Raw genomic sequence first — 115,343 nt, 5'->3', positions numbered from 1 at the left:
TGAACCAACTGTCCCAAGCTTCCCCGGCCGGGGTTATTATTCGAGTTCTTCCGACCGCCACGACATCGACTCTCTTGACATCGTCGGGTAGCGCCACGGCCTTCGGTAGACGGATCGCCTGGCTGCGATTGCTTTGAAATACGGAGCCCTGGTCCATCGATCACCTCTTGGGATATGGCTTAAGTATATCCCCATATAGGTTGTTGGCCGTGGATATGTCAATGGGATATGCCAGGCGGCGATCATGCTTGCTCCCTATTGGTGGAACCCGGCTTATCATCATCGACGCGGCATGAGGCAAGTGCCGGGATCAACCCCGTCGTCTCTCCGCCATCAGGAGCAGGGCCAGTACACAGCACAGCAGGCCAAGGGACAATGGCAACCCCTGATGTCCGATCAGTTGCATCGCCAGTCCTGTCACGGGCGAGCCCACGATGCCGCCGGTACCCCATAGGATCGCGAAGGCAGCGTTGCCGGCGATCAAGGCTTGACCGGCGAAACGCTCGCCGAGCTGGATCAGCGACATGGTGTAGATCCCGAACGAGACCCCGCCGCAGACGAAAACGAGCGGCCAGATGAGCCACGAGTTGAAGAACCACGGCAGCAACAGGCAGCCGGCCAGCGATACCACAGCACAGACCAGCATCGTCCGTCTCGAGCCAAATTGCTCTGCGACGCGCCCGAGCAAAATCTGCAACACGGCATTGCCTGCGATGAAGCAGGTAATGAGCGAAGCAATGCGCTCTTCGGCGCTGCCGAGCGCTGCTCCGTAGACAGCAAACAAGGAAAGCAGGGTCTGCTCGAAAGCAGCGGCAGTGAAAACCGCGAACAATAGGAGCGGTGCCAGAGCGAAGAAGCCGCCGACCGATGTTGCCTCACCCTCATGCGGCATGTCCGGCAGGCGCGGCACGACCGCAAGCACAATCAGACCGCAGAGAAGGAAGGCGACGATGCCGATCATGAAGGGCGGCCAGCCCTGCGTGCCAACCAGCCCGAGCGACAGAGGGCCGATGGCGAAGCCAGCCGAAACGATCGATGAATAGAGGCCCATGATGCGGCCCCTGCGTGGCGCGGGCGTGATCGAGAGCAGCCAGGTTTCGCTGATCACGTAGAGCGGATTGGCGAAAAAGCCGAGCAGGAAGCGCAGTGGCATCCAAGTCCATACTTCTTGCGTCAAGCCAATCGCGATCAGGGTGAGCGCGGCCAGCATCGAACACAGGATCGCAAGCCGCGGCGCGCCCACCCGCCGGGTAAACGCGGGAATGAAAGGCGCGGATAAAATGAAACCGAGCGGCGTCATCGCCGCCGACAGGCCGATCACGCCTGATGTCATTCCCTGCCGCTCCAGGATGAAGCTGAGCAGCGGATAGGTTAGCCCCTGTGCCACGGCGAACACCGTGACGGTCGCGATGATGCCCGCCATCGCGGCCCATGGGATCCGATCCTCGCGCGATATTGTCGTGCATTCGGTAATCATGAAGCATTCGCCTTATAAGGGATTTGATACTTGCCAGAAGGACTTGGCGATCTCTGCCTCGAACTGCTGTCTCGTCAGACCGATGTCATCGATCAAATGAGGATCGTCCTTCAACTTTTGCTCGAGTTCCCAGCGAAAGCGTATCCGCTCACCCCAGGTAGCGATGATGCTTCGCAAGGTCGCCAGGCTGTAGTGTCGGCGCGACACTTCCGCCGGTTCCACGGGCATTGCCGGCCACGCTGCCTGAAGCGGGGTCGACGCAGAGGTGGGAATATCGTTCATGGCAACCTCCATATGGTTTGAGCGGCCAGCGGCCCTCGACCTGAAAGAGGATGGAGTCTGCCGGATACGAACGGCGTCGTAATTAAGGCCTCCCAAATAGTTCTCAAAAATTTCCAAACGGACTATAGATGCGCCGCATGCAGGGATCGCGCTTCGCCTTTGGTCCGTTCGTGCTTGATCCGGATGCGGGAACGCTGCTTCGGAACGGTGATCCCGTTGCCGTTGGCCACCGCGGCTTAAAGTTGCTTGCAGCACTCGTCGGACGACCCGGCGAAATTCTTGGAAAAACCGAGTTGATGGATGCGGCGTGGCCAGGCACGGCTGTCGAGGAGGGCAATCTCACCGTCCAGATCGCGCAGCTGCGCAAGCTGCTTGGTCCCGCCGCCGACGGCGATGAATGGATCTCGACGGTTCCGCGCGTCGGCTACCGCTTCACCAGGGCCATCGAGCAGCTGAGCGGCGCGATGCGAAAACCTTTGCCGCTGCCCGGCAAACCATCGATAGCCGTGCTGCCCTTCGTGAATATCAGCAACGACCCCGAACAGGAATCCTTCGCGGATGGGTTGACCGAAGATCTGATCACTGACCTGTCCAGGATCTCCGGCCTTTTTGTCATCGCACGCAATTCGGCCTTTGCCTACAAGGGGAGGGCGATGGACGTGCGCGGGATCGCTGAGGATCTTGGCGTGCGTTACCTGCTGGAGGGCAGCGCTCGTCGCGCCGGCGAGCATGTCCGCATCAACGCCCAGCTGGTCGATGCGGTGAGTGGCGAACACCTATGGGCGGAACGCTTCGATCGCAGCCTGGAAGATATCTTTGCCGTTCAGGACGAGGTCACCGGCAAGATCGTGGAAGCCTTGCTCGGCCGGCTGCGCGCACCGCCGTCGCGCAACCGACCCAACAATATCAAGGCTTACGATCTCTGCGTGCGGGCGCGTAAGCTGATGGATGACACGCCGCAGTCGGCGCAGGAAGCGCATCTGATGCTCACGCGCGCAGTTTCGCTCGATCCTGATTATGCCGAGGCCTATCGCTGGCTTGCCATGAACCACTGGATGGGGTGGGTGCATTCGGGCGGACCCACCGAAGCTAGCCGTGGCATTGCGTTGGAACTGGCGCGCAAGGCCGTCGCGCTCGATCCCAACGATGCCGGCAGCCGCTGGGTTCTGGCGTATCTGCTTGCCTATGAGCGCAGCTTCGACGAAGCCGATCGGGAATTCGCCAAGGCGATCGAGCTCGACCCGAACGAGGCCGACAGTTGGGCGGCACTCTCCGATGTCGCGGTCCTGGCCGGACGGGTGGAGGAGGGTCTTGAGCACATTCGCAAGGCGTTCCGGCTGAACCCGTTTCCGGCGAGTTGGTACTATCTGACGCTCGGCCAGGCCCAATACGCGGCCGGCGAGTACGAAGCCGCTGTCGAGACGCTGCGCAGGGACGAGACGTACCGTACAAGCTCGCGCCGTTTCCTGGCGGCAAGCCTTGCTCAGCTGGGCCGGCTCGACGAGGCACGCACAGAGGTCGAACTCTTCCTGGTTGGCAATCCGAGTTTCACAATCCACCACTGGGCGACGACCGAGCCATTCCGCGACGCTGCGACGCTTGCGCATTTCGTCGATGGCTACCGCAAGGCGGGGCTCCCGGAGTGACACGCGGGCGTGATCTCCCAAACCCGCCATTTACCCTGAGCGTGGAAAAAGCGGCGAGAGCCTTGCCGGTCTTTTTGCCGCTTGCTTGTGGCCGTCAGACAGCCTCCATCCGCACGGTCGAAAACATCGGCGCGGTGCGGTTCTTGGCGATTACGCGCGGTCGCTGGTCAGACCGGGTGGGTGAAGGTGCCGGGTGCCGCGAGGTTGGCCCGACCCCTCGATCAAGCGGGAAGACTTGCCGGCGCTAGTATTCCCGGTCCCCCGCCGTCGCTATTTTGAACCCGCTGTGGCGAGCGGGCCCAGCCGCGCCAACGAGACTCTGGCAACATTGCTGCCGACGCCTGGTGCGCTCAATACCCTGGTTATCCGCGGGGTTCCGGCTCGAAGTCCTCCAAGGCGGCATGGATCGCAGCGCGCAGCTCCTCTCCGGTGATGGGCTTGTGCAGAATGCGCGCGCGACTGGCGCTAACCTCCTTGAGGCGCGATGGCGACGTGTCGCCGGTAACGATGATGGCCGGAACGCGGCGGCCGATGTGGTCGCAAAGGGTCTGGATCGCGTCCAGACCTGTGGCGCCATGCTCCAGGCGGTAATCGGCAACGATAAGATCGACCGGCGCGCTGCCGGCCACCAGGGCTTCGGAATGGACTCTCAGCACTTCCTCGGCAGACCGGCCGGCATAGATGCGATGCCCCTCCAGGGTCAGAAGCCGAACCATGGCGTCGGCCACCTCCTTTTCGTCCTCCACCAGTATAATACCGGCCGTGATGCCGGCCGCGGGAGATGGCCGGCCGGGTTGCAGGGGAGATCCTACCGAGCGAGCCCTCGGAACTGTGATCGAGAACATCGAGCCGCGCCCGGGCACGGACACCAATCTTAAGGGATGTTGCAGCAGCTCGGCCGTGCGCCGAACGATGGCAAGGCCCAAGCCCAGACCCTGTGTGCGGTCCCTTGCCGGATTCTGCAACTGCATGAATTCCTCGAAGACCATCGCTTGCTGATCGGCAGGAATGCCGGAGCCCGTGTCCAGGACCTGGATTTCGACCGAATTGCCGCGCCTGCGGCAGCCAAGGAGGACGCCGCCCGCATTGGTGTAGCGAAACGCGTTCGACAACAGGTTGTTGAGGATCCGTCGGAGCATCATCGGGTCGCTGTCGATCAGCAAGTCGCTGTTGACGACCCGCCAGTCAAGGCCGCGCTGGTTTGCTTCTGCGGCGAACTCGTCGCGAAGATCGCGAAAGAGGTCGCGCAACGACACTGTCTCGTTCGCGATCGTCACGATGCCGGCGTCAAGTCGGGAGATATCGAGCAGCGCATTCAGCAGTCCGCCGAGATTGCTGACGGCGGATTTCGCCCTCGTTGCCAGATCGCGAGCATCGGCTGAGGCGACGTTTCCACGCTGCCCCAATATTGCCAGTGTGGAAACAAGCAGGCTCAACGCATGGATCGGCTGGCGCAGGTCGTGGCTGGCGGCTGCCAGAAATCGAGTCTTGGCGCGGTCTGCTGCCTGTGCCCGATCACGTTCCTCTTGCAGGTGACCGACGAGGCTTTCGTTTTCCAGTCGCAGGCTGACGGTTTCACGCAACATCCGGTAGGTGATGCGGCAGTAGTAGAAGTTGATAGCCACAAGGGAGGCGAGCAGGAACAGGAAAGCGCCGGAAATATCGCTGTCCGTCAGAATGCAGCGGACGGCGATCGGCAGGACCGTCACAAGAATTGAACCGATGAGCGCGGGCGGAAAGGCCGACAGAGACGGAACCGTGCCGCAGACGAGGCCGGTCAGCACGATAACCGTGAACGAAAGAACAATGGGCGCATCCGGAAGGAAGCCGACCCAACCGAGCGTGCCCCACAGCAGACCGGACGCCCAGGTAAATGCTGCAGCGAGCCAGGCCCATCGCATGATGGACCGGGAATCCCTTGGGCGGCTGAAAAAACGGCGGGAGGCGAGCACACGCAGGACGATGAGCAGATAGAGCGCGCCAACCCATCCGGCCAGCCAACTAGCCGATACGGCATTGCGAAGGACGTACACCGCAGCGCCGGAAATGACGATGTTGGAGATGACCACGCCATAGGAGTTGCGATACAGAAGCTCGATGAGAGCCTGGCGGATCTTGTCTTCGTGCATTAGCCCTCTCCAGAAGCCGGAGGGACATCATCCAGCGGTCCATCCCAGGACGATTGATTTATCGGAAAACTGTTTCCCATAAGTTGGCGGCCAGGAATTTGCGCCGAACCCTTTCATCGAGGGTGGCCAGATGAACCACCCGCTCACGTCCCAAGAGGCGGGACTGTCGCATCTCTAACTGGCCTATATGTCGCATTCTAAACTGGCGCTACACGACATGTGGCGGCCAGGTTGAACTGTCCGCCGTTGGGCAAAGTAGAAGTGTCCCATCCGGCGTCTTCAGCCATTTAGAAATGCGACGCTTCAGCTCGCAAGCCCCCGCCCGGAGCGGCTGGGGCGGGTTGCAAGGGAAGGGAAGAGAAGGGAACTGGCGGGTGATCTGCACCCATCTCCTTTGGCTTTGAGAGTGTGAATTCATCCGGTCATTCCGCCGCGTCGAGCGAGACAAAGCTTTCTCTCGTCGCGCAAGGACCACAGGATCATTCATGAAATCCATCTTCCAGCCAGGTTTGCGCCCCTGAGGCGTCAGGATTTCGATGGTCGTTTGAGATGGTCGTCGAAGGTCAGTAGCATGCAGGGCAGTCCTGCCACCGGCACGGCGCATTCGGCGGCGCAAGCGTCAATCCGCTGCTCGTCGGGCTTCTGACCGTCGCCTACGTCGCATTGAAGCGCTTCTCCGCCCGTTATGCGGTGGTCGGCATTCTGGGTACTCGGGCTTGCCTGCCTGCTCACGCAAGGTCGCGTCGATCTATCCGGCCTGAAGCTGGAATTCGCCGCTCCCGTCTTCACCTTGCCGGAGTTCTCGCTGAATGCGCTGATCTCGGTCGCGCTGCCGCTATTCCTGATTACGCTGACCGGCCAACATATGCCTGGAATGCTGGTCTCGCGGAACGATGGGTTCAAGACGAGCGCCAATCCCATTGTGGCCGTGACGGGCTTCGGCTCGCTCATCATGGCTCCGTTCGGTTCCAATGCCTTGAACATCGCGGCGATCACGGCGGCGATCGCCCCCGGCAAAGAAGCTCATGAAGACCGTCGAAGCGCTGAATCGCGGGCATTGCGGCTATCTCGATTCCCGCGCCAACGAAGACGTTGTTGCGGCCTTCGTCCAACGGGCAAGGCAGATCAATCCGGTGCATTTGCAGCGAACTTGAACCGCTGGCCAAGCCAGCCGGTGCGCGGCGCGCATGCCGGCATGATAGCCGACGAGGCTGAAACTCGTCTCACCGGCGATGAACGTGTCGAGCCCGACAATCGTACAGTTGTTATGTTCCGCCGGGTTTATCTTCCTTCTCGATTTGCCTTAGCGCCCCTTCAATCGTGGCTTTGTACCGCACGCGAGGGGGACGCACATTGTGCGCAAACAGCATGCGGCGAGCCTGCGGAGAGGCGCCCGTGATGAAGAAGCGCACTCTGGCACGCCCAGCTTTGTGCACCGCGCCTTCAATGACACTGGCAGCAGTAGAATCGAGAAAGGAAACTGCCGAGCAATCGAGGATGAAGTTTCGCCGCTGGTCGGCGATGCGGTCGAGGATTGCGCCGACCGTCGTGGCAGCGGCGAAGAAGAATGCGCCGGAAATGCGGTAAATAACCGTGTCCGGATCGCTGGCGACTTCCGCGTGATAAGCCTCGCGCCCGCCATTTGCCTCGTCGGCGGTGTCGTCTAGCAGTGGAAGAGTGTGAGCTTCGACGGCGATCGTCTTCGACATACGGTCGATGAAGAGTACTGCTCCGAGCGCGAAACCCACGACGATGCCCTCTGTCAGGTCGCGGAAGACCACAAGCAGGAAAGTGACGAGCAGCACCAGTGCATCACCCCGCGAGGAGCGAATCAGCGCGACCACTGATTGCGTCTCGATCATGTTCCAGGCGACGACGGTGAGCAAACCGGCAAGTGCAGAGAGCGGGATGTAGCTCGCGAGCGGCGCGGCAATTAGCATAAAGCCGAGGAGGAACAAGGCATGTAGCATCCCAGAGAGGGGGCCATGTGCGCCGGCTCGGACATTGGTCGCAGTGCGCGCGATTGTGCCGGTCGCACAGATGCCGCCAAACAGCGCTGAGGCTATATTGGCCAAGCCCTGCGCTACAAGTTCGCAATTGGAACGGTGACGTCGTCCTGTCATGCCATCGGCAACGACGGCCGAAAGCAGCGACTCGATTGAACCGAGCAAGGCGAAGGCAACAGCATTCGGCAAAACGGCAAGTAAAAGTTCGTTGCTCATCGCGGGAATTGACGGCAGCGGTAGGCCGCGCGGAATGCCACCGAAGCGAGTTCCAATAGTGTCCACGGGCAAGGAGAAGACTGCCGCGACGAGCGAAGCGGCGGCGACGGCGAGCAGCATGCCTGGCCAGCCCGGCCGTAAACGTTTCAGGGCGAGGATGGTGCTGATCGTCAGTATTGCCACGGCAAGCGTAGAAAAATTGAACGTGGGCGCTGCGGCGGTCAGTGCGGCCAGCTTCGCCAAAAGTTCACCGGGTTCCGCGCCCGACAATCTCAGCCCGAACAGTTCTTTGATCTGGCTGGCGAAGATGATGACGGCGATACCGGCGGTAAACCCGATGGTCACCGGATAGGGGATAAATTTGATATAGGTGCCGAGCCGCATATAGCCGGCGGTCAGCATGAAGACACCCGACAGCGTCGTCGCCAGAAGCAGACCATCCAGCCCGTGGCTGTGCACAGTCGCCGCTACGAGCACGATGAAGGCGCCTGCTGGTCCACCGATTTGGAAACGGCTGCCGCCGAGAGCGGATATCAGGAAGCCGCCGACAATCGCGGTGAAGAGGCCGCGTTCGGGGGAGACGCCCGAAGCAATGGCAATCGCCATGGAAAGCGGCAAGGCAACGATCGCCACCGTAAGCCCGGCGACCGCGTCGCTGCGAAATTGCGACCAGCCATACCCCTCGCGAAGCACGGTGACGAGTTTGGGTGTGAACAAATCCCAGAACGTTGGGGTAGAAAACTGTGCTGAGTCCGGCCTGCGGGCCGTTAATACCGTCTGCGTATGCCGCGATATCCCCATTTGTTATTCCGGCCCTTCGTTATAGGCGACGGGACGACGACGTCACGGTCGGCGATTGCCGCCGTTGGAGAGAACTCCGCGTTTCACCTCTTCGCATCGACGGATGGACCCGGCTGGACTAGACGGACACCGCGCCCACCGCGCTCGCTCGGCTGGTTGTCGCCGATCAGCTCTACGCCGCAGGCATTGAGCGCTTCGATCACTCGCGTCAACGTTTCGACCACGCCACGCACAATACCTTCGCTGGCCTCCATGCGTTGGATCGTCGGTACTGACACGCCGGCCTTCTCTGCAAGCATCTTCTGGTCGATGCCGGCAAGGGCACGAGCGGCACGCATCTGTGCAGCTGTGATCATTCAGATTTATTCCATAGCTGTTAATCTAAATTAGTGACGCATTGAAGTTCATGTTTCAAGCCTAAATCTTGAGTCACCGACGATGCGCCAAAGATCGAGCTCAACTGCTCGTTCGCTGGGTTCGCCTCCGGCGCTAAACCGCGATTTGATTTCGCGGGGTGATAGGGATAGAGGCACTTATGGGTTAGCAGCCGATGCCGAGAGCATCGCGGCGATCCGATAAAGACAAGCAGGCTACTACAGCGGAGCGAACATGAGCGACCAGAGCGATGACTACGTCTATGACGAGGCGACCGGCGAATGGCGGCCGGTTTCGGAAATCGCCGCGGAGGCCGCGCAAGCTGCGGAGGTTCGCGATGCGTCGGGTAATCCTCTTACCGACGGAGACTCTGTGGTCCTGATCAAAGACCTCAAGGTGAAGGGTGCCGGCCAGACCCTCAAACAGGGCACAGTCATCAGGTCGATCCGGCTCACCAACAACCCGGACGAGATCGACTGCCGGCACGACGCGATCAAGGGTCTGGTCCTGCGCACCGAGTTCGTCCGCAAGCGGTGACCGACAACATCAGTTGGCCGCACTTGCAGTCCTTGCGCAGTGTCCGAATTACCTCCGGCGTCGGTCGCGCGGGCACGCTGATGGGCCGTCTTCTAGATGGACGACTTCCCACTAGAAGCAGCTCATAACGCTCTTCAAGAGCCGCCCGTGGCTGAGCCACGGGGGCGGCGTTTGCGGCGGCCTTCCGGAAGATGCTGATAGAGCTCCAGCGCCTGATCTTCCTTGCCATAGATGAAGCGATAGATCGTCTCGGTGCAGACGCGGACGGCGCTCACACCATCGGCAAGCAGAAGGCCGGCGATCTGTTCCGGTGACCACAGCGCCTCCAGCTGCTCGATGACCAGTGCGCGCAATTGCGGGTGCCGCATCAGCTTCCTCAAACGCCGCCGCCGCCGCTCTTTGCGGATGTCGTCGGCAACCGTTGGGAAGTAGCCGCTGTATTCGGGCAGTTCGCGATCGTGGAATGTATTGCGCCTGATCTCGCGATAGATCGTCGATCGATGCCGACCGAGTTGGCGCGCCATTTCATTGATCGGCACTTTGCGTTCGACAAAATGGTGTAGTCGACGTCGATCGGCGAGATTCAGTTGCGAATAGCGTTGTGACATTCCAAAATCTCCAAGGGGAAACCATTGAAATCATTGGCATGTCGCACTTGAAAATAGAATGTACCCGGCTACACGAGATGTGGCAGCAAGGTTGAACTGTCCACGTTGGCGCAAAGTAGAAATGTCACTTTGGGCGGCGCGTCGTCAGCCATTTAGACATGCGACACTCGACATCTCCACTGGCGCTGAGGCAAGCCCCCGACCGGACCGGCTGGANTGTGGCAGCAAGGTTGAACTGTCCACGTTGGCGCAAAGTAGAAATGTCACTTTGGGCGGCGCGTCGTCAGCCATTTAGACATGCGACACTCGACATCTCCACTGGCGCTGAGGCAAGCCCCCGACCGGACCGGCTGGGCCGGGTTGCAAGGGAAGGGAGGGGGCGGATGAGACGCTCCCCTTCGGCTTTAGCTTTCTTAGTAGCAATTGTTTTGTCGCCGGTTGATACTCGCTTGCACCTGAATAGGGCGAGGTAGGGATCACAGCCGCACGATGCTTCCGGAAATCAAGCTGCATGGTGACGTCGATGTCGCCGCACTGTCCCCACTTCTTCGCGGTATGCTTCTTTCGGTTGCCTATGCTGACGGCGAGGGCGGCATAGGATTGACGGCGACCGGCGCCATGAACCGCAAGTTCGTGCATTGGGCCTGTGTGCACTTCCTCTGGCCAGGATTCACAGCCGAAGACCTCTACAGCATGAACAAAGTGCTCAATGAAAGCGACATGCCGCCGCTTTGGGTCGTGCGCGACATGACCCGTCATCTGAAGCTTCTTCGCCGGAAAAAAGATGTGCTGCTGCCAACCAGACGCGGCCGGGAGTTCCTGGTGAACCCGCAAGCCTTCTTCGATCTGGTCGCCACGGATTATCTCTATTCGTATGTCCATACCACCGAGCGGGAAGAGGAGGTCCGAGCGCGGTTACGCTGGTGGCGCATGTTCCTCAATCTTCTCAATATCAAGGCCAGGGAAGGGTGCACGCCAATAGACGTTGTGAAGATCCTCTATCCAGACTTGGCGCCCCTGTCGGACACCGAAATGACTATAGAAGCCTGGAAGTTGAAATCCGACCTCCAATATGGCGTCTTTCGACGCTTGTGCTGGCTCGGTGTGCTCTATGAGGCACGAGAGGGACTCACGCTCCTCCAGAATGGAGCCTTCCACAAGACGCCACTTTGGCCAGCTTGCCTGCAGTTGGAATCGGATACGCAGAGCGACATCGGCGTGCATTGACGCTCTTTATTCCGCCGCTGGCTGCCTCATCAACGCTTTCTCTCGTCGCGCAATCACCGCCGGATCGTTCATGAAATCCGTTCTCGGGCCGGGCTTGCGGCCGCGCTTCTGGTAGCCGTTGGCTGTGCTACCGTCTCGAATGCCAAACATATGATCCGTTTGGCCCGTTCGGCTCGGACCACTCTTGCTGCGCTGCTGTTGGCGTCCGGCCTGCATCTCGGCGACAATTGACAGCATGTCGTCCAGCCGCTTGTTGTCGACGACCTCGGCGCGATGCACCGAGCGCAACGTATCGAAGGTCCTGTAGGGCAGGGCAAAGCTCTCGTGCATGATCTCAAGCCGACCGTCCGGATAATCGCAGACAATCACCTTCTGGCCCGCCAATGGCCTGGAAATCTCGGTCGGATCGAGAATGAACAGCACCTTGTCGTAACGCAGCGTCAGGGATTGCGACAGCGTGCGCACTTCCTTGCGGCACATGGCACCCTCGAGGTTCTCATGGTCGGCCAGCGGCCGGTGCATGTCCTTTGGATTGCGTGGTTGCTTGCCGAAACGAAAGTTGAAATCCGCAATGAACTCAGGTGCATAGACATTGGCAGCTTCGATCGTATCGATGCCGCGAAGTCGCATCTCCTTGACCAGCCGATCCTGCAATGTCTGGTTGGCACGCTCCACCCGACCCTTGGCCTGCGGGGTGTTGGCACAATGATGTCGATATTGAGTTCATAGAGCGCCCGTCCGAACTGCGTCAGGCCGCTTGTCCGGTCTTTCTTCGACCCATGGAGCGAGCGGAAAACGCCGTGCTTGTCGCTGTAGAAGGCCAGCGGCTTGCCCCATTGCTGCAGATAGGCCTTCGTCGCGTGCAGATAGTCGAATGTATTCTCCGATCCAGCAAAGCGAAGATGCAGAAGCTTGCCGGTGGCGTCATCAATATAGACGAGCAGGGCGCATTTGGGGCCGCGGTTCTCAAACCACCAGTGATGCGACCCATCGATCTGCACCAGTTCGCCAAAGCAGTCGCGTCGGCCGCGTGGCTGGAAAACCCGTTTCTTACGTTCCCGACGCGAGATCCAGATGCCGGCCTCGGTCATCCATTGCCGCAGCGTCTCCTTGGCAACAGAAATCCGGTGCAGCTCGATCAGCTTCTCGCGCGCCAGCGTCGGACCGAAATCCAGATAGCGTTCGCGGATCAGATCCAGCGCTGCATTGCGGAAATCCTCGCTGTGGCGCCGATTGCTCGGCCGTGATCGCTTCTTCGAAATAAGCCCGGCCGGACCATCCTGATCATAGGCCTGCAGGAGCCTGTGGACCTGACTTCGACTGAGGTCGAGCAGTTCGGCAGCCTGGACAACGCTCAGGCGCTCGTCACGGATCTTCTGAATGACTTCGAGGCGGTGCAACTCTTTCTGCGACATGGTGATCAAACAGGACATGACGACTCCGACCGCTCATGGTCTCGACCAGGCTGAAGGTCGTCATCCTTGCTCCCAACGTTGGCTTTGACCAGTGCGTCGAGAGGCGAGACTGTCGCATCTCTAACTGGCCCAACTGTCGCATTACTAAATAGCCGCTACAACATAAGATCGCGTAAGCTTTGTTATGGAACTTACAAATATGGTCCCGAGACAGGTCCGCGTGACCCAGTCGACGCGGGCCGTGGCACAACTTCGAAGCTGTTGAATGCGCGCCCGGCAGACCCGGTGCGGTTCATGGTCCTCCCATGAGTATGTACAATTACAGCCAACTAAACGAGCCAGTTCTTAGGGCGCAAGGCGAAGGTCGGCGTTTGTCCGCATGCATGTCATCGTTTTTCATGAAATTGTCTCTTAGGAATCATTTTTCATGAGCAAGGATCGGATTTCATGAGACGGCTATGGCCCAGCACCATGGAAAACAGCCAAACGATCCTGGGGGTTGCCGGCTCATCGGTGAAGACAACATGGAATTGGGCGAAATCCACCTGAGCTTGTTCGCCGGGAGCCGTTTCGACCCGAACTTCAAACCCGTGTTCGGAGGACGGGCGGACGTCTCTGAGAAAGTCCGTGACTGCAGTGTAGCCGCCGGAATATCCGCGTTCCTTCAGCTCCCGCAGGAGCCGCCGTCCGCTAAGACTGGGATAGGCCGCGGTCCATAGGCAAGTGCCTCAAGGCCCCGTTCGATATATTTGCGGATTGTCTCTCGATCGACGCCGGTCTGCCTGGCGATCGCAGACACCGACAAGCCCTGCCGGTGTAAATCTAAGACTATGACTATCTCCCCGAGTTTGATCACCGCCAATCCCCTCTCGACCATCGAGAGTAGTATCGGAGATGCCGTACCGCCAGTCTTCCCGGGCGAGCGCCGAAAAGACCGGCGGCGTCCCTAAACTCGGGAAGATTCAAATGGCACTTTTGGAGAGTATTGATCCGGTATCGACAGCAGGCCCAAGAGAGCGAAAGACCGGATGTCCTTCCTCGCTGACAACCTGATGGCCGACCTTGCCGTTACCCTCGCGCGTTAGAATGAGCGAATGAACATTTCGAGCGGCGAAACACGGATTTGGCTGTCCTGTCAGGCACTCTGCGTAATGCGCAGCAAATGGGTCGCGCGTGCCTCGATTACACCGCGAATGGTCTTGAGAATCCCATGGGGGATACCCTCTTCCTTAACTGCCGCCAGCAGCTCGTCGGCCTCTCCGGTGATACGGCTTGCAAGCTCAGTCAGGTCTTTGATTAACAAGCGCTGCGCGCTCCTTGTGTCCGGCACCAGTGTTAGCCAGTGCTGCAACTGAATTGTGTCAGCAATCGATCGTCCACCAATCGGCATGGCGAGCTTTTTCGCCCCAGGTGCACCACTGTTTTGGTGTTTTTTTTGATCGGTGCGATGCCCCGTGGATTGAGTTTTCAAAGAGTTCAAATATTCTATGGCTCGCCCGACAAGAAAAAATGTTTCAAAATTTGAAGTATACTGAGGTCAGCTAGGGAAAGACCGCATGCTCATCTATTCCGACGAGAATATTGAAGTAATTCACCGCGCGGGTTCATCGCCTTATCTTCTTGTCACATTTAATGAGATGGAGATGCAGGCGAACGGCAGTCGGTTCTGGGCGCAACGGTTTTGCGAAAAAGCCGACATTGCCGCGCTCGGCTTCATCAGCCGGCGGCCTAATTGGTTTCCGGCAGCGAGCATCGTTAAGGCGGTCGACGCGGCGCAACCCATTTTGCGTGCCGCGCCGGAGCGTGTCCTCTACGGTCATTCACAGGGCGGCTATGCGGCGCTGCGTTATCGTCGGCGCTTCGACGCGACCGTCGCCATCGCCTTCTGCCCGCAAGCCTCGATTGACCCGAATGCGGTAACGTTCGATCGCCGGTTCACGCGACATTTCTCGCCCAAGCTCCACACCAGTATGGGGATCGCCCCCGACCAAGCGGCCGGCCGGGGCTATGTCTTTTTCGATCCGTTCCATTCGGTCGATCGCCGGCACGCGGAGCAGATCGCGGCGCTCCAAGCAGAGACGCGGCTCGTTCCGGTCCATATGACCGGACATGGCACCGTGCGAGCCTTCACTGGGACAGCGCGGGCTCTTTCGCTCATCGACTCTTGCCGAGCAGACAACCTCACGGGCCTACGGGAACTTGCCCGCGTGGTTCGTGTCGCCGCACCCATGAGGCCCTATCAAATCGCGGTTTCGGCAATCGCTCGCCATCCCGCTTGCGCCGACCGGTTGCAGGCTCGCTTTGGCGAGGGCTTCTCGCCCGTGGAGCGCGTTAATTTCCTATATCATCGGGCCAACCGTCACATCCGGGATAGTAAACTCGCTACCGCGCGGGAAATGCTTGCCGAGGCCGTGGCACTTCAGCCTGCCAATATCGGTTTTGTTCGCCGGCTCGAGGAGCTTGATAGCCGTATAGCCCGAGCCCGCGACGTGGCAATTTCTGGATGAGTGGCTCTTTATGAGTTCATCCTTCCAGCGGCTTTTGCCGCGGCGGCCACCGCGTCCCACTCCGCCAGCACTCGTTCCTGAGTGAACCGCCGCGCACTTTGTTCCGCGTCGCGCCCAAGATGGTATCGCAGCAGCGGATCCCGCAGGATCCTTCCAAGGGCCGTCGCCAGGGCGTCGATATCTTCCCGTTCGACCAGGATTCCATCTTCGCCATCGCTGATCATTTCCTCGGGCCCCCATTGGCACCGAAACGACACGGTGGGAATTCCGGCGGCCATCGCCTCCAGCAGCACGATCCCCCATCCCTCATAGCGAGACGAGAGCACGAACACGTCGGCTGTCTCCACCCATTCTCCTGGCCGCTTCGTGACGCCAGGCATGCTCACCCGGTCGGCAAGACCAAGCCGGTTCCTTTGCGCCTCAAGGTTTGCCCGCTCCTCCCCTTCCCCCCAAATGCGCAAATGCCACTCCGGCAGATCCGGCGCGATTTTGGCGAATGCCTCGAGCAGCAGGTCGAAGCCTTTTTGGTGGGTCAGGCGTCCGACGGCAGTCAACGTGTTATCCTGTCGTCTGCTGTTCCAACCCGGCGGCAGATCGGATGCATTAGGAACGACCCAGCCACGCTTGCGCATGATGGGTGGAAAGGTTTCGAGCGCCCCGCGCGTCATCGTTACCAAGCCGAAGGCGCGCGGGTAGAGCCATCGCTGCAATCGCTTCCAGCCGCGTCCAACGGGCTGCAGTTCGGGATTGTTGCGCTCGGAAACGATGATCGGCACACCAAGCCGCCAGCCCGCGAGCAGTGTGAGAACGTTTGTTCGCGTGAGGAAACTGAGGATGAAGGTCGGGCGGGACGCTCGAAGCGCGGCTGTAAGCTTTCGCATCCTGCGAAACGCCATCAGACCGGAATGAAGGTTCGATCGAGGCCGCCCTGCCCCACCGAGCCGCCAGATATCGATATGCGGATCGATCGGATAATATGCCTCCGAAGTCGGGGCCTCGAAAGTAATGATGGTTACCTCATGCCCTTGCCGTGACCAGTGATTTGCCACCAGGCTAACGACATGCTCGGTACCGCCGGCGCCGAGTGCCGGCACGACGATCGTGGTTCTGGTCGTTTTTTGGTCCGGATGGTCGTGCGCGCCACAATACGGGCTCGTTGCCATTCGTTGATGTTCCCCGTCGCGTTCCACACGTCCTCGGTCAATTAGATGATGGTTGTTACATTCCGGATCGCAGTTGCAGTGTATTCTGTTTTACCCGCTGCCGCGACGGCTTCAGTGCGCCGTCAGGGGGTGCCAATGAGCAGCATTTGCAGGGTGTAAAAGGGGCATCTCAAGCGTGTTCGGGTGACCTCTCATGCTGCGTTGGCGGACGCGTTCCTCGTTTCTCGCCGAAAATCCGGCAGAATCTGGTTTCGGTCCATTCTGTCGCGAGCAGACCGTATGCTCGAACCGATCGCAGCTCTCTGCATGCGCGAACGAGCTGCTGACCACGCGGTCACTTCGTAGCGCCCACGACGACGTTCCTGACGACGTCCGCGATCGTCCTCATTGCCTGCTCGTCGAAACTGGGATCCACCAGAAAGGCCAGGCTCGTTTCTCCGAGAGACCGGGCGACGGGAAGTCGGTGCGCCGGCACCATGCCGACGTTGATGAATGCCTGTTCCCGATAGATTTCCGAGCAACTGCCACTAAAACACGGCACGCCGCGGCAATTGATCTCCGCCACAAGCCGATCCCGGTTCCATCCGTCGCGCAGCATTTCTGGCTTCACGAAACTGTAGAAGCGATACCACGCATGGACGAACTCCGGCGGCGGAATTGGGGCGCGAAGCGCCGACAGATCCTTGATGGCGTCGTGAAGGATTGCTGCGTTGACCGCACGGATATCGTGAGTGTCGGCAAGCGTGGCGAGCTGCGCCGTCCCGAGCACTGCCTGTATCGACGTCATGCGCCAGTTGGTGCCGATCGTCTCATGCAGCCAACGGAACCCCGGGGGATGCTCCGTCTTGAACACGGCATCGTAGCTCTTGCCGTGGTCCTTGCGGCTCCAGGCGCGTTTCCACATGGCCTCGTCGTTTAGTGCGATCAGGCCACCTTCGCCGCCCGTCGAAATTATCTTGTCTTGGCAAAACGAAAATGCGGCGATCTCGCCGAACGTTCCGACGGGGTGGCCTGCTATGGAGGCTCCGTGCGCCTGGGCGCAGTCCTCGATCACCCAGAGATCGTTTTCGGCCGCCAGCGCCATGATTGCCGGCATGTCGCAGGGCCAGCCGGCGAGATGAACCGCTATAATGCCTCTGGTCTTTTTTGACAGGCAGCGGCCGATCGTCTCTACCGTGATGTTCTGGCTCTCCTCGTCGACATCGGCGAACACCGCCCTACCCCCGGCCATGACCACGCAGGATGCGGAAGCTATAAAGCTCCTGGGTGTAACGACGACCTCGTCGCCGGGCTGCAGGTCGAGTGCATGAAGTGCCAAGTCAAGCGCGACGGTTCCGTTTGCAAGCGCGATCGCATGTCGCATGTCCAGATAATGTTCATAGGCCGCTTCGAAGGCGCGAACGTGAGGTCCAGTCCAGGCGTTGACCTCGCCGGTTCGCAGCACGTTGCAGACGTCTGCGATCTGCTGTTCATCGTAGATGGGCCATCGATGCATCTGTGTCCCCCCGAACTCCACCCTGTCATGAGCGCGTCTGTGGCAGCATCCAACGAACAAGGACGAACGCTTCGGCCGCTTCGCTCATCACCGTCGCACCGCGCAATTGCGCCAGCGCCGACAGCGTTCTCGTCGATCGCTCGTGTGGCGGCGAGCGGATCTGGGACGCAAAACACTGCATTGCTTCGAGCTTCTTTTCGAAATAGCTCGAGATGTCGACGAAGACGTTCGGCGTGAAGCCCGGAGTCAGATAGGGCGCGTTCCAGTTGGTCTCGGACAATGTTTCATAGGCCAGTATGCGATGAGGGAAGCTTTCCTGGTGGGGGCGACTTGCCACCAACGCCGAAAGAAACGCCAACTGATGATCTCGATGAATGTCGCCGGGAAATGGCAGAAGAACTGTCTCGGGAGATAGGAGACGAACGAGATCCGAGAGCGCACTGTTGACGGCGGAATGCCCGGCCAGGTCGAGTCCAGCCGCTTCGAAACCGAGCCAGAATGTTTCCTCCACGCCTAGCAATGCGTGGGCCTGATTGGCCTCCGATCTGACTAGAGCGATGCTTTCCGAAGTGAAGGCGGGAGGCCGCCCCTCGGTTACGATCGCCACGAACACCCGCTCGCCTTCCGCGGTCAGTCGAGCGATCGTTCCGCCCGCTCCCAACACCTCGTCATCCGGGTGTGGCGCGATCACCAGGGTTCGGCCAAACGAGAGCGGAACAGGCAACGCAGGACCCCTCTTTGCCTTGGCTCGCTTGCTCATCGATGGCTTTCTCCTAGTGGTGCGAAAGGTGCGGCGGCGCCGTATCGTTCGGCGACATGACGCCGTGCCTCTGCCAAGTGCCTGTCGTTCCGCTTCTCGCCGGCGACAAGGGTGAGTACGGTCATGACGAGGATGCGCGTGTCGAGCCATCGACCCGCATGATCGACATACCAGATGTCGAGCGCCAGTTTCTCCTCGTTCGACAGGCGTGTATTGCCGTTGACCTGCGCCCATCCGGTGATGCCGGGCAGTACCCGGCAACGGACCCGGCCGAGCTCACCGAATTCCGCGATGGTTGTGGGACCAAGCGGGCGCGGTCCGACGAAGGCCATCTCACCCCGCGCGACGGAAAGGAATTGCGGCAATTCGTCGAGGCGCGTGCGTCGCAGAAACCATGTCAGTCTCGTCGCGCGCAGATGGTCGGGCAACAGGTGTCCGTTCGCATCGCGACCTTCGCGCATGGTACGAAACTTGACGATGGAAAATGGCTTAGCCCCGAGACCGGCACGCAATTGTCGAAAAATGAGTGGCCGACCGAGTGTGGCGAATACAATCGCGGCCGCCAACAGCATCAGCGGCAGGCAGAGGATAAGCAACACGCCGGCGATGAGAACGCTGTCTACCCGGCCATTTTCAGCTGGTAAAGCTATAGGGCCCATCTCGAGTGCATGTCGGCCGTTCCGTCTCAATCCGCTCTCCGTCACGTCGTCTGTTTGGTCGGCGGTGCCGCCGTGACCGTGCTTGCTTACATGCCCGTTATTGCCACCACCAAGACGTCGCCCGGCAGCATTTCCGTTAATGGGGAAGCCTCAATGCTCGCCGGCTTGCCGCCGACGGGGTTGCGGCGGATCTCGTAGGTGTAACTGATCTTGGATTTGTTTGCTTCATCGGCGCTCGCCGCCGCCATCAGCAGAATTTGCTCCTGGGCAGCTTGCCTGCTCGCGATCAGTTTCTTGATCTCCACGTCGCGCTCCTGCAGTTGCATGAGAATTTCCTTCTCGCGATCCGCCCCGAGCTTGGCGAATTCCAGCTTCATTTCGCTCAGCTCCCGCCGTGAACGGGCAAGCGTCGCGAAGGTCTCAAGCAACTGGGACTTTTCGTTCGATGCGTTGCTCCTGGCGCGTGAAAGGTCGCTTTCGGTGTTGAGTTCACGCTTGCGCAGCGAGCTCACCCGCGCCAGGTCCTTTTCATTGATGTCGACCACTTCCTTTTGTTGAGCCACAAGTTGATCGAGGATGTCTATCGCGCCTTGCCCCTGGACAATTCCTTCCGACAAAATGGCGCTCTGTGATTTGTTGGCGGCGAGATCGGCACTCAGGATCTTTTCCTCGACCTCGATAACCCCTTTGAGAGGCAGGTCGGCGAGGTATCCCCTGGCGACTTCCGGCACGTCCTTCAGGTCGATCTTCGCGCTGTTCTTCAGTTGCGCAACCAGACGGGCAGCGTAAATCGCCTCATAGACGATTTGCGCGTCAGCTCCCTCAATCTCGCCGCGGAGCCTTGCGCGCGCCACGATCCGGTCGGACGGATTGACGGATGCGATCTGGGTGCCGCCAGCGAGACCCACGGCCTGTTCTACCGTCAGGCCGCCGTAGAAGGGGAAGGAACCGGGGCTTCGCACTTCGCCGAGAACGAAGATCGGACGAAACGTGGAGATGTTGAGCGAGAGCTTTGGATCAATCAGGATTTCCCGGGAACGGTACTCGGAGCGTAATTTTTCCAAGGCCGCGGTCACCGTCAATCCAGCGATCTTGACGGATCCAATCAAAGGAAATTGGGCATCGCCGTCGCTCGAAATCGTTACCGTCACGGGAATCTCGGCGTCGTCCAGGAAGTCGAAGGTGAGGATATCGCCAGTAGACAGCCGATAGTCGGCGGAAAGCCCTCCCCCCGTCGTCACGCTGAGCAGAAAACACAGGATCGCTGCGAGAAGATATTTGGAAATCCTTCTCGCCAGGCTCCTGTCGAATGAGCTCGTGATTCCGGTCATGCGATTGCGCCTCTCGAAAGAAAAGACAACGCTCGGAGATCGTATTGTCGGCGACTATATTCTGACGTTCGCCGAGCCGTCAAAGGATTTTGGTTGAAAATAAAAAGATGCGGTAACATTATAATACATATCCCGAAAGGGAGAGTAATTTCGATTTTTATTACCCCGATGGATTACCCCTAAAGAGCTACCTAGACTGTCCCTTCTCTCGCCGGCGCCCCCGGCATGATCTTCTGGAACGCGCGTGACGATCCGCAAGAAACTACGACGCGCCATGAAGGCGTTCGGCGACATCGCGAGGCGGGAAAAAAGCCTTAAGGAGAGGCTGCAGGCGGTCGCTCATCTGATGACGGGCAATTTCCTCGGCTCGATCATTGGGCTCGCCGGTTTTGCCTTGACCGCGCGCGCACTCGGTCCGGCCGACTATGGCATGTTAGCGCTGTGCTTCGCATACATAAGGGCGGTCGAGCGGCTGGTCAGCTTTCAGTCCTGGCAGCCGCTCATTAAGTTCGGGAGCGAGGCAAAAGAGGCCGGGCGTAACGACGATCTGCGCGCCATCTTGAAGTTTGGACTCCTTCTCGATGTCGCAGCCGCGATCGCCGGTTGCCTGATCGCAATCTTGCTGGTTCTTCTCGCCGCACCCTTCTTCGGCCTCTCGGAGCCGGTGAAAGAACTGGTACTCGTTTACTGCTTCGTCTTGCCTTTTCAGCTTTCCGGCATGCCGACCGCGGTCCTCAGGCTTTTTGGCAGGTTCACCTCCCTAGCCTACGGCCAGGTAATTTCGAGCCTCTTGCGCGTCATCCTCTGTTTTCTCGGCTACATAACCGGTGCTGGGCTGTTCGAATTCGCATTGATCTGGATGGCAGCGCAGATCCTGAGCGCCATTTCGCTGGTTACTTTTTCCCTAGTTGCCCTCAAGCGCGAAGGCTTGCTTCACGGTCTGGCGTCGGCGTCAATGGCACAGCTTCGGACCCGCTTTCCCGGCCTATGGAAATTCGCAATATCGGCGAATGTCTCGCTGACTATTCGCGCAAGCGCCAACGAACTTGACACATTGCTGGTCGGCTACCTCGCCGACCCGGCTTCAGCAGGGCTGTTTCACATCGCCAAGCGCGTCGGTCGCCTGGCGCAACAGGCAGGTAGCCAGGTCCAGACGGTGCTCTATCCTGAACTCGCTCGCGCATGGGCCGCGGGCGCGAGCGCCGAATTCCGGCGCGCTGTGTCCCAGACGCAGTGGCTGCTCCTTGCATTCGGCGTCGCGATGATAGGTGCATTCTACGTCTCGATCGAGCCGCTGCTGAAATGGACAGCCGGACCGCAATTCGTCGGCGCCGCGCCACTGGTGATTGTCCAGTCGATTGCCGTAACACTAACCCTCGTCGGTGCCGTCTTCCGCTCAGCACTGTTGGCGATAGGAGAGGAACACAGAGTCCTCACGAGCGTGTTGATTTCGGTCGTGGGCTTTTACGTGACGGCGTTGATCTTCATTCCGCAGATTGGCGCCATGGGCGCCAATGTTGCCCATATCGTCATGTCAGTCGTGTGGCTGGCGATGATGTATGTGGCTTATCGCCGGCGCATCTAGCCGAACATCTTCAGTCTGTGGGATAGCGTCCGGCGATGCGCTCTTCAGAAAGCCACTGCATGAAGTCGTCGAAGTTCGACCACCCGTTACCGTCGCCGTCGACCCAAGGGTCATTGCTGACCGCTGCGGCACCAAACTGCGGCTCGATCGCGTCGGCCATGCCGTCAACATCGGAATCGAGATAAGGCTCGCCATTGGCGATTTCCGGCAGGGCACCCGGCACGCTGACCATCTTGCCGCCGCCCTTCTGCCCGATGGGCCCGATTTCGGCGATCACCCGTGTGTCAACGCCATCACGCGGGAAGGCGCCCGCGGTCGCCGTGACGGAGGCATAGACCGCCTCGGCCGGCTCGGGATTGGCAATCGCCAACGGACAAGGCGGCTTGTCGACGACGAAGCCGAGCGTGTCGGGCGCGATCGCGACGATCGATTTTTTTCCAAAACTCCAGGTAACATTGCCGCTTTGGTAGAGCTTCGGGTTGTCGACACTGGCCGTGTCGTTCCAGTTCATCGCATAGGTGACTTCGTTGGTACTCGGGCCTGCCTTGAAGTAGTTACCGACAAAGGAGATCGGCGTCCCCCCGGGAAATTGCGAGAATATTTCGCCCCACTCGGACGCTGCGTTAAAGAAGAGATTGTTGACGATCTCGATGCATGAGCCGCCATAGTGGTTATTGTCCGGGTTCCTGTCTCTGTTGGAAACACAAGCATTTTTCCAGAAGCTGATGTTTTGTGGGCCCCGCGGATCCGAGCCGAGAAGCGCGCATTTGCTGTGCTTGTTCAGGCCTTCGGCAAACAGGGAATTGGCAACGGTTAGATCCGTCGTGGTGGCATAGGCGTTGAAGTTCTCATCCGTCGCCCAGGACGTCGACACGTGATCGACATAAACCAGCCGACTGTCCTCGATCGTCACGCCATCAACATTCGGTATCGAATTGGAAAACTGCGGCCGCATCCGCAGATGACGGATGATGACGTTGACTGATCCCTTGACGACGAAGGGCGTGTGTAGACCCTCGCTGTTTGTCTGGTCGATGGTCAGCAGGATGCCGCCACCCGGTGCAGTCTGGCCGAGAATGGACAGATTGGCGTTCTGGTCGCGCACAACCAATGAACTTTTCAGCTTGATGGTTCCGCCGACCTTGAACACGCAATTGCGCGGGCCACTGAGATCGATGCAGGCGCGCAGGCTACCGGGGCCAGCGTCGTTGAGGTTGGTGACCGGGATGATCGCCCCGCCCCTTCCTCCCGTTGCCATCTTTCCGTAGCCCTCAGCGCCCGGGAATGCCGGCTGTTCCTGTGCCAGGGACAGTCCCGCCGCCCACGTCAGCGCAAGGAAAGCGCCGGCGACCGCACTGCCCCTACGAAAGAAAGGCAGGCGAAACAACAAACAATTCGAATTCGAAACCGCCTTCGCTGCGTCTGTCATGTGAAATCTCCTGCTAAGGCTCCACATCGGTTCGCCGGGACAAGAAGGCTGGGCGAACGATAGTGGTTTTAACTCAAGTCAACGAAGGGCACCAGCCTACCCTCGAACTCGCTTTCGCAGCGTGCGAGGGTTTCACGATTTTTTCCATGAACACTGGATCTGGCGCATAGGTGCGCACTGCGCCGTGAATTTGACCCAACAATCGGAGTTATGCCGCCACCCGGCCGCGTAAATGCCTGCAGTTGGCCCAAAGGGGCAACGGGCTAGTCCGTCTTTGCCTGTTGCCACAAGTCGGTCAGCGTGACGCCTTTCCTGCCCCAATTATCGGTATCTATTTCATCGATCACGACAAAGACATATTCGGGATTGCGGCCCAACTCTTCGACAAGAACCTCTGTCATCCTTCGGATGACAGCGCGCTTCTGATCGACGCTGGCGATCCCTTTTGCGATCTCAACTTTTACGTAAGGCAACGGCTAACCTCCGTGTTTCCAGACCGAAGCTTGTCTCAAAAGGGGCCTCTTATGATGACTGGTCTGGGCCATGGTTGCCATCCCCGTCCTGTCCTCCATCACTCGGCACTGCAATAGGCAGCTCGGTCAAGCTGTAAGCGGACACCGCTTACGAAAAACCTACGCCACAGTATCCTACACTCTCCGAAACTATCCCTCCCCTGTCACTCCCGGATTATCATTACAAGCCCGTCGATGTTGTAGAAACAGGGTGCTTATAGAAGGTGGGCGGAGGTTGTCCGTCGATTGGCACGGCATTCAATGTTGGATTACAAACGGTGATCAGACCGCATAACCGAATTTTTCAAGATCCAAGCCAGTTAGCTCCATAACACGGCAGTTGCTATCACGATAATGGCCGGCAACGAATGCGCGTATGTTGCGGTCAATTTTCCTGTTTAGCCGCTCGTCAAATGATTGCGGAGTTAGGCGTTCGAAGACCGGCTTCATTCGTGCGAAACGCCGCGCGAAGCGGGGGATTTGAACTATCCCGCCGCGGCTGAGTTCGTTGTTGCTCATGAGACGGTTTGCAAAGCGTTGAACGAACTGCATCGTGACTGGACGCCTGCTGTTAGTGACGACCTTTGCGATCGAGGCGGGAGGCGGCATTTCCATGAACTGGCTGATTTGCCCCACGAAGCTTTCCAAGTCCCGCACCATCATCTCGAAAGGTAGCACTAGAACGTTGCCAAAGAGATCCTGATAGTGCCGGATCAGTCGGTCGAACTCGTAGACTTCGAGACGGAACCCAGGCATGCGTCCTAATTGTGGTTCAGGCGTCTCAAGAAACCGCTGGAGCGAGAGATCCCCGCCGTCGGTAATGTACTGGCTATATATCGATCTGATCAGCGATACCTGCTCTCGCACCACGATCAGAATTCTTGCCGCGGGGAACGTACGCACGAGCCGGTCCGCAATGAGCATGCGATCATAACCGCCGCTTGGCGGATATCCGGAGAGCCGTTCGTGGCTAAGGACGAAGCGCAGGCCATTGTCGCGCGCGGTGTCGATATAGGGTAAGTAAAGGCTTCGGCACACAAAGGGGTCGAAGACGAAATTGTCGGGGAATGCGATGTCTTTCACAATGCGCGTTCTCGACCCGCCTATGTTGCTGGAGTAGCCATTGATGGGCTGGAAGCAATGGTCCTGAAGATAGGTCGATCCGGTCTTGTGATAGCCGATATGGATAAGTATGTCGGCGAAATTTGCGTCCGCGGGTGCGGTTCCTCCGCTGTCATTCACCCGATCGAAGTTCATCTCGCCCCCTTCTCAGCGGGCGCCTTTGGCTCCGCCGGTTGGCTGCAGTCACCTGCCTGATGCAGGAATCCCATTTTGCCATGATGGTTTCGGTCGAAAAGCGGAGGACGGTTTGATAGCCGGCTTCCGCAAAGCTTGCGCGCAGGCTTTCGTCCAGCATCAAGAGCTTCAATGCTGCCGCTAAACTGTCGACGTCGTCGACGGGAACGAGAAGACCTGACACCCCGTCCTCAATGATCTCCGCCGGACCAAAGTCGCACCGAGTGGAAATAACCGCCAGCCCTGCCGCCATCGCCTCCATCAGAACGTTGGGAAATCCTTCATAACGCGAACTGAGAACGAATAGGGCGGCGTCATCAATCCAGGAGCCGGCCTTTGCCGTCACCCCTGCGAGCGAGATTCTGTCCTGCATGTGCCGAGCCCGGATCCTCTCTTGCAATTGATGTCGGTCCGGACCTTCGCCGTAAATCGTCAGGCACCATTCGGGAACCTCCGCACAGACATTGGCAAAGGCTTCAATAAGCGTATCAAAGCCCTTCTGATCCACCAGCCGCCCAACTGCCACGACACGTAAAGCTCTACGGGTAGGTTTAAGGATACGGCTTCGGTCACAAGGATTGCCGATGACGACCGCCTTTGTCCTCAGCGATGTGGGCAGGGTCTTGGAAATGGCCTCCGTTTGCATGATCAAGCGGTGAGCTTGGCTCAGAACCAAAGGTTCGATCATGTTCCAGAGAAAATGCTTGGGTTGAGCACCGGGATTGTTGCGTTCCGAAACGAGCACCGGAATGCCTAGGCCGCGCGTGGAAAGCAGGGAGACAATGTTGATCTTCGTCAGAAACGAAAGCACGACATCCGGGCGAAGCTTCCGGAGTTCTGCACGGAGGCGCAAAATCCGATTGACGGTTTTGACAGAGCTCCTTGAAAACGGGCCCTCTCGTGCGTCCGGCAATCGGTGGACAGTCACGCCGCTTGGCAAGGAAAAGTAAATGTCATCCTCATCGGAGCTGAAGGCGAAGACATGCACTTCATCGCCGCGCGCGTGGCGGTCTTTCACGATGAGGCTGACGACCCGTTCCGTTCCTCCGGCGCCGAGGCCTGCTTCAACTAACGCAAGTCGCATGCTTCCTCACAATCGCACAGTGCTACCGTCGGTTTTGCTCGGCTGGGAATGATCGGGGCGTTCTTAAGTTTTGGCGTACTGCCAGCTTGATCAAGGCTCTCCCAATTCTCCACCGTTGCCTGTGAAGCGAGACGAGCGCGCGGCACCAATTTTCATCCGAAAGGCCCTATGCCTGTTTCAGCGCGGCAATGTGAATCAAGGTGTTAGTCTAGTTCAAAGTGCTCCTTGTAGTCCTGCTTGAGGCGGTCGGGCTGATCTTCCTTTCGAAGGACGCAGTTTCCAATGACAAGCCTTTCTATCTCGGTGCCCATGAAGCAGTGGAAAGCGTCTTCTGGAGTACAGACGATCGGTTCGCCACGCACATTGAAGCTCGTATTGACTAGAACCGGGCAGCCGGTGCGCGCCTTAAAGGCAGTCAGCAAGTCCCAGTAACGGGGATTGGTCTCTCTATGCACCGTCTGCACTCGGGCCGAATAATCGACGTGAGTAACAGCCGGGATCTGCGATCGTGAGACGTTCAGGCGGTCGATGCCGAATAATTCCTGCTCATCAGTGTTCGGTTGATGTCTTCGACTTTCCAATACGTCGCCAACAAGCAACATGTAGGGACTGTCAACATCGATATCGAACCAGTCCGATACATCCTCGCGCCTGACAGAGGGCGCAAAGGGGCGAAAGCTCTCGCGATATTTAACCTTGAGATTTAGCGTTCTCTGCATGGTAGGCGACCGCGGATCGCCCAATATGGATCGCGCCCCGAGCGCTCGCGGCCCGAATTCCATGCGGCCTTGCATCCACCCCACAGCCTTCTCCTCAACGAGAGCATCGACGGTGCTCTCGGTAACCTCGCTGTCCGAAAGAACGCCGTAGACGGCTCCGGCGGTAGTAAGGCGCTGTTCGATCTCTTTTTGGCCGTAGGCGGGCCCAAGATATGCGCCCTCCATGCTATCGCGACCATTGACCTTCCGACCATTGCTGAGGAAACCGTGCCAAACAGTAAGGGCCGCGCCAAGAGCACCTCCGGCGTCGCCGGCTGCCGGCTGGATCCAGATATTGTCAAATATGCCTGCCTTAAGGAGCTTACCGTTTGCGACGCAATTCAGCGCGACACCACCGGCAAGGCACAGGTTTCTTTCGCCCGTTTCAAGTTGTGCAAAGCGTGCGAGCCTCAGGACCACCTCTTCGGTCACTGCTTGGATGGACGCAGCCAGGTCCATTTCGCGCTGGGTTAAGGCGGATTCCGGTTTTCGTGGTTCGCCTCCAAAGAGACGATGGAAGGCCGGGGAAGTCATTGTAAGACCAGTGCAGTAGTCGAAATACTGTTGATCGAGGCGAAACGAGCCGTCCTCTTTCAAATCGATCAGATGATCTAGAATAGTTTGGGCGAAACGTGGCTGCCCGTAAGGCGCCAAGCCCATAAGTTTGTATTCGCCTGAGTTTACCTTGAATCCCGTGTAATAGGTGAAAGCGGAATAGAGTAGGCCCAGAGAATGGGGGAAGTGTATCTCCTTGAATATGGCGAGGCGATCAGCGGTACCATGCCCTATTGATGTGGTGCACCATTCGCCCACGCCGTCCATGGTCAGCACGGCTGCAGTCGAAAAAGGAGACGGAAAGTAACAGCTCGCCGCATGCGCCATATGGTGCTCGGTGAACAGGAGCGAGCCTCTCCACTCTTTCGAGCCAGCCAGTTTTCCGAGCTTCTGCCGCAGAAGTTTCTTTTGAAACAATTTTTCCTTGATCCATATCGGCATCGCGGTCTTGAAAGAGAGAAAGCCCCTCGGGATCGTTGTGAGATAAGTTTCAAGCAATCGCTCGAACTTCAAGAATGGCTTTTCATAAAAGACCACGTGGTCGATTTCGCTCATGCCGCAGCCTGCCTCGGCTAGGCAGTACTCAACCGCCCTCATTGGAAAGGACGCATCGTGCTTCCTTCGGGTGAAGCGCTCTTCCTGCGCCGCAGCGACGATATGTCCGTCCTCGACTAAGGCCGCCGCACTGTCATGATAGAAGGCCGAGATTCCAAGAACTCGCACTCACCCTCTCCGCATCAGAACAGAGTGTAGATAAAGGGAGCAACCGCGGTGCCCTGGGTCAGGACCAAAAGAGCTCCAAAGACTGCGACCATGATAAAGACGGGCAGCAGCCAAAACTTCTTGCGGACGCTCATATAGTGGAAAAGCTCGCGTACCATTTCCATGTTTCGGTCCTTCTTCGACGTTCGATCACAGCAAAAAACCGCGTCGTCAGAACTGATTTCGCATTGTGGACGGCTCCGCCTCTTCTAACGGATGGTTGACCCAATAGGTGACCGCCGCCCGGTCAAATTTCAGTGCGAGAGGGTCGTAACCTCGCATTCTCAGGAGCAACCCTATAGGCACGAACGTTGTTACATAGATGATGAGCATCACGACGGGATTGACGACCTTGAACAGGAGCAGGCCGAGCTTGCTCCAAATCTCATTGGGAATTGTGAGAGAGGCCGGGTAAATAAGAGCCAGCAAGACCAGAAGGCCACCGACGCTCGCAAAGCCCAACATGACCGGTGTCATTGTTCCGGTGATTATCCATCTCGCCACAACAAGGCAAAGGAGGATACCGCCCACCGTGTAACCGAAGTTACGATTCGATGGCCCTTGCGGAATATCCTCGAATAATTGCTCGTGCGATTCGCTCACTGTTTCTTGCCCAGAATGTACAGAACAGAAGACGGTAACGGGCGTAGCTCGATTATGGTTTCATACGTCTGGCGGGGATTCAACAGGTGCGCAAAGTCTCGGTCAATATACCAATGGATATAGACGTCGCCCCACATCGCTTCTCGCAGTTACCTCATATTCGTTACCATCCTGGACGACCTGTCGACGGTTTCCAAATGTCGGCTGATGACATCAGCGGCAAAGGCTGCCCCCTCGCGGCTGAAATGGCTGTCCGGGGCATACATGCGCGCCGGGTCAGGTTTGCCCTCTAACGCATTGCGAAGATCAATGACCTCGATTCCCTCGGCCGCCGCGGCATCGGTCACGATTGTGCGGAGCTGATCGTATACCCGGTCTGTAGAAAATGGGCCGACGAAGCGGTCGACCCGCGGCACATATACAAGGGTGAACCTGCCGCCCCATGAGGCGGTAATTGTTTTAGCTCGGTGCAAGGTCTCCCTGAATTCCGGCATTTCACGAGCCGCCTTTGGGTAAATCAATCCGAGCCTAGTAAAAGTTTGCTGCAGGGCCAGGAAGTTTCGAAGCATCGCTGTTCTTGTCAGTATATCAATGTAGTTGATGGGCTTGCTGTTGTTCCGGTTCAAAATGACTCTGGCCTGAAGCGATGCCGGCTGTGCGGTTGACTGTGTGCCAAAGTGGGCGGCTGGCGAAAGCGCATCGCGCAGCCAAGGTTTGCTGAGCTCATTCTCGAAATTCTCCCAGTCATTGCCCTCGAAGAAAACCATCGCCACGTGGCGTGGTCGAAAGAGTGGCCCAAAGCGGCCCAGCGTCGCGAGCTCAAGCAAAGGGCCGTTCCCGCGAATTCCCGCGCCCGCCGTTGAAAAACCGCTGGCCCTTAGACGCGACGCAAGATCCTGGCCTGGTGGCAGGCAAAATCCCTCGACGAAGGAATCACCCAAAAGCATCAGGTCCATTGGTAGGTCGTAAACATCGTCCGGATTGTTGAAGCCATAGCGGTCCGCAGTGTACTTTATGATTTGATTGTCAGGTGTACAAAGGACGACGCTGGTATTTGGGAAGCCCGACAAAAGGGCTGTCGATAGCTTTTGTGTTTGCAAAAAACGGTTCAGACTGCCTAGGGCGAAGCCTCGTACGATGTTCTTGTCCTGCTCAACTGTTTCAGCCTGAGCAGGGTTGAGTTGACCCAGCATAGCCAGTCGCACCGAGATCGATTGGAAGGCGAGAAACGCCTCAAATGCGAAAAGGGCCACGAGAACGCTCAGACCGTAAACGCCAACAGCCATTGCAAAAGACGGTTTGGCCAACAAACCTATTCCCAGGAAGGCGATTCCAAGCAGGCCGGGGATGGCAACGTAGCGAATGAAAAGTGGAACATCCGAGGCAAAATCCCGGAAATTTAGGAGCGCATATGCGGGGCTCACCAGGAGATAAACTGCAATGAGCACGCATATTAATATGCCAAGGTTTCGCTTGATCACAACGTTTCCGCTTTCTCGCCTTTGCGCTTCAAAGCTCGCTTCATGCAAACCGCGCCTCACGTCTTCCTAAGATCGGGTCTCGTTCGTCAGCCATTGCCGTTTCGCCAGGTTTGCGAGCTCCACCCGCGTTGAAATACCAAGTTTGCCGTAGATGCTGTGAAGATGAAGCTTGACTGTTCCGGGAGAAATTCCAAGCTCGTCCCCTATCGCCCTGCTACGCAATCCATCGGCGGCAAGACGCGAAACCTCAACTTCACGCGGTGTCAATGCTTGCAGCAGAGAGTTGTATTTGGATTCACGTTCGCGCAGCCGGTCCAGCGCACAGGCCATGCTTCTGTCCGTAAAATATGTGCCGCCGGTGGCAACGGTCCGCAGGCAGTTAAGGAATATGGTCGGTGCCTGTTCCTTCAGTACGATGCCATTCACGCGATATTGCATTGCTATGGCAAGATCTTCGTCGCTGATATCCGCGGTAAGAACGACAATTGGCAGGTCCGACCCACGGGTGCGGATGTAATGAATCAACTCGAGTCCGCTCATTCCGGGAATTCGCAGATCTACGACGACGAGGTCAATCCGTTCCCGATCGATCGCAGCAATCGCGTCGAACGCGCTTCGACATGTGACGACCACCCAGGTATTTTCCTCGGTCTCGATAATGCGGCGCAACCCGTCCAGAACAATCAGGTGATCATCGACAATGACAACGCGCAGGCTCATTGGTGCACCGGCAATCTGATCAAGATCCGTGTCCATTGCGCAACCCTGTCGATCGAAAGCTCTCCACCACGCGCTGCGGCGCGTTCGCGAAGGCTGCGAGGTCCGGTCTTGGTATTCTTCAGCTCCGCATGATCAAACCGTCGCTCAAAGCCGAAGCCTGATCCATCATCATCGACCGTTAACAAGATCGTACCGGCATCCAGTTGTAAGTTGATTTCAAGTGTTTTCGCACCGCCGTGACGCACCGCATTGGCCGTCGCTTCGGAAGCCATGCGTATGAGCTCGTAGACCATCGTGGCGGGAAGACGCAGATCTATGGGGCTTAAAGCGAAGCGAATATCAATCGACCATTGCTTGCGCAAACGCCGAGCCAATGCCTCGAATTGCCGTGCTAAATGAGATTCGGCGAAGTTGCGGTATCCTTGGCCTGGTTCGAGCGCGCGGATGAAAGCGCGAAGTTCGCGTTGCTCATCGGCAAGCATGGCTTGGATGGCCGTCACACGCCCGTCGATCTGTTGATCCTCCCCGAGAGTGAACGAACGCAGGGACTGGAGTTGCAACGCCGTTCCGGCCAGAGCTTGAAGTACTCCGTCGTGAAGATCGCGCCCGATCTTGATACGTTCCTCAACAGCCGCTGCATCGCTAAGCCTGCGCATCAAGATAGCCTGCTCGAACAATGCTTTGATCCTGTCGGCGATGACCTCTGCAATGGCCACGTCGTCAAGCGAAAGTGTCGGTGGATCCAAGAGAAAGATGCGTGCCTCAAGATCACCCACTCGAAATTGCGCCGAGACCGCAGAGGCTATCGAAAAATCGCCAGCGAGAACAGGTGAAACAGGCGACACTGCGTCGTCCCATTCGTCGAAATATCCCTCGCCCCGGTGGATGAGGATTTGAGAATGGCTCGCGTCGGCGATTAGCAGGCTGGCGCGCTGCAATGGTTCCGCAACCCATGGCCAATAGGCGTCCGGCGGCAATTGCGTGACACTGCAAGCGCCATTCTCGCGAACTGCTACATAGGTCCATGGCTCGTCCGGGTCGCTCCAGATCAGGAGTGCGCGGGGCGAGCGCATCACGTGCGCTGCGTATTCAAGAGCGGCACCAGCGGGCCACTCGGGTCCTTCGGGTGTCGCAGGAGTTTTCTCCACCAGGCGCAGCATCTCCGCGCGAACTACTTCTTGGTGAGCCCCGAGCCAGACCAGTAGAACGCCGGCGACAGTCACGAATAGGATGTGTGAGACGTCCGTCGTCACGTCAGCACCGGTATCGAACGCTACCAGGCAAACAGGAACTGCCATGCAGATGAGCGCTGTCCAAAACGCACCTCGCCAACGCCAATGCAGCGTTGCACTCAGGAGAACGAAGGGCATGAATATGAAAAATGGACTGGAAGCGCCACCTGTTAGTAGCATGAAAAAAACAAAGGTAACGACATCCACCGCATGGCGTATCAGGGTGCCGCTTACACGCGAAATCTTACTTCGCCAAACATGGATTGCGCAGAGGATCGCGTATGCGAGGTAGACCGACAGAAATGGAAGTACAAACTGGGGAGGACGCGGCTGATGCATCGCGCCGAGCCAGGCTATCGAGAGGCTTGCGATCACTGACATGATACGGCCAATAGCAATGACCTTATCCGCACGTGCACGGTGTGTGTTGATCCAGGTCGTTCGACCGCGTGCTGCGTCCGCGTCGCAGGTGTTGCTAAAACCTTGGGGTCGAAGAGGCGAGGCAATGTTGCCCCTAAGTATGAAGTTCCGCCAGGCATTCATACGCATGGCCCGTCTCCAGCGATGACCGAGCTAGGGCCGCCTTACCCTCGCTCGTAAACGGCGCTCAGAATTAAGCTATTGATTGCTATCTGCTCTATACGAGACCGGCGGTTGCTTCCTCTCAGACACTGGATTTGCTGCATTCCAGCCTGAAACGCTTAATTACGTCAGCATAACATACTAAAAAATGAACTTAAACCGAATGATCAATTGCATAGCCTTGCCCGTGCCAACGACCGACTTTTTCAACGGGCTGGTAGGCCCATTTTCGCCAGCGTCGCCTTCTTGCTCATTTGGGATTCGGAGCAACTGACAATTGTCTTCTTCACAGCAGAATTGAAGTCTGAGTTATGCCGCGGAAATATGATGAAAGCTGTGGTGGCGCCAATCGACGGTTTCCGGTGGGGGAATATGTTCTCGTATAGCTGATAACTCGTCTGTGTCATTCGACTGCGGGGGCAAATCTAAATGGACCAGCTTGGGCGCTGCGCCATAATTTGCAGCGAAGTTGTAAAGAGAATTGCTCGCGAAATATACGATCGAAGCGGAAGTTACCGCTTCGCGCACTCGTTGCTCGTCGCCAATTTTTACGTAAAGCACGCCTGGGATTGACAGTGGCATTGTCCTGACGACCGGATCGAGAACCAAATTAACAGCCTGGTAGGTCACGTTGTTCAGGATAAATACGACGAGACCATACTGGCTTGACCGATAGCCTGCTTCGATCAATTCCGCAGGGACCCGCCCGTTCGATGGCATGATTTCGATGACGCTGCAACCTAACATGGTCAACTCCAGCCCAATCATTCCGACTTGGCAATACCGCCGTACGCAGGACAGTCATCGCACAGCAAATCACCCATCGGATTATCCGCCAGCCATTCAACAAAAGATTGTAACTCGTTCCCCGTTGGCAGAGTATATGTCGTTGGATATATCGGTGGAAATTTCCGATGCGAACGGGATGCACGGTCGTTTGCGCGGCACGTCCGAAACTGGGTGATATCGATGCCCGAAGTGAAGAGCTGCGGCGGGAGATCGTTGTTCTCGGCTAGCAAAAATCGGCATTCGAGACGGTGATCAACGTCTACCACTCTGCGTTCGTTTGTGGGACTTGCATTCACAATGCCGCTTGATTGTCATTAGACCGCCTATCATTGGTCGAAGCGACGGGGCTGACCCAATGCGATACTTTTGATATCGGTTCCCAGGTTTCTAAATTTTCTGGCTCGATGAGCGCTTTGTGGCCGACGGCGACGATTTCGTCAGGCCGAAGCTTGCGGCTCAACTGGCCGGGATTGCTTGAAAATGCAAAACAAGCCGCCGTCTCTGCCTCAACCTACCAATTTCCAGCCCTCAGGGGTGGGTCTGCACATGAAGGCTGGACGGCTGACGATGGTCTTTACTGCAGCGGCGAGCGATCGACAGCCGGCAGTCGGATTGTAATGGATCATCGGAAGAAGCCGCGTTAGATTAGCTCAACCGCAGAAAGGACCGTGGCTCCCAGGGAGAGGCGATCCGGGGAGAAGAATATCCTGAGCGACGTTGACCGTCTCGTAGTGGCCTATCCATTTGTGGGAGATGAAGTCGGCGGCAGCCACATCTCCGCCGTTGGTTTGATCTGTGCGCTCGATCAATCGAAATATAAACCACTTGTCATTCTGCATCAGCCCGGAAAGGCACTTGAAGCCTATCTCACAGAACGTGGAGTGTCTTTCGTCAAGTCGCCCGAAGTTGCGGTGATGTCGCCTCGCCATTCATATGGCGTGGCTGGCAAGCTCTCGCGCGGTTTTGGATATGCACGAACCACTGCGCTACTCAGTTCATTCCTTCGTGAACATGAGGTTGATATCGTACATACCAACGACGGCCAGATGCACGCGACCTGGGCCCTGGCGGCTCGCCTTTCCGGCGCGCGGCTGCTTTGGCATCATCGCGGCGATCCCGATGCCTTCGGCGTTAACGTCATGGCGCCTCTATTGGCAAATCACATTGTTACGGTCTCGCGCTACGTGCAGCCGACGCGGCCGATCCTGCCGGTTTCCCATAAGCTGAGCGTACTGCACAGCCCCTTCGATCACCCAACCATTTTGCCCGATCGCGAAGACTGCAGGCGCGAATTCGTCAGGGAACTCGACCTGCCCGAGGAAACCCGCTTCGTCGGCTATGTGGGGGGCTTGATCGACAGGAAGCGCCCGGTCAGGTTTGTCGAGGTCATCCACGCTTTCCTCCAGCGCTTTCCGGATTTCCCGCTGGTTGGCCTCGTCTTCGGAATCCCATCACCAGACCTTCCGAACCCGGAACCGGAGATGCGAGCGCGCGCGCTGGAACTTGGAGTCGAGCGGCGTATCAAAATGATGGGCTTTCGCGCGCCGGTCGCGCCTTGCATGAGTGCGCTCGACGCATTGCTGGTTCCGGCCATCAACGAACCCTTCGGGCGGACGTTGATTGAAGCCATGTTGCTCGAGACCCCTGTGATTGCGACCCGCCACGGCGGCAACATCGAGGCAATCGTCGACGGTGTGACTGGTTTCCTCGTTGAGCCTGAAAAGCCGGAGGCCTTCGTCGATCCGCTGGCGAGACTGCTGATGAACGCCGGGGAACATCGCCGCATCAGTTCGACGGCTCGTGAAAACGCTTTGACGAAATATGGCACCGAGGCTCATGTCAAAGGCATCAGCCTGCTTTACGAGCGCATCGTTGGACGCGAGTACCGGAGCTTTGGAGTAAGAAGGACAGCACCCTGAGTTTGGCCTTGAGGAGCAGACGATGGAAATGGGCGATATCAACTTCCTGATCATTGGCGCAACGAAGAGCGCCACCACCTGGTTGCAACAATCGCTGCAATTGGATCCACGTGTCCATATGCCGGATCCGGAGATCCATTATTTCAGTCGCTACCACGATCGCGGAGATGGTTGGTATCTGGAGAATTTCAAGCCGACCAGCGAGGGTCTTGTCATCGGTGAGAAGTCGAACTCCTACCTTGATACCCCTGCCGCCGCGGCGCGTATCCACCAAAGTCTGCCGCACGTCTTGCTGGTGGCACAGCTGAGAAATCCCGTTGAGCGGGCCTATTCCGACTACTGCATGCTCCATCGCCGCGGCGAGGCGACTGGTGACATCGAGCGCTATCTCGATCCGCGCCAGGGTGCGGGCGGCAGGTTCCTCGAGGGTGGGTTGTATTTCCGGCAGTTGCGCCGGTTTCTCGAGTTCTTCCCTCGGGAAAGGCTGCTCGTTCTGTTTTACGAAGACCTCAAGAGGGATGCCGCCGGGCAGGTTCAGGACCTGCGGCAGTTTCTCGGCCTTGACGGAAACCCCGCTTTTGAGCCAGTCGCTCAGAGGGTAAAGGACAAGACCAAACCTCTGGTGGACGCCAGATTACGGCAGATACTCAAGCCACTTAAACCGATCGTTGCCCCCTTGCGTGACACGAAAGGCTTCGAATTTTTGAGATCAATGATCTCGGCAGAGTTCAAGTATGTACCGCTCAACAAGGAATTGACCTCGCGAATGATCGGTTACTATGAGGACGAGACCGACCGCCTTGCAGGTTTGCTTGGCCGCGACTTAGGCGACTGGTTGAAAGCCCCCATGGAAGATGTCAAGCGCCCATCGGTGTAGGCTTTTGGGGCGCCACCCATGGCTCGAACTCGGGTTAGGAGCGCCGGACCTGCAAAGCCAAGTTGTCCGTTCTCCTCCATGAGCCCAACCTGCTCCTGAGCCAGTCATGCGGCGATCTCCACACCGGCTTTGGCCGATAGATGCCGGCAAAATTTAGGATGCTCCCGATGATCCTTGCGCGGCTTGTCGTTAGTCGCTCGACAAGGTCAAGGAGGTTCTTCTCGTAGGTCCGCTCCGCCGCCGCAACCACAAACACCGCATCGACATGGCTTGCGAGCCAGATCGCGTCGTCATCATTATCGGCCGCAGGCGTATCGACGATGATAAGATCGAAGTGCCTGCGCAGTTCTCCAAAAATACGCTCCTGATCTTGGAGCGTCAGACGCGAGGTGAGAACGTGAACAAAAGGAAAGTCAGGCGCTTGCGCGCTAATTGAGGTCAGATCGGTGGCGCCATCGGCTACAAGATCGAGATTGAATGGCCTTTGCGGCGCTCCGATCATCGTGGTCGCCCCCGTAGGGCCGGGGTCCATGTCCAGGATAACGGAACGCAAACCGTTCAGAGCGGCAACGGTCGCCATGCCCACGGCACAAGTTGTCTTGCCTTCATTGGCTGAAGGAGAGCAGAACATGACGACTTTGGATGCGTCCTGGCTCTTCCAGCCGAGACATAGAGAGCGCATTGAGCGTGCGAATGGTGAGCGTGGGTCGGCGAGAATGGAGCGATAAAGCGTTTGATCCGGTTTCAACGTCGCCGTTAGATCGGGGATGGAGAGATAGTTCGGCTGGTTGACGATCGCTTCGAGCGTGCGGGCCGTCCGAACGCGTCCGTCCGCCGCCTCGACCGCCATCGCGCCAACCATGCCCAGCAGTAGCGAAGCTAAGCCGCCGATGGGAATGAGCAAGCCGGGCTTGGGAAACGACGGATCGATCGGAACTTCGGCGAACGACGCAATGCGGGCCGTGGCCTTGATCTCATCCTTCTCCGGATCGAGCGTGCCGAGCCTCAGGACCACTGCATCATAGCGCTTCTGCTCGGTCAGTAGGTCACGCTCCAATTCGCGACGGCGAATTTCATCGAGATTTCGGTCCTGCATTTGTTTCTGCAGCCGACCGACTTCCTCCTGGAATTTCTGCACCCTGACAGTTGCGACTTTCGCATCGTTTTCCAGTTCCTGGAGGGTGCGATTGATTTCACCTTCGATCACTTGGCGATTCGACGCCAATTCCGCATCGACCTCGACTACCTGGGGGTGGTTCTTGCCAAATTTTGAGGCCAGTTGGGCCCGGCCGCGTTCCAGCTTTCCTTGTTCGGTTCGCAGCGAGCTGAGCAGGTCCGACGTCATAACGCGGCCGGCGGAGTCGATGCCGGTCTTTGAAAGAATGTTCTTGGCCTCATTATACTTCGCCCATGCGCCGGCTTCGTCGACCCTCGCCAGGATGAACTGCTGATTGAGCTGTTCGGTGCGGGCACGCAGAACATCGTCACGTGGATCGAATGTCAGGTCGCTGCGCATCGTGAAGTCGGCGATCTCGCGTTCCTTCTTGGCTATCGACTGCACCAGATCTTTGGCCTGGGTGCGAAGGGTATCGACAGTCGCATGCGCTGCAAGTTCTTTCATCTGGGTTGACCAAACCACGTAGTCCGCTGCTACGCCATTGGCGATCTCGGCTGCATAAAGCGCCAAGGGATGCTGAACGTAAATTGTCATCGCAAGGCTTTCGCCCTTGCGATCGGCAGAGATGGCATCGGCGAGTTTTGTGATGACCCGATCACGGTTGACTGGGTCGAGGGTAGTGGGTCGATGAACATTCTGGCCCGCCGTCACGCGCCGCGGTCCTGCCTGCGCTTTGCGTGGAGACCACCGCCATCCCCAAAACGACGATGCGTCTTGCTGAGCGTCTGCTGACAATCTGGCATTGAAGTATGGGTCTTCCATCAAATTCAAGTCGTCAACCACAAAGCCGAGGAATTCGCGAGATTTGATGAGATCCATTTCGGTCTCCATCGCGGACTTGTCACGTTCCTGTTTTTGCAACTCGATGACGGCTTCGTACGGCCGGATATCGTTGCGGTCGAAGACGAGCGTCGAAGAGGCCGTGTAGATCTTTGTGAGCGACAGGGTAATGATGGTAGCGAGCAGGGTGCCCGTCAGGGCTGTAATCAAGATGAGCTTGGCGTGGCGCCGGAAGAAGTCGACGATATCCGCAAGTTCATAGGACGAGGTGTCGCGCGAGACCGGCGGTACTGGTCCAAATCGGCGCCCACCCTTCTCATCGGCTTCGTACTCTCGGTCATATAACAGCATGATGGCCTATCCCGAGTCCTCCGTTGGAGCCATCTGCGTCCACGTCGGTCGGTCAACAAGTGATATTAGGCTTCACATTCGCCTATTTACTTGGGAGCAGTTTGGGAACAATGTCAAAGGGAATTTTAGCGGATTCATTTCAAGCATGTGTGCAAATATGTGGCCTGTAGAATAACGAGCTCATTTCCCAGTGGTTGTGGTCGACGTCAATGACGCACATGACACGAACGTCCGGTGTTCAGCCGATCTCCTCCGACCGACACACCTTTTGGCAAAGGATTGAATTCGCCTGTGCCGTGTGTGCCGTTTTCCTTTCGGCGGTGAATTTCTTGCGCACGAACATGTTCTATTTCACCCTGAGCGACTTGTTGTTTTGCGCCGCTCTTGGGTTGCGTGCGCTTACCGGTGGATTGCCGCTACGGCTGTGGGGGCGCGCATCGGCGACTGTGTGGCTTTGCGGTCTGCTGTTGCTGTGCTCCGGGCTGATGATCAGCAGCCTTCTGTCCACCGCCCCGATACGGGGCATCGTCATCGTCGGGCAGTATCTGTTCGCCTATCTGGTTGTTGCCCTTGTTGTTTGCGGGCGCGATCTGGGCACCATGTGGACCTTCGCCAAGGTCTACGTAGCGTCGATCTTCCTCATGTGCTTGCATGGGATTTACCTGATCCATATCGATGGCCAGAAGAACACCGCTTTCGTAAGCGGCAATGGTCGCTTGACGGGATTTGTCGAAAGGGAGAACGAATGCGCGGCAGTAATCGCGCTCGCGATGCCGATGCTTATGTTGCTGGCTTCCAAGGGAAAGATCGGCAAAGCCTATGCGATCGTCATTGGGGCGACCATGGCCTATGGCATCTTGCTGACTGGTTCGAATACCGGTCTGGCCGGCTTTGCGTTCACTTTCCTCGGGTTCATGGTCCTGAGCGGCAGCTGGAAGTATGTCGTGGTCGGCCTTGCCTGTTTAACACCCTTTGCCATTTGGATTGTGCACTCCGGCCGCGACTACCTGCCGGCGGTCTTTCAAAAACGCGTGCTCGGCGCCTTGGAAACGGGCGATCTAAGCCAGGCTGGAACCTTCGACCATCGCGTCGAATTGATGCATGAGGCCCTTGGTCGAGTGCAGGATACATTGTGGATAGGTGTCGGCGCCGATCAATACCAAGTCACCAGCGCCATCAGGCAGCCCGTGCACAACCTGTATCTTTTGTTGTCGACCGAAGGCGGAATCATGGCCGCCATAGGTTTTGGTGTTATGATTGCTGCCACGTTTCTCCCGATTGTGCGGACGTATCGCGTGCCGGGAGGTGCAGCTTACGCTGCCTGCGCGCTTGTCAGCGTGTCTATGTTCGCGTTGATGGCTAATGCGTTTCCTCACCTTTATGGGCGGTTCTGGACTGTCCCAATAATCCTTACGCTAGGACTGGCAACAAGCTATTGTCGCGCTGTGGAGAAAAGGAGCATCGGCAATGGAGCGCTAACGCCTGCGCGAATATTGCGGGCCGGACGCCCTAGGTCAGGGTTAGGTCCTATTCGCTAGCTCGTGCGCGGGAACTGTTTGAAGGAACGCAAGTTTCTGTCGCAACGCAAACTGTCAGATGCGGTTCCAGTTGCTGAGGGCGAGGATAAGTGATGCTGGTCGAAGTGGAAGAATGCCTTGAAGCATTGCGTTGCCCGCGCACCGGTTCGAAACTGGCGCGCGTTTCACCCGATGTGCTGAAACCGGTCTGTCCCGAGAACCCCGAGATGTCCTATCGCCTGGTCGACGGCAAGCCGGTTATGATCGATTTTTCGGAATCCGTGTTTAGCGAAGGCGATTTCTTACGCTCGAAGGCGGCAAGCCCCATCGAGCGCAAACAATACGGTCGCTTGACGAGGTTCTTCAAGAAACTGCTCTCGCCGACAAAAAAGAGTACTGTCTCCAACGTCAGTCGATTGGTTGATGACCTGCAGACGACCGCGGCCCGCCCGGCCAAGCTTCTTGTCATCGGCGGCGGGAGTATTGGCCAAGGAATGGAACCCCTCTATGAGCATCCGGAGATCAGCGTCTACTCCTTCGACGTCTATGCATCCCCCCTCACCCAGTTCATAGCCGACGCCCATCAGATTCCCTTGCCGGACGATTTTTTCGACGCAGTGGTCATCCAGGCCGTTCTTGAGCACGTCCTCCAGCCTGCCCAGGTCGTGTCCGAGATCTGGCGCGTCCTGAGCGACAAGGGGCTCGTCTACGCTGAAACGCCCTTCATGCAGCAGGTGCACGAGGGAGCATTCGATTTCACCCGGTTCAGCGAAAGCGGCCATCGATATCTGTTCCGCTGGTTCGAGACGATTTCATCTGGGGCCAATGGTGGCCCCGGCACGCAGTTCATGTGGTCAGTTGACTATCTCGTTCGCAGTGTCTTTCGGTCGGTGATGCTGGGCAAGCTTGCAAAGCTCGCCTTCTTCTGGACGCAATATCTGGATGCGATCATTCCCGCACGCTTTGCGGAGGATGGCGCAAGCGGCGTGTATTTTTATGGTCGGAAAGCGCAGGCGCCGATTTCCCCGAAGGCCATTATCGCCCACTACCAGGGGGCGCAGGGGCGACACGCCTGACCCGACCTACCCTTTTAGGCTAACCCGTTCTCGCTAATTGCCACCGGGGCGGCGCGGACCTTAAATTCGAACATCATTTACGAAACCTGTTTCGGGAAGCCGCTTTGCCGCTTTCCCGACGACAATTGATTTGCGCCGGTCGATTTCGCAACGCGACACAAAGGGGTTGTCGCATGGCTCTTTCGCATCTTGCCCGCCTTGAGGCCGAAGCCATCCACACCATGAGGGAGGTCGCGGCAACATCCGCCAACCCAGTGCTGCTTTACTCCGTCGGCAAGGATTCAAGCGTGCTGCTTCATTTGGCGATGAAGGCATTCTTTCCTGCAAAACCGCCGTTTCCACTGCTTCACGTCGATACGACCTGGAAGTTCAAGGAGATGATCGCCTTCAGGGACCAAGTCGCACGGGACAACGATCTCAGGCTCATCGTTCACATCAACGAGGATGGTGTCGCTCAAGGCATTAGTCCTTTCGAGCACGGTTCGAACGTCCACACGCACCTCATGAAGACGGTGGCATTGCGCCAGGCGCTGGAGAAACATCGCTTCGACGTGGCGATCGCGGGCGCGAGGCGCGATGAGGAAAAATCGAGGGCGAAGGAACGGATCTTTTCCTTGCGCACTGCCGGTCAGGCTTGGGATCCCAAGCGACAGAGACCGGAGATGTGGAAGACCTTCAATACCAGGCTCACGCCGGGAGAAACCATGCGGGTCTTCCCGCTCTCGAACTGGACTGAACTGGATGTCTGGCAATATGTCCTGCAGGAAAGCATCGCGGTGGTCCCGCTTTATTTCGCCGCCGAACGTCCGGTCGTCGAACGGGACGGCATGCTGATCATGGTTGATGATAACCGCATGCCGCTGCAGCCGGGCGAGATCGTCCGTCAGCGCCAAGTGCGTTTCCGCACCTTGGGGTGCTACCCGCTCACCGGCGCCATCCCGTCCAAGGCAACGACTGTTCCCGAGATCATCGAGGAGATGGTCTTCAGCCGCTCCTCGGAGCGGCGCAACCGGCTTGTCGATCGCGACGAAGCGTCCGGCATGGAAAGGAAGAAGCGGGAAGGATACTTCTGATGCACGGTCAACCTTCGGTATTTTCGCCTGAAGTGGCGGGGCTCCTTGATGTCGAAGGTAGCAAGTCGCTTCTTCGCTTCATCACCTGCGGATCGGTCGACGACGGAAAATCCACCTTGATCGGCAGGTTACTCTATGACGGCGGCTTAATCCTGGAGGATCAGGTCGCGGACCTGGGACGGGAGAGCGAACGGCAGGGAAAGGTCGATCACCTCGATTACTCGCTGCTGCTGGACGGGCTTGAGGCGGAACGAGAACAGGGCATCACCATAGATGTCGCCTACCGTTACTTCTCGACCGCCAAGCGCAAGTTCGTCGTCGCCGACACGCCCGGCCACGAGGAATATACCCGCAATATGGTGACCGGCGCATCGACGGCGGATCTGGCGATTATCTTGGTCGACAGCCAGCACGGCATGCTGCCGCAGACCTGCCGCCACACCTACCTCGCCTCGCTTCTTGGCATTCGCCATGTGGTTGTTGCGGTGAACAAGATCGATCTCGTCGGCTATCGCTCGAGCATATTTGAAGCGCTACAGACCCACTATCGAAAATTCGTGCTGACGCTCGGTTTTGAAACGGTGCAGGCCATTCCCGTATCAGCGCGTTATGGTGACAACGTCACCTCCCGGTCACTGCACACGCCATGGTACCAGGGTCCGAGCCTGCTCGAATATCTCGAAACCGTCGACGTCGGCAAAGAGGGCGCCGATCGCCCTTTCCGCTTTCCAATACAATGGGTCAATCGGCCCAATGCCGGGTTCCGCGGATATGCCGGCGAGATTGCGTCCGGCCGGATAGCCGTCGGTGATCCGGTCACGGTCGCCAAGTCTGGACAAAAGACGGCGATCAAATCCATCGTGACCTATGACGGAGAAGTCGCAGGCGCCGAGGCCGGCCAGGCCGTTACCCTGGTTCTTAGAGATGAGGTCGATGCCTCCCGCGGCAACATGCTGACGTCGCCATCGTCACGGCCTTTCGTCGCCGATCAGTTGCAAGCTCATGTTATCTGGTTCGACGCCAACCCTTTGCTTCCGGGCCGCAGCTATATCCTGAGGACCGAAACCGACAGCGTCAACGCGACGATCACCAAGCTCAAGCATCGCGTGAACGTCAACAGTTTTGCCCGGGAGGCAGCCAAATCGCTGACGATGAACGAGATCGGCGTCTGCAATATCTCGACGCAGGCTCCGATCGCCTTCGACGCCTACAAGGACAACAAGACCACCGGAAATTTCGTCATCGTCGACCGCCTGACCAACGACACCGTTGGCGCCGGCATGATCGATTTCCCATTGAGGCGCGCGGCCAACGTCCACTGGCACGCCATGGACGTCAACAAGCAGGCGCGAAGTGCGCAGAAACAGCAGACACCTGCCGTCCTGTGGTTCACGGGGCTTTCCGGCTCTGGCAAATCGACAATCGCCAACGCGCTCGAACGGATCCTCAATGCCCATGGCAGGCATACCTATCTTCTCGACGGCGACAATGTCAGACACGGCCTGAACAGGGATTTGGGCTTTACCGACGAAGATCGGGTGGAAAACATCCGGCGCGTGGCCGAGGTGGCAAAATTGATGGCGGATGCCGGCCTGATCGTTCTGGTTTCCTTCATCTCGCCGTTCCGTGACGAGCGGCGCATGGCGCGCGAACTGATGGCCGAAGGTGAATTCATCGAGATTTTCGTGGATACGCCGATCGAGGAATGCGCTCGCCGCGATCCCAAGGGGCTTTATGAAAAAGCCCGTGCCGGCAAGATCGCCAATTTCACTGGCATCTCGTCACCCTATGAAGAGCCGGAGCATCCGGAGCTGCGCCTGTCGACGATCGACAGCGAGCCGACGGATCTCGCCCTCCAGATCGAAGATTTTCTCGCACGGCGACAGTTGCAATGAACGCGTTGTCCGAACTTTTCGAGGAGACGGCACTGGCTGCGGGCATCGCCGTTCTCGATGTCTATCATGCCGGCGCCGACGCCGTTGCGAAGGCCGATGGATCGCCCGTTACCGAAGCTGATCTCAGAGCTGAGGCGGTGATATTCGAACGTCTCGCCAAAGTTTCGCCCGGCACCCCCATCGTCGGGGAGGAGGCGGCAGCTGCGGGCTGTGCTCCCTCCGTTGAGGAAGGCACCTTCTATCTGGTCGACCCACTCGATGGCACCAAAGAGTTCATTGCTCGCCGTGACGATTTCACTGTGAACATTGCCCTTATCGAGAACGGCAAGCCGATTGCCGGTATCGTGTATGCCCCGGCCTTGCGACGAGCCTATGTTGCGGCCGGTGGCATCGCGCAGCGTCTGGAGATCGATCGCTTCGGTCGCGTGTGCGAGCGACGGGAGATCCGCGCGCGCGGTCGTGAAACCGCGATGATCGCGGTCGCGAGCCGCAGCCATTCCTGCGCGGAAACCGAGAGATTCCTTGCCCGGCACCATGTCCAGGAGTGTACCTCGGTTGGTTCATCCCTAAAATTCTGCCTGCTGGCCGAGGGGCGGGCGGATGTCTATCCGCGTTTTGGCCGGACGATGGAGTGGGATACTGCCGCCGGTGATGCGGTATTGGCTGCTGCCGGCGGAACGGTGCTGCGCCTGGACGGCTCGGTCTTGAGGTATGGCAAGTGCCGGCAGGTGAGCGATTGCGACTTCGCCAACCCTCACTTCGTCGCCTGGGCCGCAGCCCCGCCTGAGGGTTGGTGCTGACTATCGTCGGTGCATGCGGTCGTCGCTTTGTCGTCTATTTGCATACGCGCAAGAAGCAGGCGGTTTACCAGCCTGACGTCGAACCGTTCTTCCGCCATCCGACGCGAAGCGCGTCCCATGGCGGCAATCGCGGAACGCTTTTCAATGAAGCCTTCCATCGCTTCAACAAGCGACGAGACGCTGCGAGGCTCGATCAAAACGCCGTTGACACCTGGGTCCACCGTTTGCCTGCAACCGGGTAGATCCGTCGTGATGATTGCGCGTCCGGTCGCCATCGCCTCCAGAATGCTTCTGGGGATGCCTTCCCGGTAGTAGGAGGGCAGCACGAACACGCTGCAGGCCGCAAGGTACGGACGCACATCGCGGGTGGTTCCAAGATACTGCACCACACCTTCCTGCACCCATCCAGCGACTTCTCCTTCGCTGATCGCCGTCGGGTTGGGATCGTAGTGCCCCAGCAGTTGGAAGACGGCGTCGGGGTGGCGTGCGCGGATTGTCCGCGCCGCAGCGACATATTCTGGGATGCCCTTGTCGCGCAGGAGCCGGGCGATCAGAAGAAAAACCGTCGGCTTAAGCGGTGGCGTCGATGCGTGGTAGTAATCAAGATCGACGCCCGAGCCCGGCACTGTAGAGACAATAGAGGGGTCGTCGACCAGCCGGCGCTCTCTGATGTCGGCAAGATCCGCTTCGTTATATACGAAGACGGCCCGTGCCTTCTTCATCGCGCATCGGTAGAGCCCGACGCACATCGAGCGCAGCGATCGGCGAACGGCGCTTTCGTCAGGCTCGACAGCGAACATATGGCCGAGTCCGGTGACGAGAAAGAACCTATGGGGCACCGAGCAGAGCCGCGCGGCAATGCCGCCGTAGATGATCGGTTTCATCGTATAGGGCAGGATCGCCGCCGGACGTTCTTTCAGGAAGTGACGGACCAGTGCGGCGAGCGTCACAAGGTCGACAAAGGGGTTCAGCCCGGCCCTCGACATGGGAATTCGGATGAAACGCACACCAAGCGTATCCAGTTCTTTTTCCACGATCGGATCATGGTCAGGGGCCATGGCATCGACATCAAACCCTGCCTTGACAAGATCCTTGATCAATTCGCGACGAAAATTCGTTAGCGACGACGTCAAGCTCGCAATCAGGACTATCCTGGTGCGGGGTGCTTCTGTTTTGCTGGGAACGGTTTTTGATGCCTTCATGGCCACTACCGCATACGACGGGCTGCGTTGACCGGTGCCTGCCACCCAATTTGCCGCGCCGCGTTGGTGGCTTGCTGGTCGAGGACCTCGTCGTAGAGCGCGAGGTGGCTGTCGACGTAGGATCTCAGCGAGAACCGCTCGACGACGCGCCTACGCGCGCGTTCTCCCAGTTGCCGCCGGGCGCTTTGCGACAGGCAGAGGATCGACGCGGCAAGTTTTGCAAGACCATCTGCGTTTTCCGGTTCAACGACCATCTGCCGGTCTCCTAGCAGCCATGCGCAGTCTCCGACATCGGTGGCGATCGCCGGCACGCCACTGGCCATTGCTTCAGCCACGACCAGTGGAAATGCTTCCCCCCAAGCCGACGACAGCATGAATAGGTCGAGGCCCGGCATCAGGCGGTCAATGTCCGCACGCGCGTTTGAGACGGTGATCATCGGTGTTATGCCGAGTTCGGCCGCCAAATGTCGGACGATCCCATTTTCGTGGCCGTCGCCGATCAGGATCCCGTGAGCATCAAGCCCCAGGCTGCGAAGCGTGGCGATTGCACGCACGAAGGTGCCATGGTCCTTCATCGGATGTGCGCGCGCGACATTGCCGACAAGAAAGCGCTCAGTGGGCACTGAGAGCGCGTCGCAGAGATACCGTCGGGCGTCGGGCCGTGGGCGAAACTGATCGCAATCGACACCGTTTGGAATGATACGCCGCTTGTCCGGATCGAAACCCAGCGCTTCGTGCTGGTCGGCCGACACCCGCGAACAGTAGGAAATTGCGCATGTGCGATGGGAAAGGGAAGCGCTCAGCCGGATCACGGCACGTGTCAGCAGTTTCTCTGAGGCGAGGTTGGCGATGGAGTGGTGAATGCTCCATATGGTGGGCTGTCGCTCGCCGAGCAGCGCTCCGAGCGATGCGGCGACATTGCCGTGATACATCCATCCGTGAAGCAGGCTCGGGCGAGACGATCTCACGATCGCACGCAGTCTGACCAAGGCACGAGGGCCTGGTCGAGACTGGTTCATTTGGAGTGTCGCGACGTCGATGTTGGCCGCTTGCAAATCGCGCGCGATCGGGCCGGGCGACATCAGCGACAGCACGGAAGGGTCGTAAGGCGTTTGAGCGAGCTTTGCGCCAAAGCGCGCGAGCATGTATTCCGCACCGCCGACATTCAGCCCCGTGATGCAATGAAGTACGGGGATCCCTGCCATGCCATGCTCCTTCCTTGCGTACACCAATACCTACTGACGCGGCCTGCTGGTGGTCTGCGGCCGCACCGCCGTCTTTTTGCTAAGCGCGATAACGCCAGGACTGCGACCGGTCGATTGACGAGCCGCCCTTGCTGCCGAAATCATGTCTTGGGGGATTTCCGCATTCGGCAACAATTGCGCGATCGCTGCCAGAACAGAACTCTCGTCACATCGTTCGGCATCGCGCTGCATACGATTGAATGCGCTCTTCAACACCGAAGATGGCACGGGTTGAGGGACCGCTCCAAGCACGCCCGGGATGGCCGACTGGATGCGCTTATCGGTCGGATCGAACAGTTCCTCGAACAGCTTTTCGCCCGGTCGGGATCCAACGATCTCGATCATGATGTCCTTGTCCGGCACGAAGCCCGCCAGACGGATCATGCGTCGAGCGATGTCAATGATCTTCACAGGCTCGCCCATGTCGAGAACGAAGATTTCGCCTTGGCCTATCTGCTTCTGAAAACCGTAAGCCGATGCCTGAAGCGTCAGCTCGACGGCCTCTCGGATGGTCATGAAGAAACGCGTCATTCTCGCGTCCGTGACCGTCAACGGACCGCCCTTGGCCAACTGATGCTTGAAGAGCGGGATAAGGGATCCGCTTGATCCAAGCACGTTGCCGAAGCGAACGGTCATGAAGCGGGGTCCCTGCCCGCTTGTGACACCATCGAGATCGAGCGCTTGGCAATAGAGTTCGGCAAGCCGTTTCGTCATGCCCATTATGCTGGAGGAGTTCACCACCTTGTCGGTAGACACCTGCACCATGGCGAGCGCACCGAATCGCTTGGCTGCGTTCGCGACGTTCATGGTGCCGATGACATTGGTCAGGACGCCTTCGCAGGGATTGATCTGAACCATGGGCACATGTTTGAGCGCGGCGGCGTGGAAGACCAGTTCCGGCAGGTGCGCTTCGAAGATCTCATTGACCCTCTGGCTGCGCCGAACGCTGCAAAGGCAGTTCGAATGGCGGATCTCCGGAAACTCTTCCTTTAGGCACAGGTCGATCGAATAGAGATTGAATTCGGTATTGTCGACCAGGACGATCTCGGCCGGGCCGCAAGCGGCGATCTGGCGGGTAAGTTCGCTGCCGATCGACCCGCCTGCCCCAGTGATGAGAACTCGCCGGCCGGCAATCAAGCGCCTGATGGCGTCCTTGTCGAGGGCGGCCTGCGGTCGTTCGAGGAGATCAGTCATTTCGATCGATCGGAGCTCGTATGGGTTCTCGTTACTGGTCTGCTTGAACTCCGTGGCGCTTTGCAGCCGCGAGACTGCGATCCCAAGGCGTTCGGCGGCCTGCAGCAACTCACCCGAAGCCGTCTCGTCGAAGGACGACAGGGGTTCGGTGAAAACGATATGGCAGGGTTGCTTGCCCTCGGCCCTGAGATCGGCGACGACCTGTTCCAGATCCTCGAGCCTGCCTGCGATCGGTACCCCATGCAGCATCAGGCCAACCTGAGATTCACTCGTGTCGAGACAGGCGACCGGCACATAGGGCGCCGCCGGATCGCGAGACAAAGCGCGTAGATAGAGATCCGCGGCGTTGCCGGCTCCCACCAGAAGCAGGGGAACGCGGTGGCGATGGCCATCGGGGTCGGCCTTATCCGATCGCTTGTTTTTGGAAGGCAGGAATTCGTCTGCGCGGAAGCTTAAGCGGGAGGTCGCAAGGAAGGCCATCAAAAGCAGCGATTGCAGCGGCACGACAGTTCGCGGCATATCGGTGAGGCGTGTCGAGAAAAACAAGAGGGCGATGAGGACGAGCGAGGTCAGTACCACCGCGCGGATGATAATCACAAGATCGCTGATTGACCCGTATTTCCAGTTTCGACTGTAGAGACCCGAGAGCGGGAACATGGCCGCGCAGACCGCCAAATACTGGGCAGACGACCAGGCCAGGATCTGCATCGTATCGGGGCGATCGCTCAGGCCTCCAGGCCCATACCGCAGGAATAGTGCGAGGAAAAGCGCGATCGCAGCGGATGCCAAATCCACCGCATAGAGAGCAGCGTTCTTTCGTGCGCCACGAGCGGCCGATTTGAGTTTCCTGACGCCAAGCTGCGCAAGTGTGATCGCGGCGTCCCGGGCCGTTGCCGGGAACGCTGCGCTGTCTGCGATGGCTCGATGATTCATTACACGAAATGCCCACGCACCGTAAAACGCCTTAAAGGCGGTCGGAATGCGAAACATAACGCCCCTCCTTCGACATGGCTTCGCTAACCGGTGGCCAGAATGGGCCGGGCGAGTAATACGACCGAAAGTATATGCGTTACTTCTGGTGGAATTCCGTCAATTCCATAGCATAAAAAAGATATACGCTCTCGACCTGTTTGGTGTCGGAGCGTGTTTTACCTTTTCCCTATTTGCATTGAACTCTAGAGACCACTTTGATTTTGGAAAGTAAACTAACTTTGAAGGATTAATCCTTTGGGGCGATCAATGTAATCTACAACATCGATGGATTTTGATAACGTAGACAGACGACGATAAAGATCAATCATTTAGGTTCGCAAGTGCCGAATTGCTACAAGCGAGAGGATTAAGGAAAGCGTTCGATCGCTAACTCGAGTTCGTCGAATGTAACGATTCGTGATTGTGCCTGGTGCATCGGCGTCGGCGCGTCGCACCAGTGGATGCGATCGTCGCGCAGGATTTGAACGGTCTGCCAACCCCTCGTTCGGGGCGTGACAAAATCCTTGATGGCATTGTCGGCAACATAGGTGAGTTGCGATGCCGTTAAATGCGACGCAGTCTCGACAGCTTCGAATGCTCTTGAGTGTGGCTTGCGATAGGATATGCCCCAGGCATCCGTAAAGAGGACGAGGTCAGCTTTATGCTCGAGTCCAAGGGCCCTGATTTTCGAACGCTGGGTCGAGACTGGTCCATCGGTGATGATGCCGATGAAGTCATCGTTCGGGCGATCGAACAAAAAACGCGCCGCGTCGGGGGCAAGCGAGATTGATGGCTGATGGTGCCGGTAAATCGTCACCAGTTGCTCTATCAGAGAAGGGTCGACCTCGCCCTCCGTTTCCGCAAGCGCAAGATCGAAAACCTGGCCCCTGACTCCCGCCGCAAAAAGACGGGCACACCGCGCAGCAAAATCGGTCTGTCCGGTTCTTTGCTGCCACCATGCGCCGACAGCCGCAAAGCCGCTGAAGACGAAGTCGCGCTCTAAATAGAGTGTATCATCGAGATCAAAGATGATCCCGCGAGCAAAGGAGCGCATTTGGTCACCCGTCAAAAAGAGCCTGATCATAGCGCAACATGAGTACTCCATCTCGCCAATCGTCGTTGGCGCTGACGGGAAGGCCGGCGACTTCCTCAAGCAGCCACTGCGCGAAACACGCCCCGGCGTGATCGGCAAGCGGATAACCGCCTCCGAACCGCGCGTTGAGTTCGATTACCTGCAATCCGCGGGTTGCATCGGCGATTGCCTGAAAGCAGAGGGCGCCGCGTGCGTCGGGCAGTGCCTCAGCCATCCCGCGCGCAAGCGCGGGAAGCTCCGCCAGGCGCACAGTTCGCCCCTTCTCGACTTCGCCCGCCCGCACCGAGAGCCGTTCGTGTGCGATGCAAGATCGGGCCACGCCATCACGATCGATGAACATGCTGATCGTGTATTCGGGGCCGGAGAGGTATTCCTGGACGATCATCGGTTCGGCGAAGTCTTTAGGAAGACCGCTTGGCTCGTGGATCACACTGATGGAGCGACTGGCGCTGCCTGAGCGCGGCTTGACGAAGACCGGCCACGTCCAGTCGGAGATCGCCTGGCGGGCATTCTCCAGCGTATCGGTGCGTGGGACGGCGAGGCCCGCCCGGTGGAACGTGTGCATCGTACGCAACTTGTCCCGGGCGATTTCCACCACCAAGGGTGGGCTCACATGGATCCGTGTCCCTGCCACGGCGAGGCGCTCGGCGTTAAGGGAAAACGGCAACAATTCGGGATCGATTGTCGGCACCACGAGATCGACGTTTTCTGTTTGACAGATGTCGGCGACGGCATCGATGAACGCCTCGTCGTCACAACTGGGCACGGCGTATGCCCGATCGGCCGTATGACAGGCGGCACTGAGCTCCGGCCTCCTGTCACACGCGATTACTCGCAGCGTCACATCAAGCCGCGCGGCCGCGGCGCGAAAGCACTGGATGAGTTCGACCCGCCGTCCGGCGGAAGAAAAGAGAACGCACAACTCCCGTCTGCTCATCGTTAAAGCCCTCCGTTGGCGCCTGTCGTCCTGGATTCAAGCTGCCCCTGTCTAAAGTCCCGGGCGGCCATCTGTCAGCTTGCCATGTAACGCTGGCCGATCCCCCTGCCAGTCAATGACTTCCAGGCAATTGCCGTCTCCACACAAGACGAGGAAGCCGGCTTTCGTGTACACTTGGACCTGGCCCGCAAGGCCGATATATTTGCCCGCATTCGGGTGCACGGTCGCGCGGGTGACAACGATCTTGCGATCGCCGAAAAAGGTGAATGCCCCGGGATAAGGATCGCCGACGGCGCGAATGAGGCGCTCGATGTCCACGGCCGAACTTCGCCAATCGATCAACCCATCCTCGGCTCTTCGGCGCGCGCAATAGCTTGCGCCCTGTTCGTCTTGCTGGATACCTTTCGCCGAGCCCTTCTCCAGAAAATCCGTCGCCTCGACGATCATCTCCGACAGGTTGCGCGTATGCTTGTCGTAGAGGGTCCGCGCGGTCTCGTCGGCGGCGACATCGAACAATCGTTGCAGCAGGATGTCGCCGGAATCCATGCCATCATCGAGCCAGAAGAGGGTCGATCCCGTGACCTTTTCGTTGCAGAGTATCGTCCAGGGGATGACTCCCCGCCCCCGTAGCCTTGGCAAGGCGGCCGGGTGGAAACCCAGGCAACCGCGTGCAGGGATGCTTCGAAACTGGGGGCCGCAGATCTGAGACCACCCGATGACAAGGATGACATCGGGCGCGAATTGTCGGAGGGTTGCAAGCGTGGCCTCGTCGTTGACATCAGAGGTTTCGACAACCTCGATCCCTGCTCTTCGCGCAATCGGCATAAGGTCGGCATGATCCGAATGCCGACCTGCTTTTGCACCGGGAAGGGTGAGGAGCAGGCCGGGCGGGCGACCCACAGACACGAGCGCTTCAAGAGCGATCCTCGAACCCTCGACTGTCCCGACGAATGCGACGCGCATCGATGATAACTCCGTAACCAAGGGAGAAAGGCAAGCTTGGGATGCAGCCTATGGATGGCTGCGTCAAAATTACATCATACTAAAATTGAGGCCAGTGGATTTGTTGGACACGAAACGCGTTCCTCCTTTTCCGGGGCCATCGCGAAGGCTTGTTCCGCTGTCCCAATTGAACCGGTGTTGATTTCATGCCCGCAAAGCCTTGATTTGCATGGGCCGATCGATGTTCAGGACAGACTGCTGTTGGAATGGGACAAGAAGAGCACTTAGTGCGGTTCTCAAAGCCTGCGAGGGCTTCTTTGTGCCGATATTGTTGAAAAAGTCCCAAATCGTGGGTTTGCCGAAAAGTCGGCCAATTCACGTTCTGCGTGAATGTTTGCTGCTTGATGCTGAATCAGTTCCGCTACACGGCTTACACGCTGCTTGATCGAAAATTGGCAGGCCCCCCACGCCAATTTTCTGTGTCGGCCTCTACGACTCTTCAAATAATCAGACCTTATAGAAAAACCGACTTTTTCCGCCACAAGCGGTCGCGGCAACAGCGGCCATTCGCGTTGACTACGGGGTTAGTTGGCGAGAGACGCTGCACTCTGGCGCTGTTCGCGATGATGTCCGCTGGGTTGTCAGCCTCCGCGGCTCGCCAAGGAGGAGGCAGCGATCAATCGGCGCGCGTCAGCCGCCGACAAGCACTCAATCGCGACTGCCTTCCTGCCGAGGCCAAAGCAACGTCGTCATGAATGTGGCAAAGGCGATGGCCACCAGTATGTAAGTGACGCGGGTGGAGAAGGACTCGGCGGCAGACCCCGGAAGCGGTGAGACGCCGGTTCCGAATACGAGGAGGAAGATCGTCAAGGCGCCCGCGTAAAGTTTGGCGGCCGGCGCACGCATGGCGGCACGACCGCCAAATACCAGGCCGGCCAGCAGGACCAATAGAAAGAGGAAAATGAGGGACGGCCGTAGCTGAAGCAGCCCGAATGCGACGGACGCGGCCACGCCTCCAGTGATATTGGTTATCACGATCCCCAGCGCCGCGCGCGTGCTGGCTGTTGCGTCGAATTGTGAGAGCAGTGACACGACTGTTATCGGAATGACAATCGCCGTGGCTAGCGCTTCGCGTGTCAGACAGGCAACCACCGCGATCAGGAGTATGGTGGTGTTGGCGGCAGCGTAGTGTGCCGCACGCGGATATGTCGTCGCCGTCGCCGGCTTAACAGTGGGGCTGCCTTTGTCCGGGATAAAGACATATGCCAGCCACATCAAGAGCATTCCGGTCACCACACCCTGCACCAGGATCATTAGAATGGTGTCGCCGAGATCCTCGTTCAGAATTGTGAGGAGCGGCACCATAACCGCAATGACCAGAACAAGAAAGATTGTGGGGCCGCCCTTGCCGTTCGCCTGCTGGTAGAAACATCCAAAGTAAATCAGCCCAAGCAGTAGCAACAGAACCGGCGGCCGGTCGCCAGTCAGCATCGTTACGAATTGCAGAAGTGCCCCGACGACAAGAATAAACAAAGTGACCGCTAACGCCTTTTGCAACGACATAGGGCGATCACTGGCGATGAGAAACTGTGCTGCAAACAATGGCCCGAGGAAGGGGATGATAGCCCCCGAATAAACTGAACAGGAAAAGCCGACCGCAACGGCAAGCGCTATGCGCAGACCCTTGCGCTTTACATTGACGCGGTCCTCCTCGTGCGAAAGATACGTGTCAGCTGACATAGGTCAGGACCGACAGAATTCGGATCCAGAGACTGCCGAGCGCATTGGTGACCGGATGGTCCCCGGTATAGATGACCACATTCGCCTGCGAACCGTACCGAACGCCCTTGGGCCGCCCTTCGTCGAGAACCAGGCGGACGGGAAAGCTCTGCGGCGTTCGCACCCATCCAGTGTCTGTGGAAATCTTCGGCAGGCCCGTCGCTGGGTCGACGCTCCCCTGAGCCACTCCCATCCCGATGCCTTCAACGGTCCCGGCGAAAATCTGACCGGGGAGAACATCGAAAAGCACCTCCACACGGTCGCCGGCGGCAACCATCTCAAGGCTGTTTTCCTTAAACGCGGCGGTGATCCAAATCGTGCCGGTATCGATGAAAGTCATTGCACTCTCGCCAGCGCTGAGCATACCACCGACGGAAAGCTGAAGATTGGTGACGACGCCTTCCGCCGGCGCTGAAACCGTCGTGCGCAGCAGATCAAGCTGAGCGGTTTCAAGCGCCGCGAGCGCCTCCTTCAATTGTGGATTGTCCTTTCCCGCAGGTCCAAGCTCCTCCTGAGCCCGCACGAGGTCGGCTGTGGCTGCATCCACGCCTGCATCTGCCTGATCCAGCGCGGCCGCGGCCTCATCATATTTCGCCTGGGCGTAGATACCGCGCCTGACAAGTTCCATGGCGCGGGTGGCTTGATCCTGGACGTTGGCGCGCACTGCCTTCGTCTCCACCACCTTGGCCTGGGCGACATCGACGGACGCCGTCGAAGCGCCGATCGTCTGACCTACCCCTGCAAGGCGTGCTTCCGCCTCGGCAACGGCGAGCCGGTACTGTTGCGGGTCCAGGCGAAACAGCATCTGGCCGGACGTCACGGCGCTATTGTCGGTCACGCCCACTTCAATGACCCGCCCGGTAACCTCCGGCGCTACGCCAACGACGTATGCACTGACGGTCGCCTGCGAGGAAGAAGGAGTACGCCGCTCCATGAACACCGTCACGACGAACAGAAGCAAAGCCACCAGGAGCACGGTGATTGCGACCGTGCGCTGCGGGTTTTTCTCTTTAACAGGCGCGCTCACTGTATTTGGAGCATCATTTTGAGGGGCCCCAGTTGTATCCGACGCCATGACGTTTCCCCTAAGACCACGCGGCCGTCGCGCCGAGGCTCTCCTTGCGCCAGCACCTGCGTTGGAATGGCAATTTAGTCCTAAGCTGCAGCCATCGCAACGGCCACCGATGCGATGCATAACCCAGGTATCCGCCCATAGAACCGAGCCAGGCTGAGGTGGCATCGGCTTCTCAAATGGCCTGTTGGGGGCGCGTCCAGCGAGCACTTTTGCGTCTGCCTTGCAGGAAGACCGAAACAGGTAAATAATCAGCCAGAGTACCAAGCTACCTGGGAAATCCGGATTGGCTGGGAAGGGGGCCAGCAACAATGGAGCCGAAGGTAACAATCCCTGAGCGCGCGCCGTCGCTTTTAAGAATGCTCGACGCAGCACTTCAGATCGGACTAGTAGCCTTACTGATCTTTGCCTGTAGCCGCATCATATTGCCTTTTGCTGGCATCCTGTTGTGGTCGGTGATCCTCGCGGTCATGCTCTATCCGCTGCACCAACGCTTGGTTGCCCGGGTCGGCAATCGCTGGTCGGCGACGTTAATCGGGTTGGTCAGCGTTGCGCTGCTGCTGGTTCCATTGGTCATGGTTGTGACGTCGCTTGGATCTTCCATACTTGAGTTCGTCTCGGGCTTGCAAGACAGCAGCCTGACGGTGCCACCGCCGCCGACATGGCTTGTCGACCTCCCGCTGGTCGGCCAGAAATTGACCGAGACATGGGCTCTCGTCGCGACAAACATGCCGGCGGCGCTTGCCAAGTACGGCAAGATGCTAGGTGGAGTTGCATCATGGCTGGCGTCGTTCGCGGGCGGTTTGGCCGCCGGTCAGCTGTCATTCGTGCTTTCGTTCGCAGTCGCTGCCGTGCTCATCGCCTATGGCGAGGGCGCCACCGAGTTCGCCAGACGTCTGTTGGAACGTATCACCGGCAGCAAGGCACAAGGTACCCGGCTAGTTGCAATGACGGCCGCGACGATTCGAGGTGTGGCGGTCGGCGTAGTCGGCGTGGCCGTCATCCAGTCGCTGCTGATCGGGATAGGCTTTTTTGCGATAGGTCTTTCGGCAGCCGGAGTTTTGACGCTTTTGGTGCTATTGTTTGCCATCGTGCAGGTGCCGGCGGTGTTGGTAACACTACCTGTCATAGCCTATGTTCTTGCGACGGAAGCGACCACGCCGGCGATCATCTTTTCGATCTGGACCATCATTGCCGGGCTCAGCGACAACCTCCTCAAGCCATTGATGCTCGGCCGCGGACTTGACGTTCCAATGCCGATCATTCTGATCGGTGTAATCGGCGGCATGATCGCTGACGGGCTTCTCGGCCTGTTTGTGGGCCCTGTGCTCCTGGCTGTTGGCTATGTACTGCTCATGGAGTGGCTGCGGGACGAACCCATTGAGGGCGGGCCGCGAACTGAATATCCGCCGCCATAATCCCGGTCATTGCTCTTGGCTTGCTGGCGACGTTGGCCTGATTAGCATTTCAGGTGCTGGCATCGGTTTTTGCCGCCCGTTACTTCGCCCGGACCTCCCTGTGGCGGGATGACTGCGAACACCTTGCATTCGACCAGGCAACCTCTTCGAGTTCCCTTAGCTGCTTGATCAGGAGCCGCTGTGAGCGGTCACCGAGTTCTCTTTTCAGGGCATTGGACCGCAAGGTACCCTTGAGAAGATCATACAGGATCATGCCTTGTCACTTGCCGCTGATGAGATTGAGCGCCGCATACATTGTGATGGTGGCGTTTGGCTGCGTTGGCGCCTAATTGAATGTTGAGAGTAAAAATTTACTGAAGACGATTTCGAAATCCCGTTGCATATGGCACATTCGCCAATGACAACGATCGCCCTATGACAACAATGGAATGACGGCATGGTCACTATCAAGGAAATCGCCAAGAGTGTTGGCGTGTCGTCGGCTACGGTTTCGAGGGTGCTCAACTACGACCCCGCCCTGTCGATCTCACCGGCAAAACGGCAAGCGATCATCGAGACGGCCGAGGCTCTGAACTATGAGACCCCGCGCAATCGCAACAAGGCGAACGGACAGGCTGCCCCCAGCCTTTTGACCAAGCTCGTCATCGTGCATTTTCTCGAGCCTTCGGACGAGATTGCCGACCCCTATTACGTCGGCGTGCGGCTTGGCATCGAAAGCCGCTGCCGCGACCTGAGGACGGAGATCGTCAAGGTCTTCCATTCAGACGCGCTGCCTGAGGCGTCTTTGCTTGCAGGCGCATCGGGCGTCATCGTCATAGGCAAGCATTCCGACAACGAGATCGCATGGCTGAGCAAGAATGCTCCACATGTCATTTTTGCCGATTTCGACCCGAGGAGCGACCTGATCGACAGCGTGTTTTCCGATGTGGGGCTCGCCACGTGCAAGATCCTCGACGCTCTGAAGTCCAGCGGATACAAGCGCATCGGCTTTATCGGCAGCCACGAGAACCTCAACGGCACTGTCCAGCATTTCGCCGAGCGCCGATGTGTGGCCTATATCGATTGGCAGAAGAAGAACGGCACCTTCGCGCCTGAGCTTTTGGCGCTCTCCGATTGCTCATCGGGTCAGAGCCTCCGGCTCGAAACCGGCTATCGTCTCGCGCGCGATTTGCTGTCGCTCACTGACCGGCCGGATGTGATCGTGACATCCAACGACAACATGGCAATCGGCACCTATCGGGCGATCCTGGAATTCGGCCTTTCGATCCCGGCCGACATTGGCGTCATATCCTTTAACGACATCCCCGTTGCCCAGTTCCTGACGCCGTCGCTGACCACGGTGCGCATCCATGGCGAACATATCGGCGAGACAGCCGTCGATCTGTTGCTCGAGCGACTTTCCGGCCGCAGCTACGGCAAGCAGGTACGCATCGCCACGGAACTCGTTTGGCGCGACAGCTGCCGCAAGCCCCTGGAATCCTTGCCGTTGTGAGCTGTTCGCTGCGCGTGATAAATATTTACTAAATCTTCCTTGCGTGTTGCCTGAATTTCGGTAAATCTTGCGCGGACGGCAGGAGAGGAGAACCTGCCCTCAGCAAGTTTCTAGGGAGGAAACGATGTACCGCAAAACGAACCTGTCGCGCGTTGCGGCTGGCGTGCTCGCCGCAACAAGCCTGCTTGCGTCCACCGCCGCCTTTGCCGGGGAAGTCACGATCTGGTGTTGGGATCCCAACTTCAACGTTGCGATCATGAAGGAAGCTACGGCGCGCTATAGCGCGACGCATCCCGAAACGACGTTCAACATCGTCGATTTCGCCAAGGCCGATGTCGAGCAGAAGCTGCAGACGGCACTGTCGTCGGGCACCACTGACGCGCTGCCGGATATCGTGCTGATCGAGGACTACGGTGCGCAGAAGTACCTCCAGTCCTTTCCCGGAGCCTTCGCCGAGCTTTCCAGCAAGGTCGATTTTTCCGGCTTCGCGCCCTACAAGGTTCAATTGATGACGATGGACGGGGCCGTCTACGGCATGCCGTTCGATTCCGGCGTCACCGGCCTCTACTACCGCAAGGACTATCTGGAGCAGGCAGGCTTCAAGCCTGATGATATGCAGGACCTGACCTGGGACCGTTTCATCGAGATCGGCAAGCAGGTCGAAGCCAAGACCGGCAAGAAGATGCTCGGCCTCGACGTCAACGATGCGGGCTTCATCCGCATCCTGATGCAATCCGCCGGCGGCTGGTATTTCGATAAGGACGGCAATCTTTCGATCGAGAACAACGCCGCCCTGAAGGCAGCGCTCGAAACCGAACAGAAGATCCTGCAGGCCAATATCCATAAGCCGGCTGCCGGCTGGACGGAATGGGTCGCGACCTTCACCTCCGGCGATGTCGCCACCGTGACAACAGGCGTTTGGATCACCGGTACGGTCAAGGCCCAGGCCGATCAGTCCGGCAAGTGGGGCGTGGCACCGATTCCGAAGCTTGACGTCGAGGGCGCCTCGCATGCGTCCAACCTTGGTGGTTCCAGCTGGTACGTAACCGCCAGCTCCGCCGAGAAGGACGAAGCCATCGACTTTCTCAACGAAGTCTATGCCAAGGACGTCGATTTCTATCAGAAGATCCTGACGGAGCGCGGTGCCGTCGGCTCGCTGCTCGCGGCCCGCAACGGTCCCGCCTATTCTGAAGCCGATGCATTCTTTGGTGGCGAGAAGGTCTGGCAGAACTTCTCCGACTGGTTGGCGAAGGTTCCAGCGGTCAATTACGGCGTCTTCACCAACGAGGTGGACACGGCAGTAACGGCGCATCTGCCTTCGCTTGGCGAGGGCGCGCCCATCGATGACGTGCTGAAGGCGGTCGATAGCCAAGCGCAGGGCCAGATCCAGTAACGGCTCAAAGGCAGGCGGCAACCGCCTGCCTTCTCGCTCGGGCGCATGCGGCCATCACGTCGCGTGCCCTCCGCAACATCATCCCTTTTCGTTGAGGGCACCCATGGCTGCCGGCAAAACAGGCGGATTGAAGCGCTACTACGACCTCAACGGCTGGCTGTTCATCGCCCCGTCCTTGCTTCTCATCGCAATCTTCCTCGTCTATCCGATTTTGCGCTCGCTCTACCTGTCCTTCTTCTCGGGCAAGGGAATGATGATGAAGTTTGCCGGCTTCGGAAACGTTGCACGGCTATGGAACGATCCGGTCTTTCTTCAGGCTCTGAAAAACACCGTCACCTTTTTCATCGTCCAGGTGCCGATCATGATCACGCTGGCGCTTCTGCTTGCCGCGGTCTTGAACAACGACAAACTGAAGTTCATCGGCTTTTTCCGCACCGCCATTTTCCTGCCCTGCGTCGCCTCGCTCGTTGCCTATTCCGTGCTTTTCAAAAGCATGTTCTCCGTCGATGGCGTGGTGAACTCCGCACTTCTGGCGGTCGGCCTGATCGCCACCCCGATCGGCTGGCTGACGGAACCCTTCTGGGCCAAGGTGCTCGTCATCCTGGCCATCACCTGGCGTTGGACCGGCTACAACATGATCTTCTATCTCGCTGCCCTGCAGAACATCGACAAGTCGATCTACGAGGCGGCGCGGATCGACGGCGTGCCCGCATGGGCTCGCTTCGTCTACATCACAGTACCAATGCTGAAGCCGGTGATCCTGTTTACGACGATCATCTCGACCATCGGCACGATCCAGCTGTTCGACGAAGTCTACAACCTGACTGAGGGCCGCGGCGGCCCGGCGAACGCAACGATCACCCTCTCGCTCTATATCTACAATCTCACCTTCCGCTTCATGCCGAGCTTCGGCTACGCGGCGACCATTTCCTACGTCATCGTGATCATGGTGTCGCTTCTGTCCTTCCTCCAATTCTACGCGGCGAGGGATCGGTCATGAACGCCTCGCGCCTGGCCACAACCGCACTGCAATACGCCTTCCTCGCGGCTGCAGCCTTCCTGTCGATTTTCCCGTTCATCTGGATGGTGATCAGTTCGACGAACAAGTCGATCGACATCATCAGCGGCAGAACGGGTATCGGCGACGCCTTCGGTACAAATGTCACCAACTTCTTCGCACAGGTCGACGTGCCGCTGGTTTTCTGGAACTCCACGAAGGTTGCGGTGCTTGCAACGCTTTTCACGATCGTCGTGTCATCGCTCGCCGGCTACGGTTTTGAGATGTTCAGGTCCAAGGCGCGCGACCGGATCTACGCGCTCGTGCTTCTGACACTCATGGTGCCGTTTGCCGCGCTGATGATCCCGCTGTTCATGATGATGGCGAAGAGTGGTCTCATCAACACGCATATCGCCATCATGCTGCCGACGATCGCGTCCGCCTTCATCATCTTCTACTTCCGCCAGTCGACAAAGGCCTTTCAGACAGAGCTTCGCGATGCCGCCAAGGTCGACGGCCTCAAGGAATGGCAGATCTTTCTCTACATCTACGTTCCGGTGATGCGCTCCACCTACGCGGCTGCCTTCGTCATCGTCTTCATGACCAACTGGAACAATTACCTCTGGCCGCTCATCGTCCTCCAGTCGAACGAGACCAAGACGATCACCCTCGTCGTCTCCTCGCTCGCCTCGGCCTATTACCCCGACTACGGCGTGGTCATGATCGGCACGATCCTCGCCACGCTCCCCACCCTCCTCGTCTTCTTCGTCATGCAGCGCCAGTTCGTGCAGGGCATGCTCGGCTCAGTGAAATAGGAACGTCGTCAATGCGCATTACTGAAAACTTCAATGCCGACTGGGTCTTCCGCAACGGCTTCGAGCCGGCACATGTTCAAGCACTTCAGCCGGGTGAAACCGTGCGGCTGCCGCATAGCGCCGTCGAACTGCCCTACAACTATTTCGACGAGACCGATTACCAGAAGCCCTTCACCTATCAGAAGCGGCTCGACTGGCGCCCAGAATTCGAGGGGCGCGAAGTCTCGCTCGTCTTCGATGCCGCCATGGCCGACAGCGTCGTCTATCTGAATGGTAAGGAGATCATCGCGCACAAGGACGGTTACACGCCCTTCGAGGCACGATTGACGCCGCATCTCACGCGTGGCGAAAACCTGATCACGGTCAAGATCGATGGCTCTGAGAACCCCGAGATCCCGCCCTTTGGCGGCCAGATCGATTACCTTTGCTATGCCGGGATCTACCGCGACGTCTGGTTGAAAGTGGCAAGCCTCGTCTCGATCGCCAATGTGAAGATCGAGACGCCGGATGCGCTTGCCGAAAAGAAGTCCGTCACCGCTCGTGTCTTTCTCTGCAATCCGCAGGGGCACACGTTGTCCGGTATGCTTTCCGCCAAGATCCGCCGCAAGGGTGGTGGCGACGTTGCGGCTTCCTCGATCAAGTTCGAAGGCAACGAGGTGGCCCTCACCTTCCCCGATCTCGCCGATATCAAACTCTGGGATATCGATAATCCGGTGCTCTACGCCCTGTCGCTCAAACTCGAGACAGAGCACGGCGAAGACGTGCTGACGCAACGTTTCGGTTTCCGCACTGCGCTCTTTACACCGGAAGGCTTTCTGCTGAATGGTCGACCATTGAAACTGCGCGGATTGAACCGGCACCAGGCCTTTCCCCACACCGGCTACGCCATGGGTCGGCGCGCGCAGGAAAAAGACGCCGACATCCTGAAGCATGAACTCGCCTGCAATGTCGTGCGGACGTCACACTATCCGCAGTCGAAGTGGTTCATCGAGCGCTGCGATGAGATCGGCCTGCTCGTTTTCGAGGAGATCCCCGGTTGGCAGCATATCGGTGGCGAGGCCTGGCAGAAAGAATCGATCGAGAATGTGCGCCGCATGATCGAGCGTGACTGGAACCATCCTTCGATCATCATCTGGGGCGTTCGCATTAACGAAAGCCAGGACAACCACGCCTTCTACGCGGAGACCAACCGTCTGGCGCGCGAGCTTGATCCGACCCGCCAGACCGGCGGCGTACGCTTCATCACCAATTCGGAATTGCTCGAAGACGTTTACACGATGAACGACTTCATCCTCGGAAACGAGGAGTTGCCGGGCAACAACCGCGGGCGCGTGGTGCTGCGCGATCGGGTGGAGACGACGGGTATTCGCCGGCCGATCCCCTATATGATCACCGAATACAATGGCCACATGTATCCGACCAAGCGCTTCGACCAGGAACAGCGCCAGGCCGAGCATGTGACGCGTCACCTCTTGATCCTCAACGCCGTTGCCGGCGACCAGGATATTTCCGGCTCCACCGGTTGGTGCATGTTCGATTACAACACCCACAAGGACTTCGGCGCCGGCGACCGCATCTGCTATCACGGTGTGCTCGACATGTACCGGATACCGAAACTTGCTGCCTATGCCTACGCTTCGCAGGGAGATCCGAAGGACAATGTCGTGCTTCAGCCGGTGACCTTCTGGGCACGCGGCGAACGCAATATCGGCGGCGTACTTCCCCTGATCGTGCTGACGAACTGTGACTATGTCGAAGTGAAGTTCGGCGAATGGCCGACAAAGCGGATCTACCCGGACAGGGAGAACTACCCGCATCTGCCGCATCCTCCCGTCGTGCTCGACCTGCGCAGCGTGACGCCTGAAGAATTCGGCACCTGGGGTCGGGTCTGGCGCGAAGGTACCTTCACCGGCTACGTCGACGGCAAACCGGTCAAGACGCTGACCCTTCCGGCCGACCCGGTCCCGGCGACGCTGGAGGTCGTAGCCGACGATACGGAGCTTCGCGCCTGCGAAAAGGATGCGGTGCGCGTGGTGGTGCGCGCGCTCGATCAATGCGGCAATCTGCTGCCCTATTTCGAAGAGCCTGTCCTGCTTTCGCTGGATGGCCCCGGCCGGATCATAGGGCCCTCAGAACATACGCTGAAGGGCGGCGCGACCGGCTTCTGGATCGAGGCCGGCGAGGCCAAGGGCAAGCTCGAACTAACGGTGACGAGCCGCCGCTTCGAGAACCAGTCCATCACCTTTACCGTCAGCTGAGTACCCGCCATGGCCGAAGTCCGTCTTACCGACATTCGCAAGCGCTTCGGCGCGCTCGAAATCATCAAGGGTGTCGATCTGTCGATCGATGCCGGAGAGTTCGTCGTTTTCGTTGGCCCATCGGGCTGCGGAAAGTCGACGCTGCTGCGCATGATCGCCGGTCTGGAGGACATCTCCTCCGGCGAACTCACAATCGGCGGCGAAGTCATGAACGACGTTGACCCCTCCAAGCGCGGCATCGCCATGGTGTTTCAGTCCTATGCGCTTTATCCGCACATGACGGTGCGTGAGAATATGGGCTTCGCGCTCAAATTCGCCGGTATGGCAAGAGAGGAAGTCGATAGCCGGGTCAACGACGCGGCACGAATTCTCGAGCTTGAACCGCTGCTGGATCGCAAGCCGAAGGCGCTCTCGGGTGGTCAGCGGCAACGCGTCGCGATCGGCCGCGCCATCGTGCGCAATCCGCTCGTCTTCCTGTTCGACGAGCCGCTGTCGAACCTGGACGCCGAGTTGCGTGTGCATATGCGCGTCGAAATCGCCAAGCTGCACAAGGAACTGAAGTCGACCGTCATCTACGTGACGCATGACCAGGTGGAAGCGATGACGCTGGCCGACAAGATCGTCGTCCTGCGGTCGGGTGTCGTCGAACAGGTGGGCGCACCGCTCGATCTCTACGACGACCCGGCAAACACCTTTGTTGCCGGCTTTATCGGCTCACCGCGCATGAACTTTCTGAAAGGCCATGTCGCAAACGTCGCAGACGGCCGCGCGACTGTGGCACTCACGAGCCAGCCCGGTGTCGCGTTGACTCTACCCGTTACATCGACATCTGTTGCCATCGGCGACGTCGTCACCCTTGGAATTCGCCCCGAGCATTTTCTCGCTGAAGGCAAGGGTGATGTTGATCTCACAGTCAAGGTCGATGTCGCAGAGCACCTCGGCAATACCAGCTATGTCTACGCTCATGTCTCGGACAGCGAGCGGATCATCATCGAACACGGTGACGTCCGCAACATCGCCAGTCGCGAAACCCTCAGCATCGGCATCGCCGCATTACGGTCCTTCCTGTTCGACAAGGATGGCATCCGTCTCAGATAGCGAAATCGGTGGCTCCGTAGCAGAGGCGATCGTTTTCCTAGCCTTTTCGGCTCGACCGATGGTCGCGCGTCATCGCCGCTCGAAGGAAGGGGTAACGGCTGTCCTGCCCCCGTCCGACCTCGAAGAAGCGCCGCTTGCGCGCAAGTGATCGAACTGTGCGCAAGCGGCGTCGAAACCCGTCAACTGACGAAACCATTGTCTCAGTTCAATCGCGAGCCCTGTGACGAAAACAGGTGGATTTTCGCCAGATCAGGGGCGATCGCCACGGTCTGCCCGGGTCGAAGCTCCATTCGATCGCGGATCACCAATGTCGTATCGAATGCGCCGAGCTTGACGACCAGATGCGTCTCGGCGCCAGTCGGCTCCACCACGCCGACTGTCGCTGGAATGCCGCTCTCGGCAATAGCCAGATGCTCAGGCCGGATGCCATAGGTGTGCGCAGCACCGCCGGAATAACTCGGCGGCAGCGGAAGCGTTTTGCCGTCCTCTGTGACGAACTGCCCATCGAGGATCGAGCCGTGGAAAAGGTTCATGGCGGGCGAACCGATGAACGTGGCGACAAAGGTGTTTACGGGTCGATCATAGAGGTCGAGCGGCCGGCCAATCTGCTCGACCACACCACCACGCATGACGACGATCCGGTCTGCCATTGTCATTGCCTCGATCTGATCGTGCGTGACGTAGACTGTCGTTGTCTTCAGCCGCTGGTGCAGATCCTTGATTTCGGCACGCATGGTTACGCGCAGTTTGGCATCGAGGTTCGACAGCGGTTCGTCGAACAGAAACACCTGGGGATGACGGACGATCGCACGGCCCATCGCCACGCGTTGGCGCTGGCCGCCGGAAAGTTGCTTCGGCAGGCGGTCGAGCAAAGGTTCGAGTGCCAGGATATCGGCCGCCTCCTTTACCCGGCTTTGGATCGCGGCCTTGTCCTGTCCCTTCAGCTTCAGCGCAAATCCCATATTCTCCGCCACAGTCATATGCGGATAGAGCGCGTAGCTTTGGAAGACCATGGCGATATCGCGTTCTTTGGGCGCGATATTGTTGACGATGCGGCCGCCGATGCGGATCTGGCCACCGCTGATGTCTTCGAGACCGGCAAGCATACGCAGCAATGTCGACTTGCCGCATCCAGAGGGCCCGACGAGTGTGACGAACTCGCCATCCTCGATGTCAATGGAAACATCGTGAATAACCGGAACGGCGCCATATTGCTTTCTAACCTGTTCGATCGTGACAGATGCCATTGCTTATTCCTCCCCTTGCGCGATCACAGTTCGAGTTGCCAGATCGTGGCGGCGGTAATGTTGCCCGCGGGCGCTGATAGGCGTGCCGTGCTGACGGCGGCAAAGCCTGGCAGACGTTTCGTTCCCGTCCAGCGACCGTTGTCGGCGAAGACCTCAATCGAGCCGACATCGAGGAAAATACGCAGCGTCGACGGTTGCGCCCCGACAGCGATGTAGCGCGGTGCGCCCTTGCCGTCCGGCAGGTCGTAGTGAATGATCAGGCCTTCCGCTCCGAGCTGAACGCCGAGGCCAACGTCCGGATGATCAAGCTCGAGATGAAACTGCGCACCCGGCCCCGCGAGTTCGATGACGATCTCGACCGCCCCGTTGTTAAGGCCGACAGGCTCCTGCCCCTTGAGTTTGTTGTCGTCGATCAGGTCACGACGCAGCGTCGCAACCGTTTCGACCGGCGGCGTCAGCAATGCGTCCTTTTCCAGCAGCAGCTGGCGAGGCAGTGTCATTGCCGTTGGAAAGTCTACTTTTTTTGACACCTCGGTCCAGTTGGCAAGCCAGGCGATGCCGATTGGCCCGGATCGATCGACGAATGCCTGGAAAGCATAGGCATCGGTCGCGAAATCCAGTTCCTGCTCGAATTCCTTGACGAAGCTGCGGCCGTCGAAGCGGCCGACAGTCGCCGCTGTGATGTTCCGGCGGCCGGTCTGCGGGTCGCGGCTCGTCAGCAGTCCGAAGATGAGCGCCCAGCGCGTTTTCGGATCATCAGCCGGGCCGTCGAGCGGCACGATGCACGGGCACTCCGCCGCCGTCATCCCGTACCGGTCTTCCCGGTGGATAATGCCGACAAAGGTCCAGTCGGAAGCACCGTTCGGATCGCCACATTCGTAGAGCAGGACGACGCCGCCGGCGCGGTCGCGGCTGCCGATCAACATTTTCCAAAGGTGGTCCGGGCCCTTGAAGACATAGGGGTCGCGAAAGTCGAGCGTCAGGTCAAGGCCGGACGGCCGGTGGGCAAGAATGATCTCTTGCGCGCCGGCCGTGATTTGGTCGTGCGATACCGCCGTCAATTGGATCTGCTCTTCGGGTTCCCGGTCCTTGACCTGCTCCGTGAAGAAGACACGGATACCCGGTTCACCTGACGATAGCGGAATTGCCGAGCCGGAAAACGCCCCGCCGCGGCCATCGGCGCGGGCCGAAAGGTCCGAGGAGGGAAACAGGAAGATCGGCAAGTGTCGCCAATGAATGTAGTCATCCGATAGGGCATGGCCCCAATGCATGGTGTTCCAGCGCAGGCTGTGCGGATAGTGCTGGTAGAAGAGATGGACATGGTCGCCGAAACGGCCAAACCCGTTGGGATCGTTCATCCATCCGAAGGGTGGGCGGAAGTGGTACCCGCCGACGACCGTCGGCGCCGCATTTTCCCGGCTGCTGTGCAGGATCTGAACGCCCTCGGTCAGCACATTCTGGTGCTGAAAGGCATAGGCAACGGAGACCTGCGTTGTGGTCGGATCATAGGAGAGAACGGTTCGGCCGCCCTGCCCCAGGTCCAGGCTGCGCTGCTCGAATTCGTCGCTGTTGGACGCCATCAGACGGTCGATTTCGCGGCCGGCCACGGTCGCTTTGATCTCGGCCGATGTTCCCATCTGTCTCGCTTTGAGCCAGATGTGGATCGTGGTCGCATCCGCAAGGACTGCGCTGATGTTCTCGACGTCTGCCGCGGCGGCCGAAGCGGTTTCTGCATGCGTTGTCATTGATCAACCTTTCACGGCCGAACCAACGAAGGAACTTACGAACCAGCGCTGGAAGGCAAGATAGAGGGCGAGGATAGGCAGCATCATCAACACGGATGCCGCCATAGCGCGGTCCCAATAGATGCTGTCCTGGCCAAAGAACGTAGCGATCGCGACGGCTATGGGCCGCGCATAGTCGGTCTGGGTGACGAGGATCGGCCAAAGGTACTGGTTCCAGCTCTCGATCCCCATCAGGATCGAGACAGTGGCAAGTGCCGGCAGGCTGAGCGGCAGGAAAATCGACCGGTAGATGCGAAAGATCGATGCTCCGTCGATCTGCGCGGCCTCGAAGAGCTCCTTCGGAAGCTGGGCAAAGAATTGGTAGAAGAGGAAGATATAGAGCGGGCTAGCGATCCAGGGCACGATCTGCACGGCGAATGTATCTGTTATTCCGGCGCGTGACACCATGATCACGAGCGGCATGATGATGCTTTCCTGCGGAATGACGTAGAGGGCTATGACCAGCGAAAGGATAACTGCGCGGCCGCGTACGGAGCCCCAGGCAAGGACAAAGCCTGCCATAGAATTGACGATCAGGCCCGACCCGACCGTCAGCGCGAGGATGATTAGCGAATTCAGCAGATAGCGCCCAAAGGCAAGCTCGCCTGAGAAATTGCCGACCTCCGCAAAGTTGGCGAGCGTCGGATCGGAGACCCAGAACGCCCTGAAACTCCCCATGTCGGCCAGGATCTGGAAACGATCGTCCTTCAGGCTGGCAATCAGCAGCATGAACAGGGGGGAGACGATGACGAGCGCGATAACAAGGATGCAGGCCGTCTGGACGATGCGCAGCGAACCAACGGCCGAGCGGGTGTGCATCGCCTGAGCGTGTGGTGTGGAAATTGCGATATCAGACATCGAAACGCCTCAGAAGTTGACGCTGAAGCAGCGCGATAACGAGAACGATGAGAAAGAGAATGACCGATACGGCCGAAGCATAACCGAGCTTCTGCTCCTCGAAGCCGGAACGCACCATGTAGTGGACAACGGTCTCCGTGCTGCTCTTGGGACCGCCTTGGGTCAGGATGGCAACCTGGGTATAGAGCTTGAATGCCTGGATTGTCGTAATCACCAGCACGAAGACATGGGTCGGCCGCAAGCCTGGCATGGTCACATGCCAGAAGCGCTGCAGCGCGTTCGCGCCGTCGATCCGCGCTGCGTCGTAGAGTTCATCCGGAATGGACTGAAGGCCAGCGAGATAGACAATCATCTGGAAGCCGTAGGCCTGCCAGGCCGACAGCAGCACGATCGAGAACATTGCCCAGTTGGGGTCCCCGAGCCAGTCGATCGGTTCGATGGCTCCGCCCGACAGGAAACCGATCACCTGGTTGAATGGTCCGGTCGGGTACTGAAAGAGCGTTCCCCAGATGACGCAGACGACGACCATCGACGTGATCGCTGGCAGGAAGAACAGTCCGCGAAAAAGATTTCGAAACGGCATCTTCTGGTGCAACAGCAGTGCGGTGGCAAATGCCAGGCCGCATTGCACCGGCAGGATCCAGAAAGTGAAGCGCGAGACGTTCCAGAGCGATGTCCAGAAGAGATCGTCCCTAAAGATGCGCAGGAAGTTGCCGAAGCCAACAAAACGGACCGGCGTTGGCCGCGGGACCAGCGGTTGATTGGTCATCGCCGTCCAGAACGACAACAGGAACGGAACGATAAGGAATATCGTCAGCAGCACCACTGCCGGCGCAAGCATGCCCATCTCCTGAAGCAGCCGGCTCTTGTCCCGGCGCCAGGCGGGACGCGCTGCAATCGCCGGCTCGGCTGATTGTTGCAATGTCATATTCTCCTCCTCCTCCTCCTCGGATCGATGCGCAGGCCGGCGACGGGTACGATGGCGTCAGACCGGCTGCGGCCGCACCATCGTGGTCCCGTCTTTGGTTGCCTATTGCTGCTCGTCGAATGGCGGGTACCCGTCGTTCTCCTCGATGTCTTCGTCGATCTTGGCCGCGGCCGCCGACAATGCCGTCTTGGCATCGCCCCCGTTGAAGATCTCGTCGACGGCCTGCATGAAGGTCGATGTGATGACTGGATAGGCCGGATGCGGAGGACGCGCGACCGCGGTCTTGGACGCCTGTTCGAATGCGACGGCGAGCGGACCACCGGTGTTGTACAAGGGCGATGCTGCCGCGAAGCTTTTCAAACCGGGATAGCCGGAATCGGCGATTGCATAATCCCGGTAGAGCTTGTCCTTCAGCATGAAGCTGACAAACTTGCCGGCGATGTCCGGATGCTCGGAGGCGGTCGTGATGCCCCAGATCCAGGTGCCGTTGGGGCTAGCACCCTTCGGCCCGAACTTCGGCAACGGCATGACGACGATGTCGTCCTTCATCGACGCGGCAGCTTCGGCGTAGAACCAGTGGCCCCCGAGTGCGAGCGCTGCAGGATGGCCTTCGGCGAAGAACTGGTTGGTGCCGGACGATTGCGGCACGACCCAGCCGTTCTTCACCCATGTCTGCATCATAGTCAGTGCCTTGACGCACGCATCGCTATCAAGGGTGCCCGTCGATTTCCAGGTCGTGCGATTGATCAGGTCGCAGCCCGCCGACTGCAGGATCGGGCCGTAGGCGTAGGTGATCCATTCGGTTTTGATGCCGTAACCGCGAAACGTGTCGATCGGCCACTTGACGCCATCGACCTTTGCCAGTTTTTCGAGGTAGCCTTCGAACTCTTCCTGGGTCCAGGCATCGTCCACGGACTTCGGAATGCGGGCGCCGATCGCTTCCAGATACTTCCTGTTGCCGTAGAGCACGACGGAGGAGTCGGTCAGGCCGATTGCATAGAGATCCTTGTCGATCGGATAGGTGCCCTGGGCGATGTTCGACGGGGTCATGTCATCGAGCACATCCTGATCGATCAGAGGCTTGATCGGCTGCAAATAGCCGGACCAGACATAGTTGGCGAGGAAGGGGGCATCGAGCTCCATGACATCAGGCAGTTGTTTGGACATGACCGCTGCGCTGAACTTTTCATTGTAGGCATCGTGCGGTGCGTAGATCAGCTCGACATCCACATCCGGATTGGCGGCTTCGAAGCGTTTGGCGACTTCGCCATAGGTCGAAACCCAACCTGGGTCGCCTTGGTGCATGACATGCAAGACTGTCTTCGCCTCTGCACCCACGGCGGTGGCCATAAGGGCAACCGACCCCATTAACGTTGAAAGTAAACGTTTACCCATCGCTGCAACTCCTCCTCAACAGGGTTTGGTCTTTCAGTTTGATCAGACGGATGAGCGCTCCACCAACTGGAACGCGAGTTTGCGCACCTCGCCGGGGGCGCTATTTTCGGCAAGCAGAATGTCTGCTGCCAGGCGGCCCATGGCACGGTGCGGCAATGCCATGGTCGTCAAAGGGGGATCGAGCCTGGTGGCAATGTCCACCTGGTTGTCGAAGCTTGCGACTGCGACGTCATCTGGAATTTGTGCACCCACCCGGCGCAATGCGGCGTAAACTTCCATGGCAACGCGATCGTTGCCGCAAAGGATCGCATCCGGGCGCTCCGGTCCGTCCATCAGCGCGGTTACGTGTGCAAGCACGAGGCTGTGCGCCCGGTCGCTATAGATCGCCCGGCGGACCGCCGGCAGGACGCAGGCACCACCTGCATCAAGCCCGGCTTCGTCAAGGGCACGCCGGAAACCGGCTTCGCGCAGCTCTCCTGCCAGAAGCCCCGGCAGGTTGATAAAGGCAATGTTCCGGCGGCCAGCCTCGATCAGATAGGTCGTGATCTCGTGAGCGGCAGCGATCTCGTCCGGCACCAAGGACGTCACTTTGCCATTGGCCTCACGGCAATTGATCATGACGCCGACCGTATCTGCGAACTCCGCCGGCAGCGATACCATCTTGTGATACATCGCGGCGTAGGCAATCGCGCGTGGGCGGAAGCGGCGCACCTCTTCAAGCACGGAGGCCACGTCGCGACCTCCGCCGAGCGTCATTGCAAAGACCGCCATGTCCGCCGCGCGGGCGGCACCATCCAGTCCGCGGATGATCTCGGTGGCGAAGGGCGAGGTGATCAAGTCATCGGCAACGACACCGATCAGTGGCATCCAACCCTGTCGCATGCCACGAGCGGCCAGGTTAGTGACGTAACCCAACTCTTCGGCGATTTCCTTGATGCGCAGTCGCGTTTGTTCGGACATCCGCGCCGAGCCGCCATGCAACGCGCCCGAAACGGTCTTGATGGAAACGCCAGCGCGTTCAGCAATATCGCTCAATGAGGTCGTCACGGGCAGGCCCTGGGTTAACGGTTACCCAGTAACTACCCGATCGCGATAATTGAGTCAATCTCAGGCACCAATCAACTGCAGTAGGGGTTTGTAGCAAAGGGTTTACCACCCGCACCGGCATAGCATGTTGATTGCAACTGACCCGTCCGGCTGGCGACCGAAGGAAAGCCCCGGAACTGGGAGGTTCCGGGGCTTCCTCGCCGCGCGACCGGGAGAAAAAGCTACGCGGCGTGAACCTTTCTTTCGCTTCTTGCCCATTCCGGGATCCAGTTTCCGTGAGCGGCAAGCAGGTCGTCGGTGAGCGACCAGATCTGATCGAGATCGAGCTCGGCGGCCGTGTGCGGATCCATCATGGCCGCATGATAGAGATGCTCGCGGTTCTCCGTCAACATCGCGGCGACCGTCAGTTCCTGCACGTTGATGTTGGTGCGGATCAGTGCGGTCAACTGCGGCGGTAGATCGCCGATAAAGGTCGGCTGTATGCCGTTTTCATCCACCAGGCATGGCACTTCCGCTGCGCAATTGTCGGGCAACGAGGTGATGCAGCCATTGTTGCGCAGGTTGCCGTAAATGACCGAGGGCTCGCCGGTCCAGACGGAGTTCATGATCGAGGAGGCATACTCCTTCGACGGCTTGACCTCGATCTTGTCGGCGGAGCGATAGGCCGCCGCCTGCCCTTTCCAACGCTCGATCTGCTCGATGCAGCGCTTGGGATATTCGTCGAGCGGGATGCCGAATTTTTCGATCAGATCGTCGCGGCCTTCCTTGATGAAATAGGGCGTGTATTCGGCGAAGTGCTCCGAGCTTTCGGTGACGAAATAGCCGAGCCGCGTCAGCATCTCGTAACGCACCTTGTTCGGGCAACGCGGATTCCAATGGCTGGGCTTCGGGAAGCGGCCTTCGCGATAACCGCGCAGGAGATCTGGATAAAGGTTGCGATAGGATCCGTCCGGCTGGCGGTGCTCGAATTTGAGGAAGAACGCCATATGGTTGATGCCGGCCGAGCGGTAGCGGATCTCCTCGTAAGGAATGTTCAGATCCTCGGCGAGTTCCAGCGCCGTGCCCTGCACGGAGTGGCAAAGGCCGACCTGCTTGATCCGGGGATATTTCTCGGCGATCGCCCAGGTGTTGATCGCCATCGGGTTGACGTATTGCAAGAGGATTGCCTCTGGGCAGACCTCGGTCATGTCGGCGCAGATCTTCCACAGATGCGGCACGGTGCGCAGCCCGCGCATAATGCCGCCGACGCCAAGTGTGTCTGCGATCGTCTGACGCAGGCCATACTTCTTCGGCACTTCGAAATCCGTGACCGTGCAGGGCTCATAGCCGCCGATCTGGAATGCGACGACGACGAAGTCGGCACCATCGAGCGCCTTGCGCTGGTTGGCGTGCAACTCGATGGTCGCTTTGGCGCCGAGCGTTGAGATCAGTTTTCGTACGACGACTTCGCTTTCCTCGAGCCGTTGCGGATTGATGTCCATCAGCGCGATCTTTGCATCCGACAGGGCCGGACGCTGCAGAACGTCGCCGATGATGTTCTTCATGAACACGGTCGAGCCGGCGCCGATGAAAGTGATCTTGGGTTGTCTGGTCATGGATTGCCTCTGCTTTCTGACGATCATGCTGCCACATCGAAGGCGGCTCGAACGAGCCGCTCCGTGTAGGCGGTCTTGGGATTGGTAAGAATGTCGTTCACCGGCCCTTCCTCGACGATCTTGCCGTGCTGCATGACCACGACGCGGTGGCAGAGTGCGCGCACGACCTTGAGGTCATGGGAGATGAAGAGGTAGCTCAGGCCCCGCTCATCCTGCAGTCGGCGCAAGAGATCGATGATCTGCGCCTGAACGGAAAGGTCGAGCGCCGAGGTCGGCTCGTCGAGCAGGATGAATTCCGGCTCGAGCGCGACGGCGCGGGCGATGGCGATGCGCTGGCGCTGACCGCCGGAGAATTCATGCGGGAAGCGCGACAGGATATTGCCCGGCATGCCCGCCGCGACCAGCGCATCCACGACCCGGTCGAGCCGTTCCTTGCGGTTCTGCCCTATCCCGTTGACGACGAGCCCCTCCTCGATGATCTGGCCCACCGACATGCGCGGGTTGAGCGAGGCAAAGGGATCCTGGAAGACGATCTGCATGCGCGAGCGCAACGGCCTCATTGCGGTGCGGTCCTTGTCGTGGATCGGGACGCCGTCGAAGAAGATTTCGCCGCCATCGGTGTTGATCAGGCGGATCAGAGCCTGTCCGAAGGTTGTCTTGCCCGATCCGGATTCGCCGACCACTCCGAGCGTCTCATGTTTGCGCAGATTAAGGCTGAGACTGTCGACGGCAACGAGCTCGGAAAGCTGGGGTCGGAACAATCCGCCCTTCTTCAGCATGAAGGATACGCGGACGTTTCGTCCACCGAGTATGATCGGCACATCGTCCGGCAGCGGATTGGCCGCCCCCGATGGTTCCGACGACAAAAGCCGCTTCGTGTAGGGATGCAGCGGATTGCCGAATAGAGCGGCGGTGGTGTTGTGTTCCTTCACCTCGCCATGCTGCATGACATAGACGTAGTCGGAAAACTGCCGCACCACGGTCAGGTCATGGGTGATCAGGATCACCGCCATGCCAAGCTCGCGCTGCAACTCGCGGATCAGGTTGAGGATCTGCGCCTGAACGGTGACGTCGAGCGCCGTCGTCGGCTCGTCAGCGATCAGCACGTCAGGCTCGTTGGCAAGCGCCATGGCGATCATGACCCGTTGGCGCTGGCCGCCGGAAAGCTGGTGCGGATACTGATTGAGCCTGAGCTCGGGATCCGGGATCCTCACATGGCGCAGCAATTCGATGGCGCGCTCGGTGGCCGCGCGCCGGCTGAGCTTGCGATGCGCCCGGATCGCCTCGACGATCTGCGCGCCGACCGTGTAGACGGGATTGAGCGAGCTCATCGGCTCCTGGAAAATCATCGCCAGGCGATTGCCGCGCAGGCCCCGACGCTCACGCGCGGAAAACTTGAGCACGTCCTTGCCGTCATATTCGATGCGGGACAGCGAGGCGATCGTCGCGCGTTTCGACAGAAGCCCCATAATGGTGCGCGCCGTCACCGATTTGCCCGAACCGGATTCGCCAACGATGGCGATGGTCTCGCCGCGATAGAGCTGGAAGGACACGTCCTTCACCGCCTCTTCCGTGCCGTGTTCGACCTTGAAGTTGACCGCGACGTTGCGCGCGTCGATGACCGGCTTGCCGTCTCGGCTAGAAAGGTCCTTCCTTTCGACGGGAGCAGCGGCCATGAAGTCGATCGTTTCTGCCATGAGACGCTCCTCCTCAATAGGGGTCGATTGCATCGCGCAGGCCGTCGCCCAGCGCATTAAAGGCGAAGACTGTGACAAGCACGAAGGCAACGGGCGATAGAATCCAGGGATAGGACCCGATGACCGAATAGGTGGCGGTGTCCTGCAGCATCAGTCCCCATGAAATCAGCGGTGGCTTGACCGCAAAACCGAGGAAGCCCAGGAACGATTCCAGCAGGACCACCTGGGGGATCGACAGGGTGACGGCGACGATCACATGGCTCATCACGTTCGGGAAAATGTGCTGGAAGATGATGCGCCGATCGCTGGCGCCGACGGCGATGGCCGCCCGCACATAGTCGATACGGGCGAGCGCCAACGTCTTGCCGCGAACCTCGCGCGACATCTGCGCCCAGCCGAGCGCCGACATGACGATGATGACGAAGGCGAGGAACACATTCGTTGGCGCCGTTACCGGGATCAGCGACGTCAGTGCCAGATAGAGCGGCAATTGCGGAAAGGCCAACACCAGCTCGACGAAACGCTGTGTCCAGGCATCGAAGCGCCCGCCGAAATAGCCCGAAGCCATGCCGACGGTGGTGCCGACGACAGTGACGATCGAGACGACGACCAAGGCGATCATCAGCGAAATACGCGATCCATGGAGAATGCGCGAGAGCACGTCGCGGCCGAACTTGTCGGTTCCGAGCAGGTGGACCGGTGAACCGTCGATCGCGCCGAAAAGGTGCCGCTCGGCCGGGATCAGGCCGAAGAGCCGATAAGGCGATCCCTTGACGAAGAAACCGAGGACCTGCGGATTGGCATAGTCCGGGCCGATCTTCGGCTGGAAGGTGATGGGATCGAGCTCTTCGGTCTCGCGCAGCGGATAGCTGCGCGGCGGGAAGGCGAAATCGCCGTTCTGATCGCTGAAGCTGATTGCCTGCGGCGGTGCGAAGCCGACACCGGTCGCCTTCGGATCAACCGGTGACAGGAAATCGGCGAAAATCGCCATGACGAGCAGCAGACCGACAAGGATCAGTCCGAGCATCCCGGTCCAGGAGCGTTTGAGCCGACGCCAGACGAGCGCCGAATAGCTTTCGTTGTGCTGTTCGTCCTTGGGGTCGACGGCAAGGGGAATGGCGCTATGCATCTCGATGGTCATGCGTGGGCTCCTCCCCCCATGCGCACGCGCGGGTCGAGAGCGGCGAGCAAGAGGTCTGCGATGATGTTGCCGAGGATCAAGGTCGCCGAGAGCACCAGCATGAAGGTTGCGGTGACATAGACGTCTCCCACCCACATGGAGCCAACGATGGCGGGACCGACTGTCGGCAGCGCGAAGATGATTGCGGTCTCGATTTCGCCGGTCAACATGTAAGGCAGGACGACGCCCTGATACATGATCAGCGGATGCAGGGCGTTGGGCACGGCATGGCGCATGACCACGGCCCCTTCGCTCAAACCCTTGGCCCGGGCGGTCTCGACATATTGCGCATTTAGCGTGTCGAGCAGATTGCCGCGCATCACGCGCATATTGTAGGCGAGGCCGCCGAAGGTTGCGATCGCCACGACCGGCCAAACATGTTTGATGAGATCGACGAACTTGCCCCAGGACCAGGGCGCGCCGCCATAGCGGGCGGAGTGGAAGCTGTTGATTTCGCTGACATTAAAGTGGAAGACGAGGACATAGACGATGATCAGCGCCATCAGGAAGCGCGGCACCGTCATGCCGAGGAAGGAGACGGTCGAAAGTAGGCTGTCGATCCAGGAATATTGCCGGGTCGCTGCAATGATGCCGAAGGAAATGCCGATAACCGACGCAAGGATATGGCAGACGAGAGCAAGCACGAGCGTGCGCGGCAAGCGCTCGCTGACGACATCGGCGACGGGCTTGTTGTAGTAGAGGCTGTGGCCGAAATCGCCGCGCGTCAGAATGCCTGTCATCCAGGTGACGTATTGGACCGCCATCGGCTTATCGAGACCATGCTCCTTGCGATAGGCCTGGGCCTGCGCATCGGCCTCCTCGAAGGACGCCCCGCCCTGGTTGATGAGCTGCGAGCGGATGTAGTCGCTATAGTCTCCCGGCGGCGCCTGGATGATGGCGAAGGTCGCTACGCTTAGGACCAGCAGGACCGGAATGGCAGAGGCGATGCGGACAAGCAGAAATCTGAACATGCCGTTTCCTTCTGTCGGATGGACTTGCAGTGCGCCGGCTAGAGACGGCGCACCGGGTGAATGCGGGTGCCTCCTCCGGCCCGAGATCGGGCCGGAGGAGGCGAGGTCTCGTTAGTTGCTCGGCCCGCTCTCACCAGGCTTGCCCGGAAGCTGCTCGGCGAAGAGTTCGAAGTCGGCCTGCTTGTCGGCCGCCACGAAGACCCGCTCGCGGATGATTGTGTCTTCAGCCCAGTTGAACATCAAAATGGGCGCGCCTGTCGGAATGTTCGAGAAGCGCTTGTTGATGATCAGCGCGCCGGGATATTCGGTCAGACCAACGGTATCGACATTGGTCGTTGCGACCTTCTGATACTGCTTCATCAATTCCGCGCGCTCGGCGTTGTCGTTGGTCGCGATGAACTTGTTGACGATGTCGACAAGCTCCTTCTCGAACGGCATCAGGTCAGGAACACCGCCTTCCGGAGCGCGATGGTGCCAGCTCGTTCGCGGGCCGGTTGCCGCGAGTTGCGGGGTGTTTTGAACGACGGAGGCAAACTCCGCCTGATTGCGGTGCACCATCCAGTCGAAGCGACCGGAATAGTTGGCCGCGTCGCGCTGCTTGCCGTCCATCGCATTGAGCACGACGCGCAAGCCAAGCTTCTCCATCTGCCCGATGATGCCCTCGGCCAGATTCCTGTCTGTGCCTGTGTCCGAGCCCACGAGCAGCACGATCTCGACATCGCGCCCACCGAGCTTGTCGGACGGGAAGTTGACAAAGCCGTTGCCGTCGGTGTCCTTGAGGCCGACCTTCTCGAGCAACGCCTTCGCACCGTCGAGGTCATAGGGATAATAGATCGTGGACTGCCGGTCGTAGAAGCTCGTGCCGGAGGAAATGCCGCCCGGATAAATCGCCGTGAAGGGTCCCTTGACCAGAGCCTCACCGAGCTTTTTCCGGTCGACCGCCATGGTCACCGCCTTGCGGAAATCCTCGTTGCGGTTGAGTTCGCGCACCGCTTGGGCCCGCTCGTCTGGCTCACCCCAGCCATTGGCCGAGAAGTTCATGTGCATGTTGTAGCCGATGAGACGCGGACCGAACGCAAGCCGTGCGGGGGCTGCCTCGTCGGCTGCGCGCTTCAGCGATTCGACGAAGTTTTCCGGCTGTTCCAGGTTTGAGAAATCGCCCGAACCGGCGACGGCCTGCACGTCGCGGTCGGCCCAGGTCGAGAGCTTGTAGTGAAGCTCGTTGAGGTAAGGCAGCTGGTTGCCGGCCTCGTCGACCTTCCAATAGTAGGGGTTGCGGCGCAGCACGATGATGTCGTCCGGCCGATAGGCGACCGGCACCCACGCACCCATCACCGGTATATTCATGTATTCCGCCGGAAAGCCGTTCTTGTACTGGTCATAGGTCGTGCCAGCATATTTTGGATGTTTGGTCTTGAGGATATGCGACGGGCCGGGGCAGAAGGTGCCATAGGCCATGGCATAGAGGTGCTGGCGCGGGAAGGCCTCCTTGAAGGTCCATTCGACCGTATACGTGTCGATCTGCTTCAGCGTCGTTCCCTCGCCGAAGGTCTCAGGCGTCGCGCCGTTCAGGGGCGTCACGCTCGGATCGAGAACATTGTCCTCCCAGTAGAACATCACGTCCTCGGCGTCGAAGGGATCGCCGTCCGACCATTTCGCGCCCTCGACGAGATGCATGGTCAGCTTGTGACCGTCCGCGGACCAGTCCCAGCTCTTTGCAAGGTTCGGCAGCGGTTCGACGTCCTTCGCCTCCACCTGGAAGAGCGGCGCCGTGCGCGTCAGACATTCCGACATGCCGATATCGATGCCGCCCCAGCCCTGGCTTTGGCCGGCGCTGTAGTTCCAGCCCTCCGGCCGGCCGCCGATCACGTGGCGCAGCGTGTCGCCATAGACGCCGACGCCGTCAGGCATGTTGCCGGTCTTAAAGACCATCGGCTCCTTCGGCAGGCGCTCGGCGACCGGCGGCAGCTTGCCGGCCTTCACGTATTTTTCCGTAACCCAGGTCGGCTCCTTGTATTCCGGCAACGCCTTGAACTCGGCGATCGAGTCGCGTGGCACGAAGGTGATCTTGCCCTGCGCCGGAAACGGTGGCTGCTCGGGCACGACAGTCGGCTCCGATGCGGCCGCCTGCAGCGCGAAGCTTGAGATGCCGACAAGCAGCAGGCTCGCCATTTTTGTCAGTCGGTGGCTGTTCATGGTCTGTGGTTCTCCCTCATGTATCTGCCACGCCGAAAGGTGGCCTCCTCCTAGAAAGTCTCAGAATGTCCCGCGGGGGCGGGCATGTGGCGGCAAGCGGGGTCCGCGTCTCCTCACGCAGTGGCCCCGCCGGCCGTCAACCGGCGGCGCGGGCTTTGGTCTCGTGTCGCTCGGCGCGGATCTCGTCCACCGAGCGCACCTGGCGTCGTGCCGCCCCGTTCCAATCGCGGGTCTTGACGGTCGCCCGGCTCAGGCGCTCTCTGGCACCGTCGATCGCGTGGGCGTATTGCGGTAGCCATTTGGCTTGTGCGACGACCATCTCGTCGACCATCTGCCAGACCTCCTCTGGCGTACAGATGGCGCCAACCAGCGGATCGTGCAGCATCGCCAGCTTGAGCAGATCGAGATCGCCTGAAATGGCCGCATGCACCGACATACGCTGGACATTGATAGAGGACAGGCAGGTGGCGGCGCAGGCCTGGGGAAGCGTGATGCCCGAGACCATGTTGATGCCGAAGCGATCGACGAAGCCGGGAGACTCGATGATCGCATCGGCAGGCAGATTGGTGATGACGCCGGTATTCTTGACGTTGAAATGGCCGCGATAGACGCGCCCCGTCTCCAGAGCCTCCAGGATGTGGCTGGCGTGCTCGTTCGAGCGCTTTGTCGCATCGATCGGACGCCGGGCATCCTCCAGGAACTGCGGGAACTCGGTTTCGAACCAGTTGCGGGTTTCCGTCGAATAGCGGAGGTAGCCGCCGGTTTCGCCATGGATCCAGTCCGACATGTCGATCCAGCGGGTGATCTCATCCGGACGCTTGCGATACCAGGGAAGGTATTCGGAGAGATGGCCGTTGCTCTCGGTGGAATAGACCCCGAAGCGCTTCAGCACGTCGATCCTGAGCTTTTCCTGCTTCGAGAAGACCGGATGAGCCTCGAAGGCGGCGACAAGTTCGTCCTTGCCGATCTTGCGACCGCGCAGCCTGATGTCGACGAACCACGTCTGGTGATTGATGCCGGAGCAGATGAAGTCGAGTTCGCCCTCCCCGGCGCCGAGGATCTCGGCGATCTGCTCGCCGCCATGCTGGACGCCGTGGCAAAGCCCGACCGTGTCGACCTTACCGTACTCGATCGCCGCCCAGGTGTTCATCGCCATCGGGTTGGCATAGTTGAGGAACTTCGCGCCCGGCTCGGCCAGTTCGCGGATGTCCTTGCAGAAATCGAGGATGACCGGAATGTTGCGCTGGCCATAGAGTATGCCGCCGGCGCAGATCGTATCGCCGACGCACTGGTCGACGCCGTATTTGAGCGGGATACGGATATCATCGGCATAGGCACTGAGCCCGCCGACCCGCACGCAGCTGATGATGTAGCGCGCGCCTGAGATCGCTTCGCGGCGGTCGGTGGATGCTGTGACCCTGGTCGGCAAGTTGTTGGCTTCGACGATCTTGTCGAGGATCGACTTGATCATGTCGAGGTTGTGCGCGCTGACGTCTGTGAGCGCGAACTCGACATCGTGGAACTCCGGAACGCAGAGAATATCGGTAAAGAGCTTCTTGGTGAAACCAACGCTGCCGGCGCCGATGATGGCAATCTTGAAGTTACTCATGCTGTCCTCGTCGCTGTTCGTTCAACCGAATAAAGGCGGTCTGGGTAAAATTGGTGCGCCGACAAGGTTGCGCCAAAGCGCGGTTCCCTCCCGGTTTACTCCCCACGTGCCGCCTGAAATCGGCCGTCTTGCCTTGTTGTGGGGCATTATGCGTATAATGTTTGGCGTCGCCAGAGAGGTATTGTGCTTTCATGGGTAATTCTATGCTGAAACGGCTGATCGAGAATGGCCCTGCCATGAAGACGGTCTCGCTACCGCGCGGGCGTCACAGCCTGCACACCATGCCGACCAGCACGGGCTATGAGATCCGCACGGACGGAAGTTACGATTGGGATGGTCGCAAGCGGGGACAGACACCGTTTACCGTGCTGCAGTATACGATCTCAGGCGCGGGAAACCTGCGCTACGAAGCGCGCAATCACCGTGTGCGCGAGGGCGAAACGCTTCTCTTGCTGGTGCCGCACAACCATCGCTACTGGCTCGAGCAGAATGGTCGGTGGGAGTTCTTCTGGATATCGATGAACGGCGAAGAGGCACTGCGCATCCACAAGGCCATTCTTTCGACAACCGGCCCAATCCTGAACCTGAAGCCCGAGACAATCGAGCATCTGGCAGACTGCAGTTTGCGGCTGATTTCAGGCGGCGGCGAAGCGTCGGGCAGCGCATCGGCAATCGCCTACGAGGCCGCAATGGCACTCTATGACGACGTCTTCGGCGCCCATCCCGTATTCAGCCAGGAATACCGGACAATGCAGCATGTCATTCAACATATCATGGCGAACCTTGCGCATCCCCTTCCCGTCGAGACGCTTGCCGAAGTGTCTGGGCTCAGCCGCGCGCACTTCTCGCGCGTGTTTGCCGCTAGCGAAGGCATGCCGCCCGCGGAGTTCGTGCTGCGCAAGCGATTGCAGCGGGCAACGAAACTTTTGACAAAGGCGGCACATCTCTCGGTCAAGGAAGTGTCGATCATGTCCGGCTTCGAAGACCCGAACTATTTCGCCAAAGTGTTTCGACGCTATTTTGGTGCGAGTCCCACCGAGTTCCGTACGACCGGGATGTATTCGAGTGTCGCGGCGAAAAGCCAGGAAGCGGTCAATCACTCTCGTGGGGAAAACGAATAGCCAACGTTGCGGCCAGCGTGCTTTACGTCACAATCTCGCCTTCTAGGCCAATGGCCCGCCCCATCCAGCGATGCGAAATTGCCGAACTGACAATCTTCCTTGAGCTCTCTGCACCGGTTCTGCGCGTTCAATGCGCTGCTTAACGCTTGGAGCTTTTAAGTGCCGGTCAGCCAGGGGATCGCTTCGCACCAATCGTTTGCCTGTCCTGGAGCGGACAAGCAACGCAGCATACGCATAGCTGCATTGCACAAAAAATGTTTTCCAAATGATCAAAAAACGATCATAACGCTCACAGCTGATGCACATGGCGGCTTCTCCTCCCAGTGCCGCCGCAGCAGCTGTTCCCCTCTGGAGGTTTTATGACCTTCACACTTCATGGGCCGCGGTTTTCCGCAGGCCCATTTTTTTTGCCAAAATTTTTGGCCGGCGCCGATCAATCGGCGCGACCGGTCAGCGCAGAAACCGGTTGCCATTCGTGTCCGACGATGGCTCCTCCCACCTGACACTCCCTTGATCGCGCTTAATGCCAACCGGACGGCCGCTGGCAAGCAGCCCTAGGATACAGCCGCGCAGGAATCAACTAGCTGTGTCGCAGAGGGTCTTCTTCTTCGGAAATGCGTCGCCAACGTCGATCGGCTGATCGACTGAAGCGAAGTGTGCGCTAAAGCCATGCCCGGAGAGCTGCGTCGTGCGCGATTTATGATTTCGGCTTTTGTCGGTCAAAGTCTCGAACTGACATAGCCTCGAGCTACGCCTTGACCAGTGTGGTTGCCCGGTGCGCTTGGCGCCCATGTCGCTCTGCAGTACGACATGTGGCCGCACTTGTTTTGCCCGGAAAGGCGAGTCGGCTTGCAAACCTCAGGCCCGTCTGCAGTCGGCAAACACGTGTTGGATCATCTAGGGCCGACTAGCCTCGAGGATTAGCTCCTCTGCCCCAACGGGCTCTGCTTGCAGATCGGGTTCGGGACTCAGATCCAGTTTCCCCCAGATCGATGTCTTTTGGCTATCGGCCTTCACCTTGCGGGACGGCTTTATCTCAACAATAAACGGCTTTGTCTGCTGACGCATAGATCCTCCAAGCGACGAATCGCGTTCAAACGATACCGATTGGGCAGGCGGAAGCAACTGCCAGATCAGGTGAGTTCACCGCCACCCGGCAGAACACATCGCCGTGGAAGATCGGGTGACCACGCGGTCCCACTCAGCCGCTGACGCTCTTCCGGCTCGGTGCGAATCAATTGATTTGGCTGCGGAAGTAGACTGCCGGGAGCGGCGATTTTGCCGTTTTGCCCTGTTGGCCGTGTCAGTCAGTGCAAGAAACGGTTGACAACGCCACGTGAAGGGCCCGCAAAAGCAAGGGATTGTTGGGCGGAAAGGTGACGCCAAAGTGCCGCCAAGCTGCTGATAAGTATACGGAATGCGTCAAGGAGAAAGCAGTGGGATGCCGCTTCCGCTGCAACTGCTAAGTTCTTGTTATCCCTAAAGCGGCTTGTCGACCGACAACGAATCGTGTCTCTACTTCCAGACGGAAACAATGCGTCAGACGCGAAGAAACCGTTTTGAAGAGACCCCGATGTTGAAGCCCGCGAATCCCCAGGTTGAAAACGAGACGACTTCCGAGCGTATCACACGCCAGGCGACCGCGCTTTCGGACCGTCTGCGGGCCGTTGGTGAAATTGCTTTTCCGCCGAAGGCGATGAAGAGCCTGAGGTCGTTTACCTCAGGAGAGGTCGCGCAGATCGTTGGTGTATCGGACGGTTATCTCAGGCAATTGTCCTTGGACGGTCTCGGGCCGATGCCGGAACTGGGCACCGCTGGTCGCCGTTCCTACACACTGCGCCAAATCAACGAGCTTCGCGCCTATCTTGCCGAAGCACGCCCGAAGGAAGCCTTGAAGTTCTGGCCGCGCCGCCGCGTAGGTGACAAGCTCCAGATCATCAGCGTCGCCAACTTCAAGGGCGGCTCAGCCAAGACGACGTCATCGCTATACCTCGCACAGGGGCTGGCGCTGCAGGGTTACCGCGTTCTGGCGATCGACCTCGATCCCCAGGCGTCGCTGTCTGCCATGTTCGGTTACCAGCCGGAATTCGACATTGCCGAAAACACCACCCTCTACGGCGCGATCCGCTACGATGAGGAGCGGGTCAACATGCGTTCGGTGATCCGATCGACCTATTTCGAGGGCATAGACCTCGTCCCGGGCAATCTCGAGCTGATGGAGTTCGAGCATGAAACCCCGCGTGCAATGGGCAAACGATCCGGACCCGAGGATCTGTTCTTTCGCCGCGTCGCTGCCGCCATCGATGAAGTCGAGGCGGACTATGACGTCGTTGTCATCGACTGCCCGCCGCAACTCGGCTTCTTGACCATGGGCGCCCTCAATGCGGCAACCGGCATGCTGGTGACGATCCACCCGCAGATGGTCGATGTCGCATCGATGAGCCAGTTCCTGTTGATGACAGCCGATCTCATCGCGGTGATCGAGGATGCCGGCGCGCATCTGAACTACGATTTCATGAAATTCGTCGTGACCAGGCACGATCCGCGCGACGTGCCCGAGCAGGAGATCGTCGGACTGTTGCGCGACCTCTTCGGAAGCGATGTCCTCAGGGCTACGGCATGGAAGTCGACGGCCATTGCCAATGCCGGCCTCACCAAGCAGTCGCTGTTCGAATTGTCGAAGGGCGCCGTCGGGCGGTCCGTTTATGACCGAGCCATGGAATCGGTCAACGCGGTCAACACCGAGGTGATCGACCTGATTTCGAAGGTATGGCAGCGATGAGTGATTGCTCCCATTCCGTGCCAGTACTCTTTCCCCTTGGGCGGGGAATGTTGTCTACAGACAACGCCTCGCCTGTAACGAGGAGGTCCCTCCATTGAGCAAACGCACCCAGTCCATTCGCTCGATGTTTTCCGGCCAGAGCGAGCACTCCGTTGATGGTGACATCAAGCGTCCGGCGCTGCCGCGTATGAGCTCCGGCGCAGTCCGCTCGCTCAAGGACACCTTTTCGGACGTCGAGAAGGAGTATGAAGTTCTTCGCGCAAAGCTCGCGTCGGGCCAGCTCGCCGTGGAGATCGACCCCACCCTGATCGATCCCTCGCCTTTAGCCGATCGCTTCAGCGAGCAGGACCCAGCCAGTTTCGAGGCACTGATAACTTCGATCCGGGAAAGAGGACAGGAAATTCCCGTCCTCCTCCGCGAGCATCCTTCTTTATCCGGTCGCTACCAGAGCGCTTACGGACATCGGCGCATTCGTGCCGCTCGTGCGCTCGGCATTCCCGTCAAAGCCTATGTGCGCTCGCTGAGCGATGAAGATCTAGTCGTGGCGCAAGGTGTGGAGAACTCCGCCCGCGAAGACCTGAGCTTCATCGAACGCGCGGTATTTGCTTGCCGTTTGGAGGATGCCGGCTTTGCCCGTGCGCTGATCCAGTCGGCACTTTCTGTCGACCGGGCTGAAGTTTCCAAGCTGGTCGCTGTCGCACGCGCATTGCCGCGCGAACTTGTGGACGCCATCGGGCGGGCACCGAAAATCGGTCGAGGCCGCTGGCAGTCACTGGTTGATGCGATCGGCAACGAGCCGGCATTGAAGCGCGCCTTGGCGGTTGCAACCAAAGCCGGCTTTACGACACGGGAAACGGATGACCGCTTTATGCTGGCCTTTGCGGCCGCGACAAAGTCCGAAAAAGGGCCAGCCGCTGGGCTTGCACCTGAGACTGTCACTAGTGGATCGGGTGCGGAGATCGGAAAAGTGGCCACGAGCGACAAGCAATGGCGCCTGTCGATCCGGCGCGATCGGCATGACGGATTTGCAGATTATCTGACGGCGAAATTGCCCGAGCTGTTTGAAGCTTACGAGGCGGCGCTGGAGAAAACGCAGAGCAGCGCCGAATAGGGCGCCGTCCTGAAGACTGAAAATATAGAGGAGCAGCACGGCAAAAGAAAAAAGGCCCCCGAAACACCGTCTCTGAAGGCCCTTTCTCGTCATTTGGCGATTTCGAGATTCGCACTTCCGGGATTCACAGTCAAGACTCTCTTCGGAGATTTGGCGCCGTTTCGGTGACCGGCGTTCCTTTGCCTGAAAAAAGGTAAGGCTGAAATGGACAGGTTATCCGTAACGACGCCATTCGGGCGGCGGCCGATGTCGCTTGCCCTGGTGAAGGGACAAATCAGATCGTCCGGCATCAAAGCCGGAAAAACCGTCGACAAGTGGAAGGTGCTTCGCGACGTATGCGAGGCACGGACCCTTCTTGGCGTCCAGGACCGCGCTCTGGCTGTGCTGAACGCACTTCTGTCATTCTATCCGCAGGGCGAATTGGCTGAGGGCAATGACCTCGTCGTGTTCCCGTCGAACGCCCAGCTGACCCACCGCGCCAATGGCATCGCCGGCAGCACGCTACGCCGCTGCCTTGCTGCATTGGTGGAGGCGGGCCTGATTTCGCGCAAGGACAGCCCCAATGGCAAGAGATATGCACGCAAGGACGGCGAAGGCGGCATAGAGGAGGCCTACGGCTTTGATCTCGCCCCGCTTTTGGCCCGCTCGGAAGAACTGGCAGGCCTGGCCCAGGAAGTTGCGGCAGAACGCCGGCGGTTCCTGATCGCCAAGGAGCGTGTCTCATTGTGCCGCCGGGATATTCGCAAGCTGATTACTGCCGCGATCGAGGAGGGGGCATCCGGCGATTGGGGGCACGCCGAAGACATGTTTGTCGCGCTTATCGCACGAATTCCACGCCGACCGAGCCTCAAGGATTTGCGGGCCATTGCTGACGAGATGACGCTTTTGCACGAAGAAGTCGTCAACATGCTGGATGATAACGCGATTTCCGAAAATATGGCTAGCAATGATGGTCTATCTGAGCAGCACATACAGAATTCAAAACCCGAATCCTTCAATGAACTTGAACCACGCTCTGAAAAAGAGCAGGACGAAAAGCCGAGGGCGGAAAGCGGAGCAAAGCCGAAGGGCGTACAGCCATTCCCGTTGGAGATGGTTTTGCGGGCCTGCCCCGAGATCAAACCTTTCGGCCCGGACGGCGTGGTTTCGAGTTGGCGTGATCTGATGATGGCCGCGGTGACCGTCCGCTCGATGCTTGCGGTCAGCCCGTCGGCCTATGAGGAAGCGTGCGAGGTGATGGGGCCGGCGACGGCTGCGTCCGTGGTGGCTTGCATGTACGAGCGGTCCGGACACATCAATTCGCCCGGCGGTTATCTCAGAGATCTGACAAACCGGGCGCGGCGCGGGGAGTTCTCGCTCGGGCCGATGCTGATGGCACTGCTTCGTGGGGCGCCGACATCCAATCTGGCTTCTGCGTCGTGAGCCGGGCTGCGGTTGGGCAAACTGCTCTCGGCTTGACGCTTCCCCACGTGAACTGCACCTAGCCGGAGACAGCGATTGCCATCGGTCAGGTAGTGTTTGCCACACCCGGGTCCGGCCATGACTTCGAAAGGTTTGACATGCAGGTCGCCGTTTGCGGAGGTCTGGTCTCGGCTGTCGGCGTCACCACAGCAGTCGCCCTCCCCTTCTCCTCTTTAGTCTTGGTAGGGGATGCAGTTAGCGCGATTGCTGCGACACCACCGGGAGGTAGACAGTCGGGGTTGACGGCTTGTTGCCAACAAACGAGCTTCCGACAAGGAGATAGGCCGAAAGTGCGAGGACCGAGATGAGTAAGATACCAACGGGCAGGCCGCCGGAGGTGTGACGTTCTGGCTTTAGGTAGTTTCTTTCACCCAACATAGCGAACTCCATTTGCACGTCCGGAACGGGGAAAGGGTGCAGGTGGTTCCCGGGAAACGGGCGGAGCTGAGGGACAGGTTCTGAGAACCTGCGGCCGACATTTTAGCACCATGACCGGTGTCTCGCCTGAGACCGCAGGTAGCATGTGGCCCGGATATCTAGATTGTTCGCGCTTGTTCGTAGCTAATTCGGGCGCTTTCAAACAGGTGGCGCTGAAATATGCTGACAAAGAACCCCGCACCCTGGTCGTTCAAACGCAGATTTCGAAATCTGGGCCCGCTGCTTGGAGAATGCGGTCTTCAGGCTGAAGGTGCTTGAGACCCGTCAGTCAAGTGATTCACACGGGATCGGCGTGCGCAAGCGGTTTTCATTTACCGGAACAGACCTAAGGAAAAATGATCCGATGCCGGCGACTCCCGACAAGTGGCTCGATCGCACGCCTTGTCATGGTCCGTATTTGTTGCCTTCGCAATTGAGATCTTTCGACCTTCACTGTTCAGCGCGATCGGTGCTTAAGCACGAGACCGGAAAAATGGCATCGATGCGCGGGGTTCAGTATGATTGGAAGCGACTGTTGCGAGAGCCAAACATTGAACTGCCAGCACTGCGACCAACTGTTGGGCTCCGCATAATCGCACGAGCATCTCGAGATCGGCGTGCGATATGTGAAGGACTTCCACCTTGCCCCGTTTCCCTCGGGGCAAACTGCTCGTGGGGTCGAAACAACTCCGGCGCTCACCGCCGCTTTTACAGTTGCCCACGTCCGAAACCGTCCTTGGTTATGACGGCAGCAAACACAAGCGGCGGGAAATATGACGAAGGCGAGAGGCAAGTGTCTTTTCGCCAAAGGCCTGTGATGATTGGCCAGGGCCGAGGCACCGTCGCAGGAGATTGACCACGACCGGCATTTGAGCCGCATCTGTTTTTCGGGCTGCCATTGGTGTTCGAACAGTCTAGCGGATCGACCAACGCTCGACCGTGTATTAACAACTGCTTGTTTACCGGCGCGCAGTAGCCTCGACGAGAGGTTCCGTTGACAGTCACGGTTGCGTGACTGCGTGCGGAAAATGGCGACATCGCTCGCGCTATCACCGACCACTCGAACGAGTGCCAGTTGAAGAGCGACGATCTCATTTCCAAGGACATCCTGCCAATCACTCAAAGGCTCGACCGTCGAGCCGGGTCATTCGCGCTGCAAATCCGTCGCGGAAATCTTGATTGTCGTAGCGTGAGCCTTTTGAACAACCGCTTTAGGTTTCACTTGCCGGGGAAAAGCGGGGGCGTGTTCACCAGCCCTGACACTAAAAATTGCGCACAACGACCCTAGGCAATGAGTAGTATTTGCTCGGGCTCGCCTCGGGTTGGGAAGCTCAGGGCGGCCAATTCCAGCCTTTCCCTAACTCGTGACGATGGCGTGTTAAAGTCAGACCTTTCCCGAAAACGGCACCAGCTTGCTGCTTTGCCGTTCGTCAGGTCGCCTTTCCTTTCGCAGCAACTGCGGTGAGACGTTCCATTGGCGGGCGTTGTCGCCGTGCACAGTCACCGTTTTGCGGTTGCGACGGATGACGATTCCAGCCTGCGTCTGGCCGTTACTGTCTTCGAATATCACGCGCTCGCCGATCGCCAGTTCAAGCAAGGCATGCGTCGTCTTTCTTCTGCTCATGCAGAAAGTGCAGCCGGTCGACGACCGCATCGTGCAATTCGATCAGCTCTACTTCGCTCAAGGTATCAAGGTCGAACTTCTGCATGCTGGCTCCATTCATGAAGATGATTGCCTGGAACATGGGGCCAACGCAATCGCGCAGCACCAACAACCCACAAGATCCTCCGGCAATGGGAAATCCGGCGCCGTCACCGTTTCTGCCCCATGTCCTACCAGGCAAGAGCGTCCGGACGCAATTTGGCGCGTGCTAACTACATGAACTTGCTTTCAATGTACGGCGTAACAGAATGGAAAGTTCAGTTTACTTCCGCCACGCAAACTCTAATGCAGAAGGGGTCTGATTGTGGGTATGGCGAGGCGCGCTGATTTCGGATTGGAAATCCTTTGAGATTCCACTTGGCGGCCTTGCGTTTGGGTCAGAAAATTCGGCAGCAAGGCGCGGGGCTGCCATTTTCAACCCGCGCATCGCCCGGCTGTTTTCGTTGTCGGGCGACATGCAAACCTGGTCCGGTAGCGATACCTAAAACTAGTCTCTCTTCCACACATTAGGAGGGGCTGATGGGCGCGGAGGCAGTTACGAAGTTCTCGGCGGGAATGGTGCGGAAAGATGGAGTGCTCGCACCGCACGAAGTGACTGCAATGCTGCGGCTCAAGAAGCTGTGAGCAGAGGCGCATCGCGTGAATAGGAAACTGCCTGTCCATACAAGGATCCAAGCCGTTTTGGCGATCCTGTCGCCAGCATCCGATTTGCACTGCATGTGCCTATGTCGTGACCCTTTGGTGCGTATGTCCGCAGTTGAGCAAATTCCGTGGCGCTGATGCTCACAGCTGTCGAGGGAAAATCAACCCATGCGCCGCATCGATCTGGTGGCCGGATTTTCGCTACAGGTATGTCGCGCGAAAGAGTGCGGTGGCTTTGCCTTTCCAAGGATGGATTAAGCAAGCGCCCAAAAGCGCGTAGACGTAGTCCGAAAAATTGCGCCGTATGTCGAAACGGTTGATGCCCAAGTTGAAGATTTCAAGGGTACCATGCTTGGCACAATTGATGAAAGATGAAGACCCGTTGCCCGGCGGGCCCGTCAGTTTCATTCAATACCGATCGGCCGGAACCCGGCGCAGGGGTTACCTACTGGACAATCAGGGGGCGATGGGTTGCCGGTTTGGGAGAACCGATACAACGGGTGTGGCAGTTCGCGAGCAATTCGCCGGGTGTTTCGTCGGGAGTGCGGACCGTGTCCGACCAAGCCCAAAGGCGGTTCACCATCTCCAAACCTCCAATTGCGCCATGATCCCGCACGTTTCGTCGTTTCGCCCAGATCATGATGCCTCAATCGTTGTTTTGAAAGACGAGTTCAAAAACGAGCGAATTTACGCACCAAAGCTCCATTCCAGCTACGATATTGCCTGTCACCAGCATCGTGATTGGACAGCGCCAACGACTAGGAACAGGCTGGTGCTGGGCTGGCTCTCGCAACGTCGTTTGATTGGAGGCGACAATGAAGCATCACACCTTGGAGCAGTTGCAGACCATCGCGCAGATAGAGCCAATTTTCGGCGCGCGCGGGATGACACGCCGACAGCGACTGGAACGTTGGGCCGAGTTGCTAGAGCAAATTCGGCACAGGCACCTCGACACGCTTCATGAGACCGAGTTCCAGTTTAGCGACGAACGAAATGCACTGCGTAGCGACTACTCGCCGATAACGGTTGCCTTCCGCGATCCAGTGCTGCATGCGGCCGGCTTGGACAACGACACCTACGGCGAGGCGAAACGGTTCTTTGAGATCAGTGACGAGGAACTGCATGACATCGTCTGCTACTGCCACTTCGGCAGGACGGTGAGTGCGGCTGCAGCGGCTCGCCAGGTCCGAAGCTTACTCTCGGAGCGTCCGCAAAGCTTCTGGTCGGCGGTGGCTGCATTCTTTGTCGCCTAGGTGCCCTTGAACCCGATTTTTGCCAATCTATGTGGGCGCAATGGACGCCGCTGAGTTGCCTCAAGGGTGACATGGTTCTGTAACGAAAATGCGGTTGATTTGCGTTGCTGACAACGAACTTGTGCCTTGATGTCGTAGGCAGATCTGGAGTTCATTACGTCGCCTACCATTGGCCGGCGCAGCCGGCCAATGGTAAAGTTACGGGAGCCGTGTCAGGCCCGCAGGTTGTCAGCCGATGTCTTGCCTGATTTGCGGTCCTCGACGAGATCGTAGCTGATCTTTTGGCCGTCGTTCAGACCACGCATGCCTGCCCGCTCGACGGCAGACGCATGGACGAAGACGTCCGTGCCGCCATCGTCGGGCTGGATGAAGCCATAGCCCTTCGTCGAATTAAACCACTTCACGGTACCAGTCGCCATAACATTCCCCTTCGTGAGCCTTGGAACCAGGGGTTCGCATGGCGTTTGTTGCGCCATCAAAACTAATGGATCGGGCGGAGAAGGGAAGAGGGTGCTTGAAATTAAGTGTTCTGACAGGTTCCTTCGTACCCTTACCGCCGCGCGCATCTTCGTCTGTAAATTTCGCTACCTCTGTGGAAGCATCAGAGGCCGGCACGGCCTCGGGGCGGCAGTCAGCCGACTTAAGCGAGCCCGGTGAGGTTTGATTTGTTGTCTGCAGACAACGATGTCGGTTGACTGTGCAGCAAGATAGCACGCATAGGTGGTATTCAGGGGATTTGACCTGCCCCAGTACATGCGTTGTTGTCTGCAGACAACATGGGACGATGCATGAGCCCCGCTCGTCATAGCCGCCGCCAGCCGCGTAGGCACATCCCTAAGTAGGCAGCGGCGTCAAACCGCGGCGCTGTTTCGGCAACGCATGCAGTTTCCCGGTGGACGAATGCCAAGGCGAAGTGTTTGTGCGCGTCGTGCTGCCTTGCTTCAGTGCCAACGACATTTGAGATTGGATTGGACTGCATCGTCGCGTCGCGCTGGCTGCGTTGGGTCGACGGCCCGCTCCCGTTGTTGTCTGCTGACAACAACCGGGCTTAAGACTGCCGGAAGCCGGGAAACGCATTCTGGCTTATTTTCCGTTGTGCCGGCCTGGTCGGAGCTCAAAACGGGTGATCTCTCCCTAGATGCGCCCTCTTCTGGACTGCAGGTGTTGGCAAGGTGGCGACGTTGTCTGCAGACAACATGGCGCCTTCCGTTTCACCAAGTGTCCGTTACGGCGGCCCAGCGGCTATCACCCCGTGTGGGCAATTTGGAAGATATGGAACCTGGGATTCTCGTCTGCGTTGATCGTTAGGAAGGAGATCCTAGATGCAAGATGACAAGACGAAGACAACCAGCCCTCGCCGACTCGCGGCAGGTAGCCAGAAATATGAAGTCGGCTATTTCGCAAAAAAGCACGGGATCAAGGAGAGTGACGCCCGGCGTATCATCAAGCAGCATGGTGGCGATCGCGACGCTGCTGATAGAGCCGCCAATCGGCTGCGGGGATAGTTGGGCATATGTTCGTCGCTGCTGTTGACGCAGGGTGGGAGCAATTACTCGCGTCCACCCAGTGAGTGACAATGTGCCCATGGGCACCGCGGTGGATCGCGTTAGCTTCTGCATCTGGAGCGGTATTTGTCGTTGCCTTCTGAGGTCATAGCGTGTTGCCGCGCTACATCGGTTGGCGCCATGGGACCCGGGCGAGCCACCGGAGTTTGAAGCCCTATCGCGGTAAGGCTGGTATGCGGCCGGCATAAAAAGTGCCCGCGATGGGACATATTTCAATGCGAGCCTGCTGTTCGGGACAAGATGGGATGAGCGCGACTCTACCGAGCGATCGATTCATTAAGCGTTGCCAATTGGAGCATTGGCGGGGATATCGCCTCCCGGGTCGACTGTACTGAATGCGTATTGTTGGCTTCGGTCTTCCAATCGTCGCTTTCGTGAAGACGTGCCATTCTATACGATCGGCGTGATGCGCATGCCGGCATCGCAACGCACTTGCGGTACGCGATGGGAATTTCTTGCCAGGCTAACTGGATTGGATAAGGCCGTACAGGCCGGGCTACTTCGCATGGCAACCTGAGCGCCGACACACGCAGCAAGTTGGAATGATTGCCATGGCTGGGACCCCGTCGATTGCCGTTGAAGGGGGCTGTGTACGGGCGTCGTCTACCAAATCTTTCAGCTTCCAGATTTTGTAATTGCGGACCATGCTCGCGAAGCGGCCCAGTTCGGCACCAATTGCCGATCCTGCTTCGAGCGATATTCTTCTCGTCGATCGTGCATCGGGCGATCGCCGGTTCAACCTCGGTCGTCGGGTAACGCTCAGGACGCCGGCCAAAACTTGCGACATTACGATTCTACATTACCCGGATTCAGTGTTGAAGTTGGTATCATATCAAGTTGACTCACACGGTAATGCCTTTGACATACAGTTGACGGAGGCTAGAATGCCTATACTGGCGCGCCCCAAGCGGCGCGAATGGCATGATAAATCACCCCCAGCAGTCGATCCTATCCGACCGAGCGCAACGCTTGCAACGCCAAGAGTGACGGAAGGGAATGACCGATTGGCTTCTGATTGCCAGAACTCTGCAGCATATTCAATTAGTTAACAATCACAGATTTCGACTAGGGATGCGACAAGAACGGGTACGTGGGGCAGAAAGGGTGGCGGCGCCGAAACTCAGTTGGTTGATGATGTTGTGGGTAGCTGTTGATCCGCGTTGCATTGGTCGAATTTCGGAGTGACGATCGCTCTGGATGGAGGCCCAGGATGCACGGGATCGACCTTGACGCATTGAATGAAGCAGAGCTGATCGAATTGCACGACGCGGTTGTCGATCGGCTCCACTTTCTGCATCAGCAGAAGACGACGCATGCCTTGCTTGAACTGGCGATCGGCGAGCGCGTGGTGTTTGAAGACAATAACGGCCAGACGCAGGCCGGAATCGTCATCCGTCGCAACCGCAAAACGGTGACGGTGCACGGCGACAACGCCCGCCAATGGAATGTCTCACCGCAGTTGCTGCGAAAGGAAAAGCGGCCTGACGAGGAGCAGAGCGGCAAGCTGGTGCCGTTTTCGAGAAAGGCCTGACTTTAATTCGCCATCATGACGAGTTGCGACAAAGGTGGAATTGGCCGTCCAGCGCTTCCCAACCCGAGGCGATCCCCCAGGAAATGATAGAAGGAGATGCCGAGCTTTTGGCAGGTCTTCATCAGTCCGAGCATGACGTCGCGGGCAATGCGACCGTCGGCACTTATGGTGCCGCCGGAGATCTTGCGCCTGGTGACGAAGGAACGAATATCGTTCTCCGACGCGTTGGTGTGCAGTGGAATATATGGGTGCTCGAGAACTTTGAGCAGTTCAGCCTTTCGTCGGTGGAGACGCAAGAGCAACTTGTCGAGCTCGGTATAGCCGGTACGTCGCGCGAATATTTTGTCGAACCTGCGCCGAAACCCGGTGATCAACTGCGGGGAAGGTTGTTGTTTCCAGACCTTCAGCGCCTTGTAAAAGCGCCAGACGAGGTCACGGATCGTCGTGACCAGCCGTTCTTGTTTCGCTGTCGCCGGCATCAGTTTCTGCAGCAGGCGTTCCGCATGAATCCAGCACAAGGCGTGGTTGGCGACACGGAACTGACCCGCATCGTCCGAAACGATCACCGTGCTGCCGAGCAGGCCGTGATGGCGGATGGCGCCCCAGATCGCCGCCTCCGCGACAGGACGCAGAAGCTGTCGGTCGAGGATATCGATGCCCTTGCTGGCCAAATGCTCGAGGAACGCAACCTGATCGGTGAATACTGCAGGGGGATTGGTCTTGAGCCTGGCCATGATCGCGTGCTCGACGCCCTGCGCCTTCAACCAGTTCATCGCCTCGTCATTGAGAACATAATCCTGATGGCCCGACCGCAGGACGGACAGGAAATTAAGCCGCGATTTGGAGAAGCTGGTGCGAAAGGTGGAAAAACGCTCGCCGCCAATCTGGGTGGTGGAGGCATTGCGCCGATTGTGCCATGCACCGGTATCGTCGACCGTGATGAACGGCGCCGACACCAGCCCGGCATGAAGAACCGCACTGTCTTCCTCGACGAACGGATCGAGGTTGGTGGTGAGCAGCCGGACAACCCGCCGCTTGGAGATCTCGACGCCGATGCTGTTGAGGATCGCGGTCAGGCGCGGCGTCGTGACCTGCCCCTGGGCATGCAGCGCCAGACAGGCGCGGCGCAGGTTCCGGCCAAAGCCGCTGGAGACCCCTTCCGGCAACGGCGCGACGACGCCTTCAGGCGTCAGCCAGCGCTCGCGGCGGTAGTTCACAAGTTCTGCCGCCAGCACCAGATCGCGCACGAAGAAGCTCTTGTAGCCTTTGAACCGAGAACCTTCAGGCGCATCGGCCCCCAGTGTCACGGTGCGGGTGATCCGGTTCCGGTCACGCTTGGGGCCGCGTGGCGATTTACCAGCCGCACGATCACCGTTACCGGGTTCTGTCGCCTTCTCCATGCCGGACGGTCGAAACGGCGGACGCGGCGGCAGTTTCTTCAAGCGCGCAATCTCGTCGCGCAGCTGTTGGTTCTCAGCCTTAAGACGTGAATTGTCGAGCCGAAGTTGGGCATTGTCTTCCCGCAAGGCTGCGTTCTCGGATCGCAGTGTTGCGACCTCTGTCTTGAGCGCGTGCAGTTCCTCGACAAGGCCACCGACGAGACGGCGCATCGCCACCAGGGACAGCGTCTCAACATGCTCGACCGAGGGCAGCCGCTTCTTCATGACTGGAGGAACCAAGCGGCGGCCGCCATGACGCCCACTGCCGTCAGGCACAATTGGGCGAGAGGCCAAGTCCGTTGGACAAACGCTTGAGGTGCAAGCCGAGCGAGGCTTGACTCCCGACTCCACCATCTCCGCCGGCAATCACCACCATTTGTCGTAATAGCCGCGCCAGCTCCCCACCACCTGATGTGAAGGATGCTTGGTTCGCGTAGCGCGCGGCGCCTCGAACCCATAGAAAGGATGTGCGCCGTCCACGGCTGCTATTGGTCCGGTGCTGAGACGGTTGCTACGTGGGAATTTTTATCTCAGAACCTGTAGACCGTCAGGGTTCCAGCTCTCGGCTCGAATCGGTCCAATCCGCCCCCTTCGGGTGGCGCCACTGGCGGCCCGGCCCGATTTGCAAGTGGGCCGATCGTTCGCTTACGAGACCGATATGTGCTTATATCGACAACTTGTCTTTGGTTTGCTTTAATTACGCAATCACAACGTGGGGGCTTCTATGGCTTGGGACGGTTGGAACAGAGATGGCGATGGATGTGTCAGGATATCTGCAGTCCTGGCTTGGAAAAGTGCAGCACTGCTAGGCGAAAATGCCGATATCGGCTTGCGGATTGAGTTCTCGGACGAACCGGCATCGCACCACGTCAGCGCGCTTCAGTTCGGCCTGACAGCGGCGCAAGCGAGAGCCTTGAGCGCCGATCTGGCAGCTCATGCCGATAAACTGGAAGCGCAGCAATTCGGCATAGCCACATCGATGGGAGATCGACAGCACGCCAGTTGACGCGATACCTGAGCGGCGCGCACGGCGTGTTGTCGGTCTGCAAGCGCTCCCATGCGCGCTGATGCGTTCGTACTCTGCCATAACCTTCGTCGAGAGGAGAAACCGTATGTTCAGTGAATCCGGGGTCCAAGGTGAGGTCGAGGCCGCTGGTGAACTTGGTACTCGTTGGCTGGAGCCACAATCAATCGCTGTCGAGATTCTGCATCCTTCGTTGCTCACGGCGCTTGAGCAACGCAACGACGTGGCGGATTTTCAAGGCTTCCTGGCCCGTGTCTATGAAATGCCGGGAGATACCCAAAACGGCTTCTTTCATATCGCCGTCAATCCTACGATATCCGAGGCTGCAGGCCTCCATACCGTCAGCTTGATCATGGGCGAAAGGTATGCGGAAGACATTGAGCTTGCCATCGGTCCGATCTGGCTCGATGCAGGTGACGAAAATGAAGCGGCGGCCGAACTCTACGCAATCTTGAAGGATGTCGGCCGGCTCGCCTGACCTGAGGGAAACACAGACCTTCGGGGTTCGCGGCGATTGGCCCGGCCCGCAAAGCGAATCTATGCGCCTGCGACACCGATAGTGTAGCTTGCTTGCAGAATGCCGATTTCGAGCCGTTCGACGTCGAAGATGAATTCCGACGCCTCCGCCGCAGAAAAAACGCTGTCGCTGCCGTTCATCGTATCGCGCTGCGGGCGCGCTGCATAATCGGGGTGGCCTTGATAGACGATATCGCTGAGCGGTTCGTCGAACAGGAGTTGCGTGACCAGCAACTCCATGCCCTCAATCACGATACGCAGATGGACATGGACGGTACGGCCACTGTACCAGCCAGGATAAATGCTGAGAAAATTCACACGGCCCTCGGCGTCGCTGATCTGCCTGCCCCGCAAAAACGCGAGGCTGCTGGCGTCTTGATCGTCCGCGTTGCACATCCCTGCCGCGCGCCCGGAATAAACGCCGCGCGTATCGGCATGCCAAATCTCGACGTCTGCACCTTTTATCGGGTTGCAATCCTCGGACCGCAAAAGGCGCTAGCTGATGCGGGTGGGCAGTCCGTTGACGCCTTCCGTCACGTCGCGTCGGATGGGAACGTCATTGGTATGGCAGGGACCGAGGGTCTGCGCGAGGGTGGTGACGCATTGGGGCTGTTCGCGAAACACCGGATCGGGCAAGTCAGCGGGTACTCCAGCCGTCCCGCCGGCTCGCAGCCCCGAGGCGGTCCAGTCGATGCTGTCACGCGACACCGCATCGCCGCCGCCGCTCCTGCCGGCCAGCAGAGCAACGTTTGCTCCTGCCAGAAGGGCTCCTGCTCCAAGAATGATGGTACGTCTTCTCATCGCCTGGCCGTTCCCAAAGTTCGCAACAAAGACGCCCCCTGCACACCAATAGAACAACAGCGACAGTGAGCAAAATTACGTTTTCGTCACACGACGCGTTTCGCGCCAGTACTTGTCACCAGTATGTCAAAGTTAATTGTGTGAGGGCGCCCCTTAAGATCAGCATGGCGAGCTATGACGTCGGAACCGAACAGGATGTCTGAATGCCCGATTGGCGCGCCGTAATCCTTGAGCAGGCAGAGATCGCCATGGCGGTCGAGAGAGTTGTACTGCAGGCCCTGTCACGCGAGCAGCTTGCCAAGGCAGAAGCGCTTCACCTGTGGTCACGGGTTGGGGAACTTTGCGTCAAGGCGCAAACCGTCGGCGACGAAATGGAAGACGGCAACGCGGATCTCGAGGCGATCAAGGATTTCGAGGCGATCGAGGACATGTATCGCGCGCTTCATGCCTCGCTCGACGCGCGCCTGGTGATGATGGCAGGGCTCGGCCCGCTGGTGTGCTCTGACGGACTTCACTGAAGGTCGAGCGCATATCCAGTCGGCGAAAGCACAGAAACTTGTCTTTTGCCGGCTACAGACTCTACTGCAACGGAGGCTCACCATGTCGCTATGGGTGAGCAGCGTTTGGCCGTGTAGTCAGCCGATTCGGTGCGGACGGCGGATAGTTGGCCGTGCCGACCGCGGTCGGTTGTGCACGAAGGCAGTTGCTCTTACTGCAGTCGGTGGGTATGCCGATGCGTTGGAAGCAGGTCGGATCTCGTTGCTTTGTTGCCAATAACCGACCGGCACGCCGCTCTTGTCGCACCGTTACCTGTCCCAGGCACCAATCTCAACGGGCCCTTTTCCAGCCCCCGCAATATGGATCGAACTGATGAGTGTCGTCGCGTCGTATTTGTATCGCAACGGAAAGCGTGCGGATACGCTCGAGCTTTCCGGACAAGCGCGGGTAATGGATGAAAGCGAATTCGCCTGGATAGGGCTTCACGACCCGACGCCGGAGGAAATGACGGCAGTTGCCGCGGCATTCGGGCTTCACCCACTTGCCGTTGAAGATGCGCTCAATGGAAATCAGATCGCCAAGGTGGAGGTCTACGGCGAGCAACTGTTCGTAATTGCCAAGACTGCCCATCTGGAGAAGGACAAGATCGTCTACGGTGAGACGGCGATCTTTGTCGGCAGACACCACATCATCACAGTCCGGCAGGGCTCGGCACGCAGTCACACAGAGTTGAGAGCACAGCTCGAGGCATCGCCGCAATTGCTGGCGCGAGGGACCGACTATGTCCTTCATGCGGTCATCGATTTCATTGTCGACGGCTACCTGCCGATCGTTCAAACGATCGAGGACAAGGTTCTCGGCATGGAAAAACACATGCTTGTAGCCTTTCTAGAGCGGGATGAAATCAGGCGAATTTTCCGGCTGCGGCGGCAGGTCATCCTGTTCCAACGCATTCTCGGTCCCATGTCGGAAGTCGCCAGCAAACTGGTTCATCTGGAACTTCCGTGCGTCGACGATAACGCCAGACCATATTTCCGCGACGTGCTGGATCATATCAGACGCGTCGAAGGCATGGTTGCGGGTTTGCGCGAGGTCATCACATCTGTGTTTGAAGCCAGTAACCTGCTCGAACAACAGAGACAAGGAACGATCACGCGACAGCTGGCTGCATGGGCTGCGATCCTTGCGGTGCCTACCGCTATTGCGGGCATTTACGGCATGAACTTCAAACACATGCCCGAACTCGACACGCTCTATGGCTACTACGTGGTTCTCGGGGCGATCGTCTTTCTCTGTGTGGTGCTCTTCTTGCGCTTCCGCAAGGCTGGGTGGCTTTAGCACAACGAGCGCTGCGTCAGCCTGCGTGGGAGAGGCCCTGGTGGGGGGAGCGTAGTCGTTGAGGGAGCAGAGGATCGACGCCTGGACCATGGAGGTACGCCTTTGGCGCCTGTTGGTTATCCTTCGGCGCGCTGGTATCATCGAAAGCACGCGCCGGCCGTTAAGGCAGAGAACCACGCGCGCCGGTTAGGGACGGGAACAATTTTGATGTGCCGCGCTTTCAGTAGTGCACGCGCAAAAACGATCCAGAACTTAATCCCTCCGGATCGTGTGCAAGATGAGCGACCCTTCTTGGAGGTCATCTTTTATGGTTCACGGCTACCACCCGACAGAAGGTAACCTGTGACCATGAAACCACGCACTCGTGTATCCTGTGATAGAATGTCTCTGCCAACAAAATGCTATGATTGATCTCTCGCCGATTACCACCGTGGAAGCCCTCGAACGCTTTCGCGAACTCCCACCCGCCTATAGGCGCGAACTCGCTGGCCTGTGGCGCGGCTCTGGATTGCCAACAGGCCATCCCTTGGATGGGGTTCTTGAAAACCTCGGCTGGTTTGGCAAGCGCTTTCATCCGAACCTTCGCGCCGATGCACTTTTGTTTCAGTTCGGTCCCAATCGACTGGTCGCGCTCGATCCGGCCTATATCCCGCTGGGATTGACATTGCGCCTGGGGTCAATCGGGCGCACCCGCTTGGCTCGTCATTGTTTTCGATTCCTGCAACGCCCCCTGCGGGCGTGTGGGCCAACCGCTACCCTCGAGATGCAGGACTTCGAAGGAATACGTTCAGCAGCCATGGTCTATGACCGGCAGCCAATCACGGACCGATTTCGACGGATGGGCGACGATCAGTTGTTTGGAATGATGTCGGCCCACCGTGACCCTCGGCCCTATTTCTTCATCCTGACGCGTCAGGAATAGCGCTGCCGCCGGCATAGTGCGTTGGGAACACACCTCTATGAAGCAGATGTCCAGTGTACTCAAGTTCTTAGCCGGCTATCCGCATAGCTTCGATGGGCGCGCTAAATATTTATGCCGCTGGTTCCACCAGCTATGAGGTTTCGTGCCCCGTTGGATGGTTGCCGTCATCGACGACTTCGGTGTCGGGCCGATCTTCGCCGTCAGCGTGTTCCTGGTGCCAATGCCCGGTTCGGTCTTGATACTCGATTTCCGCGTCTTTCCCCGCGCTTTGGTGTTCTTGAGCGGCTATGCGCGCGGCTTCAAGAGCATCGTCATGAGAGGGGAAAGTTTCCGAGAAGACATCGCCCGACTTGTACGCCCAACCACCGTCATGGGGGACAACCTCGTATCTCGCTTTCGTCATATACACCTCCGATGCAAGAATTCCGGTTTGACGACGCTAGGCTGTTTTTCTGCAACCCCATGGCTCCCGCCTAAACGTATGCGCGGTGTTTCAACAGCCGCAATGAGCGTCCCCAACCGGGCATGTCAGATCCCATATAGGGTGCCGAGATCATGTTTGTACCGCATCCAGAGCCTTCCACGGCATCACCGGCACACCCATCACCAATCTGCAGATCACTCGCATGTCCAAGACTTCCGATCGTTATCTTCCCGGCCGGGGCGTCGATTTGGAACAATACATGTGGACGCTCGTTGGAAGGCCATGAACAGAAACGAATTTGTTACAGCACTTACGATATCAACACTGATCTGCGGCCCCGCCATGAGTTTCGAACTTTTGCCAGAGACAATCAATACGGCGTCGCTCTATTCTATTCCAACAGCCGAAACGTCATCGACGCGTCCGGACAATCCGGATCCTGCCATTGTGCAACTTCAGGTGCTTTTGGACCGTGCCGGCGCCTCCCCAGGCGTGATCGACGGGTATTTCGGCGAGAATGTCAGCAAAGCGATCGCAGGCTTCGAGGCGATGAATGGGCTACCCTCCGATGGCAAGCTCGATCCGGAAGTTATCACTCGTCTCAACAACAATGCCCCGGTCGTTCAGAGCTACAAGATCACCGCGGCAGATACGACCGGCCTGGTTCAATCGATCCCGGCGGACTATGGTGAAAAAGCCCGGATGGATCACCTCGGTTATACGAGCGTGGCGGAGAAGTTGTCCGAGCGCTTTCATATGGACATCGACTTGATCACGACGCTCAACCCGCAAGCGTCCTTTGCCGCCGGAGAAACGATATCGGTAACGATGCCAGGCCCGCCCAAGGCCGGGAAGGTCAAACGGATCGAGGCCAACAGACGGACGGCACATCTCTATGCCTATGGCGAAGACGGCACCCTATTGGCAGTCTATCCAGCAACCATCGGCAGTTCCGAGACACCTGCACCGTCGGGTAAGCACAAAGTCAAGGGCGTGGCGCGAATGCCTACCTATGTCTACAACCCCAAGATCAACTTCAAGCAGGGCGACAACAGAAAAATTCTGACAATACCCAGTGGGCCAAATGGGCCAGTTGGCACCGTATGGATCGATCTTTCGAAGCCGACATACGGCATCCACGGGACACCGGAGCCTGCCCTTATCGATAAGGTCGGTTCGCATGGTTGCGTGCGCCTTGCAAACTGGGATGTAGAGGAATTGGCCGCGATGGTCGAACCAGGCGTCTCTGTCGAATTTGTGGAGTAACTTCCGACATCGAATGCGACCGCATGGATTGGCCTGCGCACCTCCCCGTTGAACGGAAAGCAACCGGCTCTTGATCCGGTATCAACTGTCGTGCGCAGATCTCAATAGGCGATCAAGCGGAGCTAGCTCACGCTGTTCTGATCCCACGCCACCGTTATTCACGCGATTAGCCCGGGGACGCCCGCGGGCAGCCTTTCTCGTCGCCATCCTGAGCATAAACACTCTCCGGCGGCCGCAGCGGCTTCATCCTCTACCGGCACTTGCGCGCCCCCTCCCCCGCCGCGTCGCAACCAATCATGGGGTTTCGCTCTGACAATGCGCCCGACCACCACCAGGTCGCCATTTCGCGCGGGGCCTGCGGAAATCCGCAGCAACTGTCGCCTCAATGCGCATTCGTGGGCCTGACCCGACCGGCTTTGCCTCTTCCGGTTATCCTCACGCGATCCGCAAGCCCGCAGACGAGGCGACGGAGCCCGGCAATAATCCGGCGATCGCGCGAGGCATGGCAATCGGCTCTTCCAGGGACCGGCGCGGCGTAGGGGAGCAGGCTGCTACAGGCCGCGGTGCAAGCAAGGGCAACCCCTCCTTCACGTCCGTTTCGGCCCTGCGGGTGCATGCGCCGCTTATGGCCTTGCGCTGCTGGAAGCTCCCGCCGCTCAGGCGGTCCAGAAAGGAGCCACACCATGCACACCAAGCGCGACACCTATCAGATCATCACCGATACCATTCTCCAAGCCCTCGAAACCTGCGGACCCTGCGAGCGTCCCTGGGTCGGCCCGTCGCTGACCATGCCGGTCAACGCCGTGTCAGGTCACGAATACCGCGGCACCAACGTCGTCATGCTGTGGGTCGCCGCAAACGAGGCCGGCTACGCGGAAAATCAATGGGCGACCTTCAAGCAGTGGTCCGAAAACGGCGCAAGCGTCCGCAAGGGCGAAAAAGGCACCCCGGTCATCTGGTTCAAAATGCTCGAGCGCCAGGGCGACGAAGTCGGCGACATCGACGCCGAAGACGAGAATGGCCGCCGCATTCCCTGTGCCCGCCTCAGCTGGGTGTTCAACGTCGCTCAGCTCGATGGCTACCAACCCGAGAAGGCTCGCGCGCCCGAGCACAATCAGGTGTCCCCGATCGAAACGGCCGATGCCCTCATCACTGCGAGTGGCGCGAAAATCCGCCACGAAGGCGCAAACGCCTTCTACCGGCCCAGCACCGACGAAATCGTGCTGCCGCCGCAACACCTGTTCACCGGCACGTCCACCAGCAGCGCCACCGAGGCATTTTACGGCGTCGTTCTTCACGAGCTGACCCACTGGAGCGGACCACGGCTCAAGCGCGAGTTTGGCAAGCGCTTTGGCGATGATGCCTATGCCGCCGAAGAGCTGGTTGCCGAACTGGGCGCAGCGTTCCTCTGCGCCCGCCTGGGCGTTTCGGCCGAGCCTCGCGCCGATCATGCCAAGTATCTTGCCAGCTGGATCAAGATCCTGAAGGGCGACCGCAAGGCGTTCATCACCGCCGCCAGCAAAGCGTCCGAGGCCAGCGATTACCTGCTGGCTCTCCCAGACTGAAAGGAAGCGAAGGAGCGAGCTACCAGCGCGTCTTTAGACGCGCAAAGGTCGCTACAGCAGAGGCCGCCTCCTTCGCTAATTTTCGCTGCGTGGGGCCCCGCCAAGAACGGTTGGACATTTTGGTGCAGTTTGCCGGTCTTGTGTCGAGGTCCATAAACCGCCGCTCAGACAAGCGCACCGATTGGAAGGGTTGGGATCGCAGTTCATCGGCACTCGCGCGATTTGCCCTGCTCGATGCTGGCCGGTTTCTAGTTGGAAGTCCTGCGTTAAAGCCTCAAATCGGCAACAGGGCATCAGGCTTTACATCTGCAACGGATGCGTAGGTATGGGTCTCCCTTACACCGGGTAAAGGCAATATCACCCGCTCCAGAAAGTCCTGAAACATCGTCATGTCGGCAATTCTCGCTTTGACGAGATAGTCGAAGCCGCCGATGACCATGTGGCATTCCAGAACTTCCGATGCATTTGAGATTGCCTCGGCGAACCGCTCGAAAATGTGCGGAGCAGTGTGATCGAGGCGGACCTGAATGAACACCACTGTTCCCCGGCCAACCTTCTGCGGATCAAGGATCGCCCTGACGGATTTTACATATCCCTCCCGGAACAGACGTTTGAGGCGCTGGCTCGCCCCGGTCGGCGACAAGCCGACCCGGCTCGCCAGTTCGAGCGTGGTACGGCGGCCGTCTTCCTGCAGCAGCCTCAGCAGGTTGCGGTCGATTGCGTCGAGTTCGGCAGCTTCGTGTTTCACGCAGTTTGATCCATAATCGAGTTATACTCACTTCAAAATCACGAAATTAATATATTCAGACACGCACGCTTGAGCAATACGATGTGATCGTTGTTTCCCGGTACATTCGGTCGCCTGCCAATGGCCAGGCCGGGTCCCCTGCCCTTATGGAGGCAAGAGTGCGTATTTCGATCCTCGCAGACAGTGACGGCAGCAAGCGGATGGCTATTTTAGCAGGGGCAGCATTCGTCGCGATTACCACCGTGCAATTCGTGGCCGCCCGCTTCAGCTTGCGCGAACATCTGACCGCCGCCGATATCGTCGGCTTGCGGTTTGCTGGCGCTCTTTTCGTCTTCTTGCCGGTGTTATGGAAGACCGGCACGGCAAAGCTGAGGCTGTTAGGCTGGCGCAAAGCCGGTCTGCTGGCACTGCTGGTGGGATTGCCTTACACCCTGATCATCAATCAGGGGCTTACCCACGCCCCGGCCGCCCATGCTGCAGCCCTGTCTCCCGCGTCCATCGTCTTCTTCTCGTTCTTGCTCTCGCGCCTCGTGTTCAAGGACAAGGTTTCCCGCGCGCGCATCATCGGCATGGTCGCGATCATCGGCGGACTGCTTCTGTTCGTTTCCCCCGCAGCCCTCAAGACAGGCGACACCCTGCGCGGCGATCTGCTCTTTGCGGGATCGGGGATCATGTTCGCGCTCTATGCGGTGCTGGTGAGGTTCTGGTCCGTCGACGCGATAACGGCGGCGATCGCAGGAGTCCTCTTCTCCTGCTTGCCGCTACCCCTGTTGTACACCGCAGCGCCGAGTGGTCTTGCAGCTGCGTCCGTAGCGGAGATCGCGATGCAATTCGTGATCCAGGGCATTCTTGCCGGCGCGGTTGCGATCGTTCTCTACACTTATACGGTTCGTCAACTTGGCCCGCGAGAGGCCTCGCTGTTCATGCCGTGCATTCCAGTGACGACGTCTGTGGTCGGGATGGCAGTGCTCGAGGAAATGCTGAGCCTTCCCCAGTTCGTTGCTATCGCTGCCATTACATTTGGAATGGTGTTCCCAATGCTACAAAAATCCTGAACTTCGCGGCAAGTTCACTGGCGTGGGCCATCGATAATCGACTTTGCCTGACATCACCTCCCTCCAGGCGACCAGTCGCAACTGAACGTTTTCGTTAGGCCTGTTGGATGCAACCGTCCCATCAGGTGTTAGATACCGTACTCGCGGAACATCGCGGCCTGCGGAAATGGATTGAACCTACGACACCGATCGGGAGGCTCCATTCGTCAGAGGTGCGATTGCCATGCCCCTCTCACCCGCTGTTGACAGCGCTCCCTCGGCGGGCTCGATGAGGCGTGTCTGACCGAAGAATGGCTGCGCCTCGATCGTCCTTCCGCAACGGCAAGTCGGCGTTTTCTTACCCCTGTCAGCTGCGCCGCCATTCCTCGCGCACTAACAAAACGGCGACTTGCCGCCCTCCATTCCATTGCGGCCCTATGGGTGCGGACCAATCGTCCCCGGTCCTTGCGACAGCCATCGAGGCCGCAATGGTGCGGCCCGACACAGCGAAAAGGAACACGACAATGGCAACCATTGGCACCTTCACCTCCACCGAAAACGGCTTCAACGGCTCAATCCGCACCCTCGCACTCAACGTCAAGGCTCGCATTGCCAGGGTCGAGAACCCCTCCGACAAGGGGCCGCATTTCCGCATCTACGCCGGTAACGTCGAACTGGGCGCGGCCTGGCAGAAGACCTCCGATCAGGGCCGCGACTATCTTTCGGTGAAGCTCGACGACCCGAGCTTCTCAGTCCCGATCTACGCAACCCTTGCAGAGGTCGAAGGTGAAGTTGACCTCAAGCTCATCTGGTCGCGGTTGAACCGTGCCTGAGACTTAGATCATGGCCCCGCTACATCAGCGGGGCCTACCTCGTCGAATACGGCATCAGCAGCAATGCTGTATCCATTGGAAAGAGACGCCGAAGCAGCACGGCAACATCGCGGTAGACTCTAGATCGTCTGCCCAGAACAGATTTCCGCGTTTAAAAAGGGGCCCATCCCCTTTTCCGCTCCTCGAGCGCCCACGGCGGAGGACCGCAACACTGGGCGATCGGCGACGAGCGCGTCGGTCGCCTGCCTCTCCTCGGATCGCGTTGTTCATCGGTCGCAGCCTCACGAACGCTATCGATGCCATGACCTGCCTTATAAAACTCCGACCGACGCAAGCCGCGGGCAAATTACCACGTGCGGGCTGCGAGAGCAGGAATTTGCACCACCCGGTCCGCGGTTTTGGAATTGCCAGTAATTGCATTTGTGGAACGGCTGTCACGGCCCACTTTTTTGCCGTGTGTGGTCGCCCTGCACTTGCGACGAAAACAAGACTCAACCATCGTCGGCTGCGACATGCGAACCGGGGGGGCATGCATGACTTCCGCCGGTTTAGAAACTGCACGCAAGGTGGGAGCATGACTGTGGCATCAGGTTCGCTTAAAATCTTAAGTTTCGCCATCCTTCTGACGTCTATCGCCGCATCGGCTCACGCCCAATCCAGTGAAGAGCTAGCGAAGAAGCTCTCAAACCCGATCGCGTCGCTGATCAGCGTTCCGTTCCAATTCAACTACGATCAGGGCTACGGACCGAACGACGGCGATCATACCGTGGTGAACATCCAGCCAGTAATTCCAATTTCGCTCAATGAAGACTGGAACCTGATTTCCCGAACGATCCTGCCCGTGACCTGGCAAGACGATATCGCGGGACCCTCAGGGGAGCAGTTCGGGCTTGGTGACACGCTACAGAGTTTCTTCCTGTCGCCTGCCAAGCCAACCGAGAATGGGATCATCTGGGGTATTGGCCCGGTGTTTCTGATTCCCACAGCAACCGACGAATTTCTTGGAAGCGGAAAGTGGGGCGCGGGTCCAACCGGCGTGGCTCTCAAGCAAGAGGGCCCCTGGACTTTTGGGATATTGGCGAACCATGTGTGGTCGTTCGCCGGACAGAGCAATCGAGCGGACGTCAGCTCAACGTTCCTGCAGCCTTTCATCTCTTACACGACGCCGGAAGCCTGGACCTTCTCCTTGAACACCGAGAGTACCTATGACTGGGAAACCAATGACTGGTCGGTCCCGATTAACTTCCAGGTGTCAAAATTGGTAAAGTTCGGCGAGCAACCCGTGAGCCTTGGCGTGGGCGCGCGTTACTGGGCGGAATCGCCGGAAAATGGGCCTGACGGCTGGGGAGTTCGAGCAATCGTCACGTTCTTGTTCCCAAAATAGCAACTTTGTAACGCTCACACTGTGCCGTCGAAACTCTGGCTTCTGGCGACACTTGAACCTCGCCCGCGTGCTCGGATCGGGCGCGTTGCCCTTGGATGACCATGGACAAATTATCTGCTCCCAACCCAATTCTTGAAATAGCGCTGGGGACCGTCATGGTCATTTTGATCATGTTGGTACACGGCATTGGCATTCGCACGATCAATCGGCGTTTCAGCAGGTCCTGGGTTCTCGTGAACAACACCACGCCGCATTGGCGTATCAATCTCTTGCTTGCCGTTGCGATCGGATCGCTGGCAATCCTTCATTTCGCCGAGACCCTCGTGTGGGCAGCGCCGATATCGATGATGGGGATAATTCCTTCAATGCGGGACAGCTATTACTTCGTCCTGGAGAGCTACACGACGCTTGGTGAAGGCACGGTAAGACTACCTGATAGTTGGCGTTTGATCGGGCCGATCATGGCGGTGTCGGGATTGTTTACATTCGGATGGACCGGCAGCGTTCTGGTTAGCATCATGACCGAGTTCGGCAAGCTCGACAGAGGGCAGGCCAAGAAGGAATCGAAAGATTCCGAAGGATGAAATCGGCAAGGCTTGGACGCACTAGTATAGGTAGGGTGTGACTTCGGCGACATTTCGGACAATCTCGACGTCGCCGTCATGCTACCGCTGAGGCACGGTATGATCGGTTAAGGATCACTGGGGAGCTAATCGGCACAAACCCGCTGCATCTGGCCTACAGCGTCGGCGTGACGCACTTCTGGAGTTCCGCTCGAAGATCAAAATGGCCGGCTTGATGAGTTCGTTGGCGTAAGAGCGCGGTCGATGTCGAGCGGGAGGACAGTGCCACGTAGGTGGACGCGGTCGTCGCCCTGCGTGGGGAGTACTTCTTCACCTCGGAATCCCGGCGACGGGCTGGGTCCGGGGGGCGGCGGCGCGTCGGCTGGGATGGCGGCCCGTCAGCGCATTTGCGATTTCGGCCTATTGCAGTCGTCGTGCTCAATCTGGGAGAGCCTGATGTCCTGCAGGAGGCGGAAGAGCGACGCCGCCAGAAAACCGAGAGCCGCCATGAACAAAACGGCGGCTCCTGGTTCGTGGCGGTACCCAACAAAGGCGATGACGAATCCGAAGATCAGCAGAAACGTGACGCCGATTCCTGCCAACACTGCCAGGTGAAGCGCATTGTTGAGCACACGTTCTCGCCGCCGCAGTTCGGCCATTTCCTTCTTCAACCACGCTCGGGCATCGCTTTCGTCGATCTCCCGGAGCATTCTGATCCGCTCCGTAACGCCGGAAATCCGACTGGCCAGAATCGCCACCATCGCAGCGACCGCGTTGAGCATGAACGCCGGCGCGACCGCGTGACTGATCATGTTCGAAAGCTGGTCAGCGTCAACAGAGACCATGTTTCTCCCCCGGGTGTTCTCGGCCACCACCGGATATGTCCAGGGCGAGATGTAATATGCACAGTTTTGGCCCTCGCAAGACTGGCTGGCCGGCGCGCGCTCCTATTTGGACTTGCCCGATGATTCCTTCTGCTGGTGGCGCGGGTTTCGTGGGAGGATAGAAGGCGCGCTCATCGGACTTGAGGCTTTGGCAGCTGATGGCTCGGGGCACAATATAATTGGCGTTGTGCTTCATAGACGTAGCCTCCCATGGCCGCCCGGTGGCGCAACGTAGGCCGGAGGGCCCAGAAGCTTGGAGCGGCCGTAAGTCCGAAATCGCGGTTAAGACACTACGGGATGACATTGACTGCACGCGCGGCCACGAGCACGAGTGTCAGGAGCGCGATGGCGCTTTCGAGCATCATCAGGAGCTTCGCGCGCGGCGTGAGCGGCAGCACATCGGTGGGACTGAACGCCGTAGCGGTATTAAACGCCAGAAAAAGATAGTCGACATAGAGCGGCCGCCAATTGGCTGATGCGAATTCGGGAGCCGACGACTGGGGAAAGAGCCAGTCAGGTCTCCTTGATACCCCACGCGCGATGCGTGAGGGACCACCAGAATCGACCTGCCAATAGAGAAGCGAGAACGCCAGAACGTTGGTGATCCAGATCGAAAACGATGAACTCAACAACGACACCTTTCGCGTCTCGGGCGGGTGTATCGTGATGATCCCTATCATATCGCCAAGTTCTGCGGCCGTATTGGCAACGTAGAGACTGGAAAGAACCATGATCGCAACGTGCTCGATCCGCAGCCAGACAGCATTCTCGGTCGACACCGTCACCATGATCATGGGAACAATAGCTGCTATCAGGATCCCGAATGACACCCATCGAGGCAGCGCGGAGACGTGATGCGGTAGAACCTGCAAAAAAGCGAAGACCGCAATGATTGCCAGAACCGGGGGCCAGCGGCGTTCGTCACGACCTTGTTGGATGACATTGCTCATCGCGTGGTCCCGATTGAGATCTTGAAGTTGCCAACGCCTTCCTGCTGCATCCGCCACAGGTGTATGTCATGTTACGCTATTCGCCTGTGATGCCCTACTTCATCGCCTGACCCTGTCGGGTGTCCGTGCAAGCCCGACCGCCCTTCGTGCCGATGAGGCGATCAATGAAGTTGCCTACACATCGCCCTTGAGTTTGCCGCTCATGAGCCTGCCCCCATTTTGAACCGGACAAGGTCCGTTTGCGCAAGGTCCGCCACGCAGACATCAACAAGCGCTCACTCCCGTTTCATCTCGCCCCGCGGGCGATCTCCACACGCAATTGGTGGCATTTTCGTATAGCCAACGCGCCAGTCAATTGCCCTTAAGGGATCCTTTCCGTTCGCTTCGAAAAGGATCATGATCTCGTGCCTCTCTCGGAGCTGCGCCAAATTCTTCCATTAGCTTTCTGAAGCCGCCGCTCGCGCTACCAAACATCATGCCGCATGAACTGAGGTGCGCGACGGCGTCTTCAGACCGAGTCCGATGGGCGCGGGGCTCAGAGGACCGCCTCCGAACATCGACCGGCCTGGCTCGGTGATGGCACACCGCTGTCTCGCTCCAAAGCCTCAGGAACAACCTTAACTTTTTGTTAATCCTAAATTCCTTGCCAGCAGGGCGATTTCACCCATAATAACGCTTAGGCAGTCCTTCCGGCTGAAAAACCGTTATTCGAGAGCTCCCCTGCAATGAACGCTAATTCACCTCCCGCGGCCCGTGCTCACCCAACGCAGTTCGAGGACCTCATCCTGGAGCAGGGCGATCTGATCTCGAAGAAGCTCCATCTCCTCAGCATGCAGCAGTTTCCCCCGAACGCCAAAAAGCTGCTGCGTCAGTTTTCGCTGAATGAAGTCGCACAGTTTCTGGGCGTGTCGCAGAGCACCCTGAAGAAGCTGCACCTTGAAGGTAAGGGTCCCCTCCCCCAGACATCGACGTCTGGAAGGCGTTCCTACAGCGCCGAACAGATGGTGGAGTTGCGCCGATATCTCGACCAGCATGGTCGCTCGGAAGCGCGCCATTACATGCCGAAACGCCGAGCCGGTGAAAAACTTCAGATCATCGCGGTCGTCAACTTCAAGGGCGGTTCGGGCAAAACGACGACCGCTGCCCATTTGGCTCAGTACCTGGCTCTGACGGGACACCGGGTACTGGCAGTCGACCTGGACCCGCAGGCCTCCTTGTCGTTGCTTCACGGTTTCCAGCCGGAACTCGACCATACACCATCGCTTTACGACGCGATCCGTTACGATGAAGAGCGCCGACCGATTTCTGAGGTGATCTTACCGACGAATTTCCCCGGTCTTGATATCATCCCAGCGAACCTCGAACTGCAGGAGTTCGAGTATGATACGCCGCTTGCGATGTCGAACAGAAGCTCGAACGAGGGTAAGACCTTCTTCACGCGTATCTCGCGCGCGTTGGCCGAAGTGGATGACCGATACGACGTCGTGGTGATCGACTGCCCTCCCCAGCTGGGTTATCTCACCATCACGGCATTGACTGCAGCCACGAGCGTCCTGATTACGATTCATCCTCAGATGCTCGATGTGATGTCTATGGGACAATTTCTCTTGATGCTCGGCGGCATCTTGAAGCCGATCCGCGATGCGGGCGCGGAGGTTAATCTGGAATGGTATCGTTATCTGATCACCAGGTACGAGCCGACCGACGGACCGCAAGGACAGATGGTTGGCTTCATGCAGACGCTGTTCCACCAGTTTGTCCTGAAGAACCAGATGCTTAAGTCAACGGCGGTGTCGGATGCAGGCATCACCAAGCAGACACTTTATGAAGTCGACAAGAGCCAGATGACCCGCTCGACATATGAGCGCGCCATGGATGCCTTGAATGCTGTCAATTCGGAAATCGCTGACCTGGTCCACGCGTCCTGGGGGCGTAAGGTCGCCGGCTGACGATCGTCTATGGGATGACCGCTCATGCGGTACAGACAAACGGAGTAACGAGATGGCGAGAAAGAACTTACTGGCAGGTCTGGTTGACGCGGACGATACTCCGCAGACAGACATCGCGCCTGCCTATCCAATGCGCGGTGCATCGAAGAGCATGGTTCGTTCGCTTGATGAACTTTCCAGGCAGGCCGACAAGTTCCTTGAAGGCGAAACGATTGTCGAACTCGACCCGGATTCGGTCGACGGATCCTTCGTGGTCGACCGCCTTGAGGATGACCGAGAGGAATTCGAAGCTCTCAAGCAGGCGATTGCCGAACGAGGCCAGGATACGCCGATCCTTGTGCGCCCTCACCCGTCGGCGTCTGGTCGCTATCAGGTGGTGTTCGGACATCGCCGTGTGCGGGCCGCCCGCGAACTCGGCGCCAAGGTCAAGGCCGTTGTTCGAGCGCTGGATGATCGCACACATGTCATTGCGCAGGGGCAGGAGAATTCCGCTCGCGCCAATCTTTCCTTCATCGAGCGGGCGAGCTTTGCCCATCGGCTGGAGGCGCTTGGGCATGATCGCTCGGTAATCTCTACATCCCTTACCGCCGACAAGACGGCGATCTCGAAGATGATGACCGTGACCGATCGGATTTCGCCGGAGGTCATCAGGAGCATTGGCCCTGCCCCGTCGACCGGACGCGATCGTTGGCTTGAGCTCTCGCTTCTCGCTGGAAAGGCGGACAACGCGGGACAGATCGGCGAAGTTCTGGCACAGCCCTCATTTGGCTCGCTCACCAGCGACGAGCGTTTCAACGCGCTCTTCAACGCGCTTGCGACCTCGAGGAAGCCTGTCAGGAAGGCGGTGCTCCGGGTCAAGAATCACTGGCAAGCCGAAGATAAGGCTGTGCAAGCTCAGTACTCGAACTCCGGCAAGGCATTCGCGCTTTCGATGAAATCAAAGAATGCCGGGCGTTTTGGCAAATACCTCGCAGACAATCTGGATCGGCTTTACGCCGAGTTCCTGTCCGCTAAGGATTGAATGGAAGACCAAAAGGGCCTTCGTTTCGAACACTTTTCTTGGTGGGAGGCTTGGTCAGATTGACCGTTTGCAAAAGGGATCCTGAAGGCCGGGTGAGTCTTAAAGTTTGTCTGCCAGCAAACAGAAAATTGGTGTGCAAACCCAATGGTGTAAAGCCTGGACGGAAAAACGCTCCCGAGTGGCCAGTAAGGCAAGAAGTTGTCGGCCGGCAATTTCGGCACGATCCAATGAAAAATCAATGCATTAACGCCGTGCGTCTCCACGCGGAAAATAGAATCGAAAATGCCGAGCACACCAGGCCGGCGGTAGCGTCTGCGGCCCGGACGCAAACGCGCTCAGCAGCACCGCCTGAATCGCGCAGATCGATCAGGCAGACTCGCTTTTGAGCGATTTGCGTCTATTCAGACAGGCGGTTGTTTGGAGGTAGCACCGCGGGCAGGGCTTTGGCGGACGGGGCATTTGATGCCGATTTCGGATCCATCTTTCGCAAGACCTGATGAACAGTCGGTCCCTACCGTTATCGCGCGCGAGTTTCCATCGCGCGACATTCGCCTATCATTCGATCCGGCAAGTGCAGCCTGCGCCGGTCATTGATTGTCAGGCTGCTTCTATGTCTGTGCGCGAGAAATCGTCGCCTTTGAAGAGCAATGGCTCGTTGCGCGACTTGGCCAGCGCATAGGAAAAACAGTCCCCAAAATTCAGGCTCGCCGGGTGCCGGCCCTTGCCAAAGTTGCGCCA

91 protein-coding genes and 5 pseudogenes (1 of these 96 running past the window's edge) are annotated in these 115,343 nt (G+C 58.6%); 40 read left to right on the top strand and 56 right to left on the bottom strand.

Annotated elements, in window-relative coordinates; all coding sequences use genetic code 11:
• The 3 genes from vapB to ASD00_RS17500 all read right to left on the bottom strand — a co-directional run.
• On the bottom strand, positions 1 to 157 hold the 5' portion of the coding sequence (gene vapB / locus ASD00_RS17510) for a type II toxin-antitoxin system VapB family antitoxin (RefSeq protein ID WP_025431366.1). The gene continues 74 nt to the left of window position 1, outside the view; only the first 157 of its 231 coding nucleotides appear in the window; the start codon lies at positions 155 to 157; its stop codon lies off the left edge, out of view.
• Between the two features lie 153 nt (positions 158 to 310).
• The gene (locus ASD00_RS17505) at positions 311 to 1,477 is read right to left on the bottom strand and encodes an MFS transporter (RefSeq protein WP_057207747.1); all 1,167 of its coding nucleotides are present in this window, start codon (positions 1,475 to 1,477) and stop codon (positions 311 to 313) included.
• 12 nt (positions 1,478 to 1,489) lie between these two features.
• On the bottom strand, positions 1,490 to 1,705 hold the full coding sequence (locus tag ASD00_RS17500) for a DUF1127 domain-containing protein (protein WP_057207788.1): 216 nt from the start codon (positions 1,703 to 1,705) through the stop codon (positions 1,490 to 1,492).
• Between the two features lie 191 nt (positions 1,706 to 1,896).
• On the opposite strand from ASD00_RS17500, the gene ASD00_RS17495 reads away from it, so the two are divergent.
• Positions 1,897 to 3,405, top strand: coding sequence for a winged helix-turn-helix domain-containing tetratricopeptide repeat protein (locus ASD00_RS17495; RefSeq protein ID WP_057207787.1), 1,509 nt, complete (start codon positions 1,897 to 1,899; stop codon positions 3,403 to 3,405).
• A gap of 362 nt (positions 3,406 to 3,767) precedes the next feature.
• Here ASD00_RS17495 and ASD00_RS17490 read toward each other — a convergent pair whose 3' ends face one another.
• Positions 3,768 to 5,534 (bottom strand): ATP-binding protein, encoded by a 1,767-nt coding sequence (locus ASD00_RS17490; RefSeq protein ID WP_057207746.1) that lies wholly within the window; start codon positions 5,532 to 5,534, stop codon positions 3,768 to 3,770.
• Positions 5,535 to 6,131: 597 nt separating this feature from the next.
• Between ASD00_RS17490 and ASD00_RS38875 the strand changes: the two are divergent.
• A pseudogene (locus tag ASD00_RS38875) lies at positions 6,132 to 6,578 on the top strand (benzoate/H(+) symporter BenE family transporter); the annotation flags it as partial.
• Between the two features lie 221 nt (positions 6,579 to 6,799).
• Here ASD00_RS38875 and ASD00_RS17480 read toward each other — a convergent pair.
• Positions 6,800 to 8,557, bottom strand: a complete 1,758-nt coding sequence (locus ASD00_RS17480; protein ID WP_057207744.1) for a SulP family inorganic anion transporter — start codon at positions 8,555 to 8,557, stop codon at positions 6,800 to 6,802.
• 83 nt (positions 8,558 to 8,640) lie between these two features.
• Complete coding sequence (locus tag ASD00_RS17475; RefSeq protein WP_025430787.1) at positions 8,641 to 8,913, bottom strand: helix-turn-helix transcriptional regulator; 273 nt, start codon at positions 8,911 to 8,913, stop codon at positions 8,641 to 8,643.
• A 253-nt stretch (positions 8,914 to 9,166) separates the two neighbouring features.
• Here ASD00_RS17475 and ASD00_RS17470 point away from each other — a divergent pair, with 253 nt between their 5' ends.
• The gene (locus ASD00_RS17470; RefSeq protein ID WP_057207743.1) at positions 9,167 to 9,469 is read left to right on the top strand and encodes an alkylphosphonate utilization protein; all 303 of its coding nucleotides are present in this window, start codon (positions 9,167 to 9,169) and stop codon (positions 9,467 to 9,469) included.
• A 164-nt stretch (positions 9,470 to 9,633) separates the two neighbouring features.
• Here the strand turns inward: ASD00_RS17470 and ASD00_RS17465 are convergent.
• Positions 9,634 to 10,077, bottom strand: a pseudogene (locus ASD00_RS17465) (helix-turn-helix domain-containing protein); the annotation flags it as partial.
• A 489-nt stretch (positions 10,078 to 10,566) separates the two neighbouring features.
• Here ASD00_RS17465 and ASD00_RS17460 point away from each other — a divergent pair.
• Positions 10,567 to 11,304: a hypothetical protein gene (locus tag ASD00_RS17460; protein ID WP_057207742.1), complete on the top strand. Its 738-nt coding sequence runs from the start codon at positions 10,567 to 10,569 to the stop codon at positions 11,302 to 11,304.
• A 6-nt stretch (positions 11,305 to 11,310) separates the two neighbouring features.
• Here the strand turns inward: ASD00_RS17460 and ASD00_RS17455 are convergent.
• From ASD00_RS17455 to ASD00_RS17445, 3 genes and pseudogenes are all read right to left on the bottom strand, one after another.
• Positions 11,311 to 12,737, bottom strand: a pseudogene (locus ASD00_RS17455) (ISNCY family transposase).
• A 428-nt stretch (positions 12,738 to 13,165) separates the two neighbouring features.
• Positions 13,166 to 13,575: pseudogene (locus tag ASD00_RS38115) on the bottom strand (helix-turn-helix domain-containing protein); the annotation flags it as partial.
• Positions 13,576 to 13,854: 279 nt separating this feature from the next.
• Positions 13,855 to 14,190 carry a hypothetical protein gene (locus ASD00_RS17445; protein ID WP_156407951.1) on the bottom strand — a complete coding sequence of 112 codons (336 nt, stop codon included), beginning with the start codon at positions 14,188 to 14,190 and terminating at the stop codon, positions 13,855 to 13,857.
• A gap of 85 nt (positions 14,191 to 14,275) precedes the next feature.
• Here ASD00_RS17445 and ASD00_RS17440 point away from each other — a divergent pair, with 85 nt between their 5' ends.
• The gene (locus ASD00_RS17440) at positions 14,276 to 15,226 is read left to right on the top strand and encodes an alpha/beta hydrolase (protein ID WP_057207740.1); all 951 of its coding nucleotides are present in this window, start codon (positions 14,276 to 14,278) and stop codon (positions 15,224 to 15,226) included.
• An 8-nt stretch (positions 15,227 to 15,234) separates the two neighbouring features.
• Here the strand turns inward: ASD00_RS17440 and ASD00_RS17435 are convergent, their stop codons facing one another.
• The 5 genes from ASD00_RS17435 to ASD00_RS17415 all read right to left on the bottom strand — a co-directional run bounded on the left by ASD00_RS17435 (position 15,235) and on the right by ASD00_RS17415 (position 20,634).
• Positions 15,235 to 16,389, bottom strand: a complete 1,155-nt coding sequence (locus tag ASD00_RS17435; RefSeq protein WP_057207739.1) for a glycosyltransferase family 4 protein — start codon at positions 16,387 to 16,389, stop codon at positions 15,235 to 15,237.
• A 334-nt stretch (positions 16,390 to 16,723) separates the two neighbouring features.
• Entirely contained in the window at positions 16,724 to 17,884 is a 1,161-nt protein-coding gene (locus ASD00_RS17430) for a DegT/DnrJ/EryC1/StrS aminotransferase family protein (protein ID WP_057207738.1), read from the bottom strand.
• A 25-nt stretch (positions 17,885 to 17,909) separates the two neighbouring features.
• The gene (locus tag ASD00_RS17425) at positions 17,910 to 18,644 is read right to left on the bottom strand and encodes a PIG-L deacetylase family protein (protein ID WP_057207737.1); all 735 of its coding nucleotides are present in this window, start codon (positions 18,642 to 18,644) and stop codon (positions 17,910 to 17,912) included.
• Positions 18,641 to 19,333: a sugar transferase gene (locus tag ASD00_RS17420; RefSeq protein ID WP_234907959.1), complete on the bottom strand. Its 693-nt coding sequence runs from the start codon at positions 19,331 to 19,333 to the stop codon at positions 18,641 to 18,643. Before ASD00_RS17420 ends, ASD00_RS17425 begins: the two co-directional genes overlap by 4 nt.
• 56 nt (positions 19,334 to 19,389) lie before the next feature.
• Positions 19,390 to 20,634, bottom strand: coding sequence for a polysaccharide biosynthesis/export family protein (locus ASD00_RS17415; protein ID WP_057207735.1), 1,245 nt, complete (start codon positions 20,632 to 20,634; stop codon positions 19,390 to 19,392).
• 274 nt (positions 20,635 to 20,908) lie between these two features.
• Between ASD00_RS17415 and ASD00_RS17410 the strand changes: the two genes are divergently transcribed.
• Complete coding sequence (locus ASD00_RS17410) at positions 20,909 to 22,219, top strand: oligosaccharide flippase family protein (protein ID WP_057207734.1); 1,311 nt, start codon at positions 20,909 to 20,911, stop codon at positions 22,217 to 22,219.
• A gap of 10 nt (positions 22,220 to 22,229) precedes the next feature.
• Here the strand turns inward: ASD00_RS17410 and ASD00_RS17405 are convergent, their stop codons facing one another.
• The 11 genes from ASD00_RS17405 to ASD00_RS17360 all read right to left on the bottom strand — a co-directional run bounded on the left by ASD00_RS17405 (position 22,230) and on the right by ASD00_RS17360 (position 33,980).
• On the bottom strand, positions 22,230 to 23,648 hold the full coding sequence (locus ASD00_RS17405; protein ID WP_057207733.1) for a hypothetical protein: 1,419 nt from the start codon (positions 23,646 to 23,648) through the stop codon (positions 22,230 to 22,232).
• 263 nt (positions 23,649 to 23,911) lie between these two features.
• Entirely contained in the window at positions 23,912 to 24,121 is a 210-nt protein-coding gene (locus ASD00_RS17400; protein ID WP_057207732.1) for a 4-oxalocrotonate tautomerase family protein, read from the bottom strand.
• A gap of 321 nt (positions 24,122 to 24,442) precedes the next feature.
• Positions 24,443 to 25,417: a hypothetical protein gene (locus ASD00_RS17395; RefSeq protein ID WP_057207731.1), complete on the bottom strand. Its 975-nt coding sequence runs from the start codon at positions 25,415 to 25,417 to the stop codon at positions 24,443 to 24,445.
• The gene (locus ASD00_RS17390) at positions 25,395 to 26,540 is read right to left on the bottom strand and encodes a glycosyltransferase family 4 protein (protein WP_057207730.1); all 1,146 of its coding nucleotides are present in this window, start codon (positions 26,538 to 26,540) and stop codon (positions 25,395 to 25,397) included. The genes ASD00_RS17395 and ASD00_RS17390 overlap by 23 nt, the downstream gene beginning before the upstream one ends.
• 203 nt (positions 26,541 to 26,743) lie before the next feature.
• The gene (locus tag ASD00_RS17385) at positions 26,744 to 28,576 is read right to left on the bottom strand and encodes a carbamoyltransferase (RefSeq protein ID WP_057207729.1); all 1,833 of its coding nucleotides are present in this window, start codon (positions 28,574 to 28,576) and stop codon (positions 26,744 to 26,746) included.
• 14 nt (positions 28,577 to 28,590) lie between these two features.
• Positions 28,591 to 28,740, bottom strand: a complete 150-nt coding sequence (locus ASD00_RS40960; protein WP_107027808.1) for a DUF5989 family protein — start codon at positions 28,738 to 28,740, stop codon at positions 28,591 to 28,593.
• 46 nt (positions 28,741 to 28,786) lie between these two features.
• The gene (locus ASD00_RS17380; protein ID WP_057207728.1) at positions 28,787 to 29,218 is read right to left on the bottom strand and encodes a hypothetical protein; all 432 of its coding nucleotides are present in this window, start codon (positions 29,216 to 29,218) and stop codon (positions 28,787 to 28,789) included.
• Between the two features lie 149 nt (positions 29,219 to 29,367).
• Positions 29,368 to 30,699 (bottom strand): GDSL-type esterase/lipase family protein, encoded by a 1,332-nt coding sequence (locus tag ASD00_RS17375; RefSeq protein ID WP_057207727.1) that lies wholly within the window; start codon positions 30,697 to 30,699, stop codon positions 29,368 to 29,370.
• A gap of 66 nt (positions 30,700 to 30,765) precedes the next feature.
• A complete protein-coding gene (locus ASD00_RS17370) occupies positions 30,766 to 31,455 on the bottom strand; it encodes a response regulator transcription factor (RefSeq protein WP_063963286.1) in 690 nt (229 codons plus the stop codon).
• A complete protein-coding gene (locus ASD00_RS17365) occupies positions 31,416 to 33,200 on the bottom strand; it encodes a sensor histidine kinase (protein WP_244496079.1) in 1,785 nt (594 codons plus the stop codon). The genes ASD00_RS17370 and ASD00_RS17365 overlap by 40 nt, the downstream gene beginning before the upstream one ends.
• Before the next feature lie 342 nt (positions 33,201 to 33,542).
• Complete coding sequence (locus tag ASD00_RS17360) at positions 33,543 to 33,980, bottom strand: hypothetical protein (RefSeq protein ID WP_146160908.1); 438 nt, start codon at positions 33,978 to 33,980, stop codon at positions 33,543 to 33,545.
• Positions 33,981 to 35,068: 1,088 nt separating this feature from the next.
• Here ASD00_RS17360 and ASD00_RS17355 point away from each other — a divergent pair.
• Both ASD00_RS17355 and ASD00_RS17350 read left to right on the top strand, forming a co-directional pair.
• Entirely contained in the window at positions 35,069 to 35,941 is an 873-nt protein-coding gene (locus ASD00_RS17355; RefSeq protein ID WP_162249732.1) for a glycosyltransferase family 4 protein, read from the top strand.
• 22 nt (positions 35,942 to 35,963) lie between these two features.
• On the top strand, positions 35,964 to 36,818 hold the full coding sequence (locus tag ASD00_RS17350) for a sulfotransferase (RefSeq protein ID WP_057207724.1): 855 nt from the start codon (positions 35,964 to 35,966) through the stop codon (positions 36,816 to 36,818).
• Between the two features lie 34 nt (positions 36,819 to 36,852).
• On the opposite strand, the gene ASD00_RS17345 is transcribed toward ASD00_RS17350, so the two are convergent.
• Positions 36,853 to 39,126 (bottom strand): exopolysaccharide transport family protein, encoded by a 2,274-nt coding sequence (locus tag ASD00_RS17345; protein WP_057207723.1) that lies wholly within the window; start codon positions 39,124 to 39,126, stop codon positions 36,853 to 36,855.
• 209 nt (positions 39,127 to 39,335) lie between these two features.
• On the opposite strand from ASD00_RS17345, the gene ASD00_RS17340 reads away from it, so the two are divergent.
• The 5 genes from ASD00_RS17340 (at position 39,336) to cysQ (ending at position 45,487) form a co-directional block, all read left to right on the top strand.
• The gene (locus tag ASD00_RS17340; RefSeq protein ID WP_082523617.1) at positions 39,336 to 40,664 is read left to right on the top strand and encodes an O-antigen ligase family protein; all 1,329 of its coding nucleotides are present in this window, start codon (positions 39,336 to 39,338) and stop codon (positions 40,662 to 40,664) included.
• A 92-nt stretch (positions 40,665 to 40,756) separates the two neighbouring features.
• On the top strand, positions 40,757 to 41,719 hold the full coding sequence (locus ASD00_RS17335; protein WP_057207721.1) for a class I SAM-dependent methyltransferase: 963 nt from the start codon (positions 40,757 to 40,759) through the stop codon (positions 41,717 to 41,719).
• Between the two features lie 173 nt (positions 41,720 to 41,892).
• Complete coding sequence (cysD, locus tag ASD00_RS17330) at positions 41,893 to 42,792, top strand: sulfate adenylyltransferase subunit CysD (RefSeq protein ID WP_057207720.1); 900 nt, start codon at positions 41,893 to 41,895, stop codon at positions 42,790 to 42,792.
• The gene (gene cysN, locus ASD00_RS17325; RefSeq protein ID WP_057207719.1) at positions 42,792 to 44,687 is read left to right on the top strand and encodes a sulfate adenylyltransferase subunit CysN; all 1,896 of its coding nucleotides are present in this window, start codon (positions 42,792 to 42,794) and stop codon (positions 44,685 to 44,687) included. Before cysD ends, cysN begins: the two co-directional genes overlap by 1 nt.
• Complete coding sequence (gene cysQ, locus ASD00_RS17320; RefSeq protein WP_057207718.1) at positions 44,684 to 45,487, top strand: 3'(2'),5'-bisphosphate nucleotidase CysQ; 804 nt, start codon at positions 44,684 to 44,686, stop codon at positions 45,485 to 45,487. Before cysN ends, cysQ begins: the two co-directional genes overlap by 4 nt.
• Here the strand turns inward: cysQ and ASD00_RS17315 are convergent.
• From ASD00_RS17315 to ASD00_RS17280, 8 genes are all read right to left on the bottom strand, one after another.
• Positions 45,442 to 46,689, bottom strand: a complete 1,248-nt coding sequence (locus ASD00_RS17315; protein ID WP_082523616.1) for a glycosyltransferase family 4 protein — start codon at positions 46,687 to 46,689, stop codon at positions 45,442 to 45,444. The genes cysQ and ASD00_RS17315 overlap by 46 nt on opposite strands.
• 5 nt (positions 46,690 to 46,694) lie before the next feature.
• On the bottom strand, positions 46,695 to 47,894 hold the full coding sequence (locus ASD00_RS17310; RefSeq protein WP_057207717.1) for a glycosyltransferase: 1,200 nt from the start codon (positions 47,892 to 47,894) through the stop codon (positions 46,695 to 46,697).
• Between the two features lie 30 nt (positions 47,895 to 47,924).
• Complete coding sequence (locus tag ASD00_RS17305; protein ID WP_082523620.1) at positions 47,925 to 50,060, bottom strand: nucleoside-diphosphate sugar epimerase/dehydratase; 2,136 nt, start codon at positions 50,058 to 50,060, stop codon at positions 47,925 to 47,927.
• A gap of 406 nt (positions 50,061 to 50,466) precedes the next feature.
• Positions 50,467 to 51,153 (bottom strand): HAD family hydrolase, encoded by a 687-nt coding sequence (locus ASD00_RS17300; protein WP_063963287.1) that lies wholly within the window; start codon positions 51,151 to 51,153, stop codon positions 50,467 to 50,469.
• Between the two features lie 4 nt (positions 51,154 to 51,157).
• Positions 51,158 to 52,129, bottom strand: a complete 972-nt coding sequence (locus ASD00_RS17295; protein WP_057207715.1) for an ATP-grasp domain-containing protein — start codon at positions 52,127 to 52,129, stop codon at positions 51,158 to 51,160.
• A 51-nt stretch (positions 52,130 to 52,180) separates the two neighbouring features.
• Positions 52,181 to 53,092, bottom strand: a complete 912-nt coding sequence (locus tag ASD00_RS17290) for a methionyl-tRNA formyltransferase (RefSeq protein WP_057207714.1) — start codon at positions 53,090 to 53,092, stop codon at positions 52,181 to 52,183.
• A gap of 687 nt (positions 53,093 to 53,779) precedes the next feature.
• A complete protein-coding gene (locus ASD00_RS17285) occupies positions 53,780 to 54,811 on the bottom strand; it encodes a DUF2955 domain-containing protein (RefSeq protein ID WP_057207713.1) in 1,032 nt (343 codons plus the stop codon).
• Complete coding sequence (locus tag ASD00_RS17280) at positions 54,801 to 55,877, bottom strand: HlyD family secretion protein (RefSeq protein ID WP_057207712.1); 1,077 nt, start codon at positions 55,875 to 55,877, stop codon at positions 54,801 to 54,803. The genes ASD00_RS17285 and ASD00_RS17280 overlap by 11 nt, the downstream gene beginning before the upstream one ends.
• A gap of 356 nt (positions 55,878 to 56,233) precedes the next feature.
• Between ASD00_RS17280 and ASD00_RS17275 the strand changes: the two genes are divergently transcribed.
• From ASD00_RS17275 to ugpC (ASD00_RS17245), 7 genes are all read left to right on the top strand, one after another.
• Positions 56,234 to 57,340, top strand: a complete 1,107-nt coding sequence (locus ASD00_RS17275; RefSeq protein WP_057207711.1) for an AI-2E family transporter — start codon at positions 56,234 to 56,236, stop codon at positions 57,338 to 57,340.
• Positions 57,341 to 57,776: 436 nt separating this feature from the next.
• Positions 57,777 to 58,832 (top strand): LacI family DNA-binding transcriptional regulator, encoded by a 1,056-nt coding sequence (locus ASD00_RS17270; protein WP_057207710.1) that lies wholly within the window; start codon positions 57,777 to 57,779, stop codon positions 58,830 to 58,832.
• A gap of 124 nt (positions 58,833 to 58,956) precedes the next feature.
• The gene (locus tag ASD00_RS17265) at positions 58,957 to 60,225 is read left to right on the top strand and encodes a sugar ABC transporter substrate-binding protein (protein WP_057207709.1); all 1,269 of its coding nucleotides are present in this window, start codon (positions 58,957 to 58,959) and stop codon (positions 60,223 to 60,225) included.
• A gap of 103 nt (positions 60,226 to 60,328) precedes the next feature.
• Positions 60,329 to 61,225 carry a sugar ABC transporter permease gene (locus ASD00_RS17260; protein ID WP_057207708.1) on the top strand — a complete coding sequence of 299 codons (897 nt, stop codon included), beginning with the start codon at positions 60,329 to 60,331 and terminating at the stop codon, positions 61,223 to 61,225.
• Positions 61,222 to 62,037: a carbohydrate ABC transporter permease gene (locus tag ASD00_RS17255; protein ID WP_057207707.1), complete on the top strand. Its 816-nt coding sequence runs from the start codon at positions 61,222 to 61,224 to the stop codon at positions 62,035 to 62,037. Before ASD00_RS17260 ends, ASD00_RS17255 begins: the two co-directional genes overlap by 4 nt.
• An 11-nt stretch (positions 62,038 to 62,048) precedes the next feature.
• Positions 62,049 to 64,295 carry a glycoside hydrolase family 2 TIM barrel-domain containing protein gene (locus ASD00_RS17250; RefSeq protein WP_057207706.1) on the top strand — a complete coding sequence of 749 codons (2,247 nt, stop codon included), beginning with the start codon at positions 62,049 to 62,051 and terminating at the stop codon, positions 64,293 to 64,295.
• 9 nt (positions 64,296 to 64,304) lie between these two features.
• On the top strand, positions 64,305 to 65,393 hold the full coding sequence (gene ugpC, locus ASD00_RS17245; RefSeq protein ID WP_057207705.1) for a sn-glycerol-3-phosphate ABC transporter ATP-binding protein UgpC: 1,089 nt from the start codon (positions 64,305 to 64,307) through the stop codon (positions 65,391 to 65,393).
• Between the two features lie 200 nt (positions 65,394 to 65,593).
• Here ugpC (ASD00_RS17245) and ugpC (ASD00_RS17240) read toward each other — a convergent pair whose 3' ends face one another.
• The 12 genes from ugpC (ASD00_RS17240) to ASD00_RS17185 form a co-directional block, all read right to left on the bottom strand.
• On the bottom strand, positions 65,594 to 66,640 hold the full coding sequence (gene ugpC, locus ASD00_RS17240) for a sn-glycerol-3-phosphate ABC transporter ATP-binding protein UgpC (RefSeq protein ID WP_057207704.1): 1,047 nt from the start codon (positions 66,638 to 66,640) through the stop codon (positions 65,594 to 65,596).
• A gap of 23 nt (positions 66,641 to 66,663) precedes the next feature.
• Positions 66,664 to 68,385, bottom strand: a complete 1,722-nt coding sequence (locus ASD00_RS17235) for a beta-fructofuranosidase (protein ID WP_057207703.1) — start codon at positions 68,383 to 68,385, stop codon at positions 66,664 to 66,666.
• A gap of 3 nt (positions 68,386 to 68,388) precedes the next feature.
• Positions 68,389 to 69,282: a carbohydrate ABC transporter permease gene (locus ASD00_RS17230; protein WP_057207702.1), complete on the bottom strand. Its 894-nt coding sequence runs from the start codon at positions 69,280 to 69,282 to the stop codon at positions 68,389 to 68,391.
• Positions 69,275 to 70,210 carry a sugar ABC transporter permease gene (locus tag ASD00_RS17225; protein WP_057207701.1) on the bottom strand — a complete coding sequence of 312 codons (936 nt, stop codon included), beginning with the start codon at positions 70,208 to 70,210 and terminating at the stop codon, positions 69,275 to 69,277. The genes ASD00_RS17230 and ASD00_RS17225 overlap by 8 nt, the downstream gene beginning before the upstream one ends.
• Before the next feature lie 102 nt (positions 70,211 to 70,312).
• Entirely contained in the window at positions 70,313 to 71,605 is a 1,293-nt protein-coding gene (locus tag ASD00_RS17220; protein ID WP_057207700.1) for a sugar ABC transporter substrate-binding protein, read from the bottom strand.
• 42 nt (positions 71,606 to 71,647) lie between these two features.
• Entirely contained in the window at positions 71,648 to 72,652 is a 1,005-nt protein-coding gene (locus ASD00_RS17215; RefSeq protein ID WP_057207699.1) for a LacI family DNA-binding transcriptional regulator, read from the bottom strand.
• Between the two features lie 221 nt (positions 72,653 to 72,873).
• A complete protein-coding gene (locus ASD00_RS17210) occupies positions 72,874 to 74,247 on the bottom strand; it encodes an alpha-glucosidase/alpha-galactosidase (RefSeq protein WP_057207783.1) in 1,374 nt (457 codons plus the stop codon).
• Positions 74,248 to 74,270: 23 nt separating this feature from the next.
• Positions 74,271 to 75,923 carry an ABC transporter ATP-binding protein gene (locus ASD00_RS17205; protein ID WP_244496081.1) on the bottom strand — a complete coding sequence of 551 codons (1,653 nt, stop codon included), beginning with the start codon at positions 75,921 to 75,923 and terminating at the stop codon, positions 74,271 to 74,273.
• Positions 75,924 to 75,957: 34 nt separating this feature from the next.
• Entirely contained in the window at positions 75,958 to 77,085 is a 1,128-nt protein-coding gene (locus tag ASD00_RS17200) for an ABC transporter permease (RefSeq protein ID WP_057207697.1), read from the bottom strand.
• Positions 77,082 to 78,095, bottom strand: coding sequence for an ABC transporter permease (locus ASD00_RS17195; RefSeq protein ID WP_057207696.1), 1,014 nt, complete (start codon positions 78,093 to 78,095; stop codon positions 77,082 to 77,084). Before ASD00_RS17195 ends, ASD00_RS17200 begins: the two co-directional genes overlap by 4 nt.
• A gap of 111 nt (positions 78,096 to 78,206) precedes the next feature.
• Positions 78,207 to 80,291: an ABC transporter substrate-binding protein gene (locus ASD00_RS17190; RefSeq protein ID WP_057207695.1), complete on the bottom strand. Its 2,085-nt coding sequence runs from the start codon at positions 80,289 to 80,291 to the stop codon at positions 78,207 to 78,209.
• A 136-nt stretch (positions 80,292 to 80,427) separates the two neighbouring features.
• A complete protein-coding gene (locus tag ASD00_RS17185) occupies positions 80,428 to 81,900 on the bottom strand; it encodes an alpha-glucosidase/alpha-galactosidase (protein WP_057207694.1) in 1,473 nt (490 codons plus the stop codon).
• 191 nt (positions 81,901 to 82,091) lie between these two features.
• Between ASD00_RS17185 and ASD00_RS17180 the strand changes: the two genes are divergently transcribed.
• From ASD00_RS17180 to repC, 4 genes are all read left to right on the top strand, one after another.
• Positions 82,092 to 83,021 (top strand): AraC family transcriptional regulator, encoded by a 930-nt coding sequence (locus tag ASD00_RS17180; protein ID WP_057207693.1) that lies wholly within the window; start codon positions 82,092 to 82,094, stop codon positions 83,019 to 83,021.
• A gap of 1,573 nt (positions 83,022 to 84,594) precedes the next feature.
• Entirely contained in the window at positions 84,595 to 85,803 is a 1,209-nt protein-coding gene (repA, locus tag ASD00_RS17175; RefSeq protein WP_057207692.1) for a plasmid partitioning protein RepA, read from the top strand.
• Positions 85,804 to 85,897: 94 nt separating this feature from the next.
• Positions 85,898 to 86,914: a plasmid partitioning protein RepB gene (repB, locus tag ASD00_RS17170; RefSeq protein ID WP_057207691.1), complete on the top strand. Its 1,017-nt coding sequence runs from the start codon at positions 85,898 to 85,900 to the stop codon at positions 86,912 to 86,914.
• Positions 86,915 to 87,118: 204 nt separating this feature from the next.
• Complete coding sequence (repC, locus tag ASD00_RS17165; protein ID WP_057207690.1) at positions 87,119 to 88,336, top strand: plasmid replication protein RepC; 1,218 nt, start codon at positions 87,119 to 87,121, stop codon at positions 88,334 to 88,336.
• A 1,840-nt stretch (positions 88,337 to 90,176) separates the two neighbouring features.
• On the opposite strand, the gene ASD00_RS17155 is transcribed toward repC, so the two are convergent.
• Positions 90,177 to 90,416, bottom strand: coding sequence for a hypothetical protein (locus ASD00_RS17155; protein ID WP_234907961.1), 240 nt, complete (start codon positions 90,414 to 90,416; stop codon positions 90,177 to 90,179).
• Positions 90,417 to 91,912: 1,496 nt separating this feature from the next.
• Between ASD00_RS17155 and ASD00_RS17145 the strand changes: the two genes are divergently transcribed.
• Positions 91,913 to 92,350 carry a hypothetical protein gene (locus ASD00_RS17145; protein WP_057207688.1) on the top strand — a complete coding sequence of 146 codons (438 nt, stop codon included), beginning with the start codon at positions 91,913 to 91,915 and terminating at the stop codon, positions 92,348 to 92,350.
• 212 nt (positions 92,351 to 92,562) lie between these two features.
• Here ASD00_RS17145 and ASD00_RS17140 read toward each other — a convergent pair whose 3' ends face one another.
• Positions 92,563 to 92,769 carry a cold-shock protein gene (locus ASD00_RS17140; protein WP_057207687.1) on the bottom strand — a complete coding sequence of 69 codons (207 nt, stop codon included), beginning with the start codon at positions 92,767 to 92,769 and terminating at the stop codon, positions 92,563 to 92,565.
• 903 nt (positions 92,770 to 93,672) lie between these two features.
• Between ASD00_RS17140 and ASD00_RS17135 the strand changes: the two genes are divergently transcribed.
• Both ASD00_RS17135 and ASD00_RS17130 read left to right on the top strand, forming a co-directional pair.
• Complete coding sequence (locus ASD00_RS17135; protein ID WP_057207686.1) at positions 93,673 to 93,855, top strand: DUF3606 domain-containing protein; 183 nt, start codon at positions 93,673 to 93,675, stop codon at positions 93,853 to 93,855.
• A 1,270-nt stretch (positions 93,856 to 95,125) separates the two neighbouring features.
• The gene (locus ASD00_RS17130; RefSeq protein WP_057207685.1) at positions 95,126 to 95,446 is read left to right on the top strand and encodes a hypothetical protein; all 321 of its coding nucleotides are present in this window, start codon (positions 95,126 to 95,128) and stop codon (positions 95,444 to 95,446) included.
• Between the two features lie 2 nt (positions 95,447 to 95,448).
• Here ASD00_RS17130 and ASD00_RS17125 read toward each other — a convergent pair whose 3' ends face one another.
• Positions 95,449 to 97,110 carry a transposase gene (locus ASD00_RS17125; RefSeq protein WP_057207684.1) on the bottom strand — a complete coding sequence of 554 codons (1,662 nt, stop codon included), beginning with the start codon at positions 97,108 to 97,110 and terminating at the stop codon, positions 95,449 to 95,451.
• Between the two features lie 499 nt (positions 97,111 to 97,609).
• Between ASD00_RS17125 and ASD00_RS40105 the strand changes: the two genes are divergently transcribed.
• Together ASD00_RS40105 and ASD00_RS17115 are read left to right on the top strand one after the other, a co-directional pair.
• Positions 97,610 to 97,891, top strand: coding sequence for a hypothetical protein (locus tag ASD00_RS40105; RefSeq protein ID WP_156407948.1), 282 nt, complete (start codon positions 97,610 to 97,612; stop codon positions 97,889 to 97,891).
• 106 nt (positions 97,892 to 97,997) lie between these two features.
• A complete protein-coding gene (locus tag ASD00_RS17115) occupies positions 97,998 to 98,387 on the top strand; it encodes a hypothetical protein (protein WP_057207682.1) in 390 nt (129 codons plus the stop codon).
• Positions 98,388 to 98,446: 59 nt separating this feature from the next.
• Here ASD00_RS17115 and ASD00_RS17110 read toward each other — a convergent pair.
• Positions 98,447 to 99,226: pseudogene (locus tag ASD00_RS17110) on the bottom strand (protocatechuate 3,4-dioxygenase).
• Positions 99,227 to 99,429: 203 nt separating this feature from the next.
• On the opposite strand from ASD00_RS17110, the gene ASD00_RS17105 reads away from it, so the two are divergent.
• The 3 genes from ASD00_RS17105 to ASD00_RS17095 all read left to right on the top strand — a co-directional run bounded on the left by ASD00_RS17105 (position 99,430) and on the right by ASD00_RS17095 (position 101,984).
• On the top strand, positions 99,430 to 99,744 hold the full coding sequence (locus ASD00_RS17105) for a hypothetical protein (RefSeq protein WP_057207681.1): 315 nt from the start codon (positions 99,430 to 99,432) through the stop codon (positions 99,742 to 99,744).
• Positions 99,745 to 100,096: 352 nt separating this feature from the next.
• Entirely contained in the window at positions 100,097 to 101,062 is a 966-nt protein-coding gene (locus ASD00_RS17100) for a magnesium and cobalt transport protein CorA (protein ID WP_057207680.1), read from the top strand.
• Between the two features lie 403 nt (positions 101,063 to 101,465).
• Entirely contained in the window at positions 101,466 to 101,984 is a 519-nt protein-coding gene (locus tag ASD00_RS17095) for a DUF4334 domain-containing protein (protein WP_057207679.1), read from the top strand.
• Between the two features lie 130 nt (positions 101,985 to 102,114).
• Here the strand turns inward: ASD00_RS17095 and ASD00_RS17090 are convergent, their stop codons facing one another.
• The gene (locus ASD00_RS17090) at positions 102,115 to 102,387 is read right to left on the bottom strand and encodes a DUF2188 domain-containing protein (RefSeq protein WP_057207678.1); all 273 of its coding nucleotides are present in this window, start codon (positions 102,385 to 102,387) and stop codon (positions 102,115 to 102,117) included.
• A 303-nt stretch (positions 102,388 to 102,690) separates the two neighbouring features.
• Between ASD00_RS17090 and ASD00_RS17085 the strand changes: the two genes are divergently transcribed.
• Both ASD00_RS17085 and ASD00_RS17080 read left to right on the top strand, forming a co-directional pair.
• Positions 102,691 to 103,674 (top strand): L,D-transpeptidase, encoded by a 984-nt coding sequence (locus ASD00_RS17085; RefSeq protein WP_057207677.1) that lies wholly within the window; start codon positions 102,691 to 102,693, stop codon positions 103,672 to 103,674.
• 683 nt (positions 103,675 to 104,357) lie between these two features.
• Entirely contained in the window at positions 104,358 to 105,239 is an 882-nt protein-coding gene (locus ASD00_RS17080; protein ID WP_057207676.1) for a zincin-like metallopeptidase domain-containing protein, read from the top strand.
• A gap of 274 nt (positions 105,240 to 105,513) precedes the next feature.
• Here the strand turns inward: ASD00_RS17080 and ASD00_RS17075 are convergent, their stop codons facing one another.
• The gene (locus ASD00_RS17075; protein ID WP_057207675.1) at positions 105,514 to 105,987 is read right to left on the bottom strand and encodes an Lrp/AsnC ligand binding domain-containing protein; all 474 of its coding nucleotides are present in this window, start codon (positions 105,985 to 105,987) and stop codon (positions 105,514 to 105,516) included.
• A gap of 158 nt (positions 105,988 to 106,145) precedes the next feature.
• Here ASD00_RS17075 and ASD00_RS17070 point away from each other — a divergent pair, with 158 nt between their 5' ends.
• From ASD00_RS17070 to ASD00_RS17055, 4 genes are all read left to right on the top strand, one after another.
• Positions 106,146 to 107,042 (top strand): DMT family transporter, encoded by an 897-nt coding sequence (locus ASD00_RS17070; RefSeq protein WP_244496076.1) that lies wholly within the window; start codon positions 106,146 to 106,148, stop codon positions 107,040 to 107,042.
• A 503-nt stretch (positions 107,043 to 107,545) separates the two neighbouring features.
• A complete protein-coding gene (locus tag ASD00_RS17065) occupies positions 107,546 to 107,854 on the top strand; it encodes a DUF736 domain-containing protein (RefSeq protein WP_057207674.1) in 309 nt (102 codons plus the stop codon).
• Between the two features lie 574 nt (positions 107,855 to 108,428).
• The gene (locus ASD00_RS17060) at positions 108,429 to 109,238 is read left to right on the top strand and encodes a hypothetical protein (protein WP_057207780.1); all 810 of its coding nucleotides are present in this window, start codon (positions 108,429 to 108,431) and stop codon (positions 109,236 to 109,238) included.
• A gap of 101 nt (positions 109,239 to 109,339) precedes the next feature.
• On the top strand, positions 109,340 to 109,822 hold the full coding sequence (locus ASD00_RS17055; protein WP_057207673.1) for a hypothetical protein: 483 nt from the start codon (positions 109,340 to 109,342) through the stop codon (positions 109,820 to 109,822).
• A 377-nt stretch (positions 109,823 to 110,199) separates the two neighbouring features.
• On the opposite strand, the gene ASD00_RS17050 is transcribed toward ASD00_RS17055, so the two are convergent.
• A complete protein-coding gene (locus ASD00_RS17050; protein ID WP_057207672.1) occupies positions 110,200 to 110,646 on the bottom strand; it encodes a DUF2721 domain-containing protein in 447 nt (148 codons plus the stop codon).
• A gap of 329 nt (positions 110,647 to 110,975) precedes the next feature.
• Complete coding sequence (locus ASD00_RS17045; RefSeq protein WP_057207671.1) at positions 110,976 to 111,635, bottom strand: hypothetical protein; 660 nt, start codon at positions 111,633 to 111,635, stop codon at positions 110,976 to 110,978.
• 725 nt (positions 111,636 to 112,360) lie between these two features.
• Between ASD00_RS17045 and repA (ASD00_RS17040) the strand changes: the two genes are divergently transcribed.
• Positions 112,361 to 113,584, top strand: a complete 1,224-nt coding sequence (repA, locus tag ASD00_RS17040; RefSeq protein ID WP_057207670.1) for a plasmid partitioning protein RepA — start codon at positions 112,361 to 112,363, stop codon at positions 113,582 to 113,584.
• A 52-nt stretch (positions 113,585 to 113,636) separates the two neighbouring features.
• Positions 113,637 to 114,605, top strand: coding sequence for a plasmid partitioning protein RepB (gene repB, locus ASD00_RS17035; RefSeq protein ID WP_057207669.1), 969 nt, complete (start codon positions 113,637 to 113,639; stop codon positions 114,603 to 114,605).
• A gap of 597 nt (positions 114,606 to 115,202) precedes the next feature.
• Here repB (ASD00_RS17035) and ASD00_RS41765 read toward each other — a convergent pair.
• A partial coding sequence (locus tag ASD00_RS41765; RefSeq protein WP_162249731.1) for a type II toxin-antitoxin system VapC family toxin occupies positions 115,203 to 115,343 on the bottom strand: 141 nt, incomplete at its 5' end.

It is taken from the genome of Ensifer sp. Root31 (assembly GCF_001424825.1).
Classification (GTDB): Bacteria; Pseudomonadota; Alphaproteobacteria; order Rhizobiales; family Rhizobiaceae; genus Ensifer; species Ensifer canadensis.
The sequence above is the reverse complement of the archived record's forward strand: the minus strand, read 5'-3'. Positions and strand labels throughout refer to the sequence as shown.

Excerpts from the sequence above, each read along its gene's own strand:
- ASD00_RS17505 (WP_057207747.1), bottom strand. The coding sequence starts at position 1,477 with ATGATTACCGAATGCACGACAATATCGCGCGAGGATCGGATCCCATGG.
- ASD00_RS17500 (WP_057207788.1), bottom strand. The coding sequence starts at position 1,705 with ATGCCCGTGGAACCGGCGGAAGTGTCGCGCCGACACTACAGCCTGGCG.
- ASD00_RS17495 (WP_057207787.1), top strand. The coding sequence starts at position 1,897 with ATGCAGGGATCGCGCTTCGCCTTTGGTCCGTTCGTGCTTGATCCGGAT.
- ASD00_RS17490 (WP_057207746.1), bottom strand. The coding sequence starts at position 5,534 with ATGCACGAAGACAAGATCCGCCAGGCTCTCATCGAGCTTCTGTATCGC.
- ASD00_RS17480 (WP_057207744.1), bottom strand. The coding sequence starts at position 8,557 with ATGGGGATATCGCGGCATACGCAGACGGTATTAACGGCCCGCAGGCCG.
- ASD00_RS17475 (WP_025430787.1), bottom strand. The coding sequence starts at position 8,913 with ATGATCACAGCTGCACAGATGCGTGCCGCTCGTGCCCTTGCCGGCATC.
- ASD00_RS17470 (WP_057207743.1), top strand. The coding sequence starts at position 9,167 with ATGAGCGACCAGAGCGATGACTACGTCTATGACGAGGCGACCGGCGAA.
- ASD00_RS17460 (WP_057207742.1), top strand. The coding sequence starts at position 10,567 with ATGCTTCCGGAAATCAAGCTGCATGGTGACGTCGATGTCGCCGCACTG.
- ASD00_RS17440 (WP_057207740.1), top strand. The coding sequence starts at position 14,276 with ATGCTCATCTATTCCGACGAGAATATTGAAGTAATTCACCGCGCGGGT.
- ASD00_RS17435 (WP_057207739.1), bottom strand. The coding sequence starts at position 16,389 with ATGGCAACGAGCCCGTATTGTGGCGCGCACGACCATCCGGACCAAAAA.
- ASD00_RS17430 (WP_057207738.1), bottom strand. The coding sequence starts at position 17,884 with ATGCATCGATGGCCCATCTACGATGAACAGCAGATCGCAGACGTCTGC.
- ASD00_RS17425 (WP_057207737.1), bottom strand. The coding sequence starts at position 18,644 with ATGAGCAAGCGAGCCAAGGCAAAGAGGGGTCCTGCGTTGCCTGTTCCG.
- ASD00_RS17415 (WP_057207735.1), bottom strand. The coding sequence starts at position 20,634 with ATGACCGGAATCACGAGCTCATTCGACAGGAGCCTGGCGAGAAGGATT.
- ASD00_RS17410 (WP_057207734.1), top strand. The coding sequence starts at position 20,909 with ATGAAGGCGTTCGGCGACATCGCGAGGCGGGAAAAAAGCCTTAAGGAG.
- ASD00_RS17405 (WP_057207733.1), bottom strand. The coding sequence starts at position 23,648 with ATGACAGACGCAGCGAAGGCGGTTTCGAATTCGAATTGTTTGTTGTTT.
- ASD00_RS17395 (WP_057207731.1), bottom strand. The coding sequence starts at position 25,417 with ATGAACTTCGATCGGGTGAATGACAGCGGAGGAACCGCACCCGCGGAC.
- ASD00_RS17390 (WP_057207730.1), bottom strand. The coding sequence starts at position 26,540 with ATGCGACTTGCGTTAGTTGAAGCAGGCCTCGGCGCCGGAGGAACGGAA.
- ASD00_RS40960 (WP_107027808.1), bottom strand. The coding sequence starts at position 28,740 with ATGGAAATGGTACGCGAGCTTTTCCACTATATGAGCGTCCGCAAGAAG.
- ASD00_RS17370 (WP_063963286.1), bottom strand. The coding sequence starts at position 31,455 with ATGGACACGGATCTTGATCAGATTGCCGGTGCACCAATGAGCCTGCGC.
- ASD00_RS17365 (WP_244496079.1), bottom strand. The coding sequence starts at position 33,200 with ATGCGTATGAATGCCTGGCGGAACTTCATACTTAGGGGCAACATTGCC.
- ASD00_RS17360 (WP_146160908.1), bottom strand. The coding sequence starts at position 33,980 with ATGTTAGGTTGCAGCGTCATCGAAATCATGCCATCGAACGGGCGGGTC.
- ASD00_RS17355 (WP_162249732.1), top strand. The coding sequence starts at position 35,069 with ATGCACGCGACCTGGGCCCTGGCGGCTCGCCTTTCCGGCGCGCGGCTG.
- ASD00_RS17350 (WP_057207724.1), top strand. The coding sequence starts at position 35,964 with ATGGAAATGGGCGATATCAACTTCCTGATCATTGGCGCAACGAAGAGC.
- ASD00_RS17345 (WP_057207723.1), bottom strand. The coding sequence starts at position 39,126 with ATGCTGTTATATGACCGAGAGTACGAAGCCGATGAGAAGGGTGGGCGC.
- ASD00_RS17340 (WP_082523617.1), top strand. The coding sequence starts at position 39,336 with ATGACGCACATGACACGAACGTCCGGTGTTCAGCCGATCTCCTCCGAC.
- ASD00_RS17335 (WP_057207721.1), top strand. The coding sequence starts at position 40,757 with ATGCTGGTCGAAGTGGAAGAATGCCTTGAAGCATTGCGTTGCCCGCGC.
- cysD (WP_057207720.1), top strand. The coding sequence starts at position 41,893 with ATGGCTCTTTCGCATCTTGCCCGCCTTGAGGCCGAAGCCATCCACACC.
- cysN (WP_057207719.1), top strand. The coding sequence starts at position 42,792 with ATGCACGGTCAACCTTCGGTATTTTCGCCTGAAGTGGCGGGGCTCCTT.
- cysQ (WP_057207718.1), top strand. The coding sequence starts at position 44,684 with ATGAACGCGTTGTCCGAACTTTTCGAGGAGACGGCACTGGCTGCGGGC.
- ASD00_RS17315 (WP_082523616.1), bottom strand. The coding sequence starts at position 46,689 with ATGAAGGCATCAAAAACCGTTCCCAGCAAAACAGAAGCACCCCGCACC.
- ASD00_RS17310 (WP_057207717.1), bottom strand. The coding sequence starts at position 47,894 with ATGGCAGGGATCCCCGTACTTCATTGCATCACGGGGCTGAATGTCGGC.
- ASD00_RS17305 (WP_082523620.1), bottom strand. The coding sequence starts at position 50,060 with ATGAATCATCGAGCCATCGCAGACAGCGCAGCGTTCCCGGCAACGGCC.
- ASD00_RS17300 (WP_063963287.1), bottom strand. The coding sequence starts at position 51,153 with ATGCGCTCCTTTGCTCGCGGGATCATCTTTGATCTCGATGATACACTC.
- ASD00_RS17295 (WP_057207715.1), bottom strand. The coding sequence starts at position 52,129 with ATGAGCAGACGGGAGTTGTGCGTTCTCTTTTCTTCCGCCGGACGGCGG.
- ASD00_RS17290 (WP_057207714.1), bottom strand. The coding sequence starts at position 53,092 with ATGCGCGTCGCATTCGTCGGGACAGTCGAGGGTTCGAGGATCGCTCTT.
- ASD00_RS17285 (WP_057207713.1), bottom strand. The coding sequence starts at position 54,811 with ATGTCAGCTGACACGTATCTTTCGCACGAGGAGGACCGCGTCAATGTA.
- ASD00_RS17275 (WP_057207711.1), top strand. The coding sequence starts at position 56,234 with ATGGAGCCGAAGGTAACAATCCCTGAGCGCGCGCCGTCGCTTTTAAGA.
- ASD00_RS17270 (WP_057207710.1), top strand. The coding sequence starts at position 57,777 with ATGGTCACTATCAAGGAAATCGCCAAGAGTGTTGGCGTGTCGTCGGCT.
- ASD00_RS17265 (WP_057207709.1), top strand. The coding sequence starts at position 58,957 with ATGTACCGCAAAACGAACCTGTCGCGCGTTGCGGCTGGCGTGCTCGCC.
- ASD00_RS17260 (WP_057207708.1), top strand. The coding sequence starts at position 60,329 with ATGGCTGCCGGCAAAACAGGCGGATTGAAGCGCTACTACGACCTCAAC.
- ASD00_RS17255 (WP_057207707.1), top strand. The coding sequence starts at position 61,222 with ATGAACGCCTCGCGCCTGGCCACAACCGCACTGCAATACGCCTTCCTC.
- ASD00_RS17250 (WP_057207706.1), top strand. The coding sequence starts at position 62,049 with ATGCGCATTACTGAAAACTTCAATGCCGACTGGGTCTTCCGCAACGGC.
- ugpC (WP_057207705.1), top strand. The coding sequence starts at position 64,305 with ATGGCCGAAGTCCGTCTTACCGACATTCGCAAGCGCTTCGGCGCGCTC.
- ugpC (WP_057207704.1), bottom strand. The coding sequence starts at position 66,640 with ATGGCATCTGTCACGATCGAACAGGTTAGAAAGCAATATGGCGCCGTT.
- ASD00_RS17235 (WP_057207703.1), bottom strand. The coding sequence starts at position 68,385 with ATGACAACGCATGCAGAAACCGCTTCGGCCGCCGCGGCAGACGTCGAG.
- ASD00_RS17230 (WP_057207702.1), bottom strand. The coding sequence starts at position 69,282 with ATGTCTGATATCGCAATTTCCACACCACACGCTCAGGCGATGCACACC.
- ASD00_RS17225 (WP_057207701.1), bottom strand. The coding sequence starts at position 70,210 with ATGACATTGCAACAATCAGCCGAGCCGGCGATTGCAGCGCGTCCCGCC.
- ASD00_RS17220 (WP_057207700.1), bottom strand. The coding sequence starts at position 71,605 with ATGGGTAAACGTTTACTTTCAACGTTAATGGGGTCGGTTGCCCTTATG.
- ASD00_RS17210 (WP_057207783.1), bottom strand. The coding sequence starts at position 74,247 with ATGACCAGACAACCCAAGATCACTTTCATCGGCGCCGGCTCGACCGTG.
- ASD00_RS17205 (WP_244496081.1), bottom strand. The coding sequence starts at position 75,923 with ATGGCCGCTGCTCCCGTCGAAAGGAAGGACCTTTCTAGCCGAGACGGC.
- ASD00_RS17200 (WP_057207697.1), bottom strand. The coding sequence starts at position 77,085 with ATGACCATCGAGATGCATAGCGCCATTCCCCTTGCCGTCGACCCCAAG.
- ASD00_RS17195 (WP_057207696.1), bottom strand. The coding sequence starts at position 78,095 with ATGTTCAGATTTCTGCTTGTCCGCATCGCCTCTGCCATTCCGGTCCTG.
- ASD00_RS17190 (WP_057207695.1), bottom strand. The coding sequence starts at position 80,291 with ATGAACAGCCACCGACTGACAAAAATGGCGAGCCTGCTGCTTGTCGGC.
- ASD00_RS17185 (WP_057207694.1), bottom strand. The coding sequence starts at position 81,900 with ATGAGTAACTTCAAGATTGCCATCATCGGCGCCGGCAGCGTTGGTTTC.
- ASD00_RS17180 (WP_057207693.1), top strand. The coding sequence starts at position 82,092 with ATGGGTAATTCTATGCTGAAACGGCTGATCGAGAATGGCCCTGCCATG.
- repA (WP_057207692.1), top strand. The coding sequence starts at position 84,595 with ATGTTGAAGCCCGCGAATCCCCAGGTTGAAAACGAGACGACTTCCGAG.
- repC (WP_057207690.1), top strand. The coding sequence starts at position 87,119 with ATGGACAGGTTATCCGTAACGACGCCATTCGGGCGGCGGCCGATGTCG.
- ASD00_RS17155 (WP_234907961.1), bottom strand. The coding sequence starts at position 90,416 with ATGAGCAGAAGAAAGACGACGCATGCCTTGCTTGAACTGGCGATCGGC.
- ASD00_RS17145 (WP_057207688.1), top strand. The coding sequence starts at position 91,913 with ATGAAGCATCACACCTTGGAGCAGTTGCAGACCATCGCGCAGATAGAG.
- ASD00_RS17140 (WP_057207687.1), bottom strand. The coding sequence starts at position 92,769 with ATGGCGACTGGTACCGTGAAGTGGTTTAATTCGACGAAGGGCTATGGC.
- ASD00_RS17135 (WP_057207686.1), top strand. The coding sequence starts at position 93,673 with ATGCAAGATGACAAGACGAAGACAACCAGCCCTCGCCGACTCGCGGCA.
- ASD00_RS17130 (WP_057207685.1), top strand. The coding sequence starts at position 95,126 with ATGCACGGGATCGACCTTGACGCATTGAATGAAGCAGAGCTGATCGAA.
- ASD00_RS17125 (WP_057207684.1), bottom strand. The coding sequence starts at position 97,110 with ATGAAGAAGCGGCTGCCCTCGGTCGAGCATGTTGAGACGCTGTCCCTG.
- ASD00_RS40105 (WP_156407948.1), top strand. The coding sequence starts at position 97,610 with ATGGCTTGGGACGGTTGGAACAGAGATGGCGATGGATGTGTCAGGATA.
- ASD00_RS17115 (WP_057207682.1), top strand. The coding sequence starts at position 97,998 with ATGTTCAGTGAATCCGGGGTCCAAGGTGAGGTCGAGGCCGCTGGTGAA.
- ASD00_RS17105 (WP_057207681.1), top strand. The coding sequence starts at position 99,430 with ATGCCCGATTGGCGCGCCGTAATCCTTGAGCAGGCAGAGATCGCCATG.
- ASD00_RS17100 (WP_057207680.1), top strand. The coding sequence starts at position 100,097 with ATGAGTGTCGTCGCGTCGTATTTGTATCGCAACGGAAAGCGTGCGGAT.
- ASD00_RS17095 (WP_057207679.1), top strand. The coding sequence starts at position 101,466 with ATGATTGATCTCTCGCCGATTACCACCGTGGAAGCCCTCGAACGCTTT.
- ASD00_RS17090 (WP_057207678.1), bottom strand. The coding sequence starts at position 102,387 with ATGACGAAAGCGAGATACGAGGTTGTCCCCCATGACGGTGGTTGGGCG.
- ASD00_RS17085 (WP_057207677.1), top strand. The coding sequence starts at position 102,691 with ATGAACAGAAACGAATTTGTTACAGCACTTACGATATCAACACTGATC.
- ASD00_RS17080 (WP_057207676.1), top strand. The coding sequence starts at position 104,358 with ATGCACACCAAGCGCGACACCTATCAGATCATCACCGATACCATTCTC.
- ASD00_RS17065 (WP_057207674.1), top strand. The coding sequence starts at position 107,546 with ATGGCAACCATTGGCACCTTCACCTCCACCGAAAACGGCTTCAACGGC.
- ASD00_RS17060 (WP_057207780.1), top strand. The coding sequence starts at position 108,429 with ATGACTGTGGCATCAGGTTCGCTTAAAATCTTAAGTTTCGCCATCCTT.
- ASD00_RS17055 (WP_057207673.1), top strand. The coding sequence starts at position 109,340 with ATGGACAAATTATCTGCTCCCAACCCAATTCTTGAAATAGCGCTGGGG.
- ASD00_RS17050 (WP_057207672.1), bottom strand. The coding sequence starts at position 110,646 with ATGGTCTCTGTTGACGCTGACCAGCTTTCGAACATGATCAGTCACGCG.
- ASD00_RS17045 (WP_057207671.1), bottom strand. The coding sequence starts at position 111,635 with ATGAGCAATGTCATCCAACAAGGTCGTGACGAACGCCGCTGGCCCCCG.
- repA (WP_057207670.1), top strand. The coding sequence starts at position 112,361 with ATGAACGCTAATTCACCTCCCGCGGCCCGTGCTCACCCAACGCAGTTC.
- repB (WP_057207669.1), top strand. The coding sequence starts at position 113,637 with ATGGCGAGAAAGAACTTACTGGCAGGTCTGGTTGACGCGGACGATACT.